We start from the raw sequence: 109,440 nt of genomic DNA on the forward strand, positions 1-109,440 counted from the left end.
CGTGCTCGCTTCATCTGTCCGCCCTTCGAAGGGCCGGACTCTAACTCCGGGTGGAGGAAAAACTCAGTGGCAGGTCAGACGTGCTTCGGGTCCTCGACGGCGAGGGTGGTCGCGGCGGCGTCGCGGAAGAGGTGCAGGTTGACGTCCTTGCCGAGACCTTCGCGGGTGCGCTGCCGGATCTGGTCGTAGAGCGCCGACTTCGACATCGGCGAGCCGTGCGAGGAGACCCAGAGCGCATCCCCGATCGGCTTCGCCCAGCGGCTCTTCAGAGCGGAGAGGACCGGCCGGTGCACGGCAAGGTAGACCCCGAGGTGGACCGCGAGCGCCGCCGGCCACGGGATCTCGATCGGCTGGCGGGTCTTGGTGTCCTGCGGCGCGATCCGCAGCATCCATGTGCTCCCGACCTGGACAAGCGTGTCTCCAAGGACGAGGCCCGCCAGGTTGCGCCGACGTAGCGGGCGCAGCGCGAGGAGGGCGATGATGAGCCCGTCACGATAGGCCAGGGCGGCGAGACGCGGCGTCGACTGGTGCTGCGCGCTCTCCATCAGATCGAGCCCGAGGCCGAGCAGCTCCATCGTGGTGGCGAGCTTAGCCCGCTTGTCGCGCACGGGCACGGTCCGAGCACGGACCTTCGACGCGATGCGGTTGATGAACGACCAGTCGTGGTCCGGCGCGACGGCGCGGGCGAAGTCGCCCAGCTCCTGCAGCCGCGAGAGGATCGACTGCCCGCCGTTGCCGAGCCCCTCCAGCTGCTCGACATAGGCCTTCACGCGGTCGCGGGTGATCCGGGAGTGCGGGGCCGCGTCGGTGCCGAGCTGGCCCGTCGTGGCGAGCCAGGTGAGCCAGCGCCCGTAGCCCTTCGCGGTCTTGAAGTTCGAGGCCCGCGAGTGGCCCGCGCGCGTCCCGCCGGTCGGCTCGAACGGATCGACCGGCGTGAGCGCCTCCTGCCAGAGGCGGCGATCCGTCACCGGCCAGTCGGCGACCTTCATGCAGGCGCGCTCCGGCGCCTTGCCGCGTCCGTAGGGTCCGCCGCTCATCGCCGAGGCTCCTTGGGCTTGCCCGCTGTCTTCACGGCCCCGGAACGCGGCTTAGTCGCCTTGGTAGAAAGTCGCTTCGAGGCTTCCGCCGCCTGCCGCATCCGGCCAAGGACCACGTCGTCGAAGTGGATGGCCGCCGTCGTCGACTCCGCGCCGCAATAGAAGCCGGTTGTCGTCGAGTACTTCTTGTGCCCGAGCACCCGGCGCACGACCTCGTAATGGCCGGGGCGCACGTCGAGGTAGAGCTTCGCCGCGATATGCCGGAAGAGATGCGGGTTGATGGTCAGCCCCGTGTACCGGTGCACCACTTCGGCGATCTGCGTGCCCAGCGTGTTGCCCCGCTTGGCCTGCCTCTCACGACCCGGGAACAGCGCCTTCGTGTCGGCGCCGGCAAGCACGGGCCGGTGCTCGCGCAGGTACCACTCCAGCAACTCGACCGTCCGCTCCGGAAGGATGAACTCCAGCACCTGCCGGTTCTTCACCTCGTGGTCCTCGAAGATCAGGTGCCAGCGCCCGCCCACGCGGACGAGATGGGTCTCCAGTTCGATGGCGGCGAGGTTCTTCCGCCGCACGGGCGCGACCAGCAGCAGCTCGATGGCGAGCGCGAGGCCCGCGCGCACCGACGCCCGCTTGCCGGGCAGCAGCCCCCGGTCCACCTCGTCGCGCAGCCGGGCCGGCAGGCCCAGCAGCGCGTCCACCGCCTGCGGATCGTCGAAGGGGCGCAGCCGCTCCCGGTTCTTGCGCGTGAGCCCCTCCTGCGGCACGGCGAGCCGCTTCACCACCGTGGCCATCTTCGAAAGGTCCGACTCCGGCACCTTCACCCAGTGCCGCGCCACGCCCTTCAGCATCGACGCCATGTCGTGGAGCGTCGACGACGTCTGCTTGCCCTTGCGCTCGTAGTAGAAGCGCAGGCCCTCGTTGAAGGCGTCGAGGACGATGAGGTCGGCAAGGGTCCGCAGCGTCTGCGGATCCCGCCCCCGGTGCACCAGCGCCGAGGCGAAGGACCGCAACTGGTACGCGCGCGTCGCGAGTGTGCTGGGACGAGCGGGACGCGCCGGCCCGTCGTCGGCGAAGTCGCGCCCGGCGAGCCGGTCGAGCCACGCGTCGACGTCCTGCCTTAGGGACGGCGGGAACGCCGACCACGGCAGGACATAGACCTCGCGCCGCGACGGCCGCTCGATGTGGACCGAGGGGAAGCCGTCCGTCCGTGACCCGGCGCGGTTCCATGCCACGGCAAAGTCCGTCCACGTCTTCTCCGGATCCTTCAGCAGGGCGTCCTCGAACAGCTCCGCCTTGAACACCATCAGGTCGTCGAGCGTCACGGCGTCGGGGCCGATCTGTCGCTCGGACAGCCAGCGCATCAGACGCGATAGCCGGACGCGATCGGCCCGCTTCGGCAGCGCATCGTGCAGGGCCTGCCACGCCGCCGACATCGGCGTCGTCGACCGCCCCTTCATCACCGGTCGCACCAGTGCCAGCGAAGCCCGCAGCAGCGACCGGATGTTGTTCCAGCGTCCGGGCGAGAGGCCGAGCTGCTCGGCCGTCACTAAGGCCAGCCGGAGCCCGAGGGCTTGCGGATCGACGGGGATCTGGTCGGGGTCGCGCCCCAGGGCGCGGGCGACGGTGCGGACCGCCGACGCCATGTTCTGGCGCCGCTGCGGGGAGAGGTCTGCGGCCTGGATGGCCGCGACGACGTCGGCGAGGGTGGCTCGTGAAGCCTCAGATGTGGACATGAGTGACCTCGTGATGACAGAGGAGGAAAACCGTGTCAATTCGTGAGAACATAGCACACGCAAGCAATCCGGTTTGACGAGCCATGTAATAACGAGTAATATGTAAGTGTTTGTGGCTGTTCATGGTTGTCTACTCCCGTCCGTCACTGTCACCGGGGCCGCGTCAGCGTCGCCAGGTCCTCCGCGCGGACACGGACGGACCGACCCACCGTCACGCTGGCCAGCGCCCCGGACTTGATCAGGCGGCGCACCGTGCGCGTGCTGACCCTGAGCACATCCGCGACGTCGGAGACGGTCAGCAGCGTGGGCAGCCAGGAACCCGTGTTGCCAGGGGTGGGATTGGGCTGGCGGGCGCCAGCATCGGCGTTACGCATCGTCGGTCTCCGTCTTCGGCTCGACCGCGACGGGCTTCGTCTCATGACCCTCGTCCCGCAGCTCACGCGCCGCGGCCCGCGCCAGAAGGCGCGCGAGGCCGACGAGGGCCGACGGGCCGGGAGTGCTCGGGGAGGGGACCGGCGTGTCCCGCTGGTGATGAGGCCGTCGCTTCATGACGGCCAAGGTGGGCCTTCAGGAGCCAACCTTGGATAGCAAAACCCCGACGACAATCAGCGGGGGTTTTGCCGCGCCCGTGTCTGCTCGCTGCGGCGCCGGCGGACGGTCCTGCGAATGCAATCCGCAAGCCCGTCGGTGTTCAGGTTCAGGTCGACGAGAACCTTGCGACACTGGCAGTAGAACGGTCCTGTCTTGCCGCTCGGGGCCGAAGTTCCATGCTCGACCTCCCACGCACCGGCCAGCGTATCGACAACGTAGTTCCGCTCGACGTCCTGCGGGCGGCCGCCCTTGTGGCGCTTCTCCATCCGCAGCGCCTGCTCCAGAGGCTCGCGCAGCGTCTCGATCAGCTTCGCGAGGAGGAGCGGTCCCGCCTGCACGGCGACCGACTGGCGGGTCACGTGCGTGAGGCGGTCGAACGTCACCACGTCGCCGCGACCGCGCCGGGCCATGCCGTCCTCGATCGCGCGCTCGTCGAAGCTCCAGCCGATCGACCCCAGCAACCGCTCCATCCCGTACGGCGACAGCATCAGCCCCAGCAGCGGCAGGAACCCGTCTGACAGAGCCGCCTTCGCAGACGACGGGTTCTTCCGCAGCCACGCTGACACCAGGTCGGACTGCTTCAGGAGGAACTGGAGAGCCGCGACACGCTGGACGCGGTCGGGCTGCATCGCGACACGGCGACGATAGGTGGCGAGGTCGGCTCGAATCCTGTCGACCAAGGAGGAAGGCAGCTGGGACATGCGGCCCATCATGTCTGCAGGGCCGGCCTTGGCAATCGACCGAAACGAGAAGTCAGTGCACCGGAGGGCGTTAGTCCAGGAAGGGGGCAATCTGGGGCGCTGTGCAGGCGCTGCCGACGGGCACGAGAATGGCCGTCCGACCGCATCAATTGAGCAAGCTGGTCACGCTTGCTTCGACCCAGTCCCCACGCCCAGGCGGCAGGTCTCCGCTCCGCGATTGTAGGCACAAGGCTCCCACAAAACATTGAACCGCCCAAGTTTTCTTGACGTCTTAGGCTTGCGCTTTGTCCCGCCGTTCGAACTCGTCGGGCGACAGCAGTACCGAGCCTGCTTGCTGGATCGTAGAAAATCTCAATTGAGTCGAACATGTCGGCTCGCGCCTCATCCCGCGTGCGGTACACGCGGCCCCTGATCCTCTCGACCTCGAGGGAGGAGGGGAATCTCCTCATCGCCCCGTCGTCCTAGACGTTTCAGAATATCGGCTCATCGAGCAGTCCTCGCCCTTGTCGACCATCAGCCTCTAGAACTGTTCGCCCGCATATTGGCTGCCCCGAAATGAGCGATGCATCAGGGCATCCGGCCTGCCGCCCAGCCAGATCGCCATGACCAGTGCGTCTGTGGCGAGTTGCGCCGTCATCTCGGCCTTCATCAGCCAGCCCACAACAGTCGTGAGAACAGGTCGATGGCCGCGGCCACGTAAAGCCAGCCGTCGGTCGTCCGGATATAGTTGAAGTCCGCGAGCCGTCGCTGGTTTGCGCGCTCTGCGTGGACCTCCCGATCGGGCGTATTGGGAGCGATGGTCGAGCACCGGCCGTCATCATTGGGCAGGGCGCCGCGGCGGGGCCTCGCCCGGAGCGCCTGCGCCCGCAACAGCCGCTCGATGCGATGAAGGCCACAGTCGACATCTTCCGCCGGCGTGAGCCCGCGGAGCCAATGTTGATCATGATTCCACAGTTGCTGCGGCTACAGCAGGATCGGTCGCCGATTGAGCCCGCTGCGACCGCGCGAGGAGGCAGCGCGGAGCACAGTTGACGTTGTCCCTGGTGTGAGCCTTCGGCATCCAACGCGGGAGGCTTTCGCTTTGTGGTTGTTGCAGGTCAAGTTCGGAAGTTTGCAGGCTGATATGGTTGCGCACGTTCCTGCCGGTAGATCCTCGAATGCAGATGCATCGCACCGTGAAATTCGCGTTGGCAGTGACCGGCATCCTTGCGGTCGTCGGCGGGGGCATTTGGTATAATCGCTCGAGTCCGGTGAGAGTGACCGTCGCAGATCCGATCAGCGACCAGCCCATCGAGGTCTTCGCGCTCGGTACCGTCGAGGCACGGGTCGTGACGCGCCTTGGCTTTCGGCTCGCCGGCACCATCGTCGAACTGGCCGCGGATCACGGAGACCTTGTGGCGGCCGGAACGCGGCTGGCGCGCATTGACTCGCGTGAGCAAGAGGCCCGAACGGCTCGGGCAAAGGCGGGCATTGCAAGTGCAGAGGCTGCGCTCGCGGTCGCCGAAGCCGCGGCGAACCGAGCAAGCGTGGTCTATGCCCAACGCCAGCAGACGAACCAGCGTCGGCAGGCACTCCTCGTTCGCGGCGCTGTCTCCATCGAGCAGGCTGAGGAGGCGCAACTAAACGAGACAACCGCACAAGCCGACACCTTGGTCACCACCAGCGACGTGGCTGCAGCGCGAGCCCGACTGGGAGACGCAAGGGCACAAGCCGGCTTTGAGGCCGTGGTGTTGTCCCAGCACGATCTGCTCGCGCCATTCGCCGGTCTCGTCGTGGGTCGAACAAAGGAACTCGGAAGCGTAGTTGCTCCAGGCGAGCCGGTCTTCATGCTGGTGGATCCGGCGACCTATTGGATCCTGGCCTATCTCGACGAGGGCCGCTCCGGATCCGTGACGGAGGGACAGCACGCAACCATCCGGCTCCGTTCGCTGCCTGGGCGTGTCTTCCGCGGCCGGGTCGCACGGATCGGGCTTGAAAGCGACAGGGTCAACGAGGAGAGACGCATCTTCATCACCTGCGACGACTGTCCCTCCACCTTTGTGCTCGGCGAACAATCGGAAGTGGTGGTACGCACAGGCATGATTCAGCGCGGTCTCTTCGTCCCGGAGATGGCGATCGACGGCCTGGTTCACGACCGGGGCGATGTGTGGGCGGTTGCCGATCGCCGTCTCGTCCGCCGATCCGTGACATTGGGCGGCAGGACGCTCGACGGACGGTACGAGATACTGTCCGGACTTGACGGCGCGCTTCCCGTCACCGGTCCCGTGAAAGGCGCCAGTGTTGGCCGAGCCGCCATCGCGACGTCGGGGGACGGCTCGTGAACCTCGCGGTACGCGATATCAGGCACAATTCCGGCAGGTTTCTCCTGACGTGCGTCGGGCTGAGCCTTCTCCTTGGCGTCGTGATGTCCATGATCGGCATCTATCGTGGGCTTGTCGCGGATGCGCTTGGCGTGGCGCGGGCACCCGGTGCACATCTCTGGGTCGTCGATGTCCGCACTCGCGGTCCCTTTGCGGAAGCCTCTCGCATTCCTGCCGACACGCGTGATGCTATCGCCCGTGTTGCCGGAGTGAAGGCTGCCGGGGCACTGACTTACCAATCCGTTGAGGCTCCGTTCCGTGGCGCGATGCTGCGGCTGTATGTCGTGGGCTTCGAGTTGGGTCGGCCGGGGGGGCCTCCTCCGCCTTCGGAGGGTCGTACCATCGCATCGGATCGCTTCGAACTTGTCGCGGACGAACGGAGCGGATTGGTGCCTGGAGACGTGATTGTTCTGGGCCGTAGCCGCTTCGCTGTCGTCGGAACGACCCGGGGACAAGTTGCAACTGGGGGAGATCCCGTTGTCTTCATGACCCTACAGGATGCTCAGCGGCTTCAGTTCGATCTTGCCCCGTCCGCACAGCGACGGGAGCTCGCGCGCGGCGGCGGAAGCAGCAATGCTGGAATCGTCAACGCGGTCGTGGCCGTGCTCGATGACAACGCAAACCTAAATTATGTTGCCGAGACAATCCGCCGCTGGAAACATCTAGCCGCACTTACACAGACCGAACAAGAAGAAATATTGACTCGCTCCGTCGTCGAAATGGCGCGACGGCAGATCGGCCTTTTCACGTCTATCCTGATGATTGTTTCCACCGTCATTATTGCATTAATCATCTACACCTTGACGATTGACAAACTCAGGGAAATTGCGACGCTGAAGCTAATTGGAGCTCCGGACCGAACCATCGTCGGTCTGATCGTTCAGCAGTCACTCCTGATGGGTGCCGTCGGCTATGGCCTTGGCGCCCTCCTGATTTCACTATTCAAGGACATGTTTCCGCGACGGGTCATTATCGTCTCCGAGGACGTCGTGCTCCTCGGTCTTGTAGTGCTGATGGTCTGTGTTCTCGCCAGCGGACTCGGCGTCCGGCTCGCCCTGCGCATTGACCCGGCCAAGGCGCTAGGGGGCTGATTTGCCCGAGCCGCTCATCGTCGTGGATCAGGTTTCGAAGCATTTTGGCGAAGGTGCAACCCGCGTCGATGCATTACGGGAGGTGTCACTTGCTGTAGAGGCGGGCGAAGTCGTTGGCCTGAAGGGTCCAAGCGGCTCCGGCAAGACGACCCTGCTCAACATCATCGGTTGTATCGTCGAACCGTCATCAGGAAGGCTGGTGCTCGATGGGCGGATCATCTTTGACAGTCGCTTGCTAGCCGCGGACCTGCGCAGGCTCCGCCTTGATCACATCGGTTTCATCTTCCAGACGCACAATCTCATACCATTCCTTTCAGTCACGGAGAACGTCGCCCTTGTGCTGTCCCTCGCAGGCCTACCGGCCGATGCTGCGAGGGTGCGAGCTGTCGCTTTGCTGGAGGACCTGCAGGTAGCAAACAGGCGCGACGCCTACCCGGCCTTTCTATCCGGCGGCGAGGCCCAGCGCGTCGCCATCGCGAGGGCGCTCGCCAACAATCCACGGATCATCTTGGCCGACGAACCGACCGCGGCTCTCGATTCGGAACGAGCGGGTATCGTGATGGATCTACTGCGTCGGCTGGCGCGGGAACACGAGGCGGCGATCGTCACCGTCACGCATGACGAAAAGATCTTTTCGCACTTCGATCGATTGATTTCCCTACGTGACGGACGGATCGAGAACGAACCAAAGCGGGCGTGATCCGAAAATCAACAGACGTTATGGATCATGTCCACACTACGGAACGAATCTCCCCGATTTCAGGCGCGGCCAAACTGCAAGACTAATTCCAAGCCAGACTGCGCATCTGAGGATCATCGCGAACACAGTCCGTACCTCATAGGGCCTGCCGCTGATCACATGAACCAGAAACGCCAGGAACACCAGAAGCGTCGCGAAGAATATGGCGAGCGAGAGCCGCGCCGCCGTGGGGTGATCTTTCAGGACCACGAACCCCGCAAACACGTAGGCGAAGCCGGCTAGAAAATTGAACCACAGGACGAATGGAACAGCTTTCCCTACCGCGTCACGTGCCTCGGGCCCACCAAAGAGCGCCGTCCCACCGGAGAACAACGTCAGCAGTCCAAAGACCACCGCGAAAATGCCGATGACGTGATTTCGGCGAAATGGATGCGTCCCCATGCCAATGTCCTGTTCCGGCGAGATCCACGTGACGGCACGGTGTGCGTCCCCTGTTTGCAGCAACCCGACAGTCGAGGAGGTGCGGGCTCCGCGAGCGCTGTGACTTCTTCCGATGACGGCTGTGAGTGATCCCGCTTTCTTTAGATGTCACTGCCATCCATCAAGGCGCTCGGCTTCGCAAAAATCTCGAGTCGATCTCTCTGGATCGTCACTCTTGTTCCACTGATCATGGCTCCATTCTCGCGAAGTTGTGCAAAGGCGCGTGACAGATGCTCTACGGTCATACCGAGACGGGCTGCAAGAACGGATCGCCCGACTTCAAGATCAAATGAGTCGCCACCGGCGACCGTACTCTCCGCGAGGAGCCAGTTCGCCAGCCGCTCGGTAGCACTTCGCATCCGCTGGTTCTTCAACTCCTTCAGCACGTCCCGGTATCGGATCGCCAGTTCCAGGCCCACGGCGGCACAGAAGTCCCGGTCAACCGCCATCACATCGCGAACCACATCCGCGGGGATGGCAAGCACGCGCGAAGGGACGCTGGCGCGGGCGGAGGTGAGCTGCGGCTGGTTCATCCAGACCGCCGCGACGATGAAGGCGGCGGGCGGACGGACGAAGGCGAGAGTGACGTTCTTCTCCCCGTGGGACGCCCAGGTCTCTACCAGGCCGTGCAGAAGCACGAAGAGATGAGTCGGACGTTCGCCTTCCCGAAGAAGGATTTCGCCGGGCTGGACCTCGCGCAGTTGCGCGTGCGCGATGATGCTCGAGAAGACGTCCTCTGAAACCCCTCGGAAAATGGGGAAACCGCGGACGAGATAGGCGTCGCTGGCTCGCATGGGTTCACTCGAACAGCAGATTGATGATGTAGATTGGAAAAACACGTCGTGCGTTGACGAGGATCAACGATAGGAGGCGCTGGACGCACCAATGTTAGCTCGCCGTTAGGAGGCTGACATGGACTCGTCCCAGGATTCGAGCCGGGCGCTCTGGTTATCGACCATCGCATTCACTGTGTGCTTTGCCGTCTGGACTATATTCTCGATCATCGGGATTCAGATAAAGAAAGACCTCGGTCTCACCGACACCCAGTTTGGCCTGCTCGTCGGCACGCCGATCCTGACGGGCTCGCTGATCCGTCTCATTCTCGGAATCTGGTCGGACCAGTACGGCGGCCGCATCGTCTACACGCTGACGATGCTGTCCGCGGCGGCGATGACGGTCCTCCTCACACAAGCCTACGACTACACGACGTTTCTCCTCGCCGCGCTTGGCGTCGGCATCGCCGGAGGGTCGTTCTCCGTCGGCGTGGCCTACGTAGCCAAGTGGTATCCGAAGGAGAAGCAGGGTACGGCGCTGGGCATCTTCGGCGCGGGCAACGTCGGTGCAGCGGTGACCAAGTTCGCTGCCCCGGTGATCATGGTCGCCTATGGGTGGAAGACGGTCGCGCTGGTATGGGCCGCGGTGCTGGCCCTGACGGCCGTCGTCTTCTTCCTGTTCACGAAGGATGATCCGGATCTCGCACGTCGACGCGCCGCGGGCCAGAAGCCGGAGTCACTCGCGGCCATGATGGAGCCGCTGAAGAACCTGCAGGTCTGGCGTTTCTCGCTCTACTACTTCTTCGTCTTCGGTGCGTTCGTCGCGCTGGCGCTATGGCTTCCCCGCTATCTGATCGGCGTCTACGGACTGGATATCGCCACCGCCGGCATGATCGGCGCGATGTACTCGATACCGGCATCGATCTTCAGGGCCTATGGCGGGCACCTCTCCGACAAGTACGGTGCCCGTACCATCATGTACTGGACCTTCCTGGTCTCAGTCGTGTGCACATTCATCCTTTCCTACCCGCCGACACACTACGTGGTGGACGGCATCCGCGGTCCGGTCGAATTCTCGACCAGCATGGGCCTCACGGGGTTCGTCGTGGTTGCCTTCGTCCTCGGCTTCTTCATGAGCCTAGGCAAGGCAGCGGTCTACAAGCACATCCCCGTCTACTATCCCGGTCGCGTCGGAGCGGTTGGCGGTGTCGTCGGCCTTGTCGGCGGCCTCGGCGGCTTCGTGTTGCCGATTGCCTTCGGCGCGCTCAACGACCTCACCGGCGTCTGGCAGAGTTGCTTCTGGCTGCTGTTCGCGATCGTCACCGTTGCGCTGGTCTGGATGCACGTCGCCATCCGGCAGATGGAACGCGTCGCGATCGAGTCCGGGGTATCGCCGAGGGAACTGCCGGAGCTGCCGGAAATGCAGTCCCTGCATGGTCCCAGGCAGGCTGGGGCGCTGGCGGCCAAGGGCGCCATCGTCGACTGGCAGCCCGAGGACCCGGCTTTCTGGCAGACGCAGGGACGCAGCATCGCGCGGCGGAACCTGTGGATCTCCGTGCCGTGCCTCCTGCTATCCTTCGCGGTGTGGATGGTGTGGTCGGTGGTCGTCGCGAAGCTGCCGTCCGTCGGCTTCAGCTTCAACAACGATGAACTGTTCTGGCTGGCCGCAATGCCCGGCCTCTCGGGCGCCACGCTGCGCATCGTCTACAGCTTCATGCCCGCCATCTTCGGCGGCCGCCTTTGGACGACGCTCGCGACCTGGTCACTTGTCGTGCCCGCGCTCGGAATGGGGTTCGCCGTCCAGAACCCTGCGACCCCCTACTGGATCTTCCTGGTCCTCGCGCTGCTCTGCGGCTTCGGCGGAGGCAATTTCGCTTCCTCGATGGCCAACATCTCGTTCTTCTTCCCGAAGTCGGAGAAGGGCAATGCGCTCGCCATCAACGCCGGCCTCGGGAACCTCGGCGTCAGCGTCGTCCAGTTCGTCGTTCCCCTCGCCATCACGGCAGGCGTGTTCGGCACGCTGGGGGGTGCACCGCAGACGGCGACCGTGGCCGGGATCACCTCGACGCTCTGGCTTCAGAACGCCGGCTTCGTGTTCGTGCCCTTCATCGTCGCCTCGGCCTTTGCTGCCTGGTTCGGCATGGACGACATCGCTTCGATGAAGGCGAGCTTCGCCGACCAGGCGGTCATTTTCCGCCGGACCCACAACTGGATCATGTGCTGGCTCTACACCGGCACCTTCGGATCCTTCATCGGCTTCTCGGCCGCGTTCCCACTGCTCTCCAAGATCCTCTACCCCGAGGTCAACGCTCTCCAGTACGCCTTCCTCGGCCCGTTGGTCGGGGCGGTCTCGCGCGCAGGCGCCGGCAAGGCCTGCGACCGGATCGGCGGTGGCCGCATCACGCTCTGGGTCTTCGTGGCCATGAGCCTCGGTGTGATCGGCGTCCTCTACGCCATCTCCATGACCGGAAGCGCCAGCTCGTTCCCCGTCTTCTTTGCGAGCTTCCTCTTCCTGTTCGCCGCCAGTGGCGTCGGCAACGCCTCCACCTTCCAGATGATCCCCGCGATTATGCGCAAGGAAGTGGCGCGGCTGGAGCCGGGACTTGGGGCTGCGGAGCGGGTGAAGCAGTCGGACAAGGAGGCGGCCGCCATCATCGGCTTCACCTCCGCCGTCGCCGCATACGGGGCCTTCTTCATCCCCAAGAGCTTCGGCACCTCGATCGCCATGACCGGGGGGGCAAGCGCGGCGCTCTACGGCTTCCTCGCCTTCTACCTGAGCTGCATCGCGATCACGTGGGCCGTCTACACGCGTCGCGGAGGGCTTTTGTCCGATGTCGAGCGCGGCGGCCCATCGGCGCCCACGTTGCGCCCGGCCGAATAACCGTCGTCCCCCAAAGAGGTACGCGACCATGAGCCAGTTTCTCGACCGCCTGACGTTCTTCCGGAGGGTGACGGAACCCTTCGCCGACGGCCACGGCATCACCACCACCGAGGACCGACGCTGGGAGGACGGCTACCGGAAGCGCTGGCAGCACGACAAGATCGTCCGTTCGACGCACGGTGCCAACTGCACCGGGTCCTGCTCGTGGAAGATCTACGTCAAGGGCGGCATCGTCACCTGGGAGACGCAGCAGACCGACTATCCCCGGACGCGGCCTGACCTGCCCAACCACGAGCCGCGGGGCTGCGCCCGCGGTGCCAGCTACAGCTGGTACCTCTACTCGGGCAACCGGGTGAAGTACCCGCTGGTCCGCTCGCGTCTGGTCAGGCTGTGGCGCGAGGCCCGCGCCACGCGGACGCCCGTCGCGGCGTGGAAGAGCATCGTCGAGGACCCCGCGAAGCGTGATGCGTACACCTCGGTGCGCGGGCATGGGGGCTTCGTCCGCTCGAGCTGGGACGAGGTCAACGAGATCATCGCGGCGGCGAACGCCTACACGGCGAAGACCTGGGGACCCGACCGCGTCATCGGATTCTCGCCCATCCCGGCGATGTCGATGGTCTCCTACGCCGCGGGGTCACGTTACCTGTCGCTCCTCGGTGGCGTGTGCATGTCCTTCTACGATTGGTACTGCGACCTGCCGCCTTCCTCGCCGCAGACGTGGGGCGAGCAGACGGACGTCCCCGAGAGCGCCGATTGGTACAATGCCGGCTTCATCATCCTGTGGGGCTCGAACGTCCCACAGACGCGCACGCCGGATGCGCACTTCTACACCGAGGCGCGCTATCGCGGCACCAAGAGCGCGGTGATCTGTCCGGATTACTCGGAGGCCGCGAAGTTCGGAGACATCTGGCTCTCGGTCAAGCAGGGCACGGACGCCGCACTGGCGATGGCCATGGGCCACGTCATTCTCAAGGAGTATCACGTCGACCGTCAGGTCCCGTACTTCCGGGACTACGTCCGCCAGTACACGGACATGCCGATGCTGGTGAAGCTCGTGCAGCAGGACGGCCGGCTCGTCCCCGACAGGTTGCTACGCGCCTCCGACTTCGATGCCGCACTCGGCGAGACCAACAACCCCGAGTGGAAGACGGTCGCCTGCGACGAAGTCTCCGGCGAGATCGTCGTCCCGAATGGATCCGTCGGCTTCCGCTGGGGCGAGACAGGCAAGTGGAACATCGAGGAACGCGAGTCGAAGGGGCGCTCGACGACGTTGCGCCTGTCCCTCACCGAATCCAATGACGGCTTCGAGAACGTCGCCTTCCCCTATTTCGGCAACATCGAGAACGAGCACTTCACCCACACGGCGCACGCCTCCGTCCTGGAACGCCTAGTGCCGGTTAAGAGGCTCGCGCTCCTGGGCGGAGATACACTCGTCGCCACGGTGCACGATCTCTTCCTCGCCAACTACGGCGTCGACCGTGGCTTCGGCGGCGCCAATGTCGCGGCCTCGCTCGACGACGACGTGCCCTACACTCCGGCCTGGGCCGAGACGATCACCGGCGTCTCGCGTGACAAGATCATTCAGGTCGCGCGCGAGTTTGCCACCAACGCGGAGAAGACCAAGGGCCGTTCGATGGTGATCATCGGCGCGGCGATGAACCACTGGTACCACGCCGACATGAACTACCGCGGCGTGATCAACATGCTGGTCATGTGCGGCTGCGTCGGCCAGTCCGGGGGCGGCTGGTCGCACTACGTGGGCCAGGAGAAGCTCAGGCCGCAGGCCGGCTGGGCTCCGCTCGCCTTCGCACTGGACTGGGGGCGCCCGCCCCGCCAGCAGAACTCGACGTCGTTCTTCTACACGCACACCGATCAGTGGCGTTACGAGACGATGCACACGGCCGACATCGTGTCGCCGACGGCGCCTCCCGGCCCGTGGGACGGGGCGATCATCGACTACAACATTCGCGCCGTGCGCATGGGGTGGCTGCCGGCCTATCCGACCCTGAAGCAGAACCCGTTGGGCGTCGCCGAAAAGGCGGCCTCCGCCGGCCTCGAGGTCAAGGACTATGTCGCCGCGGCGCTGAAGTCCGGCGAACTCGGCTTTGCCTGGGAGGATCCTGATTCACCTGAGAACTTCCCGCGCAACATGTTCGTGTGGCGCTCCAACCTCCTCGGGTCGTCCGGCAAAGGCCACGAGTACTTCCTCAAGCATCTGCTCGGGACATCGCACGGCGTGCTCGGCAAGGATCTCGGCGAGGAAGGTCGCGAGAAGCCGAGGGAGGTGCGCTGGCACGACGAGGCGCCGCGCGGCAAACTCGACCTGCTGGTCACGCTCGACTTCCGCATGTCGACGACCTGCGTCTACTCCGACATCGTCCTTCCCACCGCCACCTGGTACGAGAAGAACGACCTCAACACCTCCGACATGCACCCCTTCATCCACCCGCTGACGAACGCGGTGGACCCGTGCTGGGAGGCCCGCTCCGACTGGGACATCTACAAGGGCATCGCCAAGGCCTTCTCGCGCGTCGCGCCGGAGGTGCTGGGGGTCGAGAAGGACGTCGTGCTCTCGCCGATCCAGCACGACAGTCCGGGCGAGATCGCCCAACCCTTCGATCCCAAGGACTGGAAGAACGGCGAGTGCGAGCCTGTGCCCGGCCGGACCATGCCGGCGGTCACTGTGGTCGAGCGCGACTATCCCAACCTCTACAAGCGCTTCACGGCGCTCGGTCCGCTGATGGAGAAGGTCGGGAATGGCATCAAGGGCATCGCCTGGAAGACCGAGCACGAGGTCGAGGCGCTGCGTCGCCTGAACGGCGTGGTCACCGAGGAAGGTCCGACCAAGGGCATGGCCCGCATCGAGAGCGACATCGACGCCGCCGAGGTGCTTCTGATGCTTGCCCCCGAGACCAACGGCGAGGTGGCCGTGAAGTCGTGGGAAGCCCTCTCCAGGACGACCGGGCGGGAGCATGCCCACCTGGCGTTGCCCAAGGAGGACGAGAAGATCCGCTTCCGCGACGTCGTCGCCCAGCCCCGCAAGATCATCTCGGCGCCGACCTGGTCAGGCCTCGAAAGCGAGAAGGTCTGCTACAACGCCGGTTACACGAACGTCCACGAGTTGATCCCTTGGCGCACGCTCACCGGGCGCCAGCAGCTCTACCAGGACCACCCGTGGATGCGTGCCTTCGGCGAGGGCTTCTGCGTCTACCGGCCGCCGGTCGACCTGCGCGCCGTGAAGCCGGTACAGGGCAGCAAGCCCAACGGCGAGAAGGAGATCGTCCTCAACTTCATCACGCCGCACCAGAAGTGGGGCATCCACTCCACCTACACCGACAACCTGCTCATGCTGACGCTGTCGCGCGGGGGGCCGATCGTGTGGATCAGCGAGATCGACGCCCGCAAGGCCGGGATCGTCGATAACGACTGGATCGAGGCCTACAACGCCAACGGCGCGCTCGTCGCCCGTGCGGTGGTATCCCAGCGCGTCAAGGAGGGCATGGTCATGATGTACCATGCCCAGGAGAAGATCGTGAACGTCCCCGGATCCGAGATGACCGGGCAGCGCGGCGGCATCCATAACTCCGTGACCCGCGCGGTGCTGAAGCCGACCCACATGATCGGCGGCTACGTCCAGCTCGCCTACGGCTTCAACTACTACGGCACGATCGGCACCAACCGCGATGAGTTCGTTGTGGTGCGTAAGCTCGCCAAAGTGGAGTGGCTGGAAGGCACACGCAAGGGTACCGCCTCCCCCCTTCAGGCCGCCGAATAAAGGAACACCCCCATGAAGATCCGCGCACAGATCGCGATGGTGCTGAACCTCGACAAGTGCATCGGCTGCCACACCTGCTCGGTGACCTGCAAGAACGTGTGGACCAACCGCGAGGGCATGGAATACGCGTGGTTCAACAACGTCGAGACCAAGCCGGGCATCGGCTACCCCAGGGACTGGGAGAACCAGAAGCGCTGGAAGGGCGGCTGGGTCCGCAAGAAGAACGGCACGATCGAGCCGCGCATCGGCGGCAAGTGGCGGGTGCTGGCGAACATCTTCGCGAACCCGGACCTTCCGGAAATCGACGACTACTACGAGCCCTTCACCTACGACTACGAGCATCTGCAGAAGGCGCCCGAGCTCGAGGCGTTCCCCACCGCCCGCCCGCGCTCGCTCGTGACCGGGCAACGGATGGAGAAGATCGAGTGGGGCCCGAACTGGGAAGAGATTCTCGGTGGCGAGTTCTCGAAGCGCTCGGCCGACGTCAACTTCGAAGGCGTGCAGAAGGAGGTCTACGGACAGTTCGAGAACACCTTCATGATGTATCTGCCAAGGCTGTGCGAGCACTGCCTCAACCCGGCCTGCGTGGCGTCCTGTCCCTCGGGGGCGATCTACAAGCGCGAGGAGGACGGCATCGTCCTCATCGACCAGGACAAGTGCCGCGGCTGGCGCATGTGCGTCTCCGGCTGCCCCTACAAGAAGATCTACTTCAATTGGTCGTCAGGGAAGAGCGAGAAGTGCATCTTCTGCTACCCGCGGATCGAGGCCGGACAGCCGACCGTGTGCTCGGAGACGTGCGTCGGCCGGATCCGCTACCTCGGTGTCGTTCTCTACGACGCCGACCGGATCGAGAGCGCGGCATCGGCCCCGGACGACAAGGACCTCTACAAGGCGCAGCTCGACATCTTCCTCGATCCCAATGATCCGGCGATCGTCAGGAAGGCGCTCGAGCAGGGTATTCCGGAGCCATGGCTGGAGGCCGCCCGCAAGTCGCCGGTGTGGAAGATGGCCATGGAGTGGGGCGTCGCCTTCCCCCTCCACCCCGAATACCGCACCCTGCCCATGGTCTGGTACGTGCCGCCGCTGTCGCCGATCACCGCCGCGGCGACCGCCGGCAAGATGGGCGTCGATCGCGGCATGCCGGACGTGAAGTCGCTTCGCATTCCATTGAAGTATTTGGCGAACTTGCTGACCGCCGGAGACGAGGCTCCGGTGGCGGCCGGTCTGGAACGGATGCTCGCCATGCGGGCGTACATGCGGGCGAAGACGGTCGACGGTGTCATCGACGAAACGATCGCGCGCAGAGTCGGGCTGACCGGACAGCAGATCGAGGAGATGTACCAGATCATGGCGATTGCCAACTACGAGGACCGCTTCGTGATCCCCACCGCGCACCGCGAGATCACGGAGGACGCCTACGAACTGCGTGGCGAGTGCGGTTTCACTTTCGGCGACGGCTGTCTCCCCTCCGACAAGGAGGTCAACCTGTTCGGCGGGATCAAGGTGAAGAACGACAAGCCCAAGATGGGAGCCTACTGATGAAAACGATCAGGGTTCTATCGGCTCTTCTCAGCTACCCCACGCCGGAGATGACGGCCGCAGGGGAGGAGTTCAAGGCAGCGCTCGCGAGCGAGAATGTTCTTTCTGCCGACGTCCGCAGGGAGTTGGAATCGCTGATCGACGACATCGCGGCGCGCGATCTCTACGAGTCGCAGGAGCGGTATGTCCTGCTCTTCGATCGCACCCGCTCCTTGTCGCTCCATCTGTTCGAACACGTGCATGGCGAGAGCCGTGCCCGGGGACAGGCGATGGTCGATCTGATCCGGATCTACGAGGAGGCGGGCTTCTCCCCAGTCGCCACGGAACTGCCCGACTACCTTCCGCTCTTCCTCGAATACGCGGCGACGCGCGATCCCAGGGAGGCCATCGAACTCGTCGGACAGCCGGGCCATGTCTTCGCCGCGCTGCGCGAGCGGCTATCGAAGCGCCAGTCGCCCTACGAGGCCGTCTTCGCGGCACTTGTCTCGCTGTCCGCTGCGGTGCTGGACGAGGAAGCGCTGGCAGCGCTGCGCGACGAGCCGGACCCGGAGCCCGACGATCTGGAGGCGCTCGACGCCTCCTGGGAAGAGGAAGAGGTCCGCTTCGGCCCCGGTGCCGCGGTCGCCGACTGCGGCAAGGATGGGTTGGCCGCCAAGCTCCGGCAAGCGCGTCGGCCCGCTCCTGGTCTTGGGCCCGTTCCCGGAACCGGCCCTCGCACCATCGTCACAACGCCGCTTTCGGCCCGATCCTGAGGAGCCCCGCCATGCGCGACGCGGTCTTCCACGTTCTCTTCGTCTGGTATCCTTACGTCTGCCTGTCGTCCTTCGTCTTCGGCAGCATCATCCGCTTCGACCGTGAGCAGTACACGTGGAAAGCGGGTTCGAGCCAGCTGCTGCGCAAGCGCCAACTGCGGCTCGGTTCGAACCTCTTCCATTTCGGGATCCTGTTCCTTCTCGTCGGTCACACGGTCGGCCTCCTGACGCCGACGGCGATCTACACGCTGATCATGACGCCTGCCCAGAAGCAGATGATCGCGATCGTGGCCGGTGGCGTAGCCGGGACGGTCTGCTTCGTCGGGCTCTCGATGCTGTTGCATCGGCGGCTGACGGATATCCGCATTCGCCAGACTTCGACCTACATGGATCTCGCAGTCCTCGGCATCCTGTGGGTGCAGTTGCTGCTGGGGCTGCTCACGCTGCCGTTCTCGCTGGCCCACAGCGACGGGTCCGTCATGCTGGTCCTGTCCCACTGGGCGCAGGGAATCCTGACGGTCTCCCCGGTCGATGCGCACACGCTGCAGGGACTCGCGTGGCCGTACCTGATCCACCTCGTCCTCGGCATGACGATCTTCCTGATCTTTCCCTACTCCCGCCTTGTTCACATCTGGTCTGCGCCGGTCTGGTACCTCGGCCGTCAGGGCTACCAGATCGTTCGCTCACGCCGCCCCCCTCGCGGCCCGGTTCCCCGCACGCCCCAACCCGCCGAGTGACGCCCATGACCGCCACCCTCGACACCTCGTCCTCCAAGCCGGCTGATTGTTCCGTCAAGCCAAAGATCGCGGCCAAACCGAAGACCGTCAGCGTCAACGGCGTCGTCATCGCGAGGGCGGCAATCGCGCAGGAGACCCAGAACCATCCCGCGTCCAAGCCGATCGAGGCATGGCAGGCAGCAGCCAGGGCGCTCGTCGTGCGTGAGCTGCTGCTTCAGGAAGCGCGTCGGTTGGGGCTTACGCCCGTCCCCGCTTCGGACGCGGAAGGACGATGCGAGACGGACGAGGAGGCGCTGGTGCGCGCCCTTGTTGAACGGGAAGTGAAGACGCCGGAGGCCGAGGAGGATGCCTGCCGCCGCTACTGGTCCTTCAACCGGGAACGCTTTCGCACCCCGGACCTCTACGAGGTGCGCCACATTCTCCTCGCCGCCGACCCGAGCAACGCACGCGAGCGCGCCGAGGCGGCAACCCGCGCGAGGGTCCTGATCGATGACATTCGAGGGAATGCATCTAAATTCGCGGGATTGGCGGAGATCTCGTCAGCCTGCCCCTCGCGCAACTGCGGAGGCAGCCTGGGACAGATAGGGCCCGGTCAGACCGTTGCGGAGTTCGAGTCGGCTTTGCCGGACCTTCCGGTCGGCGAGGTGGCGCCGGAGCCCGTGGAGACTCGCTTCGGCTTCCATGTCGTCTGGGTCGACCGGCGCATTGCCGGATGCGATCTCCCGTTCGAGGCGGTCCGATCGCGCATCGCGGCTTGGCTCAGCGGCTATGTCTGGAGGACGGCGGTTCGACAATACATCACGGTTCTCGCGGGACGGGCCGAGATCAGCGGAGTGGATCTGGCATCCAGCGCCACGCCGCTCGTTCAGTGACGGAGAGCGTCGTGCATCTCGGTCAGATCCTGAAGGCCCTGGACGACGAGGGCTTCGCCGCGGCGGCGCTCGCGGCCTTGGGAGACGTCGTGTTGCTCGCGGAAGTCCAGACGATGCGCGAGCACTACGACGAGACGCCGGGCGAGTACGTCGCCAACGCATCGCGCCGGTTCGCCACGCTCGCGCGGGACGACGACTGGCTCGCGCTCATGAACGCCATGGAGCGTCATGACGAACCCGCCCGCATCGCGCTCACGCACATGGTGAGATGGGCGCTTGCGGCGGATGCGGCCGACCGCGTCGCCGGCGACGCCCCGGCGCCCGCAAACGGAGACGCGGCCCAGGGCTGCGGCAGTGGACGCCGCGGGTGCGGGAATCCTTGATGGGCCAGTCCCTGGATCATCTGTTCGATCAAAACGTATCGTGGGCCAATCGCAAGACCCGAGACGATCCGCACTTCTTCCGCCGGTTGGCCGAGCAGCAGGCGCCTCGCTACCTGTGGATCGGCTGTTCCGACAGCCGCATCACCGCCAACGACGTGCTTGGCCTCGACCCCGGCGAGGTGTTCGTTCACCGCAACATCGCGAACGTCGTGCACACGAGTGATATGAACGTGCTCTCGGTGCTGGAGTTCGCAGTGGAGCACCTGCGCGTCGAGCACATCATCGTCTGCGGCCATTACGGGTGTGGGGGTATTCGCCGTGCGCTCGCCGCCGTGCGCGGCGCGATCCTCGATCACTGGCTGCAGCCGATCTCGATGCTCGTGCACAAGCACCGCGCAGTCTTCGAGAAACTCGACGATCAGACGAGGGTCGATCGCGTTTGCGAGATCAACGTCGAGATGCAGGTCCGTCGACTTGCCGCGACGCCGATCGTGGAGAACGCCTGGGCCCGCGGCGAAAAGCTCGAACTGCACGGTTGGATTTACGCCATCCACGACGGCCTGCTGCGTGACCTTGGCCCGCATCTGAGCTCGGTCGCCGAGCGCGACGAGCTCCCGTCCATCGATGTCCGCGTCCACGATCCTGTCGAACCGGTCAGCGCGATGAGGCGACAGGCGTTCGCTGCCTTCTCCGCCAGCGATGAGCATAACGGATGCTGCGCATAGGCCTATGAGCGAACATCTCGCTTCACGTTGCCCTGGGGTTCACCGAATGTCCAACACGTCCCAAAGAGTACCCATCACGGCGATCGTCTACGGTGAGGGTCAGTCTCCAGGCCCGCTGCTGGCGAGCGTGGCGACCCGTCTGAAAAGTTTGGGCAAGTCGGTTGCCGGCTTTGTGGAGAGAGAGGCCGTTCGCGCTGGGCGCAGCCGATGCGACATGATTCTCGCTGACCTGTTCTCTGGAGAGAGCATCCAAATCTCCGAGGATCGCGGCGAAGCAGCCCGGGGTTGCCGTCTGAACGTCGGTGAACTGCTGCGCGCCATGAACAGTGCGATGGAAGGGCTGAACGCGAGGCCCGATCTTCTTGTGATCAATAAGTTCGGCAAGGAGGAAAACGACGGCGGCGGGGTTCGGCCGCTCATTGCCGAAGCACTTCAGCGTGAAATCTCTATACTTATTGGAGTACCGCGGCGCAACTTAGACGGGTGGAGGCAGTTCTGCGGCCCTTACTGTCGGGAAATTGACATCTCAACTGCCGATACAGAGGGCCTAATCGGACATATATGCGAGTCAAAGATGATTGTTTGACGTGGTTATTATTTTATGTTATTTGAATCTATAGCACCGTTCAATAGTTTCAATAAATCTGTCACGAACAACTCCGTACTTACATTATGCTCTTCGCAAGCGTATTCAATTGAATGATAGTCCCCGAATGGGCATCCAATACATAAGAACTTATAATCAAGGAACACACGGATGGTCGCAGGCCAACGTGTCATTAAATCGTTGACCAGAAGATCAGACGTGATTGTGATCATGATCGATCTCCATTCTGGTATCATTTTTTACGTATCGCGACTTGGGTCTTTGTCGTATGGCAAACTTGGGGTGTTCTTGGCGCCGTCAGAAGGCCTACCTTTCAGTCATTCAGGAAAGCAAAGTGTTGCGAAATACATAGTACTATATATTATATAAGTGACAAAATTAACCTAAAATTACGAATCGAATTGAAAACGATCGAAAAAAGTTTGCCTGTCTACAAATACGTTGACAAAAATATCATCCTTTACTTCATTTCCATCTCCCGATATGCAGACTTTTCCTTCCGCATATTGGAAAGATGCCGTCGCCAGAAGGTTTTTGCGAATTCTGATTGCGCCGACATGCGGCTGGTTGGGCCGATGCCCAAATACGGCAACAGCTCCCGATCTAAACATCGCTTCTAGAACCTCACTCGTACGGTCAGAAATACGATTCACAGAACTCGCCCCAGCGGACGAGGGTTTAATTCTTTGAAAGTTGTCACGCGCATAGCACCAACAGTCGAACAGCGTAAGGACATTATTGTTCATTTTCATCTTCCTGATTAAATATAGTGGACTGCCTTCCGCGACTGATGATGGCGCATCGGGGCTATCTTCGATTGTGATGTAGTGTCGAGGTGAACTCATATCGCTGGACATACACAACCGCTTTGATCTGTATCGAACGCCGATCGCCTCGTGCACGCCATGCTGCCGTGGATCGAGGCCCTGCCGCGGTCGGTCCAAGTGCTCGTGCTGGCGCGCAAAGAGGCGCCGCGGCCCGCCGGCGAGGACCTCAGGTTCTTCTCGCGATGTCGTCTCTAAGAACTGGGTGGGCTTTTGTCTGCGCTTGCCACGCGATCACCGCCGACGAGGGCACTCGTCGCTCCGGATGAATTCATGGTTTGGCTATCGGACCCGTCGGGTATCACACACTTCACTAAGCCAGTCGGGACTGCCTCGCTAACCCAGCGCCTCCTGCCTCACTATCTCGAGACGGCTAACCGCGCCCTAGACGGTCACAAAGGGGCCGGAGGGCATGCACTGACCAGTTCTTTCCGAGGTCGGCTACAATCTCGTAACGCCCTGTGGCTGTACGCCCTTGGCTGGCCCCTTAGTGAAGCACAGATCTACAACAGCTTGAGCAAGATCACCCGCAAGACCGTCGGGAAGTCGATCAACCCGCATCTCGCCCGCGACTTCGCCGCCACCACGCTAGCCGTCGCCGATCCGCGCCACGCCCACGCCGCAGGCGCCCTGCTCGGCCACACCTCCCTCGTCACCACCGAGCGCCACTACCAGCAGGCACGGGGCCTCTACGCCCAGCGGCGCTACTATGAGGAACTCACGCGGTTGCGCGAGGGCGAGGACGTCACAGAAACGGGAACCGAAGACGGCGACGCGTAGGAAGCTGGAGGCGACTCCCGACCGCGCTCCTGCACCTCATTGGCTGCCAAACCGCAGCCAGAGCAACACCGCCGCAAGCGCCGCAGAGAGCGCCCCCATGATGAGACCCCCCTTGGCACCCAGTTCCTGCTCGGCACTAACGGCCTTTGGATGGTCGATCGACAAGAGGAAGGGCTTCTTCCTTGCCGCGGCGATCGACCATGTCGTGCGCGACATGTCCTCAGCGACAACGCTGTCTGGGGTTGGCAAGACGCCCAGGGTCGAGGGCTGAGGCCGCCAGCCCTCTCCTTGGGCACGGTCCCGATCCTCATCGTCGGCGTCTGTTGGGCCATGCTCTTCGATGTCGTCTGGCGCATACAGATCCAAATCCGTTTGGGAGACGTCTCCCAGGACGAAGAAGGGCGCATCAACCGGGATGATCTGCTCGACATAGCGGAACCGCGGGCCAAGGGTCCCCTGCACATCGTGGAGAAAACCCTGGCCCGGCACCCCGCCGACATGCAGCTTCGGTGAACGATCTTCCGGCGGCAGGTCCTGCCCCCGCCAGTCGGACCAGGCCGACGATACCATCGTGGCCTCGCCGGGCCAGACAGCTGCAACCGTCTTGCCATCGCCAAACAGAATGGGCCGGTCCGACTGCTCGTCGGTCGCCTCGCGCCACACATAGCGGTGACCGCCAGAGGACTCCGGTTCCCGAACCGATTCCCAGATCGTGGCCTTCCACCACACGCATTCACGCCCCGTCAGCGGGGCCTTCAGCAAGGGCCCCACGGTGAGGCCCCAGGCGAGGCGATAGCCTTCCGCGAGATCGGACACATCGACCGGGGCCTGCGTCTCGATGGCACGGACGTTCCGACGCGCCCACCACGTGGCGTAGAGGGATCCTCCAGCGAGCATGGCGACCATGCCCCATCCCCACCAGAAGACGACGCCGGGGAGAGCTCTGATCCACTCCATATCGCCCTCGCTGAATCCCCGGCTAAACGCCGGGGCTCCCAGCAGTATCTGCGGAAGCTGTTACGGAAATCGACATGCAGAAAGAGAATGATCGCCGTCGCCGAGGGCCAACTGGCCGAACGTCTTCCTGGACATTGGTACACCAGCATCACCCAGCGGCATCATCAGCAGATGCACCCGGCTGTACTCCACGCCTGGACGTGAAGCGGTGGCTCCCCGTGCTCGCCGAAGACCAGCAACCGTCCCATGCCTGTGGATCTGGCAAAAGAAACAAGCCCGGGGCATGCCGCGGGCGTCAGGGTCGGTTGGGGTCGTCCTGGAAGTGGTCAAAGCTTAGCCTCGGCCATTCGCCTCGTCGACGGTCATCTGCATCGGTGTTGCTCCCAAGGCGACGCCTCCGCTCGAAAGCGTTACCGTTTTTTCTCACCCTCCGGGTTTGGACGCACCATTTCCGAAGGTGACGGCGCCCGATCGTCCTCAACCGCGGTCGGGCGCCTGTCGACGAAAGTCTGGGCTCTCGATCGTAAGCGCGGCGGTTTGCTTCCATACTCCATTCACCGAATGTGATTAGAGTGGCGACGTCGCGCTGCGAGTCATTGTCGCCCACCCCCACCCAACGCAGACGGCGCGCCCGATCATCGGCGACCATTGGGCCATCAAGAACGAACACCTCCGCCAACGGCGCCGGAGGATGTTCGCCCAGGGTGATGGTTCGTAAAGGTGGTCTCGGGTCCGGGCTACCACCTCTGCCGAATTCAGATGCTGCACCGCAGAGTCAACTCTCGGTGGTTTCGCGTCCCCGCAACCAGCGTTACTTGCAGCCCGCCGTCACCCACGGCGGGCTGTTTGCGTTCGGCGCCCAGCGCCAGAATCCCGGCCAGATCCCCGACCACCTCGATCTCCAGCCGCCCGTTCTCTGGAACTAGCCGGATCTCCTCGATCAGCGAGCGGAGTATCTCCGTCGCCTGCGCGCGAACCTCCGGGCGGTTCAGTTCGGCGTGCAACCGCTCGACCCGACCCCGGTAGACCTCGGCCATCGTCGGGTGGAGCGCTGGGGCGGTCGCCGGCGCCTCCAACAGGGTCTTCTCCAGCGCGGCCTTGCGGCCCTCCAGTTCCAGCAACTCCTCCTTCATGCCTGGCGTCCGAATGCCCTCCTTGATCGCGTCGATGATGGCGCGGACCTGCCGCGTCACCTTGGCGAGGTCCGCCTCCGCCTTAGCCCGGCCCGCATCCCGGTCCCGGCTGAGCCGGTTCAGCTCCGCCACGTACTCCCGCGTGAACTCCCCCAGCAGTTCCGGCGCCAGGAGGTGGCTGCGCAGGCCCGAGAGCACGCTCTCCTCCAGCACGTCGCGCCGGATCGTCAGCATGTTCTCGCAGGTGCCGCGGTTGCGCGCGTTCGAGCACCCGTAGTGATCGCGGCTGATCTTCGAAAAGCCGCCCCCGCAGCACCCGCACCGGACGAGGTGGGAGAGCAGGTAGGTCGGGCGCCGAGCGCGCTCGCTGCGGATGCCGCCCTGGGCCTTATCGGTCACGGCCTCACGGATGTGCCCCTGCCGCGCCTTCACGCGCTGCCACAGCTCCTCGTCGACGATGCGCAACTCCGGTACCTCACGGCGCACCCACTCCTCCGGCGGGTTCAGGCGCGCCTGCCGCTTGCCCGTCGTGGGGTCCTTGATGAAGTGCTGGCGGTTCCACACCATCACGCCGGCGTAGAGGTCGTTGTTGAGGATGCCGGTCCCGCGCCGCCAGTTGCCGTAGATTGTGGAGGGGCCCCACGTCCGGCCGTCGGGGCCCGGGATGCCCTCTCGGTTCAGGCCGACGGCGATGTCGCGGGGCGACTTGCCCAGCGCGAACTCGTCGAAGATCCGGCGGACGATGGCCGCCTGCTCCTCGTCGATCTCCCGGCCGCCGCGGATCACCTCGCCACGGGCATCGTGCTCCTTGCGCACCCGGTAGCCGTAGCTGATCCCGCCCGCCGCGCGTCCTTCCTCGACTCGCCCGTGCAGCCCGCGATGCGTCTTCGCCGCGAGGTCCTTCAGGAACAGCGCGTTCATCGTGCCCTTCAGGCCGACATGCAGTTCGCTGATCTCGCCTTCGGCCAGCGTGACCAGCCGCACGCCCGCGAAGCGCAGATGTTTGTAGAGCGCCGCCACATCCTCCTGGTCGCGCGACAGGCGATCGAGCGCCTCCGCGACTACGATGTCGAAGCGCCCAGCCCGGGCGTCCTCCAGCAGCTTCTGGTACCCGGGGCGCATGCGGATCTGTCCGCTTACCGCGTGATCCGTATAGGTCGCCACGAGGTCGGCGCCCTCGCGCTCGATCCACGCCCGGCACGTGCGCATCTGGTCCTCGATCGACGCCTCACGCTGGCGGTCGCTGCTGTACCTCGCGTAGATCACGGCGCGCATGGTGGCACCTCCTGAAGCGAAGAATATCGGAGGGGCGGGGCCGAGCGAAAGGGCGCTGCACCCCCGCTGATGTGGATCGAGCAGCGAGGCTGGCCATCACAACCTCGGCTCCATGATCCAAACGGAGCCTCTCAATCTTCGTGCCGATCGTGCTCATCGAGCCTGCCTCCTGAAGCCAAAGATTACATCCTCGGGAGATGTCGGGTGCGCCAGCCAAGCGCCCTGATTCTGCTTGTATTGGCCTGTAGAAAATATAAAATTAATCAACTGATGCTGCTAGGTTGGGGGAATATTGAGATAATGACAATAGCGGTTATTTGGCAAGAAGATGATCTGCTATGGAGTGCCGCAGATACGCGCCTTGTCGTGGGGGGTAGCGATAGAACCACATCTGAGATTACGGCGAAGATTTATTCAATCGCTGTGTCCATCAGTGCGCTTCATCCAGGCCTCGCCGGACTCGAACGGCGTCAACCGCATTACTGGACCCAGTACGGATTCGTTTATGCGGGAGCAGTGCTGCCTGCATCCCAAACCGCTGTTACCGCGTCAACTCTTTTGCAGAATCTGGCACGACCAGGAGACCGCGGGAATCCTCCAACATTCGAGGAGATTTCCGAGTTTTTGCGCCGCCTCGCCTCCCGGTTCATGGCAGAGAGACGAAGTTTCGCCGGCGAGTGCCAGTCCAGTGATGAAGGGTTATTCTCAGCCGCATTCTTCGGATGGTGTCCATATGAATCCCAATACAAAATCGGACACATCGAGGGCCGCAGCGACGCGGGAGGCTTCAGGGTGGAACTAAGCTATCCCCCGCGACCGCAAACAGATGGTGAGCCGTGGCTGGTATTGGGTAGCGGTCGGAAGGCGTTCAATTCGTTGCTTGCGGAGTATCGCCGCAGCGAGAAGGACATAGCCAAGCGGATACCGCATCGTGTGATCGATCTAATGGTTGCCGAGGACCATGATCCTACAGTTGGGGGAGCAATATCAATTGGCGCAGCGCATGAGCGCGGTTTTGAGCTATTCTACACAGCTCAACCGATTCTAAATAATCACGCTGCGGCGCGTCGGCTTTTCAACGGATTGGATTTGGATACTGAGGTTGGAGCAGTGGGTCAATACATCGTAGCGACGAATGGGATCGCATAGGTACTGCTAAATACATCGGCCACGGCTGCGCACGGTAGATCTCAAGCCTTGGCTCGGAATCGAAGTTGCGCATCTTGCGACCTAGGCTCTCGGCACTGGTCGCGGATTGCCCGCCGGTAGGGCTGCGGTGGCTCGGGGTCCACGTTCCGACGCCTAGGCGTCGTCGTCTTCGGTTCCTGTCTCTCTGACGTCCTCGCCCTCGCGGACCCGCGTCAGTTCCTCGTAGTAGCGCCGCTGGGCGTCGAGGCCTTGCGCCTGCTGGTAGTGGCGCTCGGTGGTGACGAGGGAGGTATGGCCGAGCAGGGGGCTTGCGGCGCGGACGTGGCGGGGATCGGCGACGGCGAGGGTGGTCGAGGCGATGTCGCGGGCGAGATGCGGGTTGATGACCTTGCCGAGATGCTCGCGCGTGATCCGGGTCAGGCGGGTGTAGATCTCTTCCTCGCTCAGGGGCGAGCCGTGGGCGGAGACCCAAAGGGCGTCGCCGATGGGCGCCGTGCAGCGGCCCGTGAGCGCCATGAGCACGGGACGGTGCCGGTCGAGGTAGACGCGCAGGTGCTCGACGAGCAGATCCGGCCACGGGACCTCGATCGGGGTGGCGTTCTTCACCTGCGCGTCGGTGAGCGCGAGCAGCCAGACGCCGTCGGCCTCGACCAGCGACGTCCCCAGCGTCAGGTCGGCGAGATTTCCGCGCCGGAAGGGCTGCAGGGCGAGGAGGGCGATGATGAGGCCGTCGCGGTAGGCGAGGGCCTGCTGGCGGCGCGTCCGGCGATCCTGGGCGGTCTCCATCAACTGGAGGCCCAGCCCGAGCAGCTCGTCGGCGCTGACCATGCGGTCGCGCTTGGACTTCACGGGGCGGCCGCGGGCGCGAAGGCGCCGCAGCAGACGCTTCAGGAACGACCAGTCGTGGCGCGGACCCATCACCGTCGCCGCCGAGTGCAGCTCGTGGATCCGGTTCAGCACGGTCAGCGACGCGTTGCCGAGGCCGACGAGGCGGTCGATGTAGGTCTTGACCCGCTCCGGCGTGATCCGGTCGGCCGGCGGGCAGGAGGCGTCCAGCCAGCCCTGCTCCGCGAGGAAGGTCAGCCAGCGGCCATAGCCCTTCGCGACCGTGACGTTGCTCAGGGACCTGCGCCCGGCCCGTGCGCCGCCGTCGCCGAAGAGGTCATCACCGTGGAGCGCCTGCTCCCACAGCCGGCGATCCTCGGCGGGCCACGCCACGACCTTCATGCAGGCGCGCTCGGGCGCCTTGCCGCGTCCGTACTTGCCCCCGCTCATGCCCGCTCTCCTGCCCCACGCAGGCCGATCACCACGCCCTGATAGTGCTTCGTCGCCGCTTTGGTCTCGAAGCCGGCGTAGAAGCGGATCGTCGTCTCGATCGACTTGTGGCCGAGCAGGCGTCGGACGGTCTCGTAGTCGCCGGGGTTGCGGTCGAGATAGAGCTTGGCCGCGAAGTGGCGGAAGAGGTGCGGGTTCATCTCCAGACCCGTGTGCCTGCGGATCGCCCTCTTGATGATGCCGCGCATCGTCTGCCCGTCCTTGGCGCCGTCGACCCCGCCGGGAAAGAGCATCGACGAACCGGCCGGACCCAGCAGCGGACGATGCTCGTCGATGTACCACTGCAGCAGGTCACGGGTCTGGCGCTCGACCTCGAACTCCAGGTCGACCTCGTTCTTCACCTCGTCGCCCGGGATGACGAGGTGAAGGGACTTGCCGTGGCGCACGAGGTGGCGGTCAAGGCTGAGGAGCCGAAGGTTCTTCAACCGCATCGGCGCGATGAGCAGCAGCGCGATCGCGATCGCCGCCTGCGCCTTCTGCGCCGCCTTGCGCGGCGTGAGCTTACCCCTCTCGACCTCCTTGCGGATGGCGAAGGGCAGGGTGAGGAGTGCGAGCGTCGTCCTCGGATTGTCGAAGGGGCGCAGGCGGTCGAGGTTCTTCTGGGTCAGGCCGCGCCGCTTCGGCGGCTCGACCCGGCGGGCGGCGTCGCGCAGGGCCTTCAGCTCGGCCTCCGGCAGCTTCACCCAGTACCGTCCGATCGAGATCAGCACCGCGGCCACCTTCGAGAGGGCGGTCGAGGCCTTGCGGCCGTTCCGCTTCCACTGGCCCTGCAGCGCCGCCTTGTAGACGGGCAGCTTCACCAGATCCGCAAGGCCGGTCAGGGACGCCGCTTCGACCCCCTCCGCCACGGCGGACGAGGCGACCGAGCGCAACAGGTAGCGGTAGCTCTCGATGGTCGCGGGGCGCAGGGGCTTGGGTGGGCCGTCCTCGTCCATGATGTCATGACCGGCCTGCCGGGAGAGCCACGCCTCCGCATCCCGCTGCAGGCTGGCGGGGAACGCCGTCCACGGAAGGGTCACGGTCTTGCGGCGATCCACCACGACCGCAGCGACCTCGGGCCATCCCTCGATCGAAGTGCGGGCCGCATTCCAGGCGTGCGCGAACCGGCTCCAGACCTCGTGGGGACGGGACCGCAGGCTCGTCTCCAGCAGCGCCGTCCGCCACCTCCCCAGATCATCGCCCGTCACCGCCGCGGGGGCGATCCCCAGCGCCGACAGCCAGCGCAGTCCCGCCGAGAGCGCGTAGCGACGCTGAACAGGCTGCACCGCGTCGAGCAGCGAACCCCACTCCGGCGTGAGCACGGTCCTCTGGCGCGACGGCATGACGGGCTGCACCAGCTCCAAGGCCTTGCCGGTCAGCGACCGCGTGTTGGCCCAGCGGCCGGCGGAGATCCCATGGGCCAGGGGCGACACGCCGGATGTGAGCTGCGCCAGCGCGCGGGGCTCCGCCGGAATGGCATCGAGCGGGCGCCCCAGCACCCGGGCGACCGTGCGCAGGGCCGAGAGCATCTCGCCGCGCCGGCGCGGAGGCATGTCGACGGAGCCGATATGGACGGCCACGTCGGAGAGTGTGTAGCTTCGTGAAGCGTTCGTGAGTGACATCGGGGTCCTCGTGATGACAAGAGCGGACGGGAGGTCCGTTTCGTGAGAGTGTATGCGATGTAAAGATCGCGTTTACGCTCGATACATCGTCACGAAGACGTTCGACGGCACGTAGAACGTCATGTCGTGACCGCTCATGACCATCATCGTCACTTGCCGCCAAGAAGCCGCGCCACCTCATCGGCGGGCACGCGAACCGAGCGGCCGAAGCGGATCACGCGGACCTCGCCGGCCGCGATCATCCGCCGGACGGTGCGCACGCTGACCTGCAGGACGGCGGCGAGATCGGCGGCCGTGAGAGCCCGTGCGGGAGTATCGGGAGCCGTGCTGCCCCCGTGGTCAGTCCTGGTCATGAGAGGTCTCCTGCGGGGCCGGCGCCGTGACGGCCTCGGCGGACGGGCCCGCGTTGGCGTGGGCGTCCTGAGCGGCGGCCCGGGCGAGCAGTCGCGCCAGCGCGATGAGGCCCGGATGAGGCGCCTTCGCAGCGTCACGCTCCGGCGTCCGGGTAGGCCGGGAGGGGCGGGGAGACTGGGATACGGAGCGGCGCGACACGGCCCCGAGATACGGGTGAACAGGACCACTCAGAACAACGCGGCGACGAACTCGCGCGCCGATTGGATTGAAGGCGTTACGCCGTCTATCGAAGTTCGATGGAAATCAGAGCGGGGTGCACTGATTGATCAGGGCGTCGCAGAGCGGGGCCGGCGCAGAGAACCGATTCGGCGTCCCGATTGCTTCCACCGCTTGGGCGCCATCTCCTTCCAGACCCTGTCGAAGGCACGGGCGGAAAGGCCCTTGAACTTCCGCATCGCAAGCGCGCGGACCTCGGGCTTCGGGCCCGGGTAATCGCCGGCGTCCACCACCGTTTTGAACCAGGTCCGGCAACGCGTCACGGCTGCGGCTGACGTCCGCACAGCGCCCTTCTCGAACCAGAAGGTTGGGAGGGCGTATCCGGCGATCTCGCAGAACTGCCGCAGCGCGTCGCGCTCGATGGTCAGCGTGCGCAGGATCGGCACCGTCGTCGCCGCGTCGTAGGCATCCACGGTCACGGACGCCAACGTCGAGAAGGTGGCTTCAGCCGTGGCCTCGTCGGGCTCCGCGCCGACGGCCACCCATTCAATCCGCTCGCGCGGGTCGACGAGCGCACCGCCGTCCGGGAGGTCCGTGACGGCGGGAGCAACAGGCTCCCCGGGACGGACGAACAGCAATCCGGGGTGGCTGTCGATACCGGCCACCGCCTTCAGGAGGCTGTAGCGATAGTCGCCGTCGCGAGGGACGTGCCCAGCGGGCGGTTCGACGAGCAGGTCGCCCCGCCAAACCGCCTGGACGAGTATGGCGACGATCTCGTCTTCCGTGTAGACGACCGTCGGTTCACGCGCCCAAAACCTGGCGACGTCCGCAAGACAGAGACCCGTATCCTTGATGTGGTCCATCGCTTCTGCGTGCCGGGGGCACCGGCGATCGTCAACTGCAGGACACATTGTTCCCCATCTCAATACAGAGATTGTCGAGACCACCGCAGCATGAATGACATGCACGATCTCGCTGCACTACTTCGCTCCCTGGTCCCGCTGGACCTTCGCCTGCAATGGGGGCTGGACGAACCCGACAGCAAGATCGAACGCCTGACGAGCGCGACCAATCATGTGCTGATGGTCCGCCGGCGAGCAGGCGATGCCCTCGTGGTCCGTCTTGCCCCTGCCCGCGACGGGCAATGGGCCGATGTCGAGAAGACTGCCCTCGGATGGGCTGCCGCTGCGGGGATCGGCCCGGAGGTCCTGTACCACGAGGCGGGTGGGTCGATTCTGGTTACGCGAGCAATTGCCGGCCGACCGCTCGTTTTGGACGATCTGCAAGACCGGGAATTCGCCACCCGCATGGGACAGATGCTTCGTCGCGTCCACCGGTCGGATCTCGATCTGCCCGGCGTCGAGCTGCAGGACTTGATGGCCAATCTGGAAGAGGCGGCGACCGCGGCGCTGCCTGGCTTGGAGATCAGCGAGCGACTTCGAACGACGGTCAGCGAGGCACTCCAGGGGGTGCGTCCGCCGGTCCCGTCCCATGGCGACGCCCACGCCGGGAACTGGATCGTCACGATAGATGGGTTGCGGCTCATCGACTGGGAGTTTGCAAGGCGCCACGAGCCAGCGTGGGATCTGGCCACGGTCGGGCTCGACGTCGGTTGGGGCAGCGCCGGTGTCGATGCCCTTCTCTCCGGATACGGTGCGAGCGACGACGAGCGGTCGCGGTTGCGGCCAGCAGCACTCGTGGTCCTAGTTGTCGATGCCCTGTGGTCGCTTTCGGACGGGCGCGACCACGTGCGCGGCCTCGATCGTCTGCGCGCGGCAGAGCGCATGGCGGAGCAGGGAATCGAGAGGCTCTAGGATCCGTCAACGCGCTGTCGCACAGCGGGCGTAGCCAGCCTTGTCGTGGCAACGGGTTTCACCGGCGCGCTCATCCACACCGGAGCCGCCATCTTCCCGCCCGACCTCGCAAGGATGACCCATGACCGGTCCGACCAAACGTGCCTCCCGTGTCGTCGTCGCCGTTTTCGACGGCCTGCGGCCCGATCTCGTCCGCGAGGACACCACACCGAACATCCTGCGGCTCGCCGCCCGGGGAGCGTGGTTCCGCGAGGCCCGCAGCATCTACCCGTCCGTGACCCGCGTCGCGACGGCTTCATTCGCGACAGGGGCGCCGCCGGCCGTCCACGGCATCGTCGGCAATGCGTTCTACCATCCGGTCGCGTTTAGGAGCCGGGTCCTCGACACGAGCAAGGCGGCCGACATCGCGGCAGCCGACTACGCGGAGACTGGTTCGTTCGTGACGGCTGAAACGCTGGGCGACCAGCTTGTGCGGGGCGGCCGCCGTCTCGCCGTGGTCCACACGGGATCGGCTGGTTCTGCCTACATGATCAATCCCCGTGCCCGACGGAACGGGCATTGGACGTTCTCGGTCCACGGGGTTGACCATACGCAGACCCCGGAGGCCGTCGAGGAGGTCGTGGCGCGCTTCGGCCCACTTCCCGAACGCGCGCTGCCACGGCTGCCCGACCAGTCCTACGCGGCCAAGGCGATGGTCGGGCACGTCCTGCCCATCATTGCAGCGGACGTCACGGTCGTCTGGTTCAACGAGCCGGATACGTCGTTTCACTACAGCGCCATCAGCCACGACAATGCACGGGCGGCTCTCAGGGCCGCCGACGCGGCATTCGGTGAGATTCTCGATTGGGTCGACGCGCAGCCCGATGCCGACCGCATCGCCGTCATCGCCGCATCAGATCACGGCCAGATCACGGCCGACACACAGGTCTCGCTGGCGGAGCGTGCCGGCGCAGCGGGCTTCAGGATCGGCCAGAAGGACAGGCTCGACGGCATGGCGCACGTCATGACCGGCGGCAGGCAGGGCGAGATCCGGAGCCTCGCCGGCGACGCGGCGGCCGTGGAAAAGCTGGCGCGATGGCTGATGGAACAGCCCGAGGTCTCGCACGTCTTCTCACCGGCGGCGAACGAGATCGAGGGGATCGTTCCCGGGACCTTCGCGTTCGATGTCGTGGATGCCCACCATCCACGCCAGCCCGATCTCGGCTACGTGCTCCGCGCCACGAATGGTCCGGACCAGCATGGGCTTCCCGGCGTCGGCGCGATGACGCCGGGAGATGTTCCCGTCGGCGGCGGCATGCACGGCGGCCTTCACGCCAACGAGCTCAACACCGTGCTGGTCGTTTCACATCCCGAACTGGCCGCGGGGCTCGTGTCGGACCGCCCGTGCGGTCTCATCGACATCGCACCGACGATCCTCGATCTGCTCGGCCTTCCCGCCGTGTCCACCATGCGGGGAACAAGCCTGATGACGCCGCCTCGGGACGAGGCCAACAGAAGCACCTTCTTCGTGGAACACCGCGACTTTACGCAATCCGTTGCCGTGGTGGAGCAGGACGGCCGACGGTTCATCGTCAACGGCTGAGGCGTGCTCCTGCATGCGAAGAAAAGGGGCGGCCCACGGGCCGCCCCTTCTGCCGTCAGGCCTTGCCGAACGCCAGGTTATCCGGCCGCAGGTCCATGAAATAGAACGTCGTGGGGCGCCACCCGATGGACTTTCGGATCGCGTAGGCCTCGAGCGGTTGGTAGAGGATGGTGCCGGGCACCTCGTCCTCCCACACGTCGAGCATCTGGGCGAAGAGGGCCTTGCGTCGCACGGGGTCGGTCTCGGCCTCGAGGCTGCGGCCCAGCGCGTTGAAGGCGTCCGGCGTCTGCCACATCTTGTCCCCCTGGATCTCGCCGCCGGGGCCCCACGCGATCCAGACCGCGCCGAGCGGATCGGGCAGCCGCGTCGAGTTGGACCAGTTCGAGATCTGCGAGCCGGCCCCGCGCATCTGCGTCGAATTCTCGACGACCTGCAGGGACGTGTTGAGTCCCACGGCCTTCCACATCTCGACCATGATCTGCGCGGCTTCGAGGGCGTTGGTGTAGTAGTTGGCCTGGGTCCTGTAGACGATCGGTTCGCCCTTGTAGCCCGCCTCCTTCAGCAGGGCCCGGGCGCGCTCCGGGTCGAATGGCAGCTTCCGGCCCTCCACGAACATCGCGCCGTACTCGGGATAGTTGTGGCTCGGAGGTACCGCCGCCTTCCCGAGCCACAGCGTGTCGACGAGCTTCTGCCGGTCGATCGACAGCGACAGGGCCTGGCGCACCCGCTTGTCCGACAGGACCTTGTCGCGCCCGTCGAAGATGAGCACGTGGCTGTTGGCGAGCACCACGGAGCGGACGTCGATGTCCTTGTACTGGCCCACCACGGACATCTGGTCAGGGGGAACGTTGGTGATGAGGTCGTAGTCGCCGGCGACGAGCCCCGCGACGCGCGCCGCCAGCTCCGGGATGTTGCGGAACACGACGCGTCGCGCCGTGGGCCGGCCCATCCAGTAGTCGTCGAAGGACTCCAGGACGGTTGCGTCGTTGGGATTGTGGCTGGCGACCTTGAAAGGACCCGTGGCGACAGGCTTCCGCGAATAGGCTTCGAAGCCCATCTCCTCGTAGGCGCGCTTGTTGACGATCCAGGCACACCAGGACGCGAGCCGCTGCTCCAGCAGGACGTCGGGGACGCGCGTCCGGAACCGGACCGTATAGGGGTCGATCACGTCGCATCCCGCCAGGATCCCGAAATAGGGCCTCGCGCCCGGGATCTGGGCCTTCTCGCCGTACATCCGGCCCTCGCGGAACGTGTAGGCGACGTCCTCAGCGGTCATCTCGTCCCCGTTGTGGAACTTCACGCCCTTGCGGAGCGTCACCACGAGTTCCTGGGGGGACTTCCGTTCCCAAGACAGCGCCAGATGAGGCTTCAGCTGCGAGCCTCCTCCATCGGGGCTCCCCAGGAAGTCACGGCGGATCAGCGTATCGAAAATTGAGTAGGTGACGCGCGTCCCCACGTTCGACAGCTCTCTCGCAGGCTCGAGCGTGGCCGGCAGCCCTGCAACGGCGACCGTAAATACGGGGCGGCCGTCAGCCTGCGCGCGGGCTCGGGTCACGGACGTCAGCAGTGGAGCAGCCAGCGCGCTGGCCACGAGCCCTCGCCGGGTGATCGCCATGGTACATTCTCCGTCAGTTGTGTCGGGTGACCCGTCCATTGGGACTGCGGACCGCAACAGCCGGATGACGATCAGATGTAGGAACGAGGATCGTCGACGATGACGGCATCGGGACGATGCACGGCGAGTGCCGTCCAGTCCTCCGCCGCCGAGACGCCGACGACCGGCGGCGTGGCGTAAGGATCTCCGGCCATCACGGCCATCCGCATGCCCCATCCGCGCAGGTCGGTCGCTCTCGCGAGCGTCACGTCGACCTGCCAAAGCCGAAACCAGGTTGCACCGGCCGTGAACCAGGCGCGCATGTCGTCGGGAGCGGAGGAGAATGCGAGGATGGGGAGGCCGGCCAGACGCACGGCGGCGGCGTGCACGGGATGCCTCAGTCCGATGAGATAGCGGTCCCTTGCACGATCCCGCTTCACGATCGTGATGACCGGTTCGATCGGCTGATCGGGTGTCAGCTTCACGTCGAGCAGAAGCCCGCAGTTGCGGCTTGCGACGGCGGCTTCGCGTAGCGTGACGACGGCCGGCAGGATCGCCTTCAGTTCGCGATAGTCGATGTCCTCCACGCGGCGGGGGTCACCGGCCGCCAACCGCGCCAGCGTGGAATCGTGGAAGCAGACGACGACGCCGTCCCGGGTCAGCCTCACATCCGTCTCGATCGCATCCGCACCGGCCGTCAGCGCGGCACGGAAGCTTTCGGTGCTGTTTTCCGGGGCGAGCGCCGATGCGCCACGGTGCGCGATGACCAGCGTGCGCTTGATGTCGTCCCAGGGGAGCAGCCAGCGGTTCATGCGGAACCCCGCTTGTCCAGGGTCGGGTCGAGCCGGTCACGGAGCCAGTCGCCGAAAAGGCTCATGGACAGCGTCGTGAGAAAGATCACGATCCCGGGAAGCACGGCGATCCACCACGCATTGAGAAGGTAGCGCCTGCCCTCCCCGAGCATCAGGCCGAGCGACGTCCCCGGCGGCTGGACGCCGAGGCCGAGGAACGAGAGCGAGGTCTCGAGCAGGATCGTGCCGGGAAAGTTGATCGTCGCCTGCACGACGAGGGAGGCGGCGATGTTCGGGAACAGGTGGGACTTCACGATCCGCAGGGAACCGGCGCCGAGGCCCTCGACGGCGCGGATGTAGCCGCTGGCCTGCTCCGACAGCACGAGACCGCGCACGAGACGCGTGTACTTCTCCCAGCCGTCGAGGCTGACGACGAGGACGAACAACAGCGGGTTGTTGCCGAAGAACGCCAGCAGCGCCAGCGCCAGGAACAGCGATGGCAGCGCCGCCTGCGCATCGACGACCATCATGATCGTCTGGTCGACCAGTCCCCGCGACCGTGCGGCCACCAGACCGAGCAGAGTTCCCAGCACCGCGCCGATGGCGGTACCGAGGATCGCGATGACGATCGATGTGCGGATCGCGTAGACGAGCCGGCTCAGGATATCCCGTCCGAGGTGATCGGTCCCGAGCGGGTACTGCATGGAACCGCCGGCAAAGACGGGGGGCCGGAGGCGGGCCAAGAGATTCTGGGTCGTGTAGTGGCTGGGGGCGATCAGGTCGGCGAGCGCTGCGACGACGAGGATCAGGGCGAGGAAGCTCGCGGCGAGAGCGACCGTCACCGGCCAGCGCGCCCGCTGTCGCCGGGCCATCTCGCGCGTGTCCGCAGCGAGGGTCATGGGGAGGCCCTCGCCGATCCGTCGACCCCGACACGCGGATCGAGCAAGGCATGGAGAAGGTCCACCGCGAGGTTGGACAGCACCATGATCAGCGTCACCAGAAGGATCACGCCCTGAGCCACGGGAAGGTCGCGCTGGCTGACGGAGTCCACGAGGAGGCGACCGAGCCCCGGCCACGCGAAGATCGTCTCCGTCACCGCCGCGCCCGCGAGGATGTGCCCGACCTCGATGCCGAGGAACATCAGGATGGGCACGGCCGCGTTGGGCATCGCGTGCCGCAGGACCACGGCCACGGCCCCGAGACCCTTGGCCTTTGCGGTGCGGATGAAGGGCTTGCCGAGAACTTCCAGGGCCGAAGTGCGGGCGAACCGGGCAAGACGCCCTGCGAGCGGCAGTCCGAGCGTCAATGCAGGCATGACGAGATGCCACGCGGTCTGCGATCCGGCCGACGGCAGGACGCGCAGTTGAAGAGCGAAGAGGAGGATGAGCAGGATTCCGAGGAAGAAGACCGGCATGGAGTAGCCCATGACGGCCAAACCCATGATCGCCCGGTCGACCGGAGTTCCGTGGCGGAGAGCCGCCACGACGCCCGCCGGAAAGCCGATCAGCGCGGCGATGGCGAGGGCGCATAAGCCGAGCAGCAGCGTCCGGGGGAGCGCTTCCATCAGGATGCCGAGAACGGGCTGGCGATCGCTGAGCGAAACGCCCAGGTCCCCGCGGGCGGCTGCGGACAGGTAGACGACGAACTGCTCCGGCATGGGCCGGTCGAGCCCCCACATCTCCCGGTATTCCGCCCGGACGGTCGGCGGAGTCTCGGGCGGCAGAAGGATCTCGGCCGGGTCGCCCGCGACCCGCAGAAGCGCGAACACGGCCGTGAGGCAGATGAGCATGGCGAGGAGGGCGCGCAGACCTCGCCGGGCGATGAACGTCAACACTTCGCGGCTCCAACCGTCGCGGAGTGAGTTACGTCCTCTCTTGCGACGTTGGCGTGACGCCGGTGTGCGGGATTCACCGGATGCCCGGCGGCTGGCTGCGAAGCTTAACATATGTTAACGAATTGCCAGCGTACGGAGGCGTCATGATCACGCGTCGGCAGTCCATCGAGATCTATGCGCGCGCCAGCCGCGCGTGGTTCCGCCAGAACGCGGCGACCCAGGCGCAGCGGAAGGTCAACGACTGCCGCTCCCGCAACGATCACGACGGCGTGGATGCGTGGCAGCAGGTGAAGGCCGAGATCGAGCGGCTCGATCGCGAAGGCCCGTCGAGCCGCCTCCGCGATCGATTCTAGTCTCGAGCCGCCGTCGTCCGATCGTCATGGTCGTCGGCTAGCGGGCAGGCGGCGCGACATCGTTGCGCTCGCGGCGAGGTCGAGCAGACTTGCGGGTCCCGGCGGGGCGACCGACACAGGACCGGATCCATGGCGCGGGACATTGCAGGCCTGTGGACCGAGCTTGATCTCCCCGGCGTCGTTTTCGGCTTCCGGCTCGACGACGAGGGGCACCCGACGGCACTGACCCGAGCGGACCTCGGTGACGTGCCCCCGTCGACGGGGTTCCTCTGGATCCACCTCAACCTTGCCGACAACCGCGCGCGACGGTGGCTTGCCGACGTCGAGGGCATCTCCGACGAAGCGAAGGAGACCGTCCTCGACCACGCGGTCCACGACCGCGTCGAGCTGGCGGGGGCCATGATCGCGGGTGCTTTCGTCGATCTGAGGCTCGACTTCGAAGGCGGCACCGAGGAGACGGCGCAGCTCCGCTTCATCCTCGGCGAGCGCCTTCTCATCACGGCGCGTCGGCAGGCCCTGCGGTCCATCGAGGCGACCCGGCAGGCGGTTGCATCCGGCCGCCACGTCGAGTCGGCGCTCGACCTGTTCGAAACCATCGTCGACCACGAGGCCGACCTGCTCCATACGGCCGCGGCGGATCTCGGCCACGAGGTGGACAGGATCGAGGACCGAATCCTTCAGGACGACATCGACGTCACAGACCGGATCGGCTCCGTCCGACGGCGCGCAGTGGCTCTTCACCGCCAGTCGGGGCGACTCGTCACGTTGTTCCGTCGCGTCGAGATGGCGCCGGGCTTTCGCCTCCCGTCGGAGATCCGGGAGGCGGCCGGGCGGATCGCCCAGCGTCTCGACTCGATCCACCAGGAGATCGGTTCGGCCCAGGACCGGGCGCGGCTCCTGCAGGATGAGGCCAATGCCAAGATGGCAGCCGAGTCCAACCGGCAGCTCTACGTGCTGTCGCTATTGACCGCGGTCTTTCTGCCCGCGACCCTGGTGACCGGCCTCTTCGGAATGAACACGAAGGGATTGCCCTTCGAGGAGCAGCCGTGGGGCTTCTGGGGGGCGGCGACCGTAGCCGCGGGTGCCGCGCTTCTCGTCTACCTCCTCCTGCGCTTCCTCGTGCGCCGTCGCTAGGCAACGATTCCGCGACCGCCGGGGGACGCGGTCGTGGCAGTGTCATCCCCGCCGGCTAGAAGACGATTGCTGCGATGCAGGCGTACGGATCGTCGCCGCGGCAGCATCATCCCCACTCCCAAGGGACGCCAACATGACGACGACCGCTTCATCCCGCCCCGTGGTGGGCGCCGCTCTCACCTTGCCTTTCGTGGACATGTATCGCGATTGGATCTTCGAGCGCTCGCGCGATCTCGAACTTCAGGACTTCCATGTCGCAGCCGCACTCGACGGCGACTGGAAGACGGTCGCGGATCGCGCGCGGCGCATCCTCGACGGGTATCGCGGCCGGCTCGGCATCCACGGACCCTTCTGGGGCTTCAAGATCGATTCGCACGACCCGGACATCCGGGCGGCCGTCCGCCGGCGGATGATGCAGGGCCTCGACGTCTGCGGCGTCCTCGGCGCCACGCAGATGGTGATCCACTCGCCCTACACGACGTGGGACCACAACAACCTCGACATGATCGCGGACGCGCGGGCCAAGGTCGTCGAGCGGGTTCACGACACGCTTCTGCCCGTCGTCAGGCGCGCGGAGAGCATGGGCTGCGAGCTCGTCATCGAGAACATCGAGGACAAGGATCCGTTCGTCCGTGTCGCCCTCGCGCAGAGCTTCGGCAGCGGCGCCGTGAAAGTGTCCATCGACACCGGACACGCCCACTACGCCCACGTGTCGACCGGCGCCCCGCCCGTCGACTACTACGTGACGGCGGCCGGCGATCACCTGCGGCACGTCCACCTTCAGGACACGGACGGCTATGCCGACCGCCATTGGTCTCCCGGAGAGGGGACGATCCTGTGGGAGTCCGTCTTCCGCGCCCTGTCGCGCGGGACCTCCCAGCCGCGTCTCGTCCTCGAGCTGCGCGATCATCGCGACGTCCCGAAGGCGGCGGCCTATCTCAAGGCCCTCGGGCTGGCGGACTGACGATCCGCGTCGGCGCGTCACCGAGAAACGGCCGGGCCATGCGCCCGGCCGTTGCCGTTCGAGGAAGCTAGCGCAGCGTCGGGTCGAGGCGGTCGCGGAGCCAGTCCCCGAGCACGGAGACCGCAAGCGTGGTCAGGACGATGGTGACGGAGGGCGCGAGCATGATCCACGGCGCGCGCGTGATGTACTCACGCCCGTAGCCGACCATGTTGCCGAGGCTGGTCATCGGCGGCTGAACGCCAAGCCCGAGGAACGACAGCCCGGATTCGAGGAGGATGACCTCGGGGAAGACGAGGGTCATCGACACGATGATCGTGGAGGCGATGTTGGGCAGGATGTGGCGCCCGTAGATGCGCAGCGGGGAAGCGCCGAGCTGGCGCACGGCGCCCGCGTATCCCTGCGATCCGGCCGAGACCGCGAGCCCCCGCGCGATCCGCGCGTACCGCTCCCAGCCGTAGAGCCCCATGAGGCCGATGAGGAGCGGCAGGGAGTTCCCGAAGAAGGCCAGCACTGCGAGAGCCATGATCAGGAAGGGGATGCTGGCCTGGAAGTCGGCCAGCATGAGGACGACCTGCTCGACCCAGCCGCGGAAATGCGCGGCGAGGAAGCCGAGCAGCGTGCCGAGGGCGGCCGAGATCAGCGTCGCGCCGAAGGCGATCACGAGCGACACCCGGATCGAAGCGATGAGCCTCGACAGCACGTCGCGGCCCAGTTCGTCCGTGCCGAGCCAGTGCGACGGGTGACCGGGAACGGCGAGCCGGTTGCGCAGGTCCATCGCGGTGAAGCCGCGCGGCGAGATCACGTCGGCGAGGACGGCGACGGCCACCATCGCGACGAGCCAGCCCAGGGCGAGGCCGACCGACAGCGGGAGCTTCGGGAGATGACGGACGGGCTGTGAGGCAGCCCGAGCGGCAGGCACGGTCGTGTCGGACATCAGTGGGCTCCGGCGTGGCTGCGCAGGCGCGGATCGAGGAAGCCGTAGAGGAAATCGACGACGAGGTTGGACGTCACCATGGTCGCGGCGATCAGCAGCAGGATGCACTGCACGACGGCGAGGTCGCGGTTGGCGACGGCGACCACGAGAAGCCGGCCCACGCCCGGCCAGGAGAAGACGCTCTCCACCACCACCGCGCCCGCAATGAGCGTGCCGACCATGAACCCGATGATCGTGACGGTGGGAATGGCTGCGTTGGGAAGCGCGTGGCGCGAAATGACAGCCCGCCACGGAACGCCCTTCGCGGAGGCCGTCCGAATGAAGGGCTGCCCCAGCACCTCCAGCATGGCGGAGCGGGTGAATCGGGCCAGCACCGCGGCTCCCCCGATTCCCAGCGTCAGGATCGGCAGGATGGCGCTGCGCCAGCTGTCCTGCCCGCCGGACGGGAGCCACCCCAGCGTCACGGCGAACACGAGCACCAGGACGAGGCCGAGGACGAAGCTCGGGACGGTGAAGCCGGCCACGGCTGCCGCCATGACGGCGCGGTCGATGGCGCTGCCGCGATGGAGCGCCGCGTAGAGCCCCGCCGGCACGCCCACGCCGATCTTCAGCAGGAGAGCCGGGACGGTGAGCGCCAGCGTGGCCGGGATTCGCTCGGCGACGAGTTCGATGGCGTCCCGTCCATCGCGCATCGAGCGGCCGAGTTCGCCATGCGCGATGGCGCCGAAATAGCGGACGTACTGGAGCCAGATCGGATCATCGAGGCCCCACGCCTTGCGAAACGCGGCGATCACCTCGGGGGGTGCTTCCGGCCCCATGATGATCAGGGCCGGATCGCCCGACAGCCGCAGCACCACGAAGGCGAAGGTGACGACGAGCGCGATGGTGACGAGGGCGCGCAGTGACCGGATTCCGAGATAACGCAGCATCAGGCGGCCTCCGCGGGGGCGGCGCCCGGGTTGACGAGATGGCACGCGACGGCGCGGCCGGGCGCGGCCGGCGCGAGCGCGGGGCTCTCCGTGCGGCACCGCGCCACCGCGACGGGGCAGCGGGGGTGGAACGCGCAGCCCACCGGCCGGGCGGCAGGGTTCGGTGGGTCGCCGCGCAGGACGATGCGGTCCTTCATGGCTCGCCCGGGAGCGGGCGCGGCCGACACCAGCGCGCGCGTGTAGGGGTGCTGGGGCTCGGCGAAGAGATCTTCCGCATCGCCTTCCTCGACGATCCGGCCGAGATACATCACCGCGATGCGCTTGCTGACCTGCCGGACCACGCGCAGGTCGTGGCTGATGAAGACCATCGCGATCCCCAGTTCGGCCTGCAGGTCGACGAGCAGGTTGACCACCTGCGCCTGGATCGACACGTCGAGGGCGGACACGGGCTCGTCGCAGACAAGGAGGTCGGGTCGTGTTGTGAGGGCGCGCGCCAGGACGACGCGCTGCCGCTGTCCGCCGGACAGCTCATGCGGGTACCGCCGGCCCTGCTGGAGCGAAAGTCCGACGGACCGCAGCAGCTCGACCGTCCTCGCCTCGCGGTCCGAAATGCTGCCGATCCGGTGGATGTCGAGCGGCTCGCGGATCTGCAAGTTGGCGGGCAGGCGGCGATCGAGGGCGCCGAGCGGGTCCTGGAAGATCATCTGCATGCGCGCGCGCAACGCCCTCCACTCCGGAGATCCCGGCATCGGCATCGGCTCACCGGCGAACAGCACCTGGCCCTCGTCCGGTCGCTCGAGACCGAGGGCGACGCGGCCCGTCGTCGACTTGCCCGACCCGGACTCCCCGACGATCCCGAGCGTCTCACCGCGCCCGAGGGTGAAGGAAACGCCATCGACGGCCCGCACGGCGGAGACCTTGCCGAAGAGGCCCGCCCGCTGGCTGTAGACGCGGGCGATCGCCTCGGCCTTGAGAAGGACGCTGGTCATGCGCGCAACAGCTCCCGCTCGGGCCGCTCGGCCGGAAGCGATTCGGGATGGAAGCAGGCCGCGCGTCGCCCCGCCCCGACGGGAGACAGCCTCGGCGATCCTGACGTGCAGGCCTCGGACCGCCGGTCGCACCGGTCTGCGAAGGCGCAGCCCGTGGGAAGGTGGCGTGGGTCGGGCACCGTGCCGGGGATCGCCGTGAGCCGGCGACGGGGGCCGTCGATCGGCGGCAGGGCGCCGATCAAGCCTCGGGTGTAGGGGTGCCGCGGAGCGGAGAAGAGTTGCGCGGCCGGCGCCTCCTCCACGATGCGCCCGGCATACATGACGCACACCCGGTCGCAGATGTCGGATACGACGCCGAGGTCATGGCTGATCAGGACCAGCGCCATCCCGGTCTCGCGCCGGATCTGCTGGATCAGGTCGAGGATCTGCGCCTGGATCGTCGCGTCAAGCGCCGTGGTCGGCTCGTCGGCGATCAGCAGGTCCGGCTGGCCGGCGAGCGCCATCGCGATCATGATCCTCTGGTTCTGCCCGCCGGAGAACTCGTGGGGGTAGGCCGAAAGCCGCCGCCCGGCGTCCGGAATGCCGACGAGATCGAGCAGCCGCCGCGCCTCCGCGACGGCGCTCGCGCCGGAGAGCTCGCGATGGAGCGCAAGGGCCTCGACGAGTTGGCGGCGGATCGACAGGACCGGGTTGAGGGCACTGGCCGGGTCTTGGAAGATCATCGCGATCTTTCCGCCGCGGACCGTGTCTAGCGCGCGCTCCGGGGCCCGAAGCAGATCCTGGCCCTGAAGCGTCACTCGGCCGGCGATCCGCGCCTTCGCCGGGAGAAGACGAAGGGCAGCGAGCCAGGTCACGGACTTGCCCGATCCCGACTCGCCCACCAGCCCGACCGCCTCTCCTGGGGCCACGGCGATGTCAACGTCCCGCAACACCGGCACGTCGTCGAAGGACACCGTCAGGCGTTCCAGGCTGACGAGCGGCGGGGCGGCAACGGCGGCTGGCAGGGCCTTTTCCAATTGCACGGGCTGGATGATCGACATGGCGCGGTTCCCGGGTCGAATGGAGAAACAGCCGGCCCGAGGGAACGGGCCGGCCGAATGGTGAGGGTCGATCAGGCGCCGAAGTTGCCCTGGCGGAAGTCCATGGCGAAGGCCGGGGCCGTCTTCCAGCGGATCGACTTCGGCTTGGCCGTGAACGTCGCGTTCTGGTGCAGCACCGTGTAGGCGGGGTCCTCACGCTCGCAGATCTCGAGCATGCGGCGGAACGCCTTCTTCCGGGCGGCGCGGTCGGTCGACGTCTCCATGATCTCGGAGAGCTTGTTCGCCTCCTCGTTGCTCCACTCGCCGATCTGCTGCTGCTGACCGTTGGGTCCGTGCTGCGCCACGAGGGACGAGACGGGATCGTTGAAGGGCGCCGAGTTCGACCAGTCGCGAACGCCGCGGGTGTCGCCGCGCTCCATGATCTGGGTCCAGTTCTCCTTCGTCTGGATCTGGACGTTCAGCCCCACGGCCTTCCACATCTCGACGAGGATCTGCGCCGTCGCGACCTGGTTCGTGTAGTAGTTGTTGAGCAGCCGGTAGGGGATCGGTTCGCCCTTGTAGCCGGCCTGCTTGAGAAGCGACTGGGCCAGCTTCGGATCGAAGGCGGGGACCTCCCAGTCCGCGATGAACATGTCGTCGTAGTACTCCCACTGCAGTCCTCTCGGCACGACAGTCCGCCCGGCCCACAGGCTCTCGACGATCGCCTGCCGGTCGATCGAGTGGGTCATGGCGCGCCGGACGAGCGGATTGCCGAGTACGGCGTGGTTCTTGTCGAACACGGTCAGCCGGTGGTTGAGGATCGTGCCGCCCTGCACCTCGAACGTGCCGCTCTTCTCGATCCCAGGGATCTGGTCCGGCGGGATGTCGCAGGCGAACTGGTACTCGCCGGCGAAGAGGCCGTTTACGCGGCTGGCGACCTCGGGGACCTCGACGAACCGGATCCGCTTGATCGGCGGACGGCCGCCCCAGTACTCGTCGTGCGCCTCGAGGATCAGGTACGTGTCGGGCTTGAACTCGACGACCTTGTAGGGGCCGGTCGTGACGGGCTTGCGCGCCCAGTCCAGATAGCTGGCGGCGTTGTCCCACCCCTTGCGGCTCATCACCTCCGAACCATAGCGCGACAGCCGGCCCTCGAGCGTGACGTCGGGCGTCGCGTTGTAGAAGCGGACGGTGTAGCGGTCGACGGCGTCGACTCTCAGGAGATCAGGCCACGCGCGGCGTGCGGTGGCGGGAACCTCCGGCGGCAGTTCGCGGCCCGCGCGCGGGGTCGGGATCGTCTCGAAGGCCTTGATCGTCGAGCGGTTCTTCGCCTGCGTGTCGGCGAACATCCGCTCGCGCGAAAAGGAGAACACGACGTCGTCGGCCGTCATCTCCTCGCCATTGTGGAACTTCACGCCCTGACGCAGCACCAGTTCGACCGTCTGGTCGTCGATGCGCCGCCATTCGGTGGCGAGCAACGGGATCTTCTTGAGACCCCCGAGCCAGTCGCGCCCGATGAGTCCTTCCCAGAGCGAGGAGAAGAACACCCGCTCACCGACGTTCGACTGCTCGCGCAGGACGTCGAGCGTGTTCGAGTTGGACACCTTCTGGACCGCCACGGTGATCGACGGCCGATTGTCCGCCTGACCGATGGCGAAGCGCGGCAAGGCGAGCGTGCCGGCAAGGCCGGCGCCGGACGCGAGAAGGCTTCGACGGGAAAGCTGGGTCATGGGGATCCCCCTTGTTTGCGGAAGCTGGCCGGACTTTTCCGGCCCGTGATGTTCAGAGCTGGACCGGGACGCTGACCGCGACGGCCGCAGGGGGCGCCGCGATCCGCATCGCCGGCCGGTTCGTCCGCGGTACGACGCTGATCTGCACAGGCACGACGCGCCGGATCGGAAGCCGGATGGTGCGCGCCGGCCCGATCGGGCCGGCGCATGTCCGTGGAGGGCACGGTGCCGCGGCCTTGAGGTCCCGGCGAGGAGCCAGACGCAGCATGGATCGACGCGATACCCGCATCATGCCCAGCCTCCGTGCGCTTTGAAGTTCGGCCCGGGTCATGTTCGCCGGACACCGGAACGCTAGGCCTGCCGTTCGACGTCGCGATGACAGGTGATTGACATCTGCGCGACGGACGCAGGTCCTATGGCGCCCGAGCAGTGATGAGTTTGATCGGCCGCCGCGTCCGGTGATTGGCAGCGACGCGGCCGCCCTCACGCGAATAGGGGCACAGCGTGGACGACAGACGTCACCGCGTTGTCATGGGGCTCAGGCAAGCGGAGGTAGATCCAACCAGCGCGGAGATATCCATGCGCCCCCTCGCTTCCCTCCTGCTGGCCTCGGTCGTCGTGATCGCCAGCGTGCCGGCGGTCCGCGCCGAGCCGGTGTTCAACCGCATCGCGTCGTTCCCCATCGTGCTGAACCTGCCGGCGGATCGCGATGCTAAGTCGAAAACGGTCGCCGAGATCATCGCCGGCACGGCCGATGGCAATCTGCTGGCCTATACGGACGCTGAGCAGAAGGCGCTGGGCCTCATCGACATCACTGACCCTGCCCGTCCCAGGCCGGCCGGCTTCATTCCCCTGACCGGGGAGCCGACCTCGGTCGCCATCCAGGGGCGGAAGGCTCTCGTCGCGGTCGATACGTCTCCGTCGAAGGACAAGCCCTCCGGGCACATCGCGACGGTGGACCTCGACCGGAAGGCCGTGGGCGGCACCTGTGAACTCGGTGGCCAACCCGACTCGGTCAAGGCCACGGCCGACGGGCGATTCCTCGCCATCGCCATCGAGAACGAACGGGACGAGACCAAGGACAAGGGCAAGCTGCCGCAACTGCCCGGCGGCAACCTGTCGGTCCTGGCCCTGAATGCCGACGGTGTTCCCGACTGCGGCTCGCTGCGCATCGTCGGTGTCGACGGTCTCGCGGTCGTCGCCCCGGAGGATCCGGAGCCGGAGTTCGTCGACGTCAACCGGCTCGGCGAGGCCGTGCTCACGCTGCAGGAGAACAACCACCTCGTCGTCATCGACGTCGCCTCCGGAAAGGTCCTTCGCCACTTCAGCGCGGGGGCGGTGTCGCTCAAGGGTGTGGACACGAAGCGCGACGGGATCATCGACCCGACCGGCTCCCTCGACGGCGTGAAGCGCGAGCCCGACGGCGTCGCGTGGCTGGACGACGACCGGTTCGTCACCGCCAACGAAGGCGACTACGAGGGCGGATCGCGGGGCTTCACGATCTTCCGCAAGGACGGGACGGTCGAGTACGACAGCGGGACCCTGCTGGAGCATGCGGCGATACGGCTCGGTCACTATCCGGAGCGGCGCTCGGGGGCGAAGGGCACGGAACCCGAGGGGGTCGAAGCCGCCGTCTTCGGCAGCGACCGCCTGTTTTTCGTCGGCACCGAGCGCGCCTCGCTCGTCTTCGTGTTCCGCGACCGGGGACCGGGCCAGGCGCCGGAACTGCTCCACGCGCTGCCGGCCGGCGCCGGCCCCGAGGGCCTCCTCGCGCTGCCCCAGCGAGACCTGCTCGTGGTGACGAGCGAAGTGGACGGCGGCGCCGACGGCCTCGCCCGCCCCCATGTGATGATCTACCGCCGCGCCGAGGGCACGGCCTCCTATCCGACCATCCAGTCCGGCAACGACGCAGCCGGCCTTGCGATCGGCTGGGGTGCGCTCTCCGGACTGGCGGCCCACCCGACGCAGGCGGGACGTCTCTTCGCCGTAACCGACAGCGCCTACGCCACGTCCCGCATCCTCGCCGTCGATGCGTCGCGGGCACCGGCGCAGATCGCGGAGGCGATCGCCCTGCGCAAGGACGGCAAGGCTGTCGGTTATGACATCGAGGGCATCGCGGTCCGCCCTGCCGGCGGGTTCTGGCTCGCCTCGGAGGGCAACCCGGAGCGCAAGGAGGGTGCGCTGAAGGACATCCTGCTGCGCGTCGCCGCAGACGGCTCCGTGGAGGAGGAAATCCTGCTTCCCGACGAGATCGCCCGTCACGCCGTCCGCTTCGGCTTCGAGGGCGTCGCCGTCACTGGCTCGGGCGCAGACGAGACAGTGTGGCTCGCTGTGCAGCGTGAGTGGAAGGACGACCCCAAGGGCTTCGTGAAGATCCTGTCCTACGTCCCCGCCACGAAGACCTGGGGCGTCTATCGCTATCCTCTCGACACGGCCAAGGAGGGCTGGGTCGGGCTGTCCGAACTCACCGCTCTCGGCGACGGCCGCTTCGTCGTCATCGAACGGGACAACCAGTTCGGCGACGCCGCGATGAAGACGCTGCGCACGTTCTCGGTGAAGGGTCTGAAGCCGGCCGCGCCCGGCGCGGCGGACGTCCCGGTCGTCGCCAAGTCGCTCCTCAGGGACCTCGCCCCCGACCTCAAGGCGGGCAACGGCTACGTCCTCGACAAGATCGAGGGCTTCACGGTCGACGCGGCGGGCAACGCCTTCGTCGTCAGCGACAACGATGGCGTCGACGGCTCCTCCGGCGAGACCCGCTTCATTCCGCTGGGACCCATCACGCGCTGATCGACAGGGATCCGCGGCTGCAGCCATTGTCGCGGACCCTCGTCACGGCACCGTCGCGCGACTCGCACACAAGCGAGGCGTGCGAACGTGTCGGAGGGGCACAGTCCGTGACAGCCTTCAGCTACGCAGACCCAACCATGCCGCTACTCCAGCGGGGCCTGGTGCGGTCGATCGAGGTGATGACGGGGCAGCCGCAGCTCGCGCGGCTCTACAGGGACTTCCAGAGGACGTCGGGAGCCGAGGCGTTCTGGAGCGGCGCGGTGCGGCGCCTGCGCCTCCATGTTCGCTTCGAACGGGAACGGTTACACCAGCTCCCGGCCTCGGGGCCTGCGGTGGTCGTCGCGAACCATCCCTACGGCGTGCTCGACGGCATCGTGCTCGGCTGGCTCGCGAGCCAGGTCCGGCCTGACTTCCGCATCCTCACCAACGCCGTGCTCTACCGTGCACCCGAGGTGCGGTCGTGGCTTCTGCCCGTCGACTTCTCCGGAACGCGCGAGGCGATGGCGACGAACATCGAATCGCGTCGGTTGGCGCACGCTCATCTGGCCACGGGAGGCCTGGTCCTCGTGTTCCCGGCGGGCGGCGTCTCGACGTCGCCTGATCGCTGGGGCCGCCTCGCGGCGCAGGACGCGCCGTGGCAGCCCTTCGTCGCGCAGCTCGTCCAGCGTCACCGCTGTCCGGTTCTGCCCGTCTTCTTCCACGGGCAGAACAGCCGCCTCTTCCAGATCGCCAGCCACGTCAGCCAGACGTTGCGGCTCTCGCTCCTCTTCAAGGAGGTGCGGGACCGGATCGACACGCCGGTCGATGTCACGATTGGCCCTCTGATCCCGTTCGCGGACGTCGCCCGCATCACGGACCGCGCCGCCCTGTGCGCGCATCTGCGGGACGTTACCTACGGCCTCGCGGACGATCCCCCCTCCGTCAGGGTCCCCACAAGGGAAACGGCGAGGTCGCCTCGTCCCGCACGCTCCGGATGACCGCAGCAAGCCGCCGGGAACCCTCTTCCGGGGTGCCGGTGTTCTCGATGACATGGTCGGCGGCGGTGCCGTCGAGCGCTGCCGTCCGGGCAAGCCGGGAGGCGACGTCGTCGCGTCGGGCTCGTGCCGCCAGGCGGGCCGAGAGGACCTCCGCCGGTGCGGTGATCAGCACGCACACCGTGCGACGGAAGGCTGCTCGCGCCGCGCCGATCATGGCCCGGGACCCGTTGGCAACGACGCACCGACCCCGCGACACCTCGTCCGCGTAGTTGGCCGGAATGCCGTAGTCGAGCCCGTGGGCGCTCCACCACAGACTGAACCCGCCGTTCGATCGTACGGCGGCGAAGGCCTCCGGCGTCAGAGTGTCGTGGTCCTCGCTTGCGCTGCCGGGCCGGGTCACCACCCGTCGCGCGAAGACGATGTCGGGCCGATCGTGCAGCAGGGCGCGGGCGCCCTCCAGCAGGGTATCCTTGCCGGCACCGCTCGGACCGACGACCAGAACCAGCGGTCCCGGACCGCGCGGCTCGCCCGTGCTGCCTTCAGACGACACGGCGCCCTGCCGTCCATACGGCGCGGACGGCGGGCGTCTCGCCGTCCCGGAAGCACACGAGGTCGGCCCTCAGCCCCGGCGCCAGGCGTCCGCGGTCGTTGAGCCCGGCGGCACGAGCCGGATTGTCGGTCACCGTGGCAAAGGCGTCTGGCAGCCGGATCTCGGGAACGCGACGGTTGAGGTCGAGCGCGGCGTGCAGGAGGCTGGCCGGCACGTAGTCCGACGAGAAGATGTCGAGCGTGCCCTCGCGCGCCAGCGTCTCGGCCGCGACGTTGCCGGAATGCGATCCCCCGCGCACGAGGTTGGGCGCGCCCATCAGCACGGCAATCCCGGCATCGTGGGACGCACGCGCCGCCTCGATCGTCGTCGGGAACTCGGCGATTGCGACACCGTCCGCGAGGGACTCGGCGACATGCTCGGGCGTGGCGTCGTCGTGGCTGGCGAGCGCGATGCCATGCGTCTTCGCCATGTCGACCAATGCCCGCCTGTTGGGCTCACCCCGCAGCCGGTTCGCCTCCAGGCGCTGCGCCACCAGCTCCTGAAGCTGCTCCTCGCTCATCGCAGTCTTGCCGCGGTAGTAGATCAGGAACTTCTCGATGTCCTGGAACTGCCGCTGGCCGGGCGTATGGTCCATCAGCGAGATCAGGTGCACAGGCCAGCGCGAGAGGAAGCCGGCCGTGGCGTCGAGCACGTCCTCCGCACAGATCTCGCAACGCAGGTGCGTCAGGTGGTCGGCCCGCATCAGGCCGCGCGCCCGCGCCTCGGCCAACGCATCCGCCAGCGTCTGCAGCCCTGCGGAGACGGCGTCGCGGCGTCCCTCCGTTCCCGCGCGCAGGGAGTCGAAGACCGTGGTTATGCCGGATGCCGCGATCTGGGCATCATAGGCCAGCACGGCCGAGACGGCAGGCCACTTCACGGCCGGGCGCGGTTGGTAGTGCTGCTCCAGGTGGTCCGTGTGCAGCTCTACGAGACCCGGTCCCAGCAGATCCCCGCCCGCGTCGAGGCCGCGCTCCGGCGCGCGACCCTCTCCCACCTCGGTGATCCGGCCATCGTCGACCGCGAGCCAGCCGCTCTCAACGATGCGGTCGCGCAGGATCAGCCGGGCATTCTCGATGACGAAGGTCTTGGGATCCATGGCACGGGCCCTTGGCGTGATCAGGCGGCAAAGCGGGTGATGTCGATGATGCGATCCGCCACGCGGTCGCGGACGTCCTCGTCGTGGAAGATGCCGAGCATGGCGACGCCTCTCGCCTTCTTGGCCTGGATCAGGTCGACCACGGCGGCCCTGTTGGCGGCATCAAGCGACGCCGTGGGCTCATCGAGTAGGAGAACGTCGTGGTCGGCGACGAAGCCGCGGGCGATGTTGATGCGCTGCTGCTCGCCACCCGAGAAGGTGGCCGGCGGCAGGTGCCAGAGCCGCTCCGGCACGTTCAGTCGCGTCAGCAGGTCCCTTGCCCGTGTCCGCGCGATGCTCTCATCGATGCCGAACTCCACGGCCGCCTGCACTACGAGGTCGAGCGCCGCGACGCGCGGGATGACGCGCAGGAACTGACTGACATAGGCAAGCCGCGTCCGGCGCAGCCGGATCACGCGCCGCGGTAACGCCGTGACGACGTCCACCGCATCGTCGCCGTCGCGCACGAGGATGGAGCCGCGGTCGCAACGGTAGTTGCCGTAGACGATCTTCAGCAGCGACGACTTGCCCGCGCCCGACGGGCCGCCAAGCACCACGCACTCGCCGCCCCTCACCGAGAAGGAGACGTCCCGCACGACAGGCAGAACGAGGCCTCCGCGCAGGTGCATCGTGAAGGACTTGGCGACGCCGGAGACGTCGAGGGCCGGTGTTCCGTGGGCCATCGTCACACCTGCAGGACCGAGGAGACGAGGAGCTGCGTGTACGCCTCGCGCGGGTCGTCAAGGACCTGGTCGGTCAGGCCGGTCTCGATGACCCGGCCCTGCCGCATGACCATGAGCCGGTGCGAGACGAGGCGCGCGACGGCGAGGTCGTGGGTCACGAGCACGACCGCCAGCCCGAGGTCGGCCACCAGGCCACGCAGGAGATCGAGCAGACGCGCCTGGACCGAGACGTCGAGGCCGCCGGTCGGCTCGTCCATCAGTACGAGCCGCGGGGACGTGACGAGGTTGCGCGCGATCTGAAGGCGCTGGCGCATGCCGCCCGAAAAAGAGCGCGGCGGATCGTCGATCCGGTCGGCGTCGATCTCGACGCGCCGCAGCCAGTCGGCGGCCGTCTCGCGGAGGCGACCGTAGTGCCGGTCGCCCAGCGCCATCAGCCGTTCGCCGACGTTGGCGCCGGCCGAGACGCGCATGCGCAGGCCCAGCGTCGCGTCCTGGTGCACGAAACCCCAGTCCGTGCGCATCAGCAGCCGGCGCTCGGCCTCCGTGAGGCCCAAGACGTCGCGCAGGTTGCCGTCCCGCAGCCGGTAGCGGATCGTGCCGGCGGTCGGCGGCAGGCGGCACGCGAGCATCGAGAGCAGCGTCGACTTGCCCGACCCCGACTCGCCGACGATTGCGAGCACCTCGCCCGGGTGCAGGTCGAATGTCACGTCCCGGCAGCCAACGCGGGTGCCGTAGAGCTTCGTGAGGCCGTTGACGGTCAGCAGGGGGACGTCGTCCGGCGAAGTGGAGTTGTCCTGTTGGCGGAGTGCCGCGCTCATGCCAGCAACTCCCCGTCCTCGCCCGCGTGGCCCTCGGCACGGCGGGTCTCGCAGTGGTCGGTATCGGAGCACACGAACATGCGCCCGCCGCGGTCGTCGAGGACGACCTCGTCGAGGTAGACCCCCCTCGCGCCGCACAGCGCGCAGGGCTTCTCGAACCTGTTGACCTCGAAGGGATGGTCCTCGAAGTCGAGCGACACGACGTCGGTGTGCGGCGGGATGGCGTAGATCCGCTTCTCGCGCCCGGCGCCGAAGAGCTGCAGGGCCGGCGAGCGGTGCATCTTCGGGTTGTCGAACTTCGGCGTTGGCGATGGGTCCATGAGGTACCGGCCGGCGACCATCACCGGGTAGGCGTAGGACGTGGCGATGTGGCCGTGCCGTGCGATGTCCTCGTAGAGCTTCACGTGCATGAGGCCGTACTCCTCCAGCGCGTGCATCACCCGGGTTTCCGTCTCGCGCGGTTCGAGGAACCGGAGCGGCTCGGGGATAGGAACCTGGTAGACGAGGATCTGCCCGTCGGTCAGAGGGGTCTCTGGTATGCGGTGGCGCGTCTGGATGATGCTCGCCTCGCGCGTGTCGGTCGTCGTCGCGACGCCGGCCGTCTTCTGGAAGAACTTGCGGATCGACACCGCGTTCGTCGTGTCGTCCGAGCCCTGGTCGATGACCTTCAGGACGTCGTCCTCGCCGATCACCGAGGCAGTGACCTGCACGCCGCCAGTACCCCACCCGTATGGCATGGGCATCTCGCGCGACGCGAAGGGCACCTGGTAGCCGGGGATCGCGATCGCCTTGAGGATCGCGCGGCGGATCATCCGCTTGGTCTGCTCATCCAGGTAGGCGAAGTTGTAGCCGCTGGCGGTCGGGGCGTTCATTCGGCGGCCTCCTGCCGGAGCGGCTCCGCGCCCGCCGCCTTGCGTTCAGCGTGCTCGGCCCGCAGCTTGCGGATGAGCTGCAGTTCAGCCTGGAAGTCGACGTAGTGCGGCAGCTTCAGGTGCTCGACGAAGCCGGTCGCCTGCACGTTGTCGGAGTGCGAGAGCACGAACTCCTCGTCCTGGGCCGGCGCGTCGATGTCCTCGCCGAACTCCCGGGTCCGCAGGGCCCGGTCGACCAGCGCCATCGACATCGCCTTGCGCTCGGACTGGCCGAAGACGAGCCCGTAGCCGCGGGTGAACTGTGGCGGCGCTTCGGCCGAGCCACGGAACTGGGTCACCATTTCGCACTCGGTCAGCGTCAGCGGCCCGAGCGGCACCGCGAAGCCCACGTCTTCGGCGAGGAACTCGACGTCGACTTCGCCCAGACGGATCTCGCCGACGAAGGGATGGGTGCGGCCGAAGCCGCGCTGCGTCGAGTAGCCGAGGGCCAGCAGGAAGCCCTCGTCTCCTCGCGCGAGGTTCTGCAGGCGCAGGTCCCGATCCGCCGGGAAGGACAGCGGCTCGCGGGTGAGGTCCCCGACGCTGCCGATGTCGCCGGCGGGATTGCGCTCGATGAGTCCCTCGTCGTCGAGAAGCGACGTGACGTGGGGGGCAGGGTCGAGCGGCATCGCGGCTTCCGCTGGCGGATCACCGTCGCCTTCCTCGACCTCCAGCGCGAAGTCGATGAGCCGATGCGTGTAGTCGAAGGTGGGACCCAGCACCTGCCCGCCCGGCAGGTCCTTGTAGGTCGCCGAGACTCGGCGACGGATGCGCATGTCCGCCGTTTCCAGCGGTTGCGAGTAGCCGAAGCGCGGCAACGTCGTCCGGTAGGCCCTGACCAGGAAGATGGCTTCGATCAGGTCGCCGCGGGCCTGCTTGATCGCGATGGCGGCGATGCGCGGGTCGTAGAGCGAGCCCTCGGCCATCACCCGCGCGACCGACAGCGCGAGCTGTTTCTCGATCTGGTCGACGCGCAGTTCGGGCACGGAGGCATCGCCGCGCCGTTCCTCGGCGAGCAGCCGGTGGGCGTTGTCGATTGCCGCCTCGCCACCCTTGACCGCGACATACATCGGGTGTGCTCCCTAGACGGTGACGATCGTGGTGCGCGGTAGGGCGGCGACGCGGTCGCCGCAGACGAAGAGCAGGTCGACGCCGCGCGGGAAGCGGGCCCGGTTTCCGTCGAGCTGGGCCGGCAGGTCGTCCGGCAGCGGCTCGGCCCGCAGCCGGGCCTCGCCCGCGATGCCGGGTCCCGTGAGACGCCAGCCCTCGTCCACCGACAGCCGCTCGACCGGAACCACGACGGTCGTGGAGCGGTCGGGATATTCCAGCGTTCCCTGCGCGAAGCCGTCGAGCGTGGGAAGGACCCGGCCGTCGTTGACGAACGCGAAGTGCGCGTCCGCGCGATCCGCAACGAAGGGGCAGCCTGTGTAGAAGCGCAGGTAGGAGGCGACCGCCTCGTCCGCCGCCAGCGTCTCGTCCAGCCACACCGGCGTCTCGAAGTCGCACAGGGCCAGCGCGATCGCGGCCGCGCCGCGCGACAGGCGGCCGGGGCCCTGGATCGGCGCATGCAGGGTCCGCAGGCTGCCGGGCTGGGCCAGTGCCATCATGACCGATCGGAACACGGCCTGTGCCGTGCGCACGCTGTCGGGGATGGCCGTTCCGCCGGATGCGGTTGCCTGGAGGTCCGTCATCTCAGTCCTCGCCGCGAACCATGGTGAAGAAGTCGACACGCGTCGCTGCCGCCTGGCGGGATGTCGTCTCGTCCTCAGACTGGATGCGGGCCTCGACGCCCGCGAGTTGCCTCAGGACGTCGGCAGGGCCGAGCGCCTGAACCAGCGCATCGAGGACGGCCGCATGACGGGCCCTGAGAGCATCCCTGCCGAGGAGGTAGGAGAACCCGGTCTGTCCCGTCGGGAGCCGGACCGCGGCACGGGTCACCGTGGCCTCGCCGAGGTTGAACGGCGCCCCGTCGCCACCGGTGCGGCCGCGGACCATGACAAGCCCGGTCTCGGGGCGGCGGACCTCATCGACCGGCCCGTGGTGGAGCGCGCGGACGGCGCCCTCCAATTCCGCGGTCGTCGCCCGGGCGGCGAGCGCCATGACGTGACGCCGCGCCTCGACCAGAGCGGCGTCTGCGGATGCGGTGCGGAATGCGTTCGGCATGGGTGCTTGCTAGGCCTAGCCAGTGACAGGTCGATGACGTTTCAGGGGCGCGTCGGCGAGCCGATGATCGAGAAGCGCAGGCGCGAGGAGATCGCATCGATGATCGTCACCGTGACGAGGATCATGAGGATCAGGAACGACACGACAGGCCATTCGAGGATCTTGATCTGCTCGTAGAGGTGCATGCCGATGCCGCCGGCGCCGACGATCCCGATGATGGTCGCGGAGCGCGTGTTCGACTCGAAGAAGTAGAGGACCTGGCTCGCCACGACCGGCAGCACCTGCGGCAGGAGGCCGAAGCGGACGGCGTGCAGCCGGCTGCCGCCGGTCGAGGTCACGCCCTCCACCGGCTTGCGGTCGGCCGCCTCGATCGCCTCGGAGAAGAGCTTGCCGAAGGCGCCGATGTCCGACGTCATGATCGCCAGGATCCCCGCGAAGGGCCCCAGCCCGACGACGTTAATCCACACCAACGCCCAGATGAGCGTGTCGACGCTGCGCACGGTGTCGAGCGAGCGCCGCGTCACGAAGCGGGCCAGCCACAGCGGCACGACGTTGCGCGCCGCGAGGAAGCCAAGCGGGAAGGCGAGGATGGCGGCCAGCAGCGTTCCCAGGAACGCGATGGCGAGCGTCTGGGCGAGCGAGTGGAGATAGACGAGGAATCGCGCCCAGCTCTCGGGCGCCGGCGGCATCATCATGACGACGAACCGGCCCAATTCCCCGATGCCCGTGAACACGCGATGCCACGACACGCCGAGCGTGGCGAAGCCGACGACGAAGAGGCCCGCGAGCGCGGCGACCGTGCCGACGACGAAGGCCCGCGTCCGCCAGTCCGGCCGGGAGGCCTGCGGATAGGCCCGTTCGAGGCGGGCGCGGGTCGAGGCGTCCGGCAGGAGCATCGACGCCTTCATGGCCGTGCCTCCCAGCCCAGAAGCGCGTGGCGGATGCGCTCGGTGACGAGGTCGATGATGACGACGGTGGCGACAATGAGAAGCAGGATCGCGCTGACGTCCGAGTAGTAGAACTTGCGGATCGCCTCGACGAGGTCCTGGCCGATCCCGCCGGCGCCGACGAAGCCCATCACCGCGGCCCCGCGGACATTGATCTCGAAGCGCAGCAGCGTGTAGCTCGCGAAGTTGGAGAGCACCTGCGGCACCACCGCGAACCGGACCGTCTCGGCCCAGGTCGCGCCGGTGGACCGCACACCCTCGACCGGCTTCATGTCGATGTTCTCGACGACTTCGGAGAACAGCTTGCCGAGCGCGCCGAGCGAATGGATCGTTAAGGCGAGGATGCCCGGCAATGGCCCGAGGCCGAAGGCGACGACGAAGATCAGGGCGAAGACGATCTCGGGCACCGTCCGGCAGAATTCGAGGACGCGTCGCGTCACGATCCTGCCCCATGTCGAGCGGGCGAGGTTGGCGGCGGCGGAGAAGCAGAGCAGGAACGCGCCGACGGCCCCGAGGATCGTGCCGAGGTAGGCGATGAGCAGCGTCTCGCCCATCAGGCGAAGCCACTTCGTCAGCCCCCAGAACCACTCCGCCGGGTCGGTGAAGACCAGCGCGCCGTTGTCGAGGCGGAAGATGCGGCCGATGTAGTTGGTGAAGTTGCCGATCTTGGCGACGAGCGTGCCGAGGTCGACCTCGCCGACGATCCCGGACACCACGACCAGCATCACGAGCACGACGCCGCCGAGTGCGAGGCGCCAGCGCTTCGCGGCGACGGCCTCGTCGTAGGCGCGCTGCAGCGGCCGCAGTTGCGCGTCCGGAAGCTGTGGAACGGTGGTCGCCACGGGGGCCTCTTCCAGCAGGTAGCCCGGGGCGCCTGGGGCGCCCCGGGCGGCCGATCAGGAGGACTTCTTCTTGCGCAGCTCGTCGACGAACTTGTTCAGCTCGACGATCGGCTCGTAGGCCTTGTGGTCGGTCGGCTGGAAGGGCTCGTTCTTGCCGTCAGAGAGCTTCTCGAAGGCCGCCTTGCAGATCTTCGGGCTGTCGAACACGGCCTGGCGGATCTTCGCCTTCAGGTCCGCCGGCATGTCGGAGAGATAGGCGAGCGGCGAGTTCACGATCATCTCCGAGCGGTAGATGACGCGGAAGTCGTCCTTCTTCGCCATGCCTTTCGTCGCCATGCGGGTCAGGTTGCTGTCGTTCTCGGCATTCCACCAGTTGGCGGCGACGTCGACGGTGCCCTGCGCGAGTGCCAGCACCGCGTTCTCGTGGCTTCCGGTGTAGACGACCTTCCCGAAGAACTGGTCGGGGTCGATCTTCATCGCGTTGAGGGCGAAGCGCGGCACGTTGTTGCCCGAAGTCGAGTTCGGGTCCACGAGACCAAGGTTCTTGCCCTTCAGATCCTCGAGCTTCTGGTAGGGCGAGTCCTTCTTCACGTAGAAGACGGAGTAGTAGCCCTTCACGCCGCCCTGGCTCACCTCGATGGCGAAGGGTTCGATCTTCACGCCGGTCATATAGGCGCGGGCGTAGGAAGACGGGCCATAATATCCGATGTGGATGTTGCCGGCCCGCTGCCCCTCGATCACCGCCGCGTAGTCGTTGGCGATGCGCAGCTTCACCGGAACGCCGATCTGCTGCGACAGGCATTCCATCCAAGGACCGACGCGCTCGGTCACGCCGCCGGCGTTCTCCGCCGGAATGTAGGCGAAGGTGATCTCGGGATACTTCGCCTTCCAGTCCTGGGCGAAGGCGGCGGGTGCGGTCAGAACGGTCGCTGCGGCGAGGCCGCACGCGATCGTCATGCGACGGCTGATCATGGCTGTCTCCAGTGTTCAGGTTGATGGGTCTTCGAAGGCGGGCTGCTTCAGGCGGCCGCGGTCACCACTCCGGCAGGGGTGCGAACCGCGGGTTCGGGCTGGTCCATCACGTCTCCGGCTTCCAGCCCGTAAAGCTCCCGGGCGACCTCGTCCGTGAGCGCCACGGGGGCCCCGTCGAACACGATCCGGCCCGAGGACATCCCGACGAGGCGGTCGCAGTAGGAGCGCGCCAGGTCGAGCGAGTGCAGGTTGCAGATGACGGTGATGCCGAAGTGCTTGTTGATGCGCAGGAGCGCATCCATGACGATCCGCGTGTTGCGCGGATCGAGCGAGGCGATGGGCTCGTCGGCGAGGATCATCGACGGCTCCTGCACCAGCGCGCGTGCAATGGCCACGCGCTGCTGCTGACCGCCCGAGAGACTGTCGGCCCGCTGCGCGGCGAGCGCGGCGATGTCCAGCATCTCCATGGCCGCCAGGGCGACGGCGCGGTCCTCCGCGCTCCACAACCGCAGCATGGCGTTGAGGGTCGGCACCTTGTTCAGCCGGCCCATCAGGACGTTGGTCAGGACGTCGAGACGCCCGACGAGATTGAACTGCTGGAAGATCATCGCGCAGTCGGCGCGCCAGTCGCGCAGCATCTGCCCCTTGAGCGCGGTGATGTCTGTCCCCGCCGCACGGATCGTTCCCTGCGATGGGTCGACGAGACGGTTGATCATCCGAAGCAGGGTGGACTTGCCGGCGCCCGAGCGACCGATGACGCCGACGAACGAACCCGGCTCGATCGTCAGCGAGACGTCGTCCACGGCCGCCTTGTTTCCGAAACGCCGTGTCAGTCCATCGATGACCAGCATGCATTGCCTCCAGCTTCGTCGGCTGGCGCATTTTTAGTCCCGGCCGGCAACGTTCTCGTGACATGCCAGTCCGCGACACGAAGCCGTGGCGCGCCAGACGGTTGCGCTGTGGACGACGCCGTCACGCGAGCGTCATGGCTGCTTGCGACAGGAGGATCGATCCGTTTCGAGAGGACGCCATGGGCAAGGTGCTGGGGCTCGACCCGCTCATCCATCCGACTGCTACGGTCCGCGACAGCCGGCTGGGGCGCTACACCGAGGTGGGGGCGAGAACCAGCCTCGTGGAGACGACGTTCGGCGACTACTCTTACGTCGTCCACGACAGCGACATCATCTACGCAACCGTGGGCAAGTTCTGCTCGATCGCCGCGATGACGCGGATCAACCCGGGCAACCACCCGATGCACCGGGCGAGCCAGTCCCACTTCACCTACCGCGCCTCGGCCTACTTCGCGGGGGAGCAGGACGAGGCCTCGTTCTTCGACTGGCGACGCAGCCACGGCGTGACGATTGGACACGACGTCTGGATCGGCCATGGCGCCGTCGTGCTTGCCGGTCGCTCCATCGGTACGGGCGCGGTAGTGGCCGCCGGCGCTGTGGTGACGAAGGATGTCGCCCCCTACACGATCGTTGCGGGCAATCCGGCGCGGGTCGTGCGCCGCCGCTTCTCCGAGGCCGTCGCTGAGCGCATGATGGCGCTGGCCTGGTGGGACTGGGAGCACGAGGCGCTTCGCGGTGCGCTGGCCGAATTCAGAAGCCTCGACGCCGAGGCCTTCCTGGAGAAGCACGGTGGGTGAGGCCGCATCTCCGCGCTACGCGATCTACTACGCTCCGGCACCGTCCGATCCGCTCTGGACGACGGCGAGCGCGCTGATCGGCTACGACGCCTATTCCGGTTGCCCTGTCGCCCAGACCATCCCCGCCGGCTGGACAGAAGCGGGCTGGCACGATGCGACGCAGGAGCCGCGTCGCTACGGCTTCCACGCCACGCTGAAGGCTCCGTTCCACCTCGCGGAGGGAGCATCCGAGGCTGGCCTCGTCGAGGCCATCCGGTACTTCGCGCGGCGTCGGGGCCCAGTCGTCAGCGGGGCGCTCCAGGTGGCAACGCTGGGTTCGTTCATAGCGCTCGTACCCCTCATTCAGTCGGAGGATCTATCCGCGCTGGCGTCAGAGTGCGTCGCCGCCTTCGAGCCGTTCAGGGCACCGCTCTCGCCGGAGGACCGGGCCCGGCGGCGGCCGGAGCAACTCGACGACCGGGGACGCGACTATCTCGACCGGTATGGCTACCCATACGTCCTCGACCGGTTCCGTTTCCACATGACGCTGTCCGGCGCCGTCGACGAAACCAGAAGGGAAGCAACGCGCAGCGCGCTCTCCGCGGTACTGCGTGATGTCATGCCGACGAACCTGACCGTCGACCGGATTGCCATGTTCCGCCAGGCCGAGCGGCGCTCGCCTTTCACGGTGCTGGAGGCATTCCCGCTGGCGGGATGATCCGCATGGCGCGGATTCCGGTCGCCAAAGAGAAAGCTCCCGAACCCCAGGGCCGCCATGGCCCCGGCGAATTGCGCGAACACGAAGGCAGCAACATTGCCCGGCGCAATCCCGGCGAAGGTATCGCTCGCTGCCCGCGCCAGAGTCACGGCCGGATTGGCGAACGACGTCGAGGCCGTGAACCAGTAGGCGGCGGTAATGTAGAGGCCCACTGCCAGGGGAACGCTCTCGGGCCGGTGCTTCGAGACGCCGAGGATCGCGAGGACGAGTCCGAACGTCGCCACCAACTCAGCCAGCCACTGTCCCGGCCCCGACCGGACGGTCTGCGACCATCGCCAGAGGGGCAACTCGAACATCGCATGGGCGAGCATCGTGCCGGCGAGTCCACCTGCAATCTGCGCTGTCACGTAGGGCATCAGGTCGCGGCCCGACAATCGTCGCTTGAGTACCATCACGAGACTGACCGCCGGATTGAAGTGCGCGCCGGACACCGGCCCCAGCATGAGGATGAGCACCACGAGGATCGCGCCGGTCGGGATCGTGTTGCCGAGCAGGGCGAGCCCGACATCCTTGGTCAGCCGCGTGGCCATGATGCCCGAGCCGACGACGGTCGCGACAAGGAGCATTGCCCCCGTGGTCTCTGCGAGCAGCCTGCGGGAGAGCGCGACCTTCGTCACGATGCGCGGTCCTTCGCGGCATCCGTAGATGCGCCGTCCATGCGGCCGATTTCCCTCAGCCGTGCCCCAGCGTCGCGGCGTCGAGCTTCTCCACCGGCAGCGCGATGAAGGCGGCGATCCGGTTGCGCATGAGACGAAACGCCTCGACGAACGCCCGCTCCTTCTCGACGTTCGTGCCCTCCACGGTCGCCGGATCCTCGATGCCCCAGTGCGCCGTCGACGGGTGCCCGGGCCACACCGGGCAGGCTTCGCCGGCGGCGCTGTCGCAGACGGTGAAGATGAAGTCCATCGTCGGGGCGCCCGGCCCCGCGAACTCGTTCCACGACTTCGAGCGGTAGCCATCCGTCGGGTAGCCGAAGGTGTCGAGGACCTTCAGGGCGAAAGGGTTCACCGTGCCCTTGGGCTGGCTTCCGACCGAGAAGGCCCGGAACTGGCCGGCGCCGTCCTTGCGCAGGATGCCCTCGGCGAGAACGGAGCGGGCAGTGTTGCCGGTGCACAGGAAGAGGACGTTGAACATACGGTCAGGCATCGATGGTCTCCGGGCAGCAGTCGAAGGAGGAAGCGCCGAGGGGTGCGCAGACCTCGGGGTGGCCGTCGCAGCAATCCTACGCGGGAGAGCCGGCTGGTGGCTCTCTTGGCCGCCAATCTCGGGAACCCCACCATGGCCGCCATTGCGGCTTCCGCCGAGACGGCGCTCCGGGAGGCCGGCTACGTGATGGTGCTTTGCGACACCCATGACCGCGCCGACCTACAGGACGAGTACCTCCTTGAAATGCGTGCTCAGTTGGTGAGAGGCGTCGTGCTGCTCGGCGCCGTTCCGAGTCCGCAATTGGAAGTGGCGCTTGCTGGGGGCGATCCGGTGCTGTTCGTCAACCGGCGGTCCCCGGTCTCGGGCACTGCAGCGTTCATTGGGATCGACAATCATCGGGCCGGGCGAAGTCGCCGAATACTTCCTGCGCCTGGGCATCCGTGACGTTGCCGTCATCCACGGCCGCCTGTCGTCTTCCGCGACCGCGGAACGCCTCGCCGGCTTTCTCGACGCCATGAAGGATGCCGGGCATCCTGTTGTGGCAGACAGGGTGCAGACGGGCACGGGCCTCGACCACCTTAACCTCGGACACGAGTCCATGCTGCGGATCCTAAATTTTGGCCCGATGCCGCGCGGGCTGTTCTGCCTCAGCGACCTAATCGCCTACGGCGCCCACAAGGCTCTGCAAGGGGCAGCCGTTGCCGTGCCGGAAGACATTGCCATCGTCGGCTTCGACGAGAACCCGCTCAATAACTGGCTCGCACCGTGGCTGAGTTCGGTCAGGGTGCCGTACGACTCATTCGGAAGCGCCATCGTCCGGGGGCTTCAGGAGATCTGGTCCGGTCGCTTCACCGGCGAAACCATCCTCGATCATTGCTTCGTCGACAGGTCATTCAAAGGCGGCAGGTGAAAATCATTCCGCACCCGTGAAGCTAACGGGCCGACGGGGAACGCGGGACTTCAGCGGATGCAAACAGCGCTAGTTGCCTGCCCCCGTACCAACGACAATCAAGTCCCCTGTCGCTCCACCGCGCCGGGGGTTTGATTTTGAACCGCGATGGCGGCCTTCAACCCCGCGTCTACGCCAAGGTCGGACAACTGTGACAATCGCGCCCGTTCCGACCGGACGGAGCCTCCCCAGACAATTCAGTGATCTTTCAAAACGGGAACGTCACATTCGCGTTTGTACGCGGCCATTCAACCCAAATCGGCGTTCGTTTCTCGCCTAGGTTGTATGAAGCCGCACGGGCCTCGGCGCTCTCTGCGAGGTCGCGGGTATCAGCCCTCGGGCACGAGACCCTGAGTACCGGAAGGCGTTGGTCGATGAGCCAGCGCATGTAGGCCCGCTCCAGAACATCGAGATCGGCGCCGGACGGAAAGACAAGAGAGAAGAAGACCTTGGTCTCCGTGCGATCGATGCCGAGGCAGTAGCGCCAATGGTCCGCCTGAGCAGCAGCGGTCCACGACGTCAGCTGCACGAGGCACGCGGCGACGAGAGCCAGAAGAACCCGCATAGGCCGCCGATTTTCTGAGATCCAGGACTGCAGAAGATCGCTGCGATCGGGTCTAGGGGTCAAGGACCCTCGACCTTACAGAAGTGTATGCGGTCCGAAAATTGATCCCAATCTGCAGAGCCGCACAACAACGTGGCCGGTCAACAGACGCGGCGACATCAAGCGGATGGTCCATGTCAATCATGTTCCCACATCTCTCTGCAGCAGGTTGGCAGTGTGTTCTAGATCTATACAACTGCAGGGCGATCCAGATCGACGATCTGGACTGGATCCGCGAGCAGATGCTTGCTGCCGCCCGCGTGGCGCAGGCAACCATCGTGACGGACAGCTTCCATCGCTTCGAGCCGCATGGAATCTCGGGCGTTGTCGTCATCGCCGAGTCCCACATTGCGATCCATACGTGGCCGGAGCGTAGCTACGCAGCCATCGATGTGTTCACCTGCAACTCCAGCTTGCATGTGGACCTCGCCGCCCATTTCCTGGCCGACGTCTTCCAGGCTGGAACGGCTCAACTGTCCCGCTTCTCCCGCGGGGACAAGAGCCTCTCCGACACGCTCCGCGACGTCCCGTGCGTCGCATGGGCGGCCTGAAGGCGCGTTCCCATGAGCAACCCGATTGACCGTAGGCCGCGCAGCCTCGCCGACTGGCCCTACACGCTTCCGGTGCTGCCACCGGACCGGTTCTGGGCAGAGCCGACCGACATCGATGACCAGGCGAAGCAGAGCTCCCTTTTCTGCCACGAGACGGGAGACCCGTTCGACATCTACTCCTACCGGGTCACGAAGGTCCTGCATGCCGGGCGGACGGCCTTCCAGAACATCGTGATCGCCGACAGCGCCAGCTATGGACGGATCCTGCTACTCGACGGCGCGATCCAGAGCGCGGAGGACGACGAGGACCTCTATCACGAGGTCCTCGTCCAACCCGCGATGCTTCTCCATCGCGAGCCGCGGGACGTCCTGATCATCGGCGGCGGCGAGGGCGCGACGCTGCGCGAGGTGCTTGCCCATGCGAGCGTCCGCACCGCCACCATGGTCGACCTCGACCAGGAGACCGTCGATCTCTGCCGGCTCCACCTTCCGACCTGGCACCGGAACGCGTTCGATGACCCGCGGACGCGCCTCCACTTCGCCGACGGACGCGCCTTCGTCGAGCAGGCCGACGAATTCTACGACGTCGTCATCATCGACGTCGTCGACATGCTCGACAACGGACCGGCCCAGCGCCTCTACACGCGTCAGTTCTACGAACGGCTTCGCCAGCGCCTGAGGCCCGGCGGCATTGTCGTGGTGCAGGGATTGGAGTTCTCGTTCCTCGACCACGACCAGCACGCGGCCCTGTACCGGACGCTGCGCAGCGTCTTCTCGCACGTCACCAGCTACGCTGCGACGATCCCATCCTTCCTGGCGCCCTGGGGCTTCCTCATCGCGTCGGACTGGCTCGACCTGCGCGACGTGGTGGCGGCCTCGATCGATCGGGCCATCGAGCAGCGCCTCGGACCCGACTGGCTGGCCCATCTCGACGGCGCGTTCCTGCTCAGCTGCACGGCCTACGACCGCGAGACCCGCCTGCTTCTCTCGCTACCCGGGCCGATCCTCGAGGATGACGTGGCCTATGTCGGGCCGCCGGAGATTGCCGACACCTGGCCGCTCGATGCCGACCTTCCCGCAAAGCAACGATAGGCCCGAAGCGCCAGGTCTCGATGTCTGGCGCTTCGAGCCCGCGGTGGCTCAGGGCGCATCCGGTCCCGCCGTCACCATCGGCGACGGCACCGTCCTCGCCGGGCGGCTCGCGACCTTTCCCCCGGAAGATCCCGGCCGCCTCGCCGGGACAATCGACGTGGCGGTCGTGGCGGCCGGCGCGTCGGCGCCCATCGAGGTTCGCCGCGACGTCGAGGCCTGGGCCGGAGACACGCGCGATCCGTCCTGGCCCGTCCTCGACTTCGCCGGGCGCGCCCGCGTGATCTGGACCCCGACGCGGGTGGCCGTGCTCGGGACGGCCGAGCAGGCGAGCGACGCGGTCCCCGCGGCGGTGGCGCTGGCCTGGCTGGCACAGGCGGTGACACGGATGGAAGACGAGGCTCGCGCGATCTGGTCGCGCCTCGAGGGCGACGTGCCGCTCACCCACGCGGTGGGCGTCGCGGACCTGGGCCAGCAGCCGCATGTCGACGACATGACGCGTCGAGGATGGCGCCTGCGGACCGCCCACGTTACCCTGACGCGCCTCGGCGAACGGCCGGGGGACTTGCCGCCGGCCAGCCTGCGCCTCTATCGGGAACTGATGCTGCAGGCGGGGCTGTCGGACCGACTGGCGTCGATGGAGGACACCATCGAGTGCATCCAGGACCTCTACGAGAGCGCCACGGACCGCCTCACCGAGTTCAGTTACTTCCGCAGGGAGTATCGGATCGAGGTGCTGATCCTCCTCGTTCTGGTGACCGAACTGGCCTTCCTCGGAGCCGAGCTCTTCCGCTGACCGTCCGCGGCAAGCCTGTCAGAGGGGTTTCAGCGAGGCGAGAATCTGGTCCGCGATCCCCGACGTGGCCGGATCCGCCATGTCGTCGTCCTCTCCCCAGACCAGCACGACGAGCGCCATGGCCTGCGAGGGATGCGAGATGGCACGCATGCGAAACACGATCGAGTCCCCGTCGTCGTTGCCCGTCCCTTCCAGCCGGCGGTAGGGCACCCCGTCGCGGGCGCGCAGTTCGTCGAGCCTGATCTCGAAGTCGTCGAGCTCCCTGTCGAGGATGGCGTTGACGTCGATCTTCTTCAGGCCCTCCGCCGGCAGGAGCAGTTGCTCCGCCGATACGTAGAGGCTCTCGTCGGGCGCATGCGCGCTGACCCGCGGCGGCTGCTGGTTCACCACCCAGCCGGAGGGCGTCCACACGGAGAAGACGGCTCCTGTCGGGCGCAGTTCCCCCGCAAAAGCCGGCGCCATGGGCGCGAAGGCGAGCAGGGCGACGAGGTGGCGGCGGTCGATCATGGGCTCATCCCTCCGGGCTGTCGCCTAGGGCTGGAAACATCAGGACAAAGCGTGTACCCGGCCGATTGTCCTCCAGCGACAGGCGCGCACCGTGGACCTCGGCCACGGCGGACGCCAACGCGAGGCCAAGGCCGCTGCCGGGCGTCGTGCGGCTGCGCTCGAGCCGATAGAACCGGCGAAAGACCTTGTCTCGCTCGTCGACTGGGATCCCGGGTCCATCGTCCGCGACGACGACCACAGGCTGGCCGCCGCGCTCGTCGAGAACGATGCTGATCTTCGTGCCCTGCGGGCAGTGCCGGATGGCGTTCTCGATCAGGTTCGACAGGAGCTGCGTGAGGAGGTCTGTGTCGCCCCAGGCGAAGACGTTCTCGGCGACCTCGCAGGAGAGGGTGTTCCCAGAATCCTCGGCGACCGGCGCGTAGGTTTCCGCAAGGACCTGCACCAGCGCGGAGAGATCCACCTTCCCAAAGCCGAGCCGGCGGCTGTGGACCTCGATCTCCGCGATGCGGAGCAATGCCGAGAACGTCGACAGGATCTCGTCGAGCTCTGCGATCGCGTCCGACACCTCCTCCTTCAGCACGTCGATCCGGTCGTGGCTGTTGACGACCGCCTCGAGACGTCGCCGCAGACGCGACAGCGGCGTGCGCAGGTCATGGGCGATGTCGTTGGAGACCTGGCGCGTCGTCTCCATCAGGATCTCGATGCGCTCCAGCATCTCGTTGAGCGTCGTCGCCAGCCGGTCGAGCTCGTCGCCCGATCCGCGCACCGGAATGCGCTCGGAGAGATTGCCGCTGATGATCCGCTGGCTGGTGGAGGCAATGGCCTCGATGCGCCGGACCATGCCGAAGCCCATGACGACGCCGCCTGCGAGGCCGACGGCGGCACAGCCAAGGATAGCCAGGAGGAACCATCGCGTGATCAGATGGTTGAGATCGCGCAGGTCCGCCAGATCGCGACCGATGGCCAGGATGTCCCCGGACGGCAATGCGACGGCCCTCAGCAGCGCCGGCACACCGACTGGCTGTCGGTCTCGCTTGGGATTGACGGGAATGACCTTCAGTTCGCGATCGCCCGGCTCCGTTCGAACGGGCTGAATGTTGCCGGCCAACCGTTCGCCCGCCCCGGACTGCAGGAGGTAGTAGGACGAGCTTGATTCCGCTCGCTGCGACCGTTCGCTCACCTCCCGCAGGATCGCCTGGGGGCCTTCCAGACGCCCCTCCTCGACGATCGACTCCAGTTCTGCAGCGATCGACGTGCGCATCTGGTCGAACGCGTAGTTCGTGACGCGCAGGTAGAGCGTACCGAACAGGAGCAGGGACGAGACGGTAAAGATCGCCGCGTAGACCAGCGCCAGCCGGAAGGTGGACGTCTGGGCGAACCTAGGAAGCGTCACGGATCATGTACCCGGCGCCACGGACGGTCACGATTAGTTCGGCGCCGAAGTCCCGGTCGACCTTGCTGCGCAGTCGGCTGAGATGGGTCTCCACGATCGTGGTCTTGGGATCGAAGTGGAAATCCCAGACGTGCTCCAGAAGCATCGTCCGCGTGACGACCTGTCCCGCGTGGCGCATTAGGTACTCTAGAAGTTTGAACTCCCGGGGCTGAAGGTCGATCCGGTGACCGGCACGGGTGACGGTCCGGCTGAGGAGTTCAACCTCAAGGTCTCCGACGCGGAGGACGGTTTCCGTAGGCACGATTGGCGGACGTCGAGCGAGTGCATTCACCCGCGCGACCAGTTCCGAGAAGGCGAACGGCTTGACGAGGTAATCGTCGGCGCCGGCGTCGAGCCCCTCGACCCGATCACGGATGCCGCCCAGTGTCGTGAGGAACAGAACCGGAGCCGATACGCCGGAGGCGCGCACGGTCCGCAGGATCGTCAGTCCGTCGACCTTGGGCAGCATGCGGTCGAGCACGATCAGGTCGAACGTCTCCGTCGTGGCCAGGAACAGCCCATCGCGGCCGTCGCGGGCGACATCGACCGTGTGGCCGAGTTCCCGCAGTCCGGACGCGACGTAGTCGGCCATCTCGGCCTCGTCCTCGACGATCAGGACCCGCATGGATGCAGTTCCTCCCCGTGCTGTCGCCCGCGCGCGAGCCTGGGGCTCGCGAAGCGCCCTGCTGCCGGGCCCCGCGGGCGTGAGCGCGGCCATCTCAAGGACCCATGAACCGGTAGGCCAAGCTCAGTCCGAGCGCAAACTGGTCGGGAGAGCCGCCATTGCGAATGACGGGCGAGGATGCCACCGATGGCGCGAGGCGGTCGTACTCGCCGAAGACCGACACCTTCCAGGTCGGAGTGACCCTCCATTCCAGATTGGCCTCCAGCCCGACGCTCGCCAAGCCGCCCGGTGGAGAGAAGACCGGCCACCCGTTGAGCGCCGACTGTGCGGGATCGACGCCGAACCGGCTGTCGAGCGACAGCCGGTTCCCGAACCGCACTAGCGGACCCGCGTCCAGCGTCAGCGACGGGGCGAACTCGCGACTTCCCGTCAGGAGCACTTTCGCCGACAGCCCCTCTCGGGCGTTGAAGGACTGCAGCAGTTCGCCGCGAAGCTTGAGCGGCAAGGGCGCCGAGAAGCGGTACTCCGCGAACACACCGCCCTCGACGCCGGTGCTGAAGGTGCCCACCCAGCCCACCGGACGCTCACGAGGTACGCGTTGCGTCAGGTCGAGCTTGACCAGCGGTCCGGCGGTGAAGGCCCCATCCCTGACGAGGTTGACCTGCAGGCCGTCGAGGATCGAGGCGGTGAAGACGTCTCGGTAGGACAGCTCGAGCAGCGGAAGGGGAAAAAAGAGATACCGGTTGGCGCCGTCGTAGCGCGGTAGCATCAGGGTGGTCGCGCCGACGGATGCCCGCCAGGGGGTGTTCTCGTGGGGGATCTGTTCGATCAGCTCGTCCTTGGCCGGCGCCATCGCCGGGACGGGCTTCGTCCCGCGCGCCTTGCCCGTCCGTTTTGTTGCTGAATGGTGGACCGACTGCATGGCTCCACGAGGGCGCGGTGCCTCATTCGCTAGGGCCACGCCCATCCCGATCGCGCACGCGCCCGTCAACGCAAACAGTGACGCGATCCTGACCATGCACGCCCGCTTGAGCCATCAGGCTCTCGATCGGCATCCTGCCAAAGGCGTCCTTGGGCGAAGTTGGACCCGCCCATACACTTTCGTAAGCTGGGAGGAGTTCGGAGCCGTGGGCGTTCCAGGCGGACCTTGACCGATCTTATGTCGGGCACTGAGAGGTCGGCTCCCAGTAGGCTCACGGTTACCCGCAACGATCCAACCCTGAAGCACGCACCCTAGGCCTCCGCTCTAGGCACGCGAACCAGAAGTTTCGGCAAGCAACGCTGGTTGCCTGTCCCCGCAACCAGCAGTCCTTGCGCCCCCGCGGAACCCCCGCGGGGGCGCTTGCCGTTCAGGACCAGCGACAGAACCCATACGAGATCGCCACTGACGTTGCCCCCTGAAATGACCCCGCTCAGAAGCTAGGATCCGTCGACAGGAGACGGACAATGCGCAACAGCCGGTTCAAAGAGCGCAGGATCTCCGTCGCCTGCGCGCGGACGTTCGGCCGGCTCAGTTCCGCGTGCAACCGCTCGACCCGCTCCCGCTAGACCTCGGCCATCGCCGCATGGAGCGCCGGGGAGATTGCCAGTGGCACCGACAGGTTTTCTCCAGCGCCGCCTTGAGGTCCTCCAGCTCCAGCAACTCCTCCTTCATGACCGGCGTGCGGATGCCCCCCCCCTTGATGGCCTCGATGATCGCGCGGACCTGCCGCGTCACCTTGGCGAGGTCCGCCTTCCGCCTTCGCCCGACCGGCATCACGGTGCCGATTGAGGCGGATCGATGGTGATGTTGCGAATGGCCCTTCCCACTGACGGCATACCGAGACCCGCGCACGCGGTCACTGCGGTTTCAGACCCGGGAGGACACCGGATGTGACCGAGGCAGCGATGGCGCCGCTGGACACCAGCGCCACCGACGCGGCGATGTCGGGGGCCAGGTAACGGTCGTCGTCGAGCGCGGGAACGGATGCCCGGACCTTGGCCCGCACCTGTTCCAGTTCGTGACCGGTCGCGAGGGGCGCGCGGCAATCTATGCCCTGCGTGGCCACCAGGGCCTCGATGCCGATGATCCCGAACAGATTGTCGGTCATCTGCAGCAGGCGCCTGGCGCCGTGGCACGCCATTGAGACGTGGTCTTCCTGGTTTGCCGAGGTCGGCGTCGAGTCCACGGAGGCCGGGTGCGCCATCTGCTTGTTCTCGCTCATCAACGCCGCCGAGGTGACCTCCGCGATCATGTACCCGGAGTTGAGCCCCGGCTTTCGCGTGAGGAACGGAGGCAGACCGAAGGACAACGCCGGGTCCACGAGAAGGGCGATGCGCCGTTGCGCCAACGCGCCCACCTCGCAGATCGCGAGCGCGATCTGGTCCGCGGCGAAGGCCACGGGCTCGGCGTGGAAGTTGCCCCCCGACACCACGCTCCCGTCTGACATGACAAGGGGATTATCTGTGACGGCATTGGCTTCGGTCGCGAGCGTTTGCGCCGTGCTCCGCAGGAGGTCGAGGCATGCGCCCACGACCTGCGGCTGGCACCGGATGCAGTAGGGGTCCTGCACGCGTTCGTCACCCGCCAGGTGGCTCTCCCGGATCGCCGAGCCTTCCAGGAGACGCCGCAGCGCCGCGGCCGTGTCGATCTGCCCCATGTGCCCGCGCAGCGTGTGGATCTCGGCATGGAACGGAGCTGAGGACCCCATTGCGGCATCGGTCGAGAGGGCGCCGGTCACGATGGCGGACTGGAGAGCGCGATGCGCCCTGAACAGTCCCGCCAGGGCGAGCGCGGTCGACACCTGCGTGCCGTTGATGAGAGCGAGCCCCTCCTTGGCGGCGAACGTCAGGGGGTGCAATCCCGCGCGACGCAGGGCCTCGCTGCCGTTCAGCCGGGCACCGGCGACGAAGGCCTCGCCCTCGCCCATCATGACCGCCGCGAAGTGGGCGAGCGGCGCGAGGTCGCCGGAGGCGCCTACCGAGCCTTTCTCGGGGATGACCGGGATGACCCCGCGCGCCAGCATGGCCTCGATCAGCTGGACCACCTCGATCCGTACGCCGGAGGCGCCGCGCCCGAGCGAGATCAGCTTGAGCGACATGATCAGGCGGACGATGGCCTCGGGCAGCGGCGCACCGACGCCGCAGCAGTGCGACAGGATGAGGTTCCGTTGCAGCGTCGCCACGTCATCGGGAGCGATCTTGATCGAGGCGAGCTTCCCGAAGCCCGTGTTGATGCCGTAGACCGGCTCCTCTCCCCTCGCGATCGCGGCGATCCGCTCGGCGCCGTGTCGGATGGAGGCATGGGCCGCCGGGTCGAGGACGGCCGGCGTCCCCTGCCAGTAGATCTCGGCGAGGGTCTCGATGGAGACGGAACCAGGGGCCAATGTGAGGGTCATGGTGTCCTGACGGCGTTGGGGAGAGGAGAAAGCGACGGATGGGCGGGGACGCGACGAGCCCCCGCGTGGGCCGTCCGGTGGCTACTCTTGCGAAGGGGGCAGGGCGATCCGCCCGCCTGCGGAGCGCGGGCTGCGCGACGGCTCGAGACGGACCACGTGGACGATCGCCGCGCGCTCCACCGTCACCGCGGCGCTCGTCGGTCCGTCAAGGACCGCGCTGTCTCCCGCGGCGAGCCGGGCCGTGCCCGCCTCGCTCGTGACGGAGCAGGCGCCGCCGTGGGCGATGAGGACGAGGAGGCCGTCCTGGACGGCCGACCGGCGCTCGCCGGGCCCCGACAGGCGCTCGACGGTGTGGAACCACACGCCGCGCCGCGTCATGACGTTCAGGTCGTCGATGGGGGCGTCGAGCAGGACCGCATCCACCGGCCTGTCGGCGGCGAACGTGAATGGATCAGACGAGGAGGTGAGCGCGACCGCTTCACCGTCGCCGAACAGAAGGCGGATGCCGTTCCCGCCGAGGACGGACAGCGTTCGATCGACGCCCGCGAAGGTGGAAAAGGGGCCGTCGCGGCCGACGTGGGCCGTCGAGACCCGCCAGTCGAAGCCTTCGAGGGAGGCGCCCTCGGGGCTGACCACGATTTCGGTCGTCACGCCGCCGCCGTTCTTCCACGGCATCGGCCTGCCATCGCTCGAGCGGATCACGCGCATGACGTCGTCCTTGAAACCGTGCTGTCGAAGGGTGGAGGGAGCGGATCGATTGCGATGGAGTCCGGTCCCCCGCACGCTCATCCCAGGATGCCGGGCAGGTTCAGGCCCTTCTCCCGCGCGACGTCTCGGGCGATCTCGTAGCCGGCGTCGGCATGGCGCATGACGCCGGTCGCCGGGTCGTTCCACAGGACGCGCGACAGCCGGGCCGCGGCCTCGTCCGTGCCGTCGGCGCAGATGACGACGCCGGAGTGCTGCGAGAAGCCCATGCCCACCCCGCCGCCGTGATGCAGCGAGACCCAGGTGGCACCGGAGGCGGTGTTCAGGAGTGCGTTGAGGAGCGGCCAGTCGGACACCGCGTCGGACCCGTCCTTCATGGCCTCGGTTTCGCGGTTGGGCGAGGCGACGGAGCCGGAGTCGAGGTGGTCGCGGCCGATCACGACGGGCGCCTTGAGTTCGCCCTTGCGCACCATCTCGTTGAAGGCGAGGCCGAGGCGGTGCCGGTCGCCGAGCCCGACCCAGCAGATGCGGGCAGGCAGCCCCTGGAAGGCGATCCGCTCGCGCGCCATGTCGAGCCAGTTGTGCAGGTGCTGGTTGTCAGGCAGCAGCTCCTTCACCTTGGCGTCGGTGCGGTAGATGTCCTCGGGATCGCCGGAGAGCGCAGCCCAGCGGAACGGCCCTATGCCGCGGCAGAACAGCGGGCGGATGTAGGCCGGCACGAAACCCGGGAAGGCGAAGGCGTTGGCGAGCCCTTCCTCCTTGGCCACCTGCCGGATGTTGTTGCCGTAGTCGAAGGTGGGGATGCCAATGTCCTGGAAGGCGATCATCGCCTCCACATGCTCGCGCATGGAGGCCCGCGCCGCCCGCTCCACCGCCTTGGGGTCGCTGTCGCGCCGCTGCCGCCATTCGCCCAGCGTCCACCCCTTCGGCAGGTACCCGTTGACCGGGTCGTGCGCCGAGGTCTGGTCGGTGACCATGTCGGGACGAATGCCGCGGCGGACCATCTCCGGCAGAACGTCGGCGCAGTTGCCGAGCAGCCCCACCGACTTGGCCTCGCCCGCCTTCGTCCAGCGATCGATCATCGCCAGCGCCTCGTCGAGCGTCTCGGCCTTCTCGTCGAGGTAGCGCGTCCGCAGCCTGAACTCGATCGACTCCGGGTTGCATTCGACGGCGAGGCAGGAGGCGCCCGCCATCACGGCCGCCAGCGGCTGCGCGCCGCCCATGCCGCCGAGCCCGCCGGTGAGCACCCACTTGCCGCGCAGGTTGCCGCCATAGTGCTGGCGCCCGGCCTCCACGAAGGTCTCGTAGGTGCCCTGTACGATGCCCTGCGTGCCGATGTAGATCCACGAGCCCGCCGTCATCTGCCCGTACATCGCGAGCCCCTTGCGGTCGAGCTCGTTGAAGTGATCCCACGTCGCCCAGTGCGGCACGAGGTTGGAGTTGGCGATGAGCACGCGGGGCGCGTCCCGGTGCGTGCGGAAGACGCCGACCGGCCTGCCCGACTGCACGAGCAGCGTCTCGTCCTCGTTCAGCTCCCGCAGCGCCGCGACGATCCGGTCGAAGTCCTCCCAGGAGCGCGCCGCGCGGCCGATCCCGCCGTAGACGACGAGTTCGTGCGGGTTCTCGGCCACGTCCGGATCGAGGTTGTTCATCAGCATCCGCAGCGGTGCCTCGGTCAGCCAGTTCCTGGCCGTGAGCGTGGTGCCCGTCGCGGCACGGATGGTGCGGGTGACGTCGAGGCGGGTCATGAACGGATCTCCTGCAGTCGATGGGCGGCGGCGAGGGCCGCGGCGATGATGTCCGAGAGGGCGTCCTGGAGGCGCGATGCCTTGGGCGCGTCGAAGCGCCACGGGGCGGCTTCCGCCTCCAGATAGGCCGACAGCGCGATCTCCATCTGCAGCGCGTGCACATGGGTCTCGGGCCGGCCGTAGTGGCGGGTGATCCAGCCGCCCTTGAAGCGGCCGTTCACCACCTGCGTGAAGGGGTGGGCGCGCATCGCCGCGGTCGCGGAGTCCTGGACCGCGGGGACGCAGCTCGTCCCGCCGTTGGTGCCGAGGTTGAGGGTCGGCAGCGTGCCGTCGAAGAGCCTCGGGATCACCGACTTGATCGAGTGGCAGTCCCACAGGACGCAGTGGCCGTGCAGCGCCGTGACGCGCGCGATCTCTGCGGACAGGGCAGCGTGGTAGGGCCGGAAGTACAGCGCCTTCCGACGCTCGATCTCAGCCGCGTGGGGCGCGTCGCTCCAGATGGGCGTGCCGTCGAACGTCGTCGTCGGCACGAGTTCGGTGGTAGCCTGTCCCGGATAGAGCGAGACGCCGTCCGGATCGCGGTTCAGGTCGATCACGTAGCGCGACAGCCCCGCCTCCACGATCGTCGGGTCGAACCGGTCGGCGAAGGCGTAGAGCGTCCGCATGTGCCAGTCGGTGTCCTCGAGGAGGCGACCCCGCTCGTTGAGCGCAGTCGCGACCTCCGGCGGCACCGCCGTGCCGGGGTGGGGCATCGAGAGGATCAGGGGCGAGACTCCCCGGTGGACGGTTACGACCGCGGCGGTCGGCACCGAGGCTGCGGACGCGTGGTTCATCGGCCGCTCCAGATCCGCTGGTGAAGGGGGTTGAAGCCCATCCGGTAGGCCAGTTCCGCAGGACGCTCGATATCCCAGATGGCGAGGTCGCAGCGCTTGCCGGCCTCCAGCGTGCCGGTGTCCGCGCCGAGGCCGAGCGCCTTCGCCGCGTTACGCGTCAGGCCGGCCAGGGCCTCCTCGGGTGTCATGCGGAACAGCGTGCAGGCCATGTTCATGACGAGCAGCGGCGACGTCAGCGGCGAGGAGCCGGGATTGGCGTCGGTAGCCAGCGCCATGTCGACACCATGCCGCCGCAGGAGGTCGACGGGCGGCTTTTGCGTCTCGCGAAGGACGTAGAACGCGCCGGGCAGCAGCACCGCGACGGTGCCGGCCTTCGCCATGGCGCGGGCTCCGTCCTCGTCGAGGTATTCCAGGTGATCGGCCGAGAGGGCGCCCATGTCGGCCGCGAGCCGGGCCCCGCCCATGTTCGACAGTTGCTCGGCGTGGAGCTTGACCGGAAGGCCCTTGGCCTGTGCGGCGGCCAGCACGGACCGGGTCTCCTCGATCGAAAAGGCGATCGTCTCGCAGAACGCGTCCACCGCGTCGGCAAGGCCCGCGGCCGCGACGGCGTCGAGCATGGGGCCGGCGACGAGCGCCGCGTAGGCGGCGGAGCGATCCTTGTACTCGGGCGGCACGGCATGGGCGCCGAGGAACGTGGTGCGCACCGTGACAGGCCGCTCCCGGCCGAGGCGCCGCGCCACGCGCAACTGCCGGCACTCCGTCTCGATGTCGAGCCCGTAGCCGGACTTGATCTCGACCGTCGTCACGCCCTCCGCGACGAGCGCGGCCAGGCGCCGTTCGGCGCTGGCGAGGAGTTCGGCCTCGCTCGCGGCGCGCGTGGCGCGGACGGTCGAGAGGATGCCACCGCCTGCCCTGGCGATCTCCTCGTAGGTGGCGCCGCCGAGCCGCAGCTCGAACTCGTGTGCCCGGTCTCCGCCGTGAACGAGATGGGTGTGGCAGTCGATGAGGCCCGGCGTGATCCAGCGCCCCTCGCAGTCGACGGTCTGAGCGGCGTCGAGGCGCGGCGCTTCTGCGCGCGGGCCGGCATAGACGATCCGGCCGTCCTTCGCGGCAATGAGCCCGTCCTCGATGCTGCCATAGGGGGAAGCCGCGCCCGCGGTCATCGTCGCAAGGCGGGCGCGCGTCCACACCGTGTCGCAGGTGCGCATCGGGTCTCCTGCCGAAGATGCCACGCCGTCCTCCCTCGCGTTGTCGGGGACACGATATCCAATTGCATATGCAAATAGCAACCCCTAGAATGTCCATGAACGAACGCGGGACCATCGTCGTGACCGAAAGCCTCCACCTTGCCGAAGCGCTCCTGCCCGACGGCTTTGCGCGCAACGTCCGCCTCGCCGTGGCCGACGGGGTGATCGCGACCGTGGAGCGGGACGTCGCGCCCGACGCCGCGGACCGCCGGTACGGGGGTGTCGCGGTTCCGGGCATGCCGAACCTGCACAGCCACGCGTTCCAGCGCGGCATGGCCGGCCTCGCGGAACGCCGAGGCGCGGCCGAGGATTCGTTCTGGACGTGGCGGGAGGTGATGTACCGTTTCCTCGACCGGCTCGATCCCGACGACGTGCAGGCCCTCGCGGCTCAGGCCTTCGTCGAGATGCTGGAGGGCGGCTTCACCGCGCTGGCCGAGTTCCACTACCTCCACCACGACCGCGACGGCCGGCCCTACGCCAACCCCGCGCAGATGGGGCAGGCCATCGCCGCCGCGGCGGGGGAGACGGGCCTCGGCCTGACGCTGCTCCCGGTGCTCTACCGCTTCGGCAATTTCGGCGGCGCCGCGCCCGTCGTCGGGCAGCGCCGCTTCGTCAACGGCCGCGACGGCTACCTTCGTCTGCTGGAGGCGAGCCAGGACGCCATCCGCTCGCTTCCCGACGCGAGGCTCGGGGTCGCCCCGCACTCGCTGCGGGCGGTTGCGCTCGACGACCTCGCGTGGCTGGCTGCGCTGCGGCCCAACGATCCGGTCCACATCCATGTCGCGGAGCAGATGCGCGAGGTCGAAGACAGCCTGGCGGTCACGGGGCGCCGCCCGGTGGACCTGCTGCTGGTGTCGGTGGACGTCGATCGCCGCTGGTGCCTCGTCCATGCCACACACCTCGACGATGTCGAACGCGACGCGATCGCCCGTAGCGGCGCGGTCGCTGGGCTCTGCCCGATCACGGAGGCCAGCCTCGGGGACGGCATCTTCGACGGCGTCCGCTATGTGCGCGCCGGCGGCCGGCTCGGGGTCGGCAGCGATTCCAACATCCAGATCGATGCCGGGGCCGAGTTGCGGCAACTGGAATACTCACAGCGCCTGCGCGACCGGCGCCGGGCACTCTTCGCCCGTGAGGATGCGTCGACGGGAGTCTCGCTCTGGCAGGCGGCCTGCGAGGGCGGAGCGCAGGCCTGCGGCCGGGCCATCGGCCGCATCGCCGTCGGCTGCCGAGCCGACATCGTGACCCTGGACGAGGATCATCCCGCGATCGTCGGGAAGCGGGGAGCCGAGGCACTGGACAGCGCCGTGTTCGCGGCCAACGCACTGCCGGTACGCGAGGTCCTCGTGGGCGGGCGCGTCGTCGTGGCCGAGGGGCTTCATCCGCAGCGCGAGCGCGTGCGCCAACGCTTCGCCCGCGTGATGGCGCGCCTGCTCGGCTAGCGGGGGCTGCTCCCATGAGCCAGAACGCGCTCGACAGGGTGACGCTCGACGGCGTCGGACCCGTCTACGCCCAGATTCATCGCGCCATCCGCGACCTCGTGGTCGGCGGGGAATGGCCGCCGGGAACCAGCGTGCCGTCCGAGCATGCCCTGATGGAACGGCTCGGTGCCTCGCGCATGACGGTTCACCGGGCATTGGTGCAACTCGCGCGCGAAGGACTCATCGTCCGCCGCCGCCGCTCCGGCACCGTCGTGGCAAACCCGCCCGACAGCCATGCGATCCTCGACATTCCGTCGATCCCCGCCGAGGTCACCGCGGCTGGCCGGCAGTACTCCTACGCCATCCTCTCGCGAACCGTCGGCAAGCCGGCGCCCGAACTCGCCGCCCGCTTCTCCCTGAAAGGCTCGGAGCAGGTCCTCCACCTGACCACGCTGCATCGAGCGAGCGGCGCGCCCCACGTCCTCGAGGACCGCGTGATCTTCCTGAAGGAGGCGCCGGATGCGGACAAGGAGATGTTCGCGGCACTTCCGCCCGGCGACTGGCTGCTGCGGCACTGCCCCTGGTCCAGGGCCGAACACGCGATCAGCGCCATCGGAGCCAACGGGGAGGAGGCTGCCGCACTGGGAGTTGCGCCTGGCGAGCCCTGCCTGCTGGTCGAACGGCGCACCTGGAACCACGATCAACCCGTAACGACCGTCCGCCTCATCTACCCCGGGAGGCGTCATCGTTTCGTGGGCCGCTTCGGGCCCTATGGCCGGCTCTGACGGGCGCTGTCCGGGGAACCGTCACCCGGGCAACGGCTGGTCCTGATGGCTGCGTCCGAATAATGTCCGTCCTCACCGGCGAAGGTCATGCCGGCGCCCGGGTAAACCGCCTCGGGGCGAGACAGGGAATGCAGGCGATGCGGCGAGGGCTGCAGGGATTGGTCCGGGCGGCGCTGATCGCGATCGCGGTTCTTCTCGGGACCTGGGGCGCGCTGGCGCTGTGGTTCCGGCTGCCGGCTCCCGACTCGCTGCGCCTCGCCGTTGCGGCACTCTACGCTCTGCTGGGTGTCATCGCTGTCCTCTCGCTGGCCCGGCGCCGCCCCCTGCTGGCCGTCGCGCCCTTCGTGCTGGCCACGTTCGCCACGCTGGCATGGTGGACAACCATCACGCCTCCAGCCCAGGCGAACTGGGCGCCGGACGTGGCGCGCCAGACGACCGGGACAGTCGACGGCAACATCCTCACGCTGAGGGACGTCCGCAACTTCGACTGGCGTACCGACGACTCGTTCGATCAGAGGTGGGAAACGCGCTCCTACGACCTGTCGAAGCTGCGGACGCTCGACGTGTTCCTGTCCTACTGGGCCGGGCCGCAGATGGCCCACGTGATCATGAGCTTCGGGTTCGAGGACGGGCCGCCCCTCGCCTGGTCGATCGAGGTTCGTCGCCGGCAGGGCGGCGAGTTCTCGCCCGTGGCGGATCTCTTCAAGAGCAATCCGCTCGTCATCCTGGCGGCAGACGAGCGCGACGTCGTGCGCGTGCGCTCGAACGTGCGGGGCGAGGACGTTCGACTGTACCGGCTCGCGACACGCCCGGACGTCGCGAGGGCGGTCCTCATGGAGTACGTCGACGACGCCAACGCCCTGGCGGTCCGGCCCGCCTTCTACAACTCGATCACAACCAACTGCACCACGACGGTCGTCCGGCTCATGCGGGCTGCCGGCCGCCAGATCCCCTTCGACTGGCGCCTGATCGTGAATGGCTATCTGCCGGACTACCTCTACGAGAACGGGGCGGTCGTCACCGACCTTCCTCTGGCTCAGCTCACGGAGCGCGGCCGTATCAATGCGAGAGCCACGGCCGCCGATGCTTCGCCCGAATTCTCCACCCTCATCCGCGCGGGCGTTCCCTCGCCGCGGTCCTGAGCCGTCCGACCGGCAGCGTCCGCGACGGTCGTCGGGGAGCGCCAGGACCTAAAGGCGTGCCGCCTCGCCTGCAATCTGTCGCCCGCGACGATGTGAAGAAGCGAAGTCCGCCAGGCAAGGATCACCCGTCACAGCGCTAGATCATTGTTTCTGATAATGAAAATCGTCTTCCCGTGGGGCGGTCGAAACCGGAGGGACGATGCCCCGCCCGCAACGCTCCCTTGAAGGCGGCAGACCCGTTCCACATTATCCGGACAGCAGAGAGAGGTCGCAGTCCTCGCCGCACGGGAAGCACATGGGCGCCTCCGCAGCGGCGTCGAGGACGACACGAGACTGGAGAGATTGCGGTGACCCAGGAAGTCTTGACCCGTCGTTCCGTCCTCGCCACCGGCGCTGCCCTGGCGGGCGCTGCGCTGTTCACGGGAGCCCCGGGCCTGATCCTGCCGGCGCGCGCCCAGGGCCTTGCGCCCACGCCCACCATGCGCGGCGGCGCGAACAACTACATCCCCGGCGCCCCGATCGTGAGCCGGATCGGCGGCGGCGGGTTCTGGATGAGCGGCACGGTGCGGCGTGCGGGCGATGGCGCCCCGCTCGCGGGCGTGCGCATCCAGATCTGGGCCCATACCACCGAGGGGCGCGAGGACCAGCCCCACAGCCACGGGGCGACGCTCACCGGGCCGGACGGCACGTTCCGGCTGGAGATGCCGCAGATCATCCCGGCCTTCGGCCAGGCGCACGGCCATCTCGCCTATGAGGGCGACGGCTTCCAGACGGTCTTCCTGCGGCCGGTCATGGCGAGCCCGCGTGACAAGAGCCTCAGCGCTGACTTCGTCCTGCAACCGGTCTGACAGCTTGGCGGCACGACGGAGCTCCCTGATCTGGGCCGCATTCGCGGTCGCGGTGCTGGTGCCGATCGCGCTGGCGGCGATGAGCCCGCTGATGGCCTGGCGCGATGGCGTCTACATTGCGTCGGGTTTCGCCGGCATCGGTGCGCTCGCTCTGCTGCTCGCGCAACCCCTGCTGGTCGGTGGGCACATGCCCGGCCTGCAGTCCCGGCGCGGACGCCGGGTGCATCGCTGGCTGGGTGCCGCGCTGGTGGTTCTCGTCGTGGGCCATGTCATCGGGTTGTGGCTGACGAGCGCCCCGGATGTGATCGATGCCCTGCTGTTCCGGTCGCCGACGCCGTTCTCTCCCTGGGGCGTCGTCGCCATGTGGGCCGTGTTCGCCGCGGCCGCGCTGGCGGCCGTGAGGACCCGCCTGCGCATGTCTCCGAAAGTCTGGCGTGTAGGGCACACTGTCCTCGCCATCGTCATCGTGGTCGGGACCGTGGTCCACGCCCTGCTGGTCGAGGGAACGATGGAGCCGCTGTCCAAGGCGGCTTTCTGCGGCCTTGTGCTGCTGGCCACCGCATCCGTGGTCATGCAACTGCGCGCCTGGTCCATGCTCACCCGCGGCAGGCCGTCCGTCGAACGCAGCTGAGCGTGTCGACCGCGTCGTTTCCTCACGCGACCCGCAAGGGCTTCGGATAAAAGAAAAGGCGACGGGTTTCGCTCACGGCACCGCACGCCTCGGTTGACCGGAACCCCGATACGGAAGGTCCTGCATCCGGGAGGTGACGTTGAAGATCACGGACATCAAGTGCGCCATCATCGCCAGCAGCCCCGTGATCCGGATCACGACGGATGAAGGCATCACGGGCTGGAGCCAGATCGAGACGCCCAAGCCGTATCTCCAGCCTGTCGTGCTGCAGCTCAAGTCCTGGCTCGTCGGCCAGGATCCCGTGAACGTCGAGCGGGTGATGAAGCGGATCCGCGTCCGAGGGGGCTTCAAGCCATGGGGCGCGGCGGTGAGCGCCATCGAGATCGCCCTTTGGGACATCGCCGGGAAGGCCGCCAATCTCCCCGTCTACCGCCTTCTCGGCGGCAAGGTGCGCGACCAGGTGCGAACCTATCGCACGCTCTACCACCATGAGGCGGGCGTGGGTCACACGCCGGACGACTACCGGCGATGGGCCGAGTACGGCATGGCGCTCGACGGCGGGTTCAGCATGTTCAAGCTGCCGACGTCGTTCCACTCGTCGATGGTTCGCGACATTCCGGACTTTCACTACGGGGCCGTCCAGCACGACGCGCCGTTCCCCTATCCGCACAAGGGGCTGATCACCGAGGACGGTTTCAATCATCTCGTCGCGTGCGTTCGCGCGGCAAAGCACGCGCTGGGCACGAAGCACGGGCTCGCCGTCGACGCAGGTCCCGGATTCCTCACGCACGACGCGCTGCGTTTCGCGAAGGCGGTGGAGGATCTCCACCTGCTCTGGATCGAGGACATGATCGCCGGCGACTACGTGCCCTTCGTGGGGGCGGAGGAATATCGCGCGGTGACGCCGCACACGACCACGCCCATCCACACCGGCGAGCAGATCTATCTGCGCCAGAACTACCGGGCCCTCATCGAGACCCGTGCGGTCGACGTCATCGGGCCGGACCCCTGCGACGTCGGCGGCATCGCCGAACTGAAGTGGATCGCCGAGTACGCCGACCTGCACGGCATCGCCATGGCTCCCCACGGCACGGCGAACGGCATCTTCGGCCTCGCCTCGCTCATCCAGGTCTGCGCGACCCTCCCCGACAACCTCATCGCCTTCGAATATCCGGCCCGCTTCGAACCGTTCTGGTACAACATCACGGAAGGGTTCGACGGCATGCCGGTGAGGAACGGAATGATTGATGTCCCGGACCGCCCGGGCCTCGGCGTCAACCTGATCGCCGCAGAAGCCAGGAAGTACCTCTCCGAGGGAGACGCCGACTTCTTCGACTAAGCGGGAGGCCGGATCGCCGCGGTCGTCTTGCGATCAGAGACTTGGCCAGACCTCCGGCGTTGCGTCGGCGTCAAGCGGCGAAATCGGGCGGCGGATCTTCGTGTAGGGGATCACGGCTGGATCGGGTGGATAAGGTCCGCCGCAATTGACGTAGATGATCGCTCGGGCGATCGGCGCAAATGCAGCGTGGAAGTGGCTGGCCGACTTCACGACGACGATCCTGCAGTGCGCGAGTTGAATGCCGAGGTTCTCGAAGACGGCCGGGTGGAACGTCTGCGCGCGCTTGCTCGATAGAACCACCTTCAGACCGCCGATGCGGACCGCCGCGGCGGCGCCGAGGGAGACGAAGCTCTCCTGGAACGGCACGACGAGGTCGTTCGAAACGGCCATGACCTCGACGCGCGCGTCCACGGGCGGTCCGGAGGAAGGAGCCACCTTTCCGCCGATCCGGAGATCGAACGTGGCGCCCACGCCTGCCGCGCGGCAGAAGGCGACGGCGACGGGGTCCCACAGCGCGCCTGCCGCGGAGGAAATGTCCGGGTGCTTCAGCAATTCGTGCAGGAGGAACGTGCTGTCGCCGGCGACGCCGCCACCCGGATTGTCCCACCTGTCCGCAAGGACCACCGGGCCGGTCCCCAGGGACAGGGCCTGTGCGACGGCCTCCGGGGGCGACGGCATGGGCGGAAGCCGGTTCGCTCCGAAGGCCAGAACACTGTCCGCGATCCCGCGCGCCAGTATCGCACCCTGCGCGTGATCACCGTCGGTGACCGCAAGAACCTTGGTACCCACATCGGCGACGTCGGCGGCCGGAAAGCCGTGCACGATCGAGAGGGACAGGACGCCGTCGTGCCCTTCGAGGGCCTTCACGCGGTCCACCAGCGAGCGTCCAGGCTCGCGACTGGTGATGAAGTTGGCGATGGCACGGCAGTCGACGACGGCCATGACCGGCCGAACCTCCCCGCGCGCGGCGCGCAGGCTCAGGTCCACGAGGTCTTCGGCGCGCTCCAGGAAGTCCGTGTGCGGAACCTCCTTGAACGTGACGATGATCGTGGACGCATCGACCATCGCCCGCGTCAGGTGGCAGTGGGGATCGAGCTCGACGCCGATCACCGCGCGCGGCCCCAGGATGGCCCGGGCGCGCGTCAGGAGGTCTCCCTCGCAGTCATCGTAACCGTCCGCGACCATCGCTCCGTGGAGGCCGAACAACGCGATGTCTGCCGGCGCACAGGTCGCCAGCTGGGCGAGGATCTCGTCGCGCAGGCTCTCATAGGCGGCGCGCGAGACCAGCCCTGCGGGCTCGGCCCAGGCGGCGGTCCCCTCGACGAGATCCAGCCCCTCCGCCCGTGCCCGGCGCCTTGCCGCGATGAAGGGCGCCGAGCACAGTGTCGGGGTGTCGGGGTGTTGTCCCGGCGGGGCGTAGAACGCGTCCTCGAACGCATGACGATCGACGGGAATGGGTGAGAACGTGTTCGTCTCGGTCGCCAGCGACGCCACGAAGATTCTCATGGGGGATGGCCTCAGGATCGGGGGCGGCGCTTCGGCGCCGGCTCGTCGCCGGGCCGCGGCGGCAGCCTGAGGTCGGCCAGGCCGTCCTTGACCTCGCGCAGCCGCGCCAGCATCGGCTCGCCGAAGCTCAGTGCCAGTGCCGTCGCGAGCACATCGATGAGGACGGCATGCGCCACCCGCGACGTCATCGGAGCGTAGATCTCGGTGTTCTCTTCGGCGTCGACGGCGAGCACGATATCGGCAGCAGCGGCCAGCGTGGTCCGCGGCCGCGTGATCGCGACGACGGTCGCGCCGACCGCGCGAGCCGTCTGCGCCATGGCGACGGTGTCGCGGACCTCTCCCGTATGGGAGAAGCAGAGCGCCACCGCGCCCGGCCCCAGGGTCGCCGCAGCCATCCGCTGGAGATGAGTGTCGCCATACGCAACCACCGGGATGCCGAGGCGCATCAGCTTGTGATGGGCCTCCATGGCGAGGATCGAGGCTGCGCCCGTCCCGTAGCACTCGATCCGCCGGGCTGTCCGCAGCACCTCGACCGTCCGCCCCACGGCCTCGGGGTCGATCGACCGATGCACGGCCTGAAGGACGTAGATGCTCGATTCGAAGATCTTGTCGATGATCTCGGGGAGGGGATCGTCCGGACGCACTTCGCTGTGAACGTACGGCGTGCCGGAGACGATGCTCTGGCCTGTCAGCAGCTTCAGCTCGGGATAGCCGCTCAATCCCAACGCCCGTACGAGTCGCAGCACGGTCGGCTGGCTCACACCAACCGTCTGCGCGAGCGTGGAGATCGACGTGCGGATGACGACGTCGGGATGGTCGAGCACGAAGTCGGCAACCTTCCGCAAGGAGGGCGAGAGGTGGGCCCGCTTCGCCGCCAGGAGGTCGAGGAAGCGCCCTCCATGGTGCGCGTGCCCCAGAGGGGTCGCGTTCTCGCTCGCGGATGCGGTTGGTTGGGAGGACGCGACCGTCAAGGACCGTCAACCTCGAACAGGGCTTCCACCTCCACGCAGGCGCCCAGCGGGAGCGTCGCCACGCCGACCGTCGTGCGGGCATGACGGCCGCTTTCGCCGAGCAGTTCGACGATCAGGTCCGACGCGCCGTTCATCACGGCCGCCAGGTCGGTGACATCCGGATCGGCGTTCACGAAACCGCCCAGCCGGATGCAGCCCCGCACCCGGTCAAGCCCGCCCAGAGCCGCGCGTGCCTGTGCAAGAACCTGCAACAGGCAGAGCTGCGCGGCGTCGCGGCCATCGCTTGGCGTAACTTTGCTTCCTATTTTTCCGCGGTGCCGCTCGGCGATGACGCCGTCGGGTCCCACGCAAAGCTGACCGGACACGAACAACATCGGGCCGAGCCGCCGTGTCGGAGTGTAAGGCTTTGATTCCAGTTTAGGAGTCGGTAGCGTGAGGCCACGCTCTCGGAGACGCGCTTCCATCGACATCGGGCCACCGAAGCCTTTCTGCAGAAACCCTGGGCCCGGCATGCGCAGCCCGGAACGACGCTCGGCGTTGTTGAGGATCGTCGGCAGGCTCCGATTGACACCCCTTGCCTTGTAATTAATCTACATCCGCTTCCCGTCTCGCGCAACACGGGCCCGGCGCTCCTGGCGGCTGGGGACCCTGGGATCGCCCGCCATGCGAAACAGTCTCATCCGCGACGCGGCCACCGGGCTCGATCGTCTCGCGCTGGCGCGTCTGCCGACGCCCGTGGACGACGCGCCTCGCCTCGCCGCGGTCCTCGGCCTCGCGTCACTGCGCGTGAAGCGCGAGGACCAGTCGGGTTACGCCCTTGGAGGCAACAAGTTGCGCCAGCTCGACTTCCTGATGGCGGAGGCCGAGGCGGCGGGCGCGGACATCCTCGTGTCCACGGCGGGCAGCCAATCGAACTTCTGTCGCTCGCTGGCCGGCGCCGCGGCCAAGCGTGGCCTTGACTGCCATCTTCATCTGCGCGCGGCGACGGGAACGGCTTTCGTCGGCAATCTTCTGCTGGACACGATCCTGGGCGCGACAGTCACATTCACCCGGGTCACCGATCCCTGGGATCCCGTCGTGGCGCAGGAACTTGACGCGATTGCCGAGACCTACCGGGCAGCCGGGCGCAAGCCACGCGTCATCCAGCTGACCGGACCCGCCGCGGCCACCGCAGTTGCGGGCTGGGTGGCCGGGGCTGCCGAACTCGTCTCGGATTTCGAGGCAGGATCGGGCACGCCCGACGCGGTCGTCTGCGTGTGCGGCTCGGGCCTGACGCTGGCAGGCCTTGCGCTCGGGTTCAAGGAGCGGGGCTGCCCGGCGCGTGTGATCGGCATCAGCGCACAGCAGCCGGCATCGAGGCTGAAGCCCTGGATCGTCGCGTCGGCAAACCAGGCGGCTGCGCAGCTCGAGTTCGGTACGCGCCTTGGCGAGAGCGACTTCGACATCATCGACACGGTCATCGGCCCCGGCTATGGGCAGCCGTCCGCGGAAAGCCTGGAGGCGGTGCGGCTTGCCGGCCGGACGGAAGGCTTGCTGTTCGACCCCGTCTACACCGGCAAGGGCATCGTCGGCATAGGGGCGGCGCTGCGCGATGGGGTGCTGCGCAGCAGCGACCATGTGGTCTTCATCCATTCGGGCGGCACGCCGGGGCTTTTCGCTCACGGCGATGCCTTCGCCCCTGGGGGTGCGCGATGAGCCGCGCGGCCGGACCGGCGCGGCTCGACGTCCCGCTCGACCGCCCGGGAAAGTTCGTCGGCGCGCTTCGGATTCCGTTCTCCAGCGATCGCTCCGCTTATGGCGAGGTGGTCGTCCCGGTGGCGGTGGTGGCCAACGGCGAGGGGCCGACGGCGCTGCTCTCGGCCGGGCTGCACGGCGACGAGTACGAGGGCCAGATCGCGCTGGGCCGCCTGGTGCGGGACCTCGCCCCTGAGGCGATCCGGGGCCGGGTCATCGTGCTGCCATGCGCCAATCCGCCCGCCGCACTCGCCGGGCGGCGCACCTCTCCGCTCGACGGCGGCAACCTGGCGCGGCTTTTCGTGGACGATCCGGGCGCCGGGCCCACGGCTCACATCGCCGAGGGAATCGCTCGGCTGTTGCTGGCGCATGCCGACGTCGTGCTCGACCTCCACAGCGGCGGCGGATCGCTGGAATACCTCCCCTGTTCCTTCGGCCGGCTGCCGGCCGACACGGCGCTGGTCCCGCGGGTGGTGGAACTCCTCGAGGCGTTCGGCGCACCCCATGCTGCCGTCGTCCGACGCCCGGATGCACGCGGAACCCTCGTTGCCGCCGCTCTGGAGAGGGGCATTCCTGCAATCGCCACAGAACTCGGCGGTGGCGGCGGCGTCACGCGCGATACCGTCGCGCTCGCCGTCGCCGGTGTCCGGCGCGTCCTCGCCTGGATGGGCATTGATGCACGGAAGGATTCCGGCGGCCGATCCGCCGCCTCACGGCTTCTCGCCGTCGAGCCGTCGGGATTTGTTCGCTCGCCGGGACACGGAATGTTCGAGCCCGCCGTCATGCTGGGCGATGAGGTGACGGCCGGCGACCTTGCGGGGCGGCTGTCCGACCCCCAGCGGCCAGACCGGCCGCCGGAGAACCTGTTCTTTGCCGCCGGCGGCATTGTGATCTGCCGCCGCGTGCCGGCGATGGCCCAGGCGGGCGACGTCCTCTTCCATCTTGGAGAGGACGTCGACCGCGCCGCGCTTCTCAGCCGATGAGTTTCTGCACGCGTGCGGTGAGGTCGTCCATGGCCTGCTGGGGGGACTTCATGCCAAGGACCGCGGCCTCCGCTTCCTCCTTGAAGAAGTCGGCGGCCCGTGCGGCGTTATCGAACGCGGGCAGGGGCACGCGCGACACCTGCAGCACCTTCCGCTCGGAGTCCGCATACGGCAGTTCGGCCTTGATGCGCGGATCGTCGTAGGTTGACGCGCGGATCGGCCCGTTGCCGTTGAGCGCCGCGTTCACGGCCGCGTCCTTCGAGGACATGGCCTTGATGAAGGCCCAGGCGAGGTCCTTGTTCCTGGAGTTGTTAGGAATGGCCATGCTCCAGAACTCGACCTTGGCCGGCGCAACCTCGTACTTGCTTTTCAACTCGGCAGCGACGGGGAAGTAGGTCGTCTTGATCTTGCCGGCCACCTGGGACTTGCCGGGGTCATTGTAGAGGCCGTTTCGGCTCATCGAACTGACCGCCATGGCGGCCCGTCCCTGCTGCATCCACGTGTTGGCGTCCTCCGCCTTCATGCCGGTGAGGTTCTTCGGCACCGCGCCGGAGGTATACATGTCGCGGATGGCGTTGAGCGCCGTGACCATGGCCTTGGAGTTCGCGACGACCTTCATGTCCGGCGTGATGAAGTCCGCGTCCCAGGCCCGAGCCAGGGCGATGACCTCTGGATAGGCCACGCCCGGCAGGATGAACCCGACCACCGGCGTCCCGTCGGCGCGGGTGTAGGTGCATTTCTTCGCCACCTCGATGAATTCCTCCATCGTTTGCGGCGGCCCCTTGATGCCGCGCTCGGCGAAGATCTCCTCATTGTAGTGAAGCCCCGTGGAGGCGTGGCGGAACGGCATGGCGAACTGCTTGCCGTCGATGGTCACGCCCTTCACGAGCCCGGGAAAGATGTCGCCCACGTCGGCGACGGGATCCTTCGCCATGTAGGGCTCGAGGGGCTGGAACATCGAGGCGACGCGGGGCGTGGCATAGGTGTTCAGGATGAAGGCCACGTCCACGGTCGACTCGCCGAGGGACGCCTCGCGGAAAAGTCTGTCGTGAAGGGGGCCGGTCTCGAAGGTGACCCAGTTGACGGTCGCGCCCGTGGCGGCGGTGAACGGCTTCGTGACGTCTCCGCCCTTCGTGCCATTCGAGACGTTCTGGAGCACCCGGTGGGCGAAGACGTTGATCTGCTTGCCTTGCGCGAAGACGCCGGCCCCTGTCGAGGGAAGCGCCAGAGCGGCTGCGCCGCCCGCCAGGATGTGCCGTCTCGTAAAGGCCATGATCGATCCTCCCGGTATCTCCGTTGGGCTGTCTGCCAGCCATCAAAGACACGCGTCGGCTCGGATGCCAGTGAGCGCGCAGATGGCGTCGAGGCCCTCGGACTGGGTGTAGATTAACAACACAACTTCGACCGGACAAGCCGCTTCGCAGGTTGCCTCTACCCCATTTTTTAGATTTACTACATCAAGCGCAGCCGCGATCGATACCGTGAAGCCGCACGCCGGGAGCATGCCCCTTTCATGAGCGCGACCCCGCGCACCGCCTTCCCGTGGCCGGCCTTTGCGCTCGTTGCGCCGGTCCATATCCTGATCGGCGCGATCATCTTCGTGCCGGCCCTTTACGTCGCCTGGCTCAGCTTGACGCAGTCGTCGTTCGGCCAGCAGCCGATCTTCGTGGGTCTGGACAACTACCGGCAGGTCATCGGCGATCCGTACTTCTGGCGCGCCCTGCGCAACACCGTGATCGTCGTCCTCATCGTCGTGCACGTGGAACTGGTCCTTGGCCTGCTCATCGCGCTGCTGTTCGCCAGCGGGCTCAAGGCCATGCCGCTGCTCCTGGCCGCGGTGCTCGCGCCCTACGCCGTGAGCGAGGTCAGCGCCGTGGTGATGTGGCGCTACCTGTTCGACCTCGACGTCGGGTTCGTCAGCAGGGTGCTGGCCACGCTCGGTCTTCCGCAACTGGAGTGGGCGATCAACCCGACGCACGGGCTCGTTCTGGTCGCCCTGCTCAGCATCTGGCTGCATCTGCCGTTCACCTTCGTGATCCTCTACGCCGCGCGCCTCGCCATTCCGCGGGAGCTTTACGAGGCGGCCGAGGTCGACGGAGCGAGCCCCCTGCAGCAGTTTCGTCGGGTCACGCTGCCGCTTCTGATGCCGGCGATCCTGATCGCCGTGCTGTTCCGCTACATTTTCGCGTTTCGTCTCTTCTCGGAGGTCTGGCTCCTGACGGGCGGAGGTCCCGCCCGTCAGACGGAAGTCCTGGCCGTCTACCTGTATCTGGAGGCATTTCGCTACAACGCCTTCGGCGAGGCGGCGGCCACGGCCTGGTTGCTGGTTCTGGCCTCGCTGGTCCTGGCGATCTGGTACCTGCGGCGGCTCTACAGGGACATGTTCTCAAGCCATGCCGGGTAGGTCCGTGTTCCGATCGTTCCTGAAGTCCGTCGCGGTCGCGGCCATTCTGGTGTGGTCGCTGCTGCCGATCGCGCTCATCGTCGTCTCGTCGTTCAAGGCGGACCGGGACATCTTCGCGGTGCCGCCGCGGCTCGGCTTCTCGCCGACACTGGCCAACTACGTCGCGTTGGCCGAGCGTTGGGGCGACTTCTTCCTCGGCCTCCTGAACAGCCTGATCGTCACGACCGGCGCCACGCTGCTGGCGGTCCTCACCAGCGCCATGGCTGGCTACGCCTATTCACGCTTTCGCAACGGCCCCCTGGCCGCCAGTGCGTTCTTCCTGATCTTCATCCGGCTCATTCCGCCGATCGTGATCACACTCCCCCTGTTTCCCGCGGTGAACGCCCTCGGACTGAACGACACCCACCTCGTGCTCGTGGTGCTCTACGCGACGTTCTTCGTCTCACTCGGCACGCTGGTGATGCGGACCTTCATCGACCAGATCCCGAAGGAGATCGACGAGGCGGCGCACATCGACGGCGCCACGCGAGCGCAGATCCTGCGCAAGATCATCCTGCCGCTCTCCGCCCAGGGCATGGTGGCCGTGGCGGTGTTCGTCATCGTCTATGCATGGAACGAATTTCTCTTCGCCTTCATCTTCACCACCACGCGGGCGAAGACGGCGCCTCTCGTCATCTCCGAGATGATCGGCGCCGTCGAGGGCGTCGAGTGGGGCGTGCTGTTTGCGGCGTCCACCGTGCAACTCCTGCCCGTTCTCGTCTTCGTCGTCCTCGCCCAGAAACATCTCGTCGCCGGCCTGACCGCCGGCGCCACGAAGGGCTGATACCGGCTGCCCCAGGGAGACCCACATGAGTCCAGGCCAACCGCGTGCGTCCAGGCAGGATCATTCATGGCCCGATCCGGAACTCAGCCGGTTCGATCCGTTGTCGCGCATCATCTGCCTGGACGACTTCGATCGCGGCTTCTGCGGCTGGACGCAGCTCGTGGGCAACTACGAGGGCAGTCTCGATACGATGCTGCCAGGCTACGCGCAGCACACGTCGCCGATGCTCTCCACTCTGGCGCACTGGGATGCGGGGTCGCACGGGGGCGTGGACGGCACTTATGCGCTGAAGGTCGCGACCCGTCCGCGCCGTGGCGCGCAGAACGTGACGATCAAGCGCCTGACGTTCCGCAAGGCCGGACCGATCCGCATGGAGGCCTACGTCACCTTCAAGCCGGAAGCGACGCAGCTGCGCCTTTCGGAGACGGACGTGCGGTCGTTCGGCTTCCTCTTCGACCTGCAGGTGGGAGACACCTACGGCGCCGGTGGCGAGCGGGTGATGCCGCACGTTCGCTTCCTGAACGCTCAGGACGGCCAGCATGCCCAGCGCTGGCAGTTCAAGCGCAGGGCCGAACCGATCGTGCCGCTGGGCACCGAGAACAAGACCATCAGTCATTACCACCTCGCGCCGGAGGGATGGGAAGACCTCCCCGGAGCCAGCCAGCGGCTCTGCTACAACGAGATTCCGACCAAGGTGAACTGGCACTACCTCTGCTTCGACTTCGATCTCGCCGAAATGCGCTGCACCGGCTTTCGCTGCAATGACCGCGTCTTCGACGTCTCGGGTTTCGACAGCCTTCGCATCCCTGCGATGAAGAACCTGTGGTGCATGCTCAACCTCGCTTTTTTCGCCGAAACCGACACTGACAAGAGGGCCTTCCTCTATCTCGACTCGGTGTGCCTGTCGGGAGACTTCTGATGCGCGCCAGCACCAGCGCCATTGTGGCGCGCAACGAGACATGGACGGACGGCTCGGCCAGCGAGCCCTACGAAGCCGGATGGGCCGCGGAGGCGATCGTCTTCATCCGTGCTCTCACCCCCCCGGATGGGGAGGCCGGCATCGCGGTGATCGAAATCTCGCCCGATGGCATGCGGTGGGTCGCGGAAGGTTCGCGTCTGCCGATGCCGTCTCGGGAGGATGAGGTCACCGCCGCGCGTGTCTCGCATTTCGGGACGTGGCTCCGGGTGCGCGCGGAGATGCCGGCCGGGTCTGCCTGCCGCGTTCTGGTGACGCTCCATCTGAAGAGCTGACGGAGGTCGTGGGTCATGGGGGCATCGCAGCGCGAATCCGTGGATCCGCACGACGCCGGGAGCCGGATCCGACGCATCGCCGTCCACCCGCTGCGCGTGGTGCTGCCAAAGGCGCAGCGCACGTCTCAAGGCGACTACCCGGTCATCGAGATCCTCGTGGTCGAAGTGGAGACGGACTCAGGCGTGAAAGGCATCGGCGAGGCGCTGGCGCGACGCGGCGTGCGCGGCTATGCGGCGCTCGTCGAGGACGCGCTCGTGCCACGCCTGATCGGGCAGGACGCCCGCGACCGGCGGCGTCTATGGCGGACCATGCGGAGCGCGCTCACCGGGCGGCCGGGCGGGCAACTCGTGGAGGCCCTCTCGGCGCTGGACATCGCATTCTGGGACATTGCCGGGAAGCTTGCGGGCGAACCCGTCTTCCGCCTGCTGGGCGGGATGGGCCGCACCCGGGTCAACGCCTATGCGTCCTCGATCAACTGGCTGGATGACGCCACCGTCGAGGCCGAGGTCGCGCACGTCCTCGCCCTGGGCTTCCGGGAAATCAAGGTCAAGCTCGGTCACCCGCTGAGAGCGGCGCTCGACAGGGCTGCCCTCGTGCGCCGGCTGGCCCCGGATGTCGTGCTCGGCGTCGACGCCAACTGGGCCTACGACGTCGACGAGGCTATCACCATCGGACGCGGCCTCGCGGATCTGGGCTATGACTTCTTCGAGGAGCCGATCGTCCCTCACGATCGCGATGGATACAGGCGGCTGAGCCAGCACCTCCCGCTGCGGATCGCGGCGGGCGAGAGCGACTATGTCGCGTCCGAAGCGCTCGTCGCGCTGCAGGACCGGTCGATCGGGATGATCCAGCCGGACGTGACGCGGTCTGGCGGAATCACCGAGACATGGCGGATCACGGAACTGGCCGCCGCTCACCACGTGGCCTATGCGCCGCACGTGGGGTGGTCGGGAGCCATCTGCGTGGCCGCGAGCCTGCATCTCGCGGCGGCCGCGGAGACGTTCCGCACATTCGAGTGCATGGTCTACAGCAACCCCCTGCGCGAGGCGCTGTGTGCACCTCTGGTCGGATGCTCTACACAACTTGTCGACGGACAACTCGTGGTGCCCCAAACACCCGGTCTGGGCGTGACACTGGACCGGGACGTTCTCGAGGCGCATCGACTGGTCTGATGGCCGCGCAGGCACTGAACGGAAGACACCGACAGGCGGGCTGGCGAGCCCGCTTCATTCATGGCGAGATCATTGAATGCCCTCTCGTGTTGGCTGCACCACGGTGCCGCTACACCCAGGCTCGTGATCGATCGCTGAATTGCACGGGAGGAGACCCGCCATGATCGTCGTCACCGGGGGCAGCGGGAAGCTCGGCCGTGAGGTCGTCAGGGAATTGGCGGAGAACGGCCACGACGTCGTCAACCTCGACCGCGCGCCGCCGCCGCCCGGCGCCCCCGGGCGCTTCGTCCTCACCGACCTGACGGACTTCGGGCAGGTCATCGCGGCGTTCGCGTCCGTGGACGAGCGGACCCGGGACGTGACAGGAATCGTCCACCTCGCCGCCATTCCCGCGCCGGGCCGCGCGCCCAATCCGGTGATCTTCTCGACCAACACCCTCTCGACGTACCACGTCTTCGAAGCGGCCCGTCAGCTCCACATCCGCAACATCGTCTGGGCCTCGTCGGAGACCGTCTACGGCGTGCCCTTCGTGGACGGCGCCGTGCCCGTGCGCGTGCCGCTGGACGAAACCGTCGTCCGGCCCCACAGCGCCTACGCCCTCTCGAAGCGGCTGGGCGAGGAGATGGCGGAGCAGTTCTGCAACTGGGATCCCTCGCTCAAGATCGTCAGCCTGCGCTATTCCAACGTCCTCGCAGGCCCGGACTACGACCGCGTTCCCGCGGACTCGGATCCGGGATCGAAGCGGTTCAATCTGTGGTGCTACATCGACGCGCGTGACGGCGCGCGGGCCGCGCGGCTGGCCCTCGAGGCGAACCTCGTGGGTCATCACGTCGTCGGCATCGCCAATGACGACAGCGTCATGAACACGGACAACCGGGAGCTTCTGGAACGCTACTTCCCGGGCACGCCGGGCGCCGGCGACGTCACGTCCCACGGCGCCCTGATCGACACGACGCTGGCGAAGCGTCTCCTCGGTTTCCGCTCCGTCAACGGCTGGCGCCAGCGGGGAGGGTAGGTCGTCCTCGATCGAAACGAGGCGAACAAGTGCCGCGCGATCGGCCCGTGACGGGGGCGGGTCCCCGGGCGGGGCAACTGCGCTCGGGAGACTGCGGAACCAACAGTCGTTGATCCTCCACCACGCCGCTGACGGCGAACGATGACGGGCTAGGAACCAGCCGCGATGGGTCTCGCGACGACGGGCACATAATCCTCGAGCCCGTCCTCCGACAGCTGAACCGTCCTGCCGAGTTCGGCCGAACGATAGAGAGCCATCAGCATGCGAACGACCTCGACGCCGTCATGGAAGGTCTCCATCGGCACTTCGCCGCGCCGGAAGGCGTCGACGAAGTGGCGGTTCTCCATCGTGTATCCGTAGACGCCGGGCTCGTCCTCGAGGACCGGCATCTGGCCCTGCTCGGCGTTCTGCTTCTCGACCAGGTCTTCACCGACACTGCCGGTCACCGCGCGCGACAGGAACACCTTGAGCCCGGTGTTCAGCGAGCTGAACTCCATCGCGTACTCGGGACCCAGGAGTTCCAGCGTGATCCGCAGGCCAGGACCCACATACGCCCATGACGTCGTGGCCTCGATGAAGACTTCATTTCCGTCCGGGTCTTCGAGCGTCAGCATTCCGCGAGCGAAATCCTCGGCCGGCCGGGCGCTGTAGTCGACCGTGGGCCCCATGGCTGCCCGGAGGCGATCGACATAGGGCTTCCGCGTCCACTTGACGTTGGCGACGGTGGCGTTCGCCGAAACGAGGCGCAGAGCGTCGCGCGGCTCGCCCGGCGCCGTCAGCATGAACCGGCCCACCTCGACGCTGTGACACATCATGTCGGAGAGCACGCCGCCGCCCTGGCGCTCGCCCTGCCAGAACCAGGGTTCGTGCGGACCACTGTGCTCTTCCGCGGCGCGGGCGATATAGGGGCGACCGCTGGCCGGCACCGCCCGCCGCCAGATGATGTCCCGCCCGCGCAGGACGGCCGTCGAGAACAGCTGGTTCTCGAGGTAGCCGTGCAGCAGCCCGCTCTCCTCCACGAGCCGCAGCATCTCCCGGGCTTCCCGCACTGTCCGGGCCAGCGGCTTCTCGCATGCCACGGCCCGCACCGGCGTGTCCCCCGCCCTGACGACGCGGTGGATCTCCCGCATCGCCTCGAGCCGGCGATCGTTGGGATTGACGATCCAGACCGCATCGACCCGGCCCGACCTGAGCATCTCCTCGATGCTGCCGTAGGCGATGCACTCCCCGAGGTCCAATTCCCGCACCTTGGCCGCGAATGCCTCGCGGTTGGCCGGCGTGGGGCTGAAGACGCCGTTGACGACGACGTTGCGGACCCCGGTCAGGGATTGCAGGTGGAACTTCGCCATGAAGCCCGAACCGATGAAGCCGATGCGGAGCGTCTGAAGCTGCTGTCTGTCCACGTATCGCTCTCCGCGTTTCGGCGGGTGTCAGTCCCGCGGGTTGAGGGCGTCGTTCAAGGCATCGCCCAGCAAGTTGAAACCGATCACCACGACGACGATGGCGAGGCCCGGCCACACCGCCATCCATGGCGCCTCGACCAGGAACTGGCGCGCAGAATCGAGCATGCTGCCCCATGAGGGGGCCGGCGGAAGCTGGCCGAGCCCGAGGAAGGCGAGGCTCGCCTCCGCCAGCACCGCGATCGCCGTCGTGAGGGTCGCCTGCACCACGATGGGCGGCAGGACGTTCGGAAAGATATAGGAGACCAGGATGCGGGCGTGCGACAGCCCCACCGACACGGCCGCGCTGACATAGTCCTCGGCGCGGACGCTGAGCGTCTGACCGCGCGTGAGGCGGATGAAGGTCGGCGTCGCCGAGACGCCGATGGCGATCATCGCGTTCTCGAGGCTCGGCCCGAGAAAGGCCGCGAGCGCGATGGCGAGCACCAGGAAGGGGCAGGCCAGCAGCGCGTCGGTCACGCGCGAGATCACCATGTCCGTGATCCCCCCGAAGTAACCCGCGACGATGCCGAGCGGGACACCGATCAGGGTCGCGATGACCACCGAAATCAGGCCAGCGGCAAGGGACGCGCGGGCGCCGAAGATGACGCGTGACAGCACGTCGCGACCGAGATCGTCGGTGCCGAACCAGTGCGCGGCGCTCGGGCCTTCGCGGATCGCCATCCAATCGGATGCGCTGGGATCGTAGGGGGCGAGCACCGGAGCGAAGATCGCCATCAGCACGAAGCCGACGACGATGGCGCCGCCGATCACCGCCGACGGCTCGCGGATCAGGCGGCCAGGCACCGTTCCCGCGGCGAACAACCCGGGACGGGGCGGCAGCGAGGTGGATTGCGGGGCGGCGCTCACGACCGGATCCTCGGATTGAGGGCGGCATAAGCGATGTCGGCGACGAGGCTCAGGATCAGGAAGAAGGCCGCCGCGCACATGACGACGGCCTGAACGACCGCGTAGTCGCGGCTGAACACACCGTCCACGATCATCTTCCCGAAGCCAGGAATGCCGAAGACCTGCTCGGTCAGCACAGCCCCCGAAAGAAGCTGGCCGAACTGCAGCGTCGAAAGGGTGACGACGGGGATGAGGCCATTGCGGAGGGCGTGGCGGACGACCACGACGCGCTCCTTCAGCCCCTTCGCCCGCGCCGTCCGGATGAAGTCCTGCCGCAGCACCGTCAGCATCGAGCTGCGGGTGTGGCGCATGATGATGGCTGCGGAGGCCGTCCCCAGGACGACGCTGGGAAGCAGCATGGTGCGCAGGTTCTCGATGGGGTCCTCGAAGAACGGGACGTATCCGCCGGACGGCAGCCAGCCAAGCGAGACGGAGAACAGGAGGATGAGCATGATCCCGAGCCAGAAGCTCGGAATGGACAGCCCCGCGAGGCCGAAGATGCTGACCGCGTGATCCACAATCGAACCGCGTCGAAGGGCTGCGACGACGCCCGCCGAAACGCCGAAGACGATCGCGATCAGCATCGAGAGGATCGCCAGCTCGATGGTGACGGGAAGCTTTTCCAGGACCATCTGGCCGATGGGCAGGCCCGTGCGCACCGACCGCCCGAGATCTCCCGTCACGAAACCCTTGAGCCAGGCGAAGTACTGGTACGGGATCGGCTGGTCGAACTGGTACTTCTGGCGAAGATACGCGATGACCTCGGGACTGCGATCCTCGCCCGCGAGAGCCAGCACAGGGTCTCCGGGCAGCAGTTTCTGCAGCCCGAAGACAAGAATCGAGACCAGGAGAAGCGTCGGAATCGCCACCGCGATCCGATGGACCAGGAAGCGGAACATCCCTTCTCCGGTTACCGGCGCGCGGTCACTGGGCCGGCTTCACGCCCTTGAGACGCAGCAGGCCGTCCGGATAGACCTGGATGCCATCGACGTTGGCGCGGGCCGCGAAGATCCAGTTCGGGTGATAGATCGGGATCGTCGGCAGGTCGGTGAGGTAGATGCCGGTGGCCTTCGCATAGAGCTGCTTGCGCTTCTCGACGTTGCCTTCCGCGCGTGCCTCGTTGAGGACGGCCTCAAGATCCTTATTGCAGTACTTGTTGACGTTCTGGCCGCCGGTGCAGCCGAAGAACGCATACAGCGTGGGATCCGGATCGCCGCGCCCGCTCCAGTTGCCGATGTACATTTCGAAGTTGCCGGCGAGGTAGCGCTGGATCGCCGTCGTCGTCTCGAGCGGCAGCAGCTTGACGTCGAACCCGGCCTCCTTCGCCATCGTCTGGACGATCTGCGCCACCCGGGCATCGGTCAGCGAATTCTCGAAGGTCAGCTCGACCGGGACCGTCGTCGCCCCCGTTTCCGCGATCAGCTTCTTGGCGGCGGCGACGTCGCGGGCCGGGATCGGGTTCGACTTCGAGTAGAACGGATCCGACGGCGGGATCATCTGGTTGTCGGCCGTGTACTCGCCGTTGAAGGCGACCCGGTTGATCACGGTCCGGTCGATCGACAGTTCGAACGCGCGGCGCAGGCGGGCGTCCTTGCCGAGCGGCGAATTGGCCTTCTCCCCGTTGCCGACGTTCACCATCAGATGGGACACCGCGAGACCGGGAGCGCCGTGCAGCTTGAGGTTCTTGTCCTCGCGGATCGTCTTGATGTCGGTCGGCGCCATGCGCTCGGCGACGTCGATGTCGCCCGCCCGGACGCGGGCCAGGCGGACGGTCGAGTCGGCGATGTAGGAATAGACGATCTCGTCGTAGCCGTAGCTTGCCTTGTCCCAATAGCCGTCGTACTTCTGGACGCGGATCAGATCGCGCGCCTTGCGCTCGACGAACTTGTAGGGCCCGGCACAGACCGGGTTGTTCGCGAAGTCCTCCTTGGCGCCGGCGGCGGGCGAGACCATCATCCCCGCCCGGTCGCTGAGAACGGAGAGCAGCGGCGCGAAGGGCTCCTTGAGGTTCAGGCGCACCTGGTCGGGAGCCAGGACGTCGACGCTGGCGACGGCGGAGAGCTCGGCCTTCCGGCGCGAGTCCTTCATCGTCTGCATGCGCTCGATGTTGAACTTCACGGCCTCTGCATTGAACGGCGTGCCGTCATGGAAGGTCACGCCCTTGCGAAGCGTGAAGGTGACGGCCTTCTGGTCGGCCGAGACATCCCACTTCTCCGCGAGCTGGGGCACGATCTTGAGGTCGGGCGCGATGTCGACGAGCTTGTCGCACAGGGCCGCGAAGATGAACCGGCCTGTGTAGGTGCCGCCGACCGCAGGATCGAGGGCGTCGGGGTCGTCCTGGATCGCCACGCGGAGCGTCGCGGCATGGGCCGCGCCGACGACGAGCATGGGAAACAGCGCAGTGGCGAGCAGGATGGATCGGGTGTGGCGCATAGGGCTCCCCTCTGTTCAGGCGGGACTGGCCTGAACGGAATGGATGCACGGCCCCCTTTGTTTGTAAAGATGCCTGACGAACTGGGTCCATTCATGCTCCGAATGGTGACGCTCGCGGTCCGCTTTGCGGCGGCCCGATTGACAATCAGGCAGCGGTCCCCGCAATTTGGTTCGGAGCCTTGACGATCTCGGGTTGCATGACCGAAACACCCTCCTCATCCCTCCTGCGGCAGAACTCGCTGCGCGCCGTCTTCGAGGTCATGCTCGACCGCGGCCCGATCTCGAGGGCCGAACTGGCGCGCGTGACGGGATTGTCGAAGCAGACCGCGTCGGAGGTCGTCCGCGATCTGGAAAGTGGCGGATGGATTCGGCCGACCGGCCAGACCCATGGATCGGTCGGTCGCAGCGCAACCACCTTCGAGCTTCAGGAGAACAGGGCGTTTGTCCTGGGGGCCGACCTTGGCGGCACGAAGGTTCACGTCGCCCTCGCCAACCTCCTGGGGGCCATCGTCGGCCAGTCGACCGAGCCGACGGATCCGCGGGGCGGTGAACACGTCGTCAGGCAGATCAAGTCGATGATGCTCGAGATCGCCCGGACGGCGGGCGTCGATCCGAGCCGCGTCCGCTATGGCGCCATCGGCAGTCCTGGCGTTTTCGATCCGGATACCGGCCACATCGACATCGCGCCGAACATCCCCGGCCTGGACCGGATCGATGTCCGCGAGGCACTCCAGGAGGCGTTGGGGTGCCCCGTTGCGGTCGAGAACGACGTCAACCTGGCCGCCCTGGGGGAACGCTGGCGGGGCTGCGCCCGGGACGTGAAGTCGTTCGTCTTCGTCGCCCTCGGGACCGGGGTGGGCATGGGGATCGTCGCCGACGGCCGGCTCGTTCGCGGTGCGCGCGGCGCAGCCGGCGAGATCGCCTATCTGCCCCTCGGCAGCGATCCGTTCGACGCTCGCGGCTATCGGCTGGGAACGTTCGAGAGCGCGGTGGGCAGCGTATCGATCGCCGAGCGCTACAGGGCGATGGGAGGCGATCCCGCGCTCGACGTGCGCGGCATCTTCGACCGGATCGCGGCCGGAGACGCGGCGGCGGAGGCGACGATCGACGAGGTGGCCCGGCTGATGACGCAGGCGATCATGGCGATCAAGGCGCTTCTGGACCCCGAACTGGTGGTCCTCGGCGGCAGCATCGGGTGCCGACCGGAACTCGTGGCGCGGATCCAGGCTCTGGCGACGCGGTTCGTGGGGCCGTCGCCGAAGATCGCCGCGAGCGCGCTGGGCAGCGGTTCCACCCTGATGGGCGCGCTGGAAATGGGCCTCGGATGGCTTCACGCGTCCTTCCCGGGGCACGGCGCGTCGGGAAACGGCGCCATGCACATCAGCGAGGCGTAGTGTCACCCGCATCGACACCGGCGGAGCGGCCGGCCCGTGCAGAGCCGACCGACTGGAGGAAGAAATGCCAATGCGCGACTTCATGAAGCCCGGCAGGTCCGCCGCAATGGCGGGCCGCGGGATGGCGGCCACGTCCCATCCGGATGCCACCCTTGCAGCGATCGACGTGCTGCGGGCCGGCGGCAACGCAGTGGACGCAGCCCTGGCCGCCGTCGCGCTGCAGGGGGTCATCGACCCCCACATGACGGGAATCGGGGGTGACTGCTTCGCGCTCGTCGCGCGGCCCGGCCACCCGGTCGTGGCGATCAACGGCTCGGGCCGTACACCCGCCGCGGCCTCGATCGAGCCGCTGCTCGCGCAGGGCTTGGCAACGATCCCTGACGGGTCCGCGCACGCCGTCACCGTTCCGGGCGCCGTCGATGCCTGGTGCCTGTTGTCCGAGCGCCTGGGCCGGATCGGCATGGACCGCATCCTCGCCCCGGCCATCGCGGCCGCGCGGGAAGGCTTCGTCGTGACGCCGCGCGTCGCGCATGACTGGGCGGTCTATCAGGGCCGGCTGAAGGCGCACGCCGAAGCGGCAGCCCACTTCCTGCCGGGCGGCCATCCGCCGGCGCCCGGCGACCGGATGTCCAATCCCGCGCTGGCCGGCACGCTCGCGCGGATCGCCCGCGAGGGCCGCTCGGCCTTCTACGAGGGTCAGGTGGCGGAGGAACTCGCCTCGCTTCTCGCGGCCAAGGGCGGCAGCCACCGTGCGGACGATTTTGCGGGTCACCGCACGCAGGAGGTTACACCCATCTCGGCTCGCTACCGCGGCTACGAGCTCTTCGAGTGCCCGCCGAACGGCCAGGGTCTTGCGGCCCTTCTCATCGCGCGCATCCTGGAGGGCTTCGACCTCGCCGGCGAGACCTTGGGCGAAGCCGACCGCATCCACCTTCTCGCCGAGGCGTCGAAGGCGGCCTATCGGCAGCGGGATGCGCTGGTGTGCGATCCGGACCACCACCCGGTCGACGTCGACGGCCTTCTCTCCGAAGCCTCGATCAATGCGATGCGAGCCCCGATCTCGCTGGATCGGGTCCAGCAGCCGTCGTCCGACGAAAGCCCCGTCCATCGGGACACCGTCTACGTGTCGGTCGTCGATGGCGAGGGCATGGCCGTCTCGCTGATCAACTCGATCTTCTTCGCCTTCGGGAGCGGCATTTACGCTCCTCGCAGCGGCGTCCTGCTCCAGAACCGTGGCGCCGGGTTCCGGCTGGATCCCAGCCATCCGAACGCATTCGCGCCCGGAAAGCGGCCGATGCACACGATCATTCCCGCCATGCTGATGAAGGACGGCCGGCCGGTCCTGTCGTACGGTGTCATGGGCGGCCAGTACCAGGCGGTCGGGCACGCCCATGTCCTCTCCCGCATCGTCGACTGCGGCGACGATCCCCAGCAGGCCTCCGACCGGCCGCGCACCTTCGCGCATGACGGCGTGCTGACGCTCGAACCGACCGTGGATTCGGCCGTGGCGGCGGATCTCGAACGCCGGGGCCACCGGATTGCGATGGCGAAGGAACCGCTGGGCGGATGCCAGGCCATCTGGATCGACCGGGCGCGGGGCGTGCTGGTCGGCGGTTCGGACCATCGCAAGGACGGCATCGCGCTCGGCTATTGAGGGGCTGCGTGGAGACCATCGGCGCCAGGGACGATACGGACGGCGCGCTGCTGGAGGCGGCGGAGGTGACCTTCGCGCTGCCGCCGGGCGGCGACCGACCGTTCGCCGTGGAGAAGGTCTCGTTCAGCCTGCGGCGCGGGGAGATCCTGTGCCTCGTTGGAGAGTCAGGCTCGGGCAAGTCGGTCTGCGCGCAGGCGTTGCTGGGTCTCTTGCCGAGGGCCATCAAGCCCGTCGGCGGGCGGCTGAGTTTCGAGGGGCTCGATCTCTTCGACCTCTCCGACGAGGCCTGGCGCGAGCTTCGCGGGCGCCGCATCGCCATGATCTTCCAGGAGCCGATGACGGCGCTGAACCCCGTCATGCGGATCGGCGACCAGATCGCGGAGATGTTCGAGGCGCATGATCTGCTCACGCCTCACGAGCGCGCCGAACGGGCCCTGGCGCTGGTGGCGGAGGTGGGGCTCCCCGATCCCGCCCGGATCGTCCGCGCCTATCCCCACGAAATCTCGGGCGGGCAGCGCCAGCGGGCGATGATCGCGATGGCCCTCGCCCTAGAGCCCGCCCTGCTGGTCGCCGACGAGCCGACCACCGCCCTCGACGTCACGACGCAGGCCCAGATCCTGAGCCTGATCCGCGACATCCAGCGGCGGCGCAACATGGGCGTCGTCTTCATCACGCACGATTTCGGCGTGGTGCGCGACATCGCCGACGAGGTCGTCGTCCTCGAGAAGGGCAAGCTCGTCGAGGCGGGCCCCGTCGAGGCCGTCCTCAATCGGCCGCGTCACCCCTATACGAAGGCCCTCCTGGCTGCGGTCCCGACGCTGGACCCGCCCGACAGGTCGGCCGTTGCGGACGATGTCGTCCTGCGGGTCTCGGGCCTGACCAAGACCTATTCAGGACGAAGCGGCCTGTTCGCGGCCGCGCGGACGGTCCACGCCGTGAAGAACGTCAGTTTCACGATCGCGCGCGGCGAGACGCTGGGACTGGTCGGCGAGTCCGGGTCCGGGAAATCGACGGTGGCGCGCCTCGTCACCCGCCTGCTGGAACCCGACGGCGGCGAGGTCAGCATCGGCGGCCAGGATTTTGCCGGCGCGCGTGGGCACGACCTGCGGGTGGCGCGGCGCAAGATCCAGATGGTGTTCCAGGATCCCTTCGCCTCCCTCAACCCCCGGCGCCGCATCGGATTGAGCATTGCCGACGGCCCCATCGCGGCCGGGCTTCCCCCGTCCGAAGCGCTCGACAGGGCCCGCAGGCTGCTCGCGATGGTGGGCCTGGAGGCCGCGGCGCTGGATCGCTACCCGCACGAGTTTTCGGGCGGACAGAGGCAGCGGATCGGGATCGCCCGCGCGCTGGCGCTCGAGCCCGAGATCATCGTCGCCGACGAACCTGTCTCCGCGCTCGACGTGTCCGTCCAGCAGCAGGTTCTCGCCCTGCTGGAGGACCTGAAGGCAGAACTCGGACTGTCCATGCTCTTCATCACCCACGACCTCACGGTGGCAGCGCAAGTCTGCGACCGGGTGGCGGTGATGAAGTCTGGCGAGATCATCGAGATCCAGCCGGTTCGCGACCTCTTCCGCTCGCCGAGCGAGCCCTACACGCGCCAACTCCTCGCCGCCGTTCCCGGTCAGGGAGGGAAGGACCTTTCGCCCTCATGACTGGAGGTCGATGACCGCGCAGCGACCTCCCGGTGGTCGCCTGCCGTCGTCTCCGGTTCCTGATGGGAGAGGCTCTCGCTCTCGCGGATCCGCATCAGTTCACTTGAGTGGATCCGGCCCGCGCGGCTCGGAGAGGCAGGTCAGTCGGCGGCAATGGCCCGTCCCGGCCGCGACGTTGGCAAAGTCGGTATCGCGCTCTCGCCAGCGAGTATTCGCCGCCGCTTCCGTCCGCACGTCATCGACCGACCTCGACGATCTCCCCGAGGCTGGGGAACAGAACCGCCCTGCAGCGGTCGAGCCGGCTTTCCCGTTGCGCGTAGTTGGCCTGTGCGGTCTTGTGGCGAACCTCCTTCTCGAGGAGGGATGCCAAGGATTCCGCGCCGCGGCGATGAAGCTGTCGAGCCCGCTCCAGCGACTTGGCCGAGAACTCCGCCCAAGCCTTCATCGCCGCCACTTCGTCCGGCCCCTTGTCGCACCCTGCGTCCCAGGCGCGCCGGAATCGGGCGTACAGGGCTCCTGTGGAAACCTCGACGCCGCCGAAGTGCCTCGCCATTTCCCCCATCGCCTCGTATTGGGCGGCGACCGTCTCCAAGGACTTCTCTGCAACCACCAGCTGCTTTCGGTTCCAGATGTCCTTGAGCCGGGCGATCTCGAGCTCGATCACGGGGATGGCCTTCTTCCGGTAGAGCTCCTCCTTCTGCTCGAGCAGGGCCCGGTCACGCTCGATCTCAGCCTTCACCACCTCGATCTGGATCGCCGCGAGCATGCTCTGGTACCCGTAGGCGCGACCGTAATCGACGAACATCATCACGGCGATCTGGCGGTCGTCGACGGGCTTCGAGGCGGCTGGTTCCTCGGCTGCGGCCATCGGCCGTGAGCATAATGCCGCCATGGCCAGCGCTGCACCGGTGACCATTCTCCGAAACGCGGAAGACGTGCGGGTCGACGACGTTGCCATCTCGTCCCCCTGTCTCAGCGGCCGAAAAGGCGCACTACGCCGCCGCCGCCGTGGACGTTGATGGTCTGGCCGCTGACCCAGCCGCTGGCGGGCGAGCACAGCCAGAGCATGGCATTCGCCACGTCCTCGGGGCGGCCCGGCCGCCCCGTGAGCGTGTCGGGGTTTAGCATGCGCTGCTGCATGGCCTCGTCGATGCCGGCGTCCGCGTAACCGGGCGTGAGGACGGTGCCGATCAGCACGGAGTTCACGCGCACCTTGCGGGCCAGGAGATGGGCGAGGGAGACCATCATCTGGTTCAGCGCCGCCTTGGCCGTACCGTAGGCGAGAATATCGTACGCTGGCGTCGCCGAGGAGAACGAGCCGGAATTGGTAATCGTCGGGTTCGGGGCCTTCAGGAGGTGCGGCAGGCAGGCCATGCTCATCCGATAGGCGCTGATCGTGTTGAGCCTGTAGGAGGCGACGAAGTCGTCGTCGGCGATGGCCGTCGGATCGTCGTGGCGACCGCCCCACCCCACATTGTTCACCAGCGTGGAAATGCCCCCGAAGGCGGTGGCGGTCGCGGAGACCACTGCGTCGATCTGGTCGGCCTTGGTGACGTCGCACGCCATTCCGCGACAGTCGGCACCTGTCTCCGCGGTGATCGCCGCGGCCGTCTCCTGGGCTTTCGGCCCGTTCAGGTCCGCGATCATCACGCGGGCGCCCGCCCCGGCAAGTGTGCGGGCGATGGCGGCCCCGATGTTCTGGGCACCACCCGTGATGAGGACCGCGTGTCCCGTCATGCGGAACTCGGCGAAGGCATCGAAGGCCATGGGTCGTCTCCGGTCGTGGTCGCGTGGCCTGCGGCCACTCAGTCGAGTTCCTGCACGCCGCCGCCGCTGACGGTCAGCACCTGGCCGCTGATCCAGCTGGCGGCGGGCGAGCAGAGGAAGAGCGCGGCGTTCGCGATGTCCGCGGGCTCGCCGAGCCTGCCGAGCGGCGTGTGGCGCAGCATCGCCGTCTCGATCTGCGGCGTGAGAACGGAGGCCAGGGCATCGGTGCGGATGGCACCGGGCGCGATGGCGTTGACGCGGATGTTCTTTGGGCCGAGATCGAAGGCCACGTTGCGGGTGAGATGGTTCACGGCTGCCTTGGAGGAGCCGTAGGACGCCATCCGCCGGTTCTTGTTCTCCGCGGCCATGGAGGAGACGTTCAGCACGGCGCCGTGACCAGCTGCCTCCATGTGCGGCGCTGCAAGCTGGGTCAGCCGGAACAGGGAGAAGACGTTCAGCTCGAACGCCCAGCGGAAATCCTCCATCGGCATGTCGAAGGGCTTCGGCCCGCCGCCGCCCGCGTTGTTCACGAGGACGGTCAGGCGACCGAAGGTTTCCACGGCGCCCGTCACGGCGGCCGCGAGCTGGTCGGGCCGGGTGACGTCGCATGGCAGGGCGAGGGCCCGGCCTCCCGTCGCCTCGATGGCCGCAGCGACCTCCCTTGCGCCGTCTTCGGTGCGATCGGTGACCACCACCTTCGCCCCCGCTCCAGCGAAGGTGAGGGCGATGGCTTTGCCGATACCGGCACCGGCACCGGTCACGAGGGCGACGTCTCCATCGAGACGAAACCGCGAGGGGTCGAACATGGGCGTCCTCCTGCGCGGACCGTCCATAGTCTCACCCCGCAGGACAAGACTGTACCTGCTCAGGCCGGGCGCTTTGTTCCCGCTATGATCCGGCTCATCGTCTGCGCCATCCGGAGGACGCGTTCCATCGACCTGGCATCGAGCGCGCCGACCCCATCGATTTCGTCCCGGGCCACGGGAGTTCCCTCGCGCAAGGTCACCACCCAAACGCCTCCCCTTCGCTGCTCCACCCACCCACGCGCCCGGAGCTTGTCGAGCTTGCGCCGCACGGTCTGGCGCGGAATCCCCGTCACGTCGGCGATCCGCGAGGCATTGATGCCGCGCGATGCCGGTTCGGCCCTTGGCTCCAGGGTTCCGTCAGGCCGGGCCATGAGCAAGGCCCTCACATGCACTTGGCCCAGGACGGCGAGCACGAGCATCTCCTGCAGATCCCCATCGAAGACCCGGCAGCAGTCGGTCAGATGCTCCGTCAGGAACTCGACGTAGTGGTAGCGCAGCTGCAGGGCCTGGTCGGTAGGAAGCGATGGATCGTCGTTCAATGTCTGCGCCCTTCCGAAGGATGGACATCGGATCTGATGCATCGAGCGTGATGTCGGCAAGCGCCGCGCGCGGCAATCCCGATCTCCACGGCAACATGCTTGCCGCGTCCCTGCCCTTGCCCGGCCCGATCTGGTCGAGGAGCGCAATCGGGGGCATCGGCAAGTCCGTGCGGCCCTCGATGTTGGAGCCGTCCCGATGCCGACCGGACGATGCACAATTCTTCACAAAAACCTGCGTTCGCAAATCGCGGCGAGCAGCCAGTATGGCGCGAGACGCTGCAGCAAGGTCGGGACGACAAGGACGGCTTTCGCGGTCGCCCACCGGGGTCAAGGCCAGGGGTTCGACCTGAAAAGCGCTGGTGCCTGCAGGAGAAACGGATGAGCGCCAAGGCGAACAGAATGCGGGAGCGAACCCCGATCCGGGCCGCGCGAGGTCTCCTCCACCTCTCGGACGGCCAGATGGCACGAGATGCACAAAACCTTGCGGCGGTCGAAAAGGCTTTGTCGGCCGCATTGTCCGACCACTTTGACCGGCTGAGGGGAGAAGAGGCTTTTCCCAGCGTCGACATGCGGGATGATGGTGATCACATTGCCATCGACGCAGACATCCCGGGCGTCGAACCAAAGGACGTCACCGTCTCCTTCAGGGAGGGGCGGCTCGTCATCCGTGGCGAGCGGAAGAGTGCACATGCGGAGCTTGGCGCGAACCATTACCTCGCAGAGCTTCGCCACGGGACCTTCGAGCGCATCCTTCCAGTCCCGGACGGCATCGCGGAGAACCTGATCGCGGTCAGTTTCGACAAAGGCGTTCTCTCCATCCTCTTGCGGAAACTCGCGCGTGACGTCGCATCCGGGGATGGGGCATCCGGGGCAGGGCCCTAGGGTCTGTACTCAATAAGGTCTAGCGGCGCGGTGGCGATGCTGATTCAAGGCTTCTGGAAAGGAGCCTTGTCAT

104 protein-coding genes and 3 pseudogenes are annotated in these 109,440 nt (G+C 67.1%); 46 read left to right on the forward strand and 61 right to left on the reverse strand.

The features are described 5' to 3' along the window. Positions 1-74: 74 nt before the first annotated feature. The 6 genes and pseudogenes from ACX9GQ_RS21260 to ACX9GQ_RS21285 all read right to left on the reverse strand — a co-directional run. On the reverse strand, positions 75-1,037 hold the full coding sequence (locus tag ACX9GQ_RS21260; RefSeq protein WP_459631604.1) for a tyrosine-type recombinase/integrase: 963 nt from the start codon (positions 1,035-1,037) through the stop codon (positions 75-77). Further along, the gene (locus tag ACX9GQ_RS21265) at positions 1,034-2,770 is read right to left on the reverse strand and encodes a hypothetical protein (protein ID WP_459631605.1); all 1,737 of its coding nucleotides are present in this window, start codon (positions 2,768-2,770) and stop codon (positions 1,034-1,036) included. The genes ACX9GQ_RS21260 and ACX9GQ_RS21265 overlap by 4 nt, the downstream gene beginning before the upstream one ends. A gap of 149 nt (positions 2,771-2,919) precedes the next feature. After that, positions 2,920-3,144 carry a helix-turn-helix domain-containing protein gene (locus tag ACX9GQ_RS21270; RefSeq protein WP_459631606.1) on the reverse strand — a complete coding sequence of 75 codons (225 nt, stop codon included), beginning with the start codon at positions 3,142-3,144 and terminating at the stop codon, positions 2,920-2,922. Next, complete coding sequence (locus ACX9GQ_RS21275) at positions 3,137-3,328, reverse strand: hypothetical protein (protein WP_459631607.1); 192 nt, start codon at positions 3,326-3,328, stop codon at positions 3,137-3,139. Before ACX9GQ_RS21275 ends, ACX9GQ_RS21270 begins: the two co-directional genes overlap by 8 nt. A 47-nt stretch (positions 3,329-3,375) precedes the next feature. Then, on the reverse strand, positions 3,376-4,062 hold the full coding sequence (locus ACX9GQ_RS21280; protein ID WP_459631608.1) for a hypothetical protein: 687 nt from the start codon (positions 4,060-4,062) through the stop codon (positions 3,376-3,378). Between the two features lie 271 nt (positions 4,063-4,333). Continuing rightward, positions 4,334-4,971, reverse strand: a pseudogene (locus tag ACX9GQ_RS21285) (DDE-type integrase/transposase/recombinase); the annotation flags it as partial. Between the two features lie 248 nt (positions 4,972-5,219). Here ACX9GQ_RS21285 and ACX9GQ_RS21290 point away from each other — a divergent pair. The 3 genes from ACX9GQ_RS21290 (at position 5,220) to ACX9GQ_RS21300 (ending at position 8,213) form a co-directional block, all read left to right on the forward strand. Then, positions 5,220-6,383, forward strand: coding sequence for an efflux RND transporter periplasmic adaptor subunit (locus tag ACX9GQ_RS21290; RefSeq protein ID WP_459631609.1), 1,164 nt, complete (start codon positions 5,220-5,222; stop codon positions 6,381-6,383). Positions 6,384-6,472: 89 nt separating this feature from the next. Continuing rightward, positions 6,473-7,513: an ABC transporter permease gene (locus ACX9GQ_RS21295; RefSeq protein WP_459631610.1), complete on the forward strand. Its 1,041-nt coding sequence runs from the start codon at positions 6,473-6,475 to the stop codon at positions 7,511-7,513. 1 nt (position 7,514) lies between these two features. Beyond that, a complete protein-coding gene (locus ACX9GQ_RS21300; protein ID WP_459631611.1) occupies positions 7,515-8,213 on the forward strand; it encodes an ABC transporter ATP-binding protein in 699 nt (232 codons plus the stop codon). A gap of 36 nt (positions 8,214-8,249) precedes the next feature. Here the strand turns inward: ACX9GQ_RS21300 and ACX9GQ_RS21305 are convergent, their stop codons facing one another. Then, positions 8,250-8,654, reverse strand: coding sequence for a hypothetical protein (locus tag ACX9GQ_RS21305; RefSeq protein WP_459631612.1), 405 nt, complete (start codon positions 8,652-8,654; stop codon positions 8,250-8,252). Between the two features lie 140 nt (positions 8,655-8,794). After that, positions 8,795-9,487 carry a cyclic nucleotide-binding domain-containing protein gene (locus tag ACX9GQ_RS21310; RefSeq protein ID WP_459631613.1) on the reverse strand — a complete coding sequence of 231 codons (693 nt, stop codon included), beginning with the start codon at positions 9,485-9,487 and terminating at the stop codon, positions 8,795-8,797. Between the two features lie 118 nt (positions 9,488-9,605). Between ACX9GQ_RS21310 and ACX9GQ_RS21315 the strand changes: the two genes are divergently transcribed. From ACX9GQ_RS21315 to ACX9GQ_RS21355, 9 genes are read left to right on the forward strand one after another with little or no spacing between them, the layout of a single operon-like run. Then, positions 9,606-12,347, forward strand: a complete 2,742-nt coding sequence (locus ACX9GQ_RS21315; RefSeq protein ID WP_459631614.1) for a nitrate/nitrite transporter — start codon at positions 9,606-9,608, stop codon at positions 12,345-12,347. Between the two features lie 28 nt (positions 12,348-12,375). Next, positions 12,376-16,122, forward strand: a complete 3,747-nt coding sequence (locus ACX9GQ_RS21320; RefSeq protein WP_459631615.1) for a nitrate reductase subunit alpha — start codon at positions 12,376-12,378, stop codon at positions 16,120-16,122. A 12-nt stretch (positions 16,123-16,134) separates the two neighbouring features. After that, positions 16,135-17,661, forward strand: coding sequence for a nitrate reductase subunit beta (gene narH / locus ACX9GQ_RS21325; RefSeq protein ID WP_459631616.1), 1,527 nt, complete (start codon positions 16,135-16,137; stop codon positions 17,659-17,661). Continuing rightward, the gene (gene narJ / locus ACX9GQ_RS21330; protein WP_459631702.1) at positions 17,658-18,413 is read left to right on the forward strand and encodes a nitrate reductase molybdenum cofactor assembly chaperone; all 756 of its coding nucleotides are present in this window, start codon (positions 17,658-17,660) and stop codon (positions 18,411-18,413) included. The genes narH and narJ overlap by 4 nt, the downstream gene beginning before the upstream one ends. 11 nt (positions 18,414-18,424) lie before the next feature. Next, positions 18,425-19,150 (forward strand): respiratory nitrate reductase subunit gamma, encoded by a 726-nt coding sequence (narI, locus tag ACX9GQ_RS21335; RefSeq protein WP_459631617.1) that lies wholly within the window; start codon positions 18,425-18,427, stop codon positions 19,148-19,150. A gap of 5 nt (positions 19,151-19,155) precedes the next feature. Next, positions 19,156-20,022, forward strand: a complete 867-nt coding sequence (locus ACX9GQ_RS21340; RefSeq protein WP_459631618.1) for a peptidylprolyl isomerase — start codon at positions 19,156-19,158, stop codon at positions 20,020-20,022. A gap of 11 nt (positions 20,023-20,033) precedes the next feature. Continuing rightward, entirely contained in the window at positions 20,034-20,405 is a 372-nt protein-coding gene (locus ACX9GQ_RS21345; RefSeq protein ID WP_459631619.1) for a hypothetical protein, read from the forward strand. Further along, on the forward strand, positions 20,405-21,130 hold the full coding sequence (locus tag ACX9GQ_RS21350) for a carbonic anhydrase (protein ID WP_459631620.1): 726 nt from the start codon (positions 20,405-20,407) through the stop codon (positions 21,128-21,130). The genes ACX9GQ_RS21345 and ACX9GQ_RS21350 overlap by 1 nt, the downstream gene beginning before the upstream one ends. A gap of 46 nt (positions 21,131-21,176) precedes the next feature. Next, a complete protein-coding gene (locus ACX9GQ_RS21355) occupies positions 21,177-21,716 on the forward strand; it encodes a DUF2478 domain-containing protein (RefSeq protein ID WP_459631621.1) in 540 nt (179 codons plus the stop codon). An 8-nt stretch (positions 21,717-21,724) separates the two neighbouring features. Here ACX9GQ_RS21355 and ACX9GQ_RS21360 read toward each other — a convergent pair whose 3' ends face one another. Together ACX9GQ_RS21360 and ACX9GQ_RS21365 are read right to left on the reverse strand one after the other, a co-directional pair. Next, the gene (locus ACX9GQ_RS21360; protein ID WP_459631622.1) at positions 21,725-21,973 is read right to left on the reverse strand and encodes a DUF1858 domain-containing protein; all 249 of its coding nucleotides are present in this window, start codon (positions 21,971-21,973) and stop codon (positions 21,725-21,727) included. A gap of 153 nt (positions 21,974-22,126) precedes the next feature. Then, on the reverse strand, positions 22,127-22,483 hold the full coding sequence (locus ACX9GQ_RS21365) for a hypothetical protein (protein WP_459631623.1): 357 nt from the start codon (positions 22,481-22,483) through the stop codon (positions 22,127-22,129). 591 nt (positions 22,484-23,074) lie between these two features. On the opposite strand from ACX9GQ_RS21365, the gene ACX9GQ_RS21370 reads away from it, so the two are divergent. Then, positions 23,075-23,341, forward strand: a complete 267-nt coding sequence (locus ACX9GQ_RS21370; protein WP_459631624.1) for a hypothetical protein — start codon at positions 23,075-23,077, stop codon at positions 23,339-23,341. A 36-nt stretch (positions 23,342-23,377) separates the two neighbouring features. Here the strand turns inward: ACX9GQ_RS21370 and ACX9GQ_RS21375 are convergent, their stop codons facing one another. Together ACX9GQ_RS21375 and ACX9GQ_RS21380 are read right to left on the reverse strand one after the other, a co-directional pair. Then, positions 23,378-24,247: a hypothetical protein gene (locus tag ACX9GQ_RS21375; RefSeq protein ID WP_459631625.1), complete on the reverse strand. Its 870-nt coding sequence runs from the start codon at positions 24,245-24,247 to the stop codon at positions 23,378-23,380. Between the two features lie 806 nt (positions 24,248-25,053). Then, positions 25,054-26,706, reverse strand: a complete 1,653-nt coding sequence (locus ACX9GQ_RS21380) for a recombinase family protein (protein ID WP_459631626.1) — start codon at positions 26,704-26,706, stop codon at positions 25,054-25,056. A 204-nt stretch (positions 26,707-26,910) separates the two neighbouring features. Here ACX9GQ_RS21380 and ACX9GQ_RS21385 point away from each other — a divergent pair, with 204 nt between their 5' ends. Then, entirely contained in the window at positions 26,911-27,855 is a 945-nt protein-coding gene (locus ACX9GQ_RS21385; protein ID WP_459631627.1) for a hypothetical protein, read from the forward strand. 153 nt (positions 27,856-28,008) lie between these two features. On the opposite strand, the gene ACX9GQ_RS21390 is transcribed toward ACX9GQ_RS21385, so the two are convergent. The 4 genes from ACX9GQ_RS21390 to ACX9GQ_RS21405 all read right to left on the reverse strand — a co-directional run bounded on the left by ACX9GQ_RS21390 (position 28,009) and on the right by ACX9GQ_RS21405 (position 32,224). Continuing rightward, positions 28,009-29,130: a tyrosine-type recombinase/integrase gene (locus tag ACX9GQ_RS21390; protein ID WP_459631628.1), complete on the reverse strand. Its 1,122-nt coding sequence runs from the start codon at positions 29,128-29,130 to the stop codon at positions 28,009-28,011. Further along, positions 29,127-30,791 carry a tyrosine-type recombinase/integrase gene (locus tag ACX9GQ_RS21395; RefSeq protein ID WP_459631629.1) on the reverse strand — a complete coding sequence of 555 codons (1,665 nt, stop codon included), beginning with the start codon at positions 30,789-30,791 and terminating at the stop codon, positions 29,127-29,129. The genes ACX9GQ_RS21390 and ACX9GQ_RS21395 overlap by 4 nt, the downstream gene beginning before the upstream one ends. A gap of 149 nt (positions 30,792-30,940) precedes the next feature. Continuing rightward, positions 30,941-31,144 carry a helix-turn-helix domain-containing protein gene (locus tag ACX9GQ_RS21400; RefSeq protein WP_459631630.1) on the reverse strand — a complete coding sequence of 68 codons (204 nt, stop codon included), beginning with the start codon at positions 31,142-31,144 and terminating at the stop codon, positions 30,941-30,943. A gap of 327 nt (positions 31,145-31,471) precedes the next feature. After that, the gene (locus ACX9GQ_RS21405; RefSeq protein WP_459631631.1) at positions 31,472-32,224 is read right to left on the reverse strand and encodes a hypothetical protein; all 753 of its coding nucleotides are present in this window, start codon (positions 32,222-32,224) and stop codon (positions 31,472-31,474) included. 90 nt (positions 32,225-32,314) lie between these two features. Here ACX9GQ_RS21405 and ACX9GQ_RS21410 point away from each other — a divergent pair, with 90 nt between their 5' ends. Then, positions 32,315-33,175, forward strand: a complete 861-nt coding sequence (locus ACX9GQ_RS21410; RefSeq protein WP_459631632.1) for a phosphotransferase — start codon at positions 32,315-32,317, stop codon at positions 33,173-33,175. Positions 33,176-33,296: 121 nt separating this feature from the next. Continuing rightward, positions 33,297-34,757 carry an alkaline phosphatase family protein gene (locus ACX9GQ_RS21415; protein WP_459631633.1) on the forward strand — a complete coding sequence of 487 codons (1,461 nt, stop codon included), beginning with the start codon at positions 33,297-33,299 and terminating at the stop codon, positions 34,755-34,757. A 55-nt stretch (positions 34,758-34,812) separates the two neighbouring features. Here the strand turns inward: ACX9GQ_RS21415 and ACX9GQ_RS21420 are convergent, their stop codons facing one another. From ACX9GQ_RS21420 to ACX9GQ_RS21435, 4 genes are all read right to left on the reverse strand, one after another. Beyond that, on the reverse strand, positions 34,813-36,372 hold the full coding sequence (locus ACX9GQ_RS21420) for an ABC transporter substrate-binding protein (RefSeq protein WP_459631634.1): 1,560 nt from the start codon (positions 36,370-36,372) through the stop codon (positions 34,813-34,815). 71 nt (positions 36,373-36,443) lie between these two features. Then, positions 36,444-37,163 carry a glycerophosphodiester phosphodiesterase gene (locus tag ACX9GQ_RS21425; RefSeq protein ID WP_459631635.1) on the reverse strand — a complete coding sequence of 240 codons (720 nt, stop codon included), beginning with the start codon at positions 37,161-37,163 and terminating at the stop codon, positions 36,444-36,446. Further along, a complete protein-coding gene (locus tag ACX9GQ_RS21430) occupies positions 37,160-38,041 on the reverse strand; it encodes an ABC transporter permease (protein WP_459631636.1) in 882 nt (293 codons plus the stop codon). Before ACX9GQ_RS21430 ends, ACX9GQ_RS21425 begins: the two co-directional genes overlap by 4 nt. Beyond that, positions 38,038-38,976: an ABC transporter permease gene (locus tag ACX9GQ_RS21435; RefSeq protein ID WP_459631637.1), complete on the reverse strand. Its 939-nt coding sequence runs from the start codon at positions 38,974-38,976 to the stop codon at positions 38,038-38,040. The genes ACX9GQ_RS21430 and ACX9GQ_RS21435 overlap by 4 nt, the downstream gene beginning before the upstream one ends. A 143-nt stretch (positions 38,977-39,119) precedes the next feature. On the opposite strand from ACX9GQ_RS21435, the gene ACX9GQ_RS21440 reads away from it, so the two are divergent. From ACX9GQ_RS21440 to ACX9GQ_RS21450, 3 genes are all read left to right on the forward strand, one after another. After that, positions 39,120-39,329, forward strand: coding sequence for a hypothetical protein (locus tag ACX9GQ_RS21440; protein WP_459631638.1), 210 nt, complete (start codon positions 39,120-39,122; stop codon positions 39,327-39,329). A 129-nt stretch (positions 39,330-39,458) separates the two neighbouring features. After that, entirely contained in the window at positions 39,459-40,463 is a 1,005-nt protein-coding gene (locus ACX9GQ_RS21445) for a CorA family divalent cation transporter (RefSeq protein ID WP_459631639.1), read from the forward strand. A gap of 133 nt (positions 40,464-40,596) precedes the next feature. Further along, a complete protein-coding gene (locus ACX9GQ_RS21450) occupies positions 40,597-41,427 on the forward strand; it encodes a sugar phosphate isomerase/epimerase family protein (RefSeq protein WP_459631640.1) in 831 nt (276 codons plus the stop codon). Positions 41,428-41,494: 67 nt separating this feature from the next. Here the strand turns inward: ACX9GQ_RS21450 and ACX9GQ_RS21455 are convergent, their stop codons facing one another. From ACX9GQ_RS21455 to ACX9GQ_RS21475, 5 genes are all read right to left on the reverse strand, one after another. Then, on the reverse strand, positions 41,495-42,361 hold the full coding sequence (locus tag ACX9GQ_RS21455) for an ABC transporter permease (protein WP_459631641.1): 867 nt from the start codon (positions 42,359-42,361) through the stop codon (positions 41,495-41,497). After that, entirely contained in the window at positions 42,361-43,290 is a 930-nt protein-coding gene (locus ACX9GQ_RS21460) for an ABC transporter permease (RefSeq protein ID WP_459631642.1), read from the reverse strand. The genes ACX9GQ_RS21455 and ACX9GQ_RS21460 overlap by 1 nt, the downstream gene beginning before the upstream one ends. After that, a complete protein-coding gene (locus ACX9GQ_RS21465) occupies positions 43,290-44,279 on the reverse strand; it encodes an ABC transporter ATP-binding protein (RefSeq protein WP_459631643.1) in 990 nt (329 codons plus the stop codon). Before ACX9GQ_RS21465 ends, ACX9GQ_RS21460 begins: the two co-directional genes overlap by 1 nt. Then, on the reverse strand, positions 44,276-45,319 hold the full coding sequence (locus tag ACX9GQ_RS21470) for an ABC transporter ATP-binding protein (protein ID WP_459631644.1): 1,044 nt from the start codon (positions 45,317-45,319) through the stop codon (positions 44,276-44,278). The genes ACX9GQ_RS21465 and ACX9GQ_RS21470 overlap by 4 nt, the downstream gene beginning before the upstream one ends. 71 nt (positions 45,320-45,390) lie before the next feature. Beyond that, positions 45,391-47,028, reverse strand: coding sequence for an ABC transporter substrate-binding protein (locus ACX9GQ_RS21475; RefSeq protein ID WP_459631645.1), 1,638 nt, complete (start codon positions 47,026-47,028; stop codon positions 45,391-45,393). Positions 47,029-47,607: 579 nt separating this feature from the next. Between ACX9GQ_RS21475 and ACX9GQ_RS21480 the strand changes: the two genes are divergently transcribed. Both ACX9GQ_RS21480 and ACX9GQ_RS21485 read left to right on the forward strand, forming a co-directional pair. Further along, positions 47,608-49,815, forward strand: a complete 2,208-nt coding sequence (locus ACX9GQ_RS21480) for an esterase-like activity of phytase family protein (protein WP_459631646.1) — start codon at positions 47,608-47,610, stop codon at positions 49,813-49,815. Positions 49,816-49,952: 137 nt separating this feature from the next. Then, the gene (locus tag ACX9GQ_RS21485) at positions 49,953-50,792 is read left to right on the forward strand and encodes a lysophospholipid acyltransferase family protein (RefSeq protein ID WP_459631647.1); all 840 of its coding nucleotides are present in this window, start codon (positions 49,953-49,955) and stop codon (positions 50,790-50,792) included. On the opposite strand, the gene phnN is transcribed toward ACX9GQ_RS21485, so the two are convergent. Genes phnN through phnC form a run of 12 tightly spaced genes read right to left on the reverse strand, consistent with a single transcriptional unit; the run spans position 50,737 to position 60,703 of the window. Continuing rightward, complete coding sequence (gene phnN, locus ACX9GQ_RS21490) at positions 50,737-51,342, reverse strand: phosphonate metabolism protein/1,5-bisphosphokinase (PRPP-forming) PhnN (protein WP_459631648.1); 606 nt, start codon at positions 51,340-51,342, stop codon at positions 50,737-50,739. The genes ACX9GQ_RS21485 and phnN overlap by 56 nt on opposite strands. Further along, positions 51,332-52,477, reverse strand: a complete 1,146-nt coding sequence (locus ACX9GQ_RS21495; protein ID WP_459631649.1) for an alpha-D-ribose 1-methylphosphonate 5-triphosphate diphosphatase — start codon at positions 52,475-52,477, stop codon at positions 51,332-51,334. Before ACX9GQ_RS21495 ends, phnN begins: the two co-directional genes overlap by 11 nt. 20 nt (positions 52,478-52,497) lie before the next feature. Then, a complete protein-coding gene (gene phnL / locus ACX9GQ_RS21500) occupies positions 52,498-53,199 on the reverse strand; it encodes a phosphonate C-P lyase system protein PhnL (RefSeq protein ID WP_459631650.1) in 702 nt (233 codons plus the stop codon). A gap of 2 nt (positions 53,200-53,201) precedes the next feature. Continuing rightward, positions 53,202-54,017 carry a phosphonate C-P lyase system protein PhnK gene (gene phnK, locus ACX9GQ_RS21505; RefSeq protein WP_459631651.1) on the reverse strand — a complete coding sequence of 272 codons (816 nt, stop codon included), beginning with the start codon at positions 54,015-54,017 and terminating at the stop codon, positions 53,202-53,204. Beyond that, a complete protein-coding gene (locus ACX9GQ_RS21510) occupies positions 54,014-54,889 on the reverse strand; it encodes an alpha-D-ribose 1-methylphosphonate 5-phosphate C-P-lyase PhnJ (protein ID WP_459631652.1) in 876 nt (291 codons plus the stop codon). Before ACX9GQ_RS21510 ends, phnK begins: the two co-directional genes overlap by 4 nt. Continuing rightward, entirely contained in the window at positions 54,886-55,998 is a 1,113-nt protein-coding gene (locus tag ACX9GQ_RS21515) for a carbon-phosphorus lyase complex subunit (protein ID WP_459631653.1), read from the reverse strand. The genes ACX9GQ_RS21510 and ACX9GQ_RS21515 overlap by 4 nt, the downstream gene beginning before the upstream one ends. 12 nt (positions 55,999-56,010) lie before the next feature. Then, positions 56,011-56,619: a phosphonate C-P lyase system protein PhnH gene (gene phnH, locus ACX9GQ_RS21520; RefSeq protein WP_459631654.1), complete on the reverse strand. Its 609-nt coding sequence runs from the start codon at positions 56,617-56,619 to the stop codon at positions 56,011-56,013. 1 nt (position 56,620) lies between these two features. Next, positions 56,621-57,091 carry a phosphonate C-P lyase system protein PhnG gene (gene phnG / locus ACX9GQ_RS21525; RefSeq protein WP_459631655.1) on the reverse strand — a complete coding sequence of 157 codons (471 nt, stop codon included), beginning with the start codon at positions 57,089-57,091 and terminating at the stop codon, positions 56,621-56,623. Positions 57,092-57,132: 41 nt separating this feature from the next. Further along, positions 57,133-57,999, reverse strand: a complete 867-nt coding sequence (gene phnE, locus ACX9GQ_RS21530) for a phosphonate ABC transporter, permease protein PhnE (RefSeq protein ID WP_459631656.1) — start codon at positions 57,997-57,999, stop codon at positions 57,133-57,135. Then, a complete protein-coding gene (phnE, locus tag ACX9GQ_RS21535) occupies positions 57,996-58,880 on the reverse strand; it encodes a phosphonate ABC transporter, permease protein PhnE (protein WP_459631657.1) in 885 nt (294 codons plus the stop codon). The genes phnE (ACX9GQ_RS21530) and phnE (ACX9GQ_RS21535) overlap by 4 nt, the downstream gene beginning before the upstream one ends. Before the next feature lie 54 nt (positions 58,881-58,934). Beyond that, positions 58,935-59,852 carry a phosphonate ABC transporter substrate-binding protein gene (gene phnD, locus ACX9GQ_RS21540; protein WP_459631658.1) on the reverse strand — a complete coding sequence of 306 codons (918 nt, stop codon included), beginning with the start codon at positions 59,850-59,852 and terminating at the stop codon, positions 58,935-58,937. A gap of 47 nt (positions 59,853-59,899) precedes the next feature. Beyond that, positions 59,900-60,703: a phosphonate ABC transporter ATP-binding protein gene (gene phnC, locus ACX9GQ_RS21545; protein WP_459631659.1), complete on the reverse strand. Its 804-nt coding sequence runs from the start codon at positions 60,701-60,703 to the stop codon at positions 59,900-59,902. Positions 60,704-60,882: 179 nt separating this feature from the next. On the opposite strand from phnC, the gene ACX9GQ_RS21550 reads away from it, so the two are divergent. Together ACX9GQ_RS21550 and ACX9GQ_RS21555 are read left to right on the forward strand one after the other, a co-directional pair. Next, positions 60,883-61,500 (forward strand): LbetaH domain-containing protein, encoded by a 618-nt coding sequence (locus ACX9GQ_RS21550; RefSeq protein ID WP_459631660.1) that lies wholly within the window; start codon positions 60,883-60,885, stop codon positions 61,498-61,500. Beyond that, positions 61,493-62,197 carry a DUF1045 domain-containing protein gene (locus ACX9GQ_RS21555; protein WP_459631661.1) on the forward strand — a complete coding sequence of 235 codons (705 nt, stop codon included), beginning with the start codon at positions 61,493-61,495 and terminating at the stop codon, positions 62,195-62,197. Before ACX9GQ_RS21550 ends, ACX9GQ_RS21555 begins: the two co-directional genes overlap by 8 nt. 20 nt (positions 62,198-62,217) lie before the next feature. Here ACX9GQ_RS21555 and ACX9GQ_RS21560 read toward each other — a convergent pair. Then, positions 62,218-62,877, reverse strand: a pseudogene (locus ACX9GQ_RS21560) (aquaporin); the annotation flags it as partial. After that, positions 62,871-63,403 (reverse strand): annotated as a pseudogene (locus ACX9GQ_RS21565) (arsenate reductase ArsC). The pseudogenes ACX9GQ_RS21560 and ACX9GQ_RS21565, both read right to left, overlap by 7 nt. A 132-nt stretch (positions 63,404-63,535) precedes the next feature. On the opposite strand from ACX9GQ_RS21565, the gene ACX9GQ_RS21570 reads away from it, so the two are divergent. Both ACX9GQ_RS21570 and ACX9GQ_RS21575 read left to right on the forward strand, forming a co-directional pair. Further along, a complete protein-coding gene (locus tag ACX9GQ_RS21570) occupies positions 63,536-63,847 on the forward strand; it encodes a hypothetical protein (protein ID WP_459631662.1) in 312 nt (103 codons plus the stop codon). Then, positions 63,783-64,313 (forward strand): substrate-binding domain-containing protein, encoded by a 531-nt coding sequence (locus ACX9GQ_RS21575; RefSeq protein WP_459631663.1) that lies wholly within the window; start codon positions 63,783-63,785, stop codon positions 64,311-64,313. Before ACX9GQ_RS21570 ends, ACX9GQ_RS21575 begins: the two co-directional genes overlap by 65 nt. A gap of 247 nt (positions 64,314-64,560) precedes the next feature. Here ACX9GQ_RS21575 and ACX9GQ_RS21580 read toward each other — a convergent pair whose 3' ends face one another. Further along, complete coding sequence (locus ACX9GQ_RS21580) at positions 64,561-64,917, reverse strand: hypothetical protein (RefSeq protein ID WP_459631664.1); 357 nt, start codon at positions 64,915-64,917, stop codon at positions 64,561-64,563. A 173-nt stretch (positions 64,918-65,090) separates the two neighbouring features. Between ACX9GQ_RS21580 and speD the strand changes: the two genes are divergently transcribed. From speD to ACX9GQ_RS21595, 3 genes are read left to right on the forward strand one after another with little or no spacing between them, the layout of a single operon-like run. Further along, positions 65,091-65,507 (forward strand): adenosylmethionine decarboxylase, encoded by a 417-nt coding sequence (speD, locus tag ACX9GQ_RS21585; RefSeq protein ID WP_459631665.1) that lies wholly within the window; start codon positions 65,091-65,093, stop codon positions 65,505-65,507. 12 nt (positions 65,508-65,519) lie between these two features. After that, a complete protein-coding gene (locus tag ACX9GQ_RS21590; RefSeq protein ID WP_459631666.1) occupies positions 65,520-66,599 on the forward strand; it encodes a fused MFS/spermidine synthase in 1,080 nt (359 codons plus the stop codon). A 43-nt stretch (positions 66,600-66,642) separates the two neighbouring features. Further along, the gene (locus tag ACX9GQ_RS21595; protein ID WP_459631667.1) at positions 66,643-67,392 is read left to right on the forward strand and encodes a hypothetical protein; all 750 of its coding nucleotides are present in this window, start codon (positions 66,643-66,645) and stop codon (positions 67,390-67,392) included. Positions 67,393-67,410: 18 nt separating this feature from the next. Here ACX9GQ_RS21595 and ACX9GQ_RS21600 read toward each other — a convergent pair whose 3' ends face one another. From ACX9GQ_RS21600 to hutI, 9 genes are all read right to left on the reverse strand, one after another. Beyond that, positions 67,411-67,899: a hypothetical protein gene (locus ACX9GQ_RS21600; RefSeq protein WP_459631668.1), complete on the reverse strand. Its 489-nt coding sequence runs from the start codon at positions 67,897-67,899 to the stop codon at positions 67,411-67,413. A gap of 4 nt (positions 67,900-67,903) precedes the next feature. Continuing rightward, complete coding sequence (locus tag ACX9GQ_RS21605) at positions 67,904-69,292, reverse strand: ATP-binding protein (protein ID WP_459631669.1); 1,389 nt, start codon at positions 69,290-69,292, stop codon at positions 67,904-67,906. Next, positions 69,279-69,956 carry a response regulator gene (locus ACX9GQ_RS21610; RefSeq protein WP_459631670.1) on the reverse strand — a complete coding sequence of 226 codons (678 nt, stop codon included), beginning with the start codon at positions 69,954-69,956 and terminating at the stop codon, positions 69,279-69,281. The genes ACX9GQ_RS21605 and ACX9GQ_RS21610 overlap by 14 nt, the downstream gene beginning before the upstream one ends. A gap of 94 nt (positions 69,957-70,050) precedes the next feature. Next, positions 70,051-70,974, reverse strand: coding sequence for a MipA/OmpV family protein (locus ACX9GQ_RS21615; RefSeq protein ID WP_459631671.1), 924 nt, complete (start codon positions 70,972-70,974; stop codon positions 70,051-70,053). 820 nt (positions 70,975-71,794) lie between these two features. After that, positions 71,795-73,333: a histidine ammonia-lyase gene (gene hutH / locus ACX9GQ_RS21620; RefSeq protein WP_459631672.1), complete on the reverse strand. Its 1,539-nt coding sequence runs from the start codon at positions 73,331-73,333 to the stop codon at positions 71,795-71,797. Between the two features lie 81 nt (positions 73,334-73,414). Continuing rightward, positions 73,415-74,041, reverse strand: coding sequence for a HutD/Ves family protein (locus tag ACX9GQ_RS21625; protein WP_459631673.1), 627 nt, complete (start codon positions 74,039-74,041; stop codon positions 73,415-73,417). A 77-nt stretch (positions 74,042-74,118) separates the two neighbouring features. Beyond that, on the reverse strand, positions 74,119-75,786 hold the full coding sequence (gene hutU, locus ACX9GQ_RS21630) for a urocanate hydratase (protein WP_459631674.1): 1,668 nt from the start codon (positions 75,784-75,786) through the stop codon (positions 74,119-74,121). Next, entirely contained in the window at positions 75,783-76,619 is an 837-nt protein-coding gene (gene hutG, locus ACX9GQ_RS21635) for an N-formylglutamate deformylase (RefSeq protein WP_459631675.1), read from the reverse strand. The genes hutU and hutG overlap by 4 nt, the downstream gene beginning before the upstream one ends. Beyond that, complete coding sequence (gene hutI / locus ACX9GQ_RS21640; RefSeq protein ID WP_459631703.1) at positions 76,616-77,827, reverse strand: imidazolonepropionase; 1,212 nt, start codon at positions 77,825-77,827, stop codon at positions 76,616-76,618. The genes hutG and hutI overlap by 4 nt, the downstream gene beginning before the upstream one ends. A 95-nt stretch (positions 77,828-77,922) precedes the next feature. On the opposite strand from hutI, the gene ACX9GQ_RS21645 reads away from it, so the two are divergent. The 6 genes from ACX9GQ_RS21645 (at position 77,923) to ACX9GQ_RS21670 (ending at position 84,032) form a co-directional block, all read left to right on the forward strand. Next, positions 77,923-79,308 carry a formimidoylglutamate deiminase gene (locus tag ACX9GQ_RS21645; RefSeq protein ID WP_459631676.1) on the forward strand — a complete coding sequence of 462 codons (1,386 nt, stop codon included), beginning with the start codon at positions 77,923-77,925 and terminating at the stop codon, positions 79,306-79,308. Positions 79,309-79,322: 14 nt separating this feature from the next. Then, positions 79,323-80,072, forward strand: coding sequence for a UTRA domain-containing protein (locus ACX9GQ_RS21650; protein WP_459631677.1), 750 nt, complete (start codon positions 79,323-79,325; stop codon positions 80,070-80,072). 137 nt (positions 80,073-80,209) lie between these two features. Then, the gene (locus tag ACX9GQ_RS21655) at positions 80,210-81,214 is read left to right on the forward strand and encodes an Lnb N-terminal periplasmic domain-containing protein (RefSeq protein WP_459631704.1); all 1,005 of its coding nucleotides are present in this window, start codon (positions 80,210-80,212) and stop codon (positions 81,212-81,214) included. A gap of 347 nt (positions 81,215-81,561) precedes the next feature. Then, positions 81,562-82,062 (forward strand): peptidase associated/transthyretin-like domain-containing protein, encoded by a 501-nt coding sequence (locus ACX9GQ_RS21660; RefSeq protein ID WP_459631678.1) that lies wholly within the window; start codon positions 81,562-81,564, stop codon positions 82,060-82,062. Positions 82,063-82,066: 4 nt separating this feature from the next. After that, positions 82,067-82,693, forward strand: coding sequence for a ferric reductase-like transmembrane domain-containing protein (locus tag ACX9GQ_RS21665; RefSeq protein ID WP_459631679.1), 627 nt, complete (start codon positions 82,067-82,069; stop codon positions 82,691-82,693). A 139-nt stretch (positions 82,694-82,832) separates the two neighbouring features. Then, positions 82,833-84,032: a mandelate racemase/muconate lactonizing enzyme family protein gene (locus tag ACX9GQ_RS21670; RefSeq protein ID WP_459631680.1), complete on the forward strand. Its 1,200-nt coding sequence runs from the start codon at positions 82,833-82,835 to the stop codon at positions 84,030-84,032. Between the two features lie 33 nt (positions 84,033-84,065). On the opposite strand, the gene ACX9GQ_RS21675 is transcribed toward ACX9GQ_RS21670, so the two are convergent. Genes ACX9GQ_RS21675 through ACX9GQ_RS21685 form a run of 3 tightly spaced genes read right to left on the reverse strand, consistent with a single transcriptional unit; the run spans position 84,066 to position 86,979 of the window. Beyond that, complete coding sequence (locus ACX9GQ_RS21675; RefSeq protein ID WP_459631681.1) at positions 84,066-85,538, reverse strand: M81 family metallopeptidase; 1,473 nt, start codon at positions 85,536-85,538, stop codon at positions 84,066-84,068. Between the two features lie 11 nt (positions 85,539-85,549). Beyond that, entirely contained in the window at positions 85,550-86,509 is a 960-nt protein-coding gene (locus tag ACX9GQ_RS21680; RefSeq protein ID WP_459631682.1) for an SIS domain-containing protein, read from the reverse strand. After that, on the reverse strand, positions 86,506-86,979 hold the full coding sequence (locus ACX9GQ_RS21685) for a RidA family protein (RefSeq protein ID WP_459631683.1): 474 nt from the start codon (positions 86,977-86,979) through the stop codon (positions 86,506-86,508). The genes ACX9GQ_RS21680 and ACX9GQ_RS21685 overlap by 4 nt, the downstream gene beginning before the upstream one ends. Before the next feature lie 193 nt (positions 86,980-87,172). Between ACX9GQ_RS21685 and ACX9GQ_RS21690 the strand changes: the two genes are divergently transcribed. Continuing rightward, positions 87,173-88,204 (forward strand): pyridoxal-phosphate dependent enzyme, encoded by a 1,032-nt coding sequence (locus tag ACX9GQ_RS21690; RefSeq protein WP_459631684.1) that lies wholly within the window; start codon positions 87,173-87,175, stop codon positions 88,202-88,204. Continuing rightward, the gene (locus ACX9GQ_RS21695) at positions 88,201-89,226 is read left to right on the forward strand and encodes a M14 family metallopeptidase (protein ID WP_459631685.1); all 1,026 of its coding nucleotides are present in this window, start codon (positions 88,201-88,203) and stop codon (positions 89,224-89,226) included. Before ACX9GQ_RS21690 ends, ACX9GQ_RS21695 begins: the two co-directional genes overlap by 4 nt. On the opposite strand, the gene ACX9GQ_RS21700 is transcribed toward ACX9GQ_RS21695, so the two are convergent. Next, entirely contained in the window at positions 89,216-90,499 is a 1,284-nt protein-coding gene (locus tag ACX9GQ_RS21700) for an ABC transporter substrate-binding protein (RefSeq protein ID WP_459631686.1), read from the reverse strand. The two genes, ACX9GQ_RS21695 and ACX9GQ_RS21700, sit on opposite strands and share 11 nt — an antisense overlap. Before the next feature lie 240 nt (positions 90,500-90,739). On the opposite strand from ACX9GQ_RS21700, the gene ACX9GQ_RS21705 reads away from it, so the two are divergent. From ACX9GQ_RS21705 to ACX9GQ_RS21730, 6 genes are all read left to right on the forward strand, one after another. Then, complete coding sequence (locus ACX9GQ_RS21705) at positions 90,740-91,630, forward strand: carbohydrate ABC transporter permease (RefSeq protein WP_459631687.1); 891 nt, start codon at positions 90,740-90,742, stop codon at positions 91,628-91,630. 4 nt (positions 91,631-91,634) lie between these two features. After that, entirely contained in the window at positions 91,635-92,453 is an 819-nt protein-coding gene (locus ACX9GQ_RS21710; protein WP_459631688.1) for a carbohydrate ABC transporter permease, read from the forward strand. A gap of 25 nt (positions 92,454-92,478) precedes the next feature. After that, positions 92,479-93,372 carry a DUF6772 family protein gene (locus ACX9GQ_RS21715; protein WP_459631689.1) on the forward strand — a complete coding sequence of 298 codons (894 nt, stop codon included), beginning with the start codon at positions 92,479-92,481 and terminating at the stop codon, positions 93,370-93,372. Further along, entirely contained in the window at positions 93,372-93,704 is a 333-nt protein-coding gene (locus tag ACX9GQ_RS21720) for a hypothetical protein (RefSeq protein ID WP_459631690.1), read from the forward strand. The genes ACX9GQ_RS21715 and ACX9GQ_RS21720 overlap by 1 nt, the downstream gene beginning before the upstream one ends. A gap of 15 nt (positions 93,705-93,719) precedes the next feature. Further along, positions 93,720-94,877, forward strand: coding sequence for a mandelate racemase/muconate lactonizing enzyme family protein (locus tag ACX9GQ_RS21725; RefSeq protein ID WP_459631691.1), 1,158 nt, complete (start codon positions 93,720-93,722; stop codon positions 94,875-94,877). Between the two features lie 160 nt (positions 94,878-95,037). Then, positions 95,038-95,892, forward strand: coding sequence for an NAD-dependent epimerase/dehydratase family protein (locus ACX9GQ_RS21730; protein WP_459631692.1), 855 nt, complete (start codon positions 95,038-95,040; stop codon positions 95,890-95,892). Positions 95,893-96,041: 149 nt separating this feature from the next. Here ACX9GQ_RS21730 and ACX9GQ_RS21735 read toward each other — a convergent pair whose 3' ends face one another. The 4 genes from ACX9GQ_RS21735 to ACX9GQ_RS21750 are packed head-to-tail and all read right to left on the reverse strand — an operon-like array spanning position 96,042 to position 100,673. Beyond that, a complete protein-coding gene (locus ACX9GQ_RS21735) occupies positions 96,042-97,295 on the reverse strand; it encodes a Gfo/Idh/MocA family protein (protein ID WP_459631693.1) in 1,254 nt (417 codons plus the stop codon). Positions 97,296-97,322: 27 nt separating this feature from the next. Further along, positions 97,323-98,138, reverse strand: a complete 816-nt coding sequence (locus ACX9GQ_RS21740; protein ID WP_459631705.1) for an ABC transporter permease — start codon at positions 98,136-98,138, stop codon at positions 97,323-97,325. A gap of 59 nt (positions 98,139-98,197) precedes the next feature. Continuing rightward, positions 98,198-99,139 carry an ABC transporter permease gene (locus tag ACX9GQ_RS21745; protein ID WP_459631694.1) on the reverse strand — a complete coding sequence of 314 codons (942 nt, stop codon included), beginning with the start codon at positions 99,137-99,139 and terminating at the stop codon, positions 98,198-98,200. 25 nt (positions 99,140-99,164) lie between these two features. Further along, positions 99,165-100,673, reverse strand: a complete 1,509-nt coding sequence (locus ACX9GQ_RS21750) for an ABC transporter substrate-binding protein (RefSeq protein ID WP_459631695.1) — start codon at positions 100,671-100,673, stop codon at positions 99,165-99,167. A gap of 179 nt (positions 100,674-100,852) precedes the next feature. On the opposite strand from ACX9GQ_RS21750, the gene ACX9GQ_RS21755 reads away from it, so the two are divergent. The 3 genes from ACX9GQ_RS21755 (at position 100,853) to ACX9GQ_RS21765 (ending at position 105,373) form a co-directional block, all read left to right on the forward strand. Next, positions 100,853-102,067, forward strand: coding sequence for an ROK family protein (locus ACX9GQ_RS21755; protein WP_459631696.1), 1,215 nt, complete (start codon positions 100,853-100,855; stop codon positions 102,065-102,067). A 70-nt stretch (positions 102,068-102,137) separates the two neighbouring features. Next, positions 102,138-103,721, forward strand: a complete 1,584-nt coding sequence (gene ggt / locus ACX9GQ_RS21760) for a gamma-glutamyltransferase (RefSeq protein ID WP_459631706.1) — start codon at positions 102,138-102,140, stop codon at positions 103,719-103,721. A gap of 17 nt (positions 103,722-103,738) precedes the next feature. Next, positions 103,739-105,373 (forward strand): ABC transporter ATP-binding protein, encoded by a 1,635-nt coding sequence (locus tag ACX9GQ_RS21765; protein ID WP_459631707.1) that lies wholly within the window; start codon positions 103,739-103,741, stop codon positions 105,371-105,373. Positions 105,374-105,608: 235 nt separating this feature from the next. Here the strand turns inward: ACX9GQ_RS21765 and ACX9GQ_RS21770 are convergent, their stop codons facing one another. Genes ACX9GQ_RS21770 through ACX9GQ_RS21785 form a run of 4 tightly spaced genes read right to left on the reverse strand, consistent with a single transcriptional unit; the run spans position 105,609 to position 108,485 of the window. Beyond that, on the reverse strand, positions 105,609-106,289 hold the full coding sequence (locus ACX9GQ_RS21770; RefSeq protein WP_459631697.1) for a hypothetical protein: 681 nt from the start codon (positions 106,287-106,289) through the stop codon (positions 105,609-105,611). Between the two features lie 56 nt (positions 106,290-106,345). After that, positions 106,346-107,140, reverse strand: coding sequence for an SDR family oxidoreductase (locus ACX9GQ_RS21775; protein ID WP_459631698.1), 795 nt, complete (start codon positions 107,138-107,140; stop codon positions 106,346-106,348). A 38-nt stretch (positions 107,141-107,178) separates the two neighbouring features. Continuing rightward, positions 107,179-107,946, reverse strand: coding sequence for a 7-alpha-hydroxysteroid dehydrogenase (hdhA, locus tag ACX9GQ_RS21780; RefSeq protein ID WP_459631699.1), 768 nt, complete (start codon positions 107,944-107,946; stop codon positions 107,179-107,181). Between the two features lie 59 nt (positions 107,947-108,005). Continuing rightward, complete coding sequence (locus tag ACX9GQ_RS21785; protein ID WP_459631700.1) at positions 108,006-108,485, reverse strand: MarR family transcriptional regulator; 480 nt, start codon at positions 108,483-108,485, stop codon at positions 108,006-108,008. 378 nt (positions 108,486-108,863) lie between these two features. On the opposite strand from ACX9GQ_RS21785, the gene ACX9GQ_RS21790 reads away from it, so the two are divergent. Next, a complete protein-coding gene (locus ACX9GQ_RS21790; protein ID WP_459631701.1) occupies positions 108,864-109,367 on the forward strand; it encodes an Hsp20/alpha crystallin family protein in 504 nt (167 codons plus the stop codon). Positions 109,368-109,440: the final 73 nt, after the last annotated feature.

It is taken from the genome of Alsobacter sp. R-9 (assembly GCF_054612375.1).

Coding starts and splice junctions, on each gene's coding strand:
- ACX9GQ_RS21260 (WP_459631604.1), bottom strand. CDS start 1,037: ATGAGCGGCGGACCCTACGGACGCGGCAAGGCGCCGGAGCGCGCCTGC.
- ACX9GQ_RS21265 (WP_459631605.1), bottom strand. CDS start 2,770: ATGTCCACATCTGAGGCTTCACGAGCCACCCTCGCCGACGTCGTCGCG.
- ACX9GQ_RS21270 (WP_459631606.1), bottom strand. CDS start 3,144: ATGCGTAACGCCGATGCTGGCGCCCGCCAGCCCAATCCCACCCCTGGC.
- ACX9GQ_RS21280 (WP_459631608.1), bottom strand. CDS start 4,062: ATGTCCCAGCTGCCTTCCTCCTTGGTCGACAGGATTCGAGCCGACCTC.
- ACX9GQ_RS21290 (WP_459631609.1), top strand. CDS start 5,220: ATGCAGATGCATCGCACCGTGAAATTCGCGTTGGCAGTGACCGGCATC.
- ACX9GQ_RS21295 (WP_459631610.1), top strand. CDS start 6,473: ATGATCGGCATCTATCGTGGGCTTGTCGCGGATGCGCTTGGCGTGGCG.
- ACX9GQ_RS21305 (WP_459631612.1), bottom strand. CDS start 8,654: ATGGGGACGCATCCATTTCGCCGAAATCACGTCATCGGCATTTTCGCG.
- ACX9GQ_RS21310 (WP_459631613.1), bottom strand. CDS start 9,487: ATGCGAGCCAGCGACGCCTATCTCGTCCGCGGTTTCCCCATTTTCCGA.
- ACX9GQ_RS21315 (WP_459631614.1), top strand. CDS start 9,606: ATGGACTCGTCCCAGGATTCGAGCCGGGCGCTCTGGTTATCGACCATC.
- ACX9GQ_RS21320 (WP_459631615.1), top strand. CDS start 12,376: ATGAGCCAGTTTCTCGACCGCCTGACGTTCTTCCGGAGGGTGACGGAA.
- narH (WP_459631616.1), top strand. CDS start 16,135: ATGAAGATCCGCGCACAGATCGCGATGGTGCTGAACCTCGACAAGTGC.
- narI (WP_459631617.1), top strand. CDS start 18,425: ATGCGCGACGCGGTCTTCCACGTTCTCTTCGTCTGGTATCCTTACGTC.
- ACX9GQ_RS21340 (WP_459631618.1), top strand. CDS start 19,156: ATGACCGCCACCCTCGACACCTCGTCCTCCAAGCCGGCTGATTGTTCC.
- ACX9GQ_RS21350 (WP_459631620.1), top strand. CDS start 20,405: ATGGGCCAGTCCCTGGATCATCTGTTCGATCAAAACGTATCGTGGGCC.
- ACX9GQ_RS21355 (WP_459631621.1), top strand. CDS start 21,177: ATGTCCAACACGTCCCAAAGAGTACCCATCACGGCGATCGTCTACGGT.
- ACX9GQ_RS21360 (WP_459631622.1), bottom strand. CDS start 21,973: ATGATACCAGAATGGAGATCGATCATGATCACAATCACGTCTGATCTT.
- ACX9GQ_RS21365 (WP_459631623.1), bottom strand. CDS start 22,483: ATGAACAATAATGTCCTTACGCTGTTCGACTGTTGGTGCTATGCGCGT.
- ACX9GQ_RS21375 (WP_459631625.1), bottom strand. CDS start 24,247: ATGGTCGCCATGCTCGCTGGAGGATCCCTCTACGCCACGTGGTGGGCG.
- ACX9GQ_RS21380 (WP_459631626.1), bottom strand. CDS start 26,706: ATGCGCGCCGTGATCTACGCGAGGTACAGCAGCGACCGCCAGCGTGAG.
- ACX9GQ_RS21390 (WP_459631628.1), bottom strand. CDS start 29,130: ATGAGCGGGGGCAAGTACGGACGCGGCAAGGCGCCCGAGCGCGCCTGC.
- ACX9GQ_RS21395 (WP_459631629.1), bottom strand. CDS start 30,791: ATGTCACTCACGAACGCTTCACGAAGCTACACACTCTCCGACGTGGCC.
- ACX9GQ_RS21400 (WP_459631630.1), bottom strand. CDS start 31,144: ATGACCAGGACTGACCACGGGGGCAGCACGGCTCCCGATACTCCCGCA.
- ACX9GQ_RS21405 (WP_459631631.1), bottom strand. CDS start 32,224: ATGGACCACATCAAGGATACGGGTCTCTGTCTTGCGGACGTCGCCAGG.
- ACX9GQ_RS21410 (WP_459631632.1), top strand. CDS start 32,315: ATGAATGACATGCACGATCTCGCTGCACTACTTCGCTCCCTGGTCCCG.
- ACX9GQ_RS21415 (WP_459631633.1), top strand. CDS start 33,297: ATGACCGGTCCGACCAAACGTGCCTCCCGTGTCGTCGTCGCCGTTTTC.
- ACX9GQ_RS21420 (WP_459631634.1), bottom strand. CDS start 36,372: ATGGCGATCACCCGGCGAGGGCTCGTGGCCAGCGCGCTGGCTGCTCCA.
- ACX9GQ_RS21425 (WP_459631635.1), bottom strand. CDS start 37,163: ATGAACCGCTGGCTGCTCCCCTGGGACGACATCAAGCGCACGCTGGTC.
- ACX9GQ_RS21430 (WP_459631636.1), bottom strand. CDS start 38,041: ATGACCCTCGCTGCGGACACGCGCGAGATGGCCCGGCGACAGCGGGCG.
- ACX9GQ_RS21440 (WP_459631638.1), top strand. CDS start 39,120: ATGATCACGCGTCGGCAGTCCATCGAGATCTATGCGCGCGCCAGCCGC.
- ACX9GQ_RS21445 (WP_459631639.1), top strand. CDS start 39,459: ATGGCGCGGGACATTGCAGGCCTGTGGACCGAGCTTGATCTCCCCGGC.
- ACX9GQ_RS21450 (WP_459631640.1), top strand. CDS start 40,597: ATGACGACGACCGCTTCATCCCGCCCCGTGGTGGGCGCCGCTCTCACC.
- ACX9GQ_RS21455 (WP_459631641.1), bottom strand. CDS start 42,361: ATGTCCGACACGACCGTGCCTGCCGCTCGGGCTGCCTCACAGCCCGTC.
- ACX9GQ_RS21460 (WP_459631642.1), bottom strand. CDS start 43,290: ATGCTGCGTTATCTCGGAATCCGGTCACTGCGCGCCCTCGTCACCATC.
- ACX9GQ_RS21465 (WP_459631643.1), bottom strand. CDS start 44,279: ATGACCAGCGTCCTTCTCAAGGCCGAGGCGATCGCCCGCGTCTACAGC.
- ACX9GQ_RS21470 (WP_459631644.1), bottom strand. CDS start 45,319: ATGTCGATCATCCAGCCCGTGCAATTGGAAAAGGCCCTGCCAGCCGCC.
- ACX9GQ_RS21475 (WP_459631645.1), bottom strand. CDS start 47,028: ATGACCCAGCTTTCCCGTCGAAGCCTTCTCGCGTCCGGCGCCGGCCTT.
- ACX9GQ_RS21480 (WP_459631646.1), top strand. CDS start 47,608: ATGCGCCCCCTCGCTTCCCTCCTGCTGGCCTCGGTCGTCGTGATCGCC.
- ACX9GQ_RS21485 (WP_459631647.1), top strand. CDS start 49,953: ATGCCGCTACTCCAGCGGGGCCTGGTGCGGTCGATCGAGGTGATGACG.
- ACX9GQ_RS21495 (WP_459631649.1), bottom strand. CDS start 52,477: ATGGATCCCAAGACCTTCGTCATCGAGAATGCCCGGCTGATCCTGCGC.
- phnL (WP_459631650.1), bottom strand. CDS start 53,199: ATGGCCCACGGAACACCGGCCCTCGACGTCTCCGGCGTCGCCAAGTCC.
- phnK (WP_459631651.1), bottom strand. CDS start 54,017: ATGAGCGCGGCACTCCGCCAACAGGACAACTCCACTTCGCCGGACGAC.
- ACX9GQ_RS21510 (WP_459631652.1), bottom strand. CDS start 54,889: ATGAACGCCCCGACCGCCAGCGGCTACAACTTCGCCTACCTGGATGAG.
- ACX9GQ_RS21515 (WP_459631653.1), bottom strand. CDS start 55,998: ATGTATGTCGCGGTCAAGGGTGGCGAGGCGGCAATCGACAACGCCCAC.
- phnH (WP_459631654.1), bottom strand. CDS start 56,619: ATGACGGACCTCCAGGCAACCGCATCCGGCGGAACGGCCATCCCCGAC.
- phnG (WP_459631655.1), bottom strand. CDS start 57,091: ATGCCGAACGCATTCCGCACCGCATCCGCAGACGCCGCTCTGGTCGAG.
- phnE (WP_459631656.1), bottom strand. CDS start 57,999: ATGAAGGCGTCGATGCTCCTGCCGGACGCCTCGACCCGCGCCCGCCTC.
- phnD (WP_459631658.1), bottom strand. CDS start 59,852: ATGATCAGCCGTCGCATGACGATCGCGTGCGGCCTCGCCGCAGCGACC.
- phnC (WP_459631659.1), bottom strand. CDS start 60,703: ATGCTGGTCATCGATGGACTGACACGGCGTTTCGGAAACAAGGCGGCC.
- ACX9GQ_RS21550 (WP_459631660.1), top strand. CDS start 60,883: ATGGGCAAGGTGCTGGGGCTCGACCCGCTCATCCATCCGACTGCTACG.
- ACX9GQ_RS21570 (WP_459631662.1), top strand. CDS start 63,536: ATGGCCGCCATTGCGGCTTCCGCCGAGACGGCGCTCCGGGAGGCCGGC.
- ACX9GQ_RS21580 (WP_459631664.1), bottom strand. CDS start 64,917: ATGCGGGTTCTTCTGGCTCTCGTCGCCGCGTGCCTCGTGCAGCTGACG.
- speD (WP_459631665.1), top strand. CDS start 65,091: ATGTCAATCATGTTCCCACATCTCTCTGCAGCAGGTTGGCAGTGTGTT.
- ACX9GQ_RS21590 (WP_459631666.1), top strand. CDS start 65,520: ATGAGCAACCCGATTGACCGTAGGCCGCGCAGCCTCGCCGACTGGCCC.
- ACX9GQ_RS21600 (WP_459631668.1), bottom strand. CDS start 67,899: ATGATCGACCGCCGCCACCTCGTCGCCCTGCTCGCCTTCGCGCCCATG.
- ACX9GQ_RS21610 (WP_459631670.1), bottom strand. CDS start 69,956: ATGCGGGTCCTGATCGTCGAGGACGAGGCCGAGATGGCCGACTACGTC.
- ACX9GQ_RS21615 (WP_459631671.1), bottom strand. CDS start 70,974: ATGGTCAGGATCGCGTCACTGTTTGCGTTGACGGGCGCGTGCGCGATC.
- hutH (WP_459631672.1), bottom strand. CDS start 73,333: ATGACCCTCACATTGGCCCCTGGTTCCGTCTCCATCGAGACCCTCGCC.
- ACX9GQ_RS21625 (WP_459631673.1), bottom strand. CDS start 74,041: ATGCGCGTGATCCGCTCGAGCGATGGCAGGCCGATGCCGTGGAAGAAC.
- hutU (WP_459631674.1), bottom strand. CDS start 75,786: ATGACCCGCCTCGACGTCACCCGCACCATCCGTGCCGCGACGGGCACC.
- hutG (WP_459631675.1), bottom strand. CDS start 76,619: ATGAACCACGCGTCCGCAGCCTCGGTGCCGACCGCCGCGGTCGTAACC.
- hutI (WP_459631703.1), bottom strand. CDS start 77,827: ATGCGCACCTGCGACACGGTGTGGACGCGCGCCCGCCTTGCGACGATG.
- ACX9GQ_RS21645 (WP_459631676.1), top strand. CDS start 77,923: ATGAACGAACGCGGGACCATCGTCGTGACCGAAAGCCTCCACCTTGCC.
- ACX9GQ_RS21650 (WP_459631677.1), top strand. CDS start 79,323: ATGAGCCAGAACGCGCTCGACAGGGTGACGCTCGACGGCGTCGGACCC.
- ACX9GQ_RS21655 (WP_459631704.1), top strand. CDS start 80,210: ATGCGGCGAGGGCTGCAGGGATTGGTCCGGGCGGCGCTGATCGCGATC.
- ACX9GQ_RS21675 (WP_459631681.1), bottom strand. CDS start 85,538: ATGAGAATCTTCGTGGCGTCGCTGGCGACCGAGACGAACACGTTCTCA.
- ACX9GQ_RS21685 (WP_459631683.1), bottom strand. CDS start 86,979: ATGTCGATGGAAGCGCGTCTCCGAGAGCGTGGCCTCACGCTACCGACT.
- ACX9GQ_RS21690 (WP_459631684.1), top strand. CDS start 87,173: ATGCGAAACAGTCTCATCCGCGACGCGGCCACCGGGCTCGATCGTCTC.
- ACX9GQ_RS21695 (WP_459631685.1), top strand. CDS start 88,201: ATGAGCCGCGCGGCCGGACCGGCGCGGCTCGACGTCCCGCTCGACCGC.
- ACX9GQ_RS21700 (WP_459631686.1), bottom strand. CDS start 90,499: ATGGCCTTTACGAGACGGCACATCCTGGCGGGCGGCGCAGCCGCTCTG.
- ACX9GQ_RS21705 (WP_459631687.1), top strand. CDS start 90,740: ATGAGCGCGACCCCGCGCACCGCCTTCCCGTGGCCGGCCTTTGCGCTC.
- ACX9GQ_RS21715 (WP_459631689.1), top strand. CDS start 92,479: ATGAGTCCAGGCCAACCGCGTGCGTCCAGGCAGGATCATTCATGGCCC.
- ACX9GQ_RS21720 (WP_459631690.1), top strand. CDS start 93,372: ATGCGCGCCAGCACCAGCGCCATTGTGGCGCGCAACGAGACATGGACG.
- ACX9GQ_RS21725 (WP_459631691.1), top strand. CDS start 93,720: ATGGGGGCATCGCAGCGCGAATCCGTGGATCCGCACGACGCCGGGAGC.
- ACX9GQ_RS21730 (WP_459631692.1), top strand. CDS start 95,038: ATGATCGTCGTCACCGGGGGCAGCGGGAAGCTCGGCCGTGAGGTCGTC.
- ACX9GQ_RS21745 (WP_459631694.1), bottom strand. CDS start 99,139: ATGTTCCGCTTCCTGGTCCATCGGATCGCGGTGGCGATTCCGACGCTT.
- ACX9GQ_RS21750 (WP_459631695.1), bottom strand. CDS start 100,673: ATGCGCCACACCCGATCCATCCTGCTCGCCACTGCGCTGTTTCCCATG.
- ggt (WP_459631706.1), top strand. CDS start 102,138: ATGCGCGACTTCATGAAGCCCGGCAGGTCCGCCGCAATGGCGGGCCGC.
- ACX9GQ_RS21770 (WP_459631697.1), bottom strand. CDS start 106,289: ATGGTCACCGGTGCAGCGCTGGCCATGGCGGCATTATGCTCACGGCCG.
- ACX9GQ_RS21775 (WP_459631698.1), bottom strand. CDS start 107,140: ATGGCCTTCGATGCCTTCGCCGAGTTCCGCATGACGGGACACGCGGTC.
- hdhA (WP_459631699.1), bottom strand. CDS start 107,946: ATGTTCGACCCCTCGCGGTTTCGTCTCGATGGAGACGTCGCCCTCGTG.
- ACX9GQ_RS21790 (WP_459631701.1), top strand. CDS start 108,864: ATGAGCGCCAAGGCGAACAGAATGCGGGAGCGAACCCCGATCCGGGCC.